Origin of the sequence: uncultured Rummeliibacillus sp. (genome assembly GCF_934216135.1) — a bacterium.
GTDB lineage: Bacteria > Bacillota > Bacilli > Bacillales_A > Planococcaceae > Rummeliibacillus.
Genome location: NZ_CAKQBI010000013.1, coordinates 1 through 101,594, shown reverse-complemented (window position 1 = coordinate 101,594; position 101,594 = coordinate 1). Strand labels below are relative to the sequence as shown.

The window sequence follows — 101,594 nt, the reverse complement described above, 5'->3', positions numbered from 1 at the left end:
TATAAGATATTTGGAGCTTACGTGTATTTTTTTACCCTAAATTGTTTGATAACCCCAACAATTAGTATAGAACCATTATCCTAAATATGATTTTATACTCAAACAAAAAAACTGAGTAAAAATTACTCAGCCTCTTTTGGAAATAACTGCTCGACACCTTGTGCGACAGTGATTTGTCCATTTAGTATTTGTTGTTCTAAGGTTTGTACCTGATTCTTTCTATCGGGATTTCCGTAGAAGGAATCGATTAAGTGATCGTGAATCATGGATTGGAACCAGTCAGTCGTTTGTTGACTTCTACGACTGTCCCAAACTCCATTTTCTAATCCTTGTTTTTGGAACTCTAATATGGTTTCAAGTACTTTGTCTAATCCCTTATTTTCATAAGATGATGCTGTCATCGAACGAGTTGTCCAGCCTGGTGTTGCAGGTTGTAACAGATGAAGAATTTGTTTATATTCTGCAGCTGTTTTTTTGGCATTGCGGATATTATCACCATCTGCTTTATGCACTAGAATTGTATCCGCGAGTTCCATAATTCCTTTTTTCATACCTTGTAGTTCGTCCCCTGCACCCGTCAAGACAAGTAAAAGGAAGAAATCAACCATGCCACGGACAATGGTTTCACTTTGTCCGACACCAACTGTTTCGATCAAAATAATGTCATAACCAGCTGCTTCACATAAAAGCATGGTTTCACGCGTTTTTTTGTGTACGCCACCAAGTGTACCGGCAGAAGGAGATGGACGGATGAAAGCATTCTTCTCACGAGATAATTCTTCCATCCTTGTTTTATCCCCTAAAATACTCCCACCGGTAACTGTTGAACTTGGATCAATGGCTAGCACCGCTACTTTGTGACCTTGGCTACAAAGCATTTTCCCAAAGGATTCGATAAACGTACTCTTTCCTGCACCAGGTACACCTGTAATTCCAATTCGAATAGAATTTCCTGTATAAGGGAGGAGTTTTTTTAATAACTCCTGCCCCTCTACTTTATCATCAACATTCGAACTTTCTAAAAGTGTGATGGCTTTGGCTAAATGTAAGCGAGAACCTTCTCGAACCTCTGACGCTAACTCATCCAAATCTTGCTTTTCTTTCTTTTTCTTCACAAACTTTTTTCGCTTTGTTGGCTCCATACCATCGTGAATCGCTTTAACACCTGGTTGTACAAAAAGCGCGGATTCTTTATCAGGCATTAAGCTTCCTCATAGCCCAAGTTTTTGTATATGATTTCAAGCATTTTTTGTGATGCGATTGGCAATACAGTACCAGGTCCAAAGATTGCAGCTGCACCATGTTCATATAAGAAATCATAATCTTGTGCTGGAATAACTCCACCAACAATAACGATAATATCTTCACGACCTAATTTTTTCAATTCTGCAACAAGTTCAGGAACCAATGTTTTGTGACCCGCAGCAAGTGAAGAAACACCTACAACATGAACATCATTTTCTACTGCCATTTGAGCTGTTTCTTCTGGTGTCATAAATAATGGTGAAATATCAACGTCAAAACCGAAATCAGCGTAAGCAGTTGCAACTACTTTCGCACCACGGTCATGACCATCTTGACCCATTTTTGCTACTAGAATACGTGGACGACGACCTTCATTTTCTAGGAATTCGTCAGTCATTTGTTTTATTTCTTTAATCGCATCTTCATCTGAATAGTTCGTAGCGTACACCCCACTAATTGAGCGAATAACTGCTTTGTGACGTCCAGATACTTTTTCAATAGCATCTGAAATTTCGCCTAGTGTTGCACGTGCACGAGCTGCATCTACTGCAACAGCAAGTAAGTTTTCTTCGCCTGTTTCAGCAGCTTTTGTTAGGCGTGCTAAGTGGCGTTTCACTTCTGCATCGTCTCGCTCAGCTTTCATTTTGTTAATACGGTCAATTTGAGATTGACGTACTAATGTATTATCAATATCTAAAATTTCAATCGGTTCTTCTTCTGTAAGACGATATTTGTTCACACCTATAATCGTTTCTGCTTTTGAGTCAATTTTTGCTTGGCGTTTTGCTGCTGCTTCTTCGACCTTCATCTTTGGTAGACCTGTTTCGATCGCTTTTGCCATACCGCCAAGATCCTCAATTTCTTCGATCAATTTCCAAGCGGATTGAGTTAGTTCATCTGTAAGTTTTTCAACATAGTATGAACCGCCCCATGGATCGATTGTTTTCGTCATACCTGTTTCGTTTTGCAAGAACAATTGCGTATTACGCGCAATTCGAGCTGAGAAATCAGTCGGTAGAGCAATTGCTTCATCAAGTGCATTTGTATGAAGGGATTGCGTATGTCCCATTGTTGCTGCGTTTGCTTCGATTAGTGTACGTGTCACGTTGTTAAATGGATCTTGCTCTGTTAAAGACCAACCAGAAGTTTGTGAGTGAGTACGTAATGCTAATGTTTTTGGATTTTTCGGATTGAATGTAGACATCATTTGTGCCCAAATTCGACGAGCTGCACGCATTTTCGCAATTTCCATGTAATAGTTCATACCGATTGCCCAGAAGAAAGATAAACGTGGAGCAAATTTATCGATATCAATGCCTGCTTTTAATCCTGTACGAACATATTCAAGACCATCTGCTAGTGTGTATGCAAGTTCAATATCATTCGTAGCCCCAGCTTCTTGAATATGGTAACCAGAAATAGAGATTGAGTTAAATTTCGGCATGAATTTTGATGTATATTCAAAAATATCAGCGATAATCTTCATAGACATTTCTGGAGGATAAATATATGTGTTACGAACCATATATTCTTTTAAAATGTCATTTTGGATTGTACCTGATAATTTATCAGGTGTTACGCCTTGTTCTTCTGCTGTTACAATATAAAACGCAAGAACAGGTAGTACCGCACCATTCATCGTCATGGATACAGACATTTGATCAAGTGGAATACCATCAAATAGAATTTTTGTATCTTCTACTGAGTCGATTGCAACGCCGGCTTTACCAACATCACCTGTTACGCGAGGGTGATCTGAGTCATAGCCACGGTGCGTCGCAAGGTCAAAGGCAACTGATAAACCTTTTTGACCCATCGCAAGGTTACGACGATAGAAAGCATTTGATTCTTCAGCTGTAGAGAAACCTGCGTATTGACGGATTGTCCAAGGACGTCCTACATACATTGTCGGATAAGGTCCACGTGTATTTGGAGCAATTCCAGCTACATCATTTAGATGTTTTAATCCTTTGTAATCTTCTTTCGTATATACATTTTTCACTTCAATATTTTCATTTGTATGAAATGTTTTATCTGAAACAGGAACTTCTTCTGTTTTTAAAACTTCTTCTATCGAAATATCAGCAAAATTTGGCTTGCTCATCGTTGAACCTCCTTCAAGGTATCTTGGATGCCTTGTAATTTCTCAATAATATTTTGACCAGCGAAGACAAAACCATTTAGTCCTTGGTCTTCCCAGTCTTCATCAAATTTACCTGCAGCATCTAGTAATATATGTCCTGGTTTTGAAGCTAATAATGCAGGAATGACTTCTTTTGTATCGTCATCAGTTGCACTAAATACTACATAGTCAGCTGTCGTATTTGATAACCACTCTTTTGCTTTTTTGACATCTGTAAATGGATCTGTTACTTCTGCAGTAATACCTGCAGTCGCGAATATACCTTTTACAAAGTCAGTACGTGGTTTAATATTTTTGAGAATTCCATATGTTAAAATCACAACATGTACCGGTGATTGTTTGAATTGTTGTCGAAGTTCTTCGAATGGTTTTGCAATTCGATTTACTTCATAGAATGATTCTGATGGTACTTCTTCGTTCGCATTTGCGAAATTATTTGTACCAACTAAAACAGTTTTGCGACGTTCTACATCGTTGATACGTTTTGCCATCATTTCGTCAAGTTCTTTTTGAAGTTTTCCTGATTCAGCATATGCGCTATAGCCGCCAGCTTCCTCGATTTCAACAAATTTCGCCCAAGCCTTTTTCACTAACTCATGAGTCAATGATTCAACGTAATAAGAACCGCCAGCAGGATCTAGAACTTGCGTTATATGAGATTCTTCTTTAATCACTAAGGATACGTTACGTGCGATACGAATTGATTGGTTTGTTGGTTTTGTTAGTACATCATGAGGATGAACTGTCACCACGTCCGCTCCACCTAATACAGCAGAAAATGCTTCATTTCCGGCACGTAAAAGATTTACATAAACATCTAATTTTGAAAAGCTACGTAAAGATGTTTCTGCAAAAATTTTAACTGGTTGAGGATTTTCTACACCATAAGCTTTTGCAAAAGCCTTCCATAATACTCTAAATGCACGGATTTTTGCGATTTCCATAAAGAATTTTGTATCGATTGCGAAGGATACGAAAAATTGTTTTTCAAATTCAGCGAATTCCATGTTGTTAGCTAACTCACTTGCTTTAGCTAATGCAATCGCTAATTCTTGAACTGCATTTGCACCTTGATAATGCGCATCTTGAATGTAAGCGTTTAACTTTCGAACATTCGGAAAATCCAGAATAGTTTGTTCCTCTTTTGAAATGATAAAGCCTGAAATATCTTTATTCTCAACATATTTAAATACGTCAACAACTGCTGGATCAACAACATTGATAACAAATGGATGTTTTTCAAGTAATGCTGCTAATTGTTTTAATGCATTTTCATTCCATTCAAAGTTCACTTTGCCAACTGTAACATATTGGTTACCTCGTTCAAACGAATCCTCTGTTTGAGCGATGAATTCTTCAATAGTATCTCCATATGCTGCTTGAGCTACAGTAAATGCACTATCCACTTGCATTGCTCGAATAGTTGATACTTGTTCCTCTAATTTCCCGTCAACTTTTGCCATTAGGCTTTCAGTTGTGTATAAAGGTTCAAGAGTAATCCCCTCAATTGTTTTTGTAAATAATGATTCAAAAGGTTTTCCTTTAAGAGCCTTAATCGATGCTTCTTGCCATTCATCGTAAGAAGGTTTTTTAAATTCTACTTCTTTCATGTTTGTCATACGGACGCGATGACGCTTCCCCCCTTCAGTGATTCTATTACTATTTTACACAACAATGTGACTTCATAAAAGAAAAAAAAGTCTGAAAACCGTAATATTACGGTCTTCAGACATCTATCAATAGATTGAAGTTGTGTCTTTTGATATATTTTCGAGAATTTCTTTTACACGAGCTAGAAATTTCCCGCTTACGAATCCATCTAAAATTCTATGATCAATGGATAAACAAATATTCACCATATCTCTTGCAGCAAACATTCCACCGTTCATAATTACAGGACGTTTTACAATAGATTCTATTTGTAATATCGCTGCCTGTGGATAATTGATAATACCCATCGATTGAACAGAGCCAAATGAACCTGTGTTATTTACAGTGAATGTTCCACCTTGCATATCTTCGGATTTCAACTTGCCGCTTCGTACTTTAATGGCAAGTTCATGGACCTCTTTTGCGATACCTTTAATCGACTTGTCATCTGCATGATGAATAACTGGAACATACAATGCATCTTCTGTTGTTACAGCAATAGAAAGGTTGATATCCTTTTTCTGAATAATTTTGTCACCTTGCCATTGTGAATTCATCATTGGAAACTCTTTTAAAGCTTGGGAAACTGCTTTTACAAAGAAAGCAAAGTACGTAAGATTATATCCTTCTTTCTTTTTAAAATCCTCTTTTATCGAATCGCGATAACTTACTAAATCAGTGACATCCACTTCCATCATCATCCAGGCATGCGGTATTTCTTGTGTACTCATCACCATGTTCTTGGCAATTGCACGTCGAACACCTGATACTGGGATTTCAATATCACCGATGCTTGATGGCTGCGTTTCTATGTGATTTGTTAACTTCACTTCAGGTATAACTTGTTGCGTGGCTATGTTTGGTTGTTCCACCTTTTGTTTTGTCGCTTTAGGAATATTACCCGTTTCAATAATCTTTTGGATATCTTTTCGTGTTATTCGTCCAGAAGCGCCGCTACCTTCTACTTGCGTGAGGTCAATTTGATGTTCTGAAGCTAAGCGTACAACAGCTGGTGAATATCTTGTTTTCATCGATTTTCCGTTCGAAGTATTAGTATTTTGATCTTCGTTAGAACTTTCTTTTGAATGAGTAGTTACTGTTGATGGGTTTACGACAGCATCTTCAATTTCGATGGTACAAACAATCTTACCCACTTCAATTGTATCGCCTTCATGCGCGATCAGTTCAGATATTGTCCCTGTGAATGATGATGGTAATTCTGCTGTCACCTTGTCTGTTTGAACTTCAGCTAAAGCATCGTATTTTTTTACTTGGTCACCAGGTTTGATTAGCCATCTTTCAATTGTACCTTCTGTAACACTTTCACCAAGTTGTGGCATTGTAATATTTTGTATGGTCATATTATTCCCCTCCTTAGCACTAAAATGCTGCCAATTCGCGCATGGCCTGTTCTACTTTTTCAGGACTAATCATAAAGAATTTTTCCATTGTTGGCGCGTAAGGCATAGCTGGTACATCTGGTCCTGCTAAGCGTTTAATCGGTGCATCCAAATCAAATAAAGCATATTCCGCGATAATTGCTGCTACTTCACTCATTACACTGCCTTCTTTAGTGTCTTCTGTAATTAGAAGAACTTTTCCCGTTTTCTTCGCAGCTTCAATAATAGCTTCTTGATCGAGTGGATAGATTGTTCGCAAATCTAATATATGTGCGCTAATTCCATCTTTTTCAATTCTTTCAGCTGCTTGCAATGCAAAATGCACACCTAAGCCATACGTAATAACCGTAATATCATCGCCTTCACGTTTTACGTCTGCTTTCCCAATTTCAATGGTATAGTCGTCATCAGGAACTTCGCCTTTGATCAAACGATATGCTCTTTTATGTTCGAAAAATAATACAGGATCATCATCACGAATTGCAGCTTTTAATAAGCCTTTTGCATCGTATGGAGTAGATGGAATGACAATTTTTAACCCTGGTTGGTTCGCAAATACTGCTTCAACAGATTGTGAATGATAAAGTGCTCCATGAACACCACCACCAAAAGGTGCACGAATGACCATTGGACAATTCCAATCATTATTTGAACGATAGCGAACTTTTGCTGCTTCAGAAACGATTTGGTTGACAGCTGGCATGATAAAATCAGCAAATTGCATTTCTGCAATTGGTCTTAAGCCATACATAGCAGCACCAATTCCGACACCTGCTATTGCAGATTCTGCTAATGGTGTATCGATTACTCTGTCTTCGCCAAATTGTTCATATAAGCCGTTTGTTGCTTTGAATACGCCACCTTTACGACCAACATCTTCACCAAGGATAAAAACTCGTTCATCTCTTTCCATTTCTTCTTTCATCGCAAGTGTAATTGCATCAATATAAGATAAAACGGCCATTTTTATACTTCCTCCTGTTCTGCATAAACGTATTTTAATGCATGCTCAGGTGCTGCATATGGGGCCTGTTCTGCATATTCAGTAGCTTCATCAATTTCAGCCATGATGTCATTTTGCATTTTCTCTTCAAGTTCTGATGTTAAAATGTTCAATTCTTTTAAGTAATTTGAGAATCTCATAATCGGATCATGTGCTTTTCCTTCTGCTAAATCTTCTTCTGTCCGATATTGACGTTGATCATCATCAGATGAATGCGCAGTCAAACGATAGCAAACTGTTTCGATAAGACTTGGTCCTTTCCCCTCTCTCGCTCGATCAGCTGCTTCTTTTACTACTTTATAAACTTCAATTGGATCATTACCATCTACCGTTACACCTGGCATTCCATACCCTTTGGCACGATCAGATACATTTTCACAAGCAAGTTGTTTTTTTAACGGAACAGATATAGCATAGCGATTATTTTCTACCATAATAATAACCGGTAGTTTATGAACGCCCGCAAAATTAGCCCCTTCATGGAAATCACCTTGGTTAGAGGATCCTTCACCTAGAGTTACAAATGTCACAAAATCTTTCTTTTGCATTTTACTAGCCAAAGCTACCCCTACTGCATGGGGTACTTGTGTTGTTACGGGTGATGAGCCTGTTATAATACGATTTTTCTTTTGTCCAAAGTGTCCTGGCATTTGTCTACCACCGGAGTTTGGGTCTTCTGCTTTTGCGAAAGCAGATAGCATTAGTTCTTGTGTAGTCATTCCGAAACGAAGGACAACCCCCATATCTCGATAATAAGGCGCGATATAATCTTTTTCGTTGTCTAATGCATAAGCCGCCCCTACTTGTGCTGCTTCTTGGCCTTGACAAGAAATAACAAATGGGATTTTACCTGCGCGATTTAGAAGCCACATTCTTTCATCTATTCGTCGTGCTAATAGCATTGTTCTATACATTTCAAGTACTTTTTCATCTGATAAACCTAATGCAGCATGTCTGTTTTCAGTCATTTTCTCATCTCTCCTTTACTGATGAATCGCTTTTCCTTCAACAGCTAAAGCTGCTTCTCCAATTGCTTCTGAAAGCGACGGATGTGGGTGGATATGTGCTGACATTTCCCACGGAGTCGCATCTACTAACATCGCAAGACTTGCTTCGGATATAAGTTCTGTTGCATGAGCACCAATGATATGTATCCCGACAATATCATCCGACTTTTTGTCTGCGATTATTTTCACAAATCCTTCTGTTTCACCGTAAACAAGCGCTTTTCCAATAGCAGCAAATGGAAATTTACCTATGGCGATTTCTAAACCCTGTTCTTTTGCTTGTTTTTCTGTAAAACCAATGCTTGCAACTTCTGGACTACCATAAATACAACGTGCTATCTTATGAAGTTCAATTTTCTCAGGTTGATATCCAGCAATATGTTCCACTGCATGGATTCCTTCATGAGATGCAACATGAGCAAGTTGCAAACCACCAATAACATCACCAATTGCATAGATATGAGTTTCTTTTGTTTGATAATGTTCATTTACTTCTATAAATCCGCGGTGTACTTCAATATCTGTATTATCTAGACCGATATTTTCTACATTTGCTTGTCTGCCAACTGATAATAATAATTTTTCTGCGGATAATTTTTGCTGTGAACCATTCACTTCAGCTGATATCTCAATGTGATCAGCATTTGCTTGCAGTATTTCCGGAAGTATATTGGCATTGGTTAAAACACGGATACCCCTTTTTTCAAACGAAGTTGTCATTAATTTTTGAACATCATAATCTTCTGTTGGCAAAATAGCATCGGAATATTCAACAATCGTTACTTCTACACCAAAATCATGTAACATTGATGCCCATTCAATCCCGATTACGCCACCACCCACAATGATTAATGATTGTGGTAACTGTTCCAATGACATTAAATCATCTGATGTTAATATTGTTTTGCTATCTGGTGTCAAACCTTTTAAGCCTCTTGGTCTGGATCCTGTTGCAATGATGACATTTTTCGGAATGAGCATTTCATTTTCACGGTCATCTTCAAATTCCACCGAAATAGTACCAGACATCGGTGAAAAAATAGATGGTCCTAATATTCTTCCATAGCCTTTATATACATCAATTTTTCCTTTTTTCATCAAGCCTTGAACGCCTTTATGTAATTGATCAACAATTCCATTTTTGCGTTTTTGAGCCTGTTCAAAGTTAAATTTTATATCATATGCTTCCACACCAAATGTATGAGCTTGCTCTTTTGTTGTCCGATAGACTTCCGCACTGCGTAGCAAGGCTTTACTTGGAATACATCCTTTATGTAAACAAGTACCCCCTAGTTTACTTTGTTCCACAATGGCAGTAGAAAGGCCGAGTTGTGCGGCACGAATAGCTGCAACATAACCTCCTGGTCCTCCTCCTAATATGACAAGGTCATAATTCTTAGCCATAAGAACACACTCCTATTTTTATATTTCCCTATTAGTTATATCATTAAATTTTATATATAAAACGTGATAACTGTCATATTCAAATAAATAATAGCACTATCAAACATGACAGTTATATTTTTATTACCTGGTACTAAATTATAGCATACTTATTTTAAAAGTCACCTGATTTATATCTTCTAATCTCTTTCTCTATTTGATAGAATATTCTTTTCATTACGCAAAAATGTGCTTCGTGATTTTGAAATTCGATTGATACGATCTTCTGCTAATTGGTTGGCAGCCAAATAGGTCGGTATATTATCTCTTTTTGATATTGCTATAATTTTAGCTATGCTATCATAAATACCTTCCACTCTTTTCATCGCACGTTCACGATTATAGCCATATAACTCATCTGCAACATTAATCACACCGCCTGCATTAATAACGTAATCTGGCGCGTAAACAATGCCTGTTTCATGTAATATCTGGCCATGTACTGAATGTTGAAGCTGATTGTTAGCAGATCCGGCAATCACTTTTGCTTTCAGTTGTGGGATGGTTTGATCATTGATAATTGCACCTAATGCACATGGTGAGAAAATATCCACTTCTTGTTTATATATTTCATGTGGTTCTACAGCTGTTGCACCAAATTCTTCTACAACTCGTGTTACAGCTAGTTCATTAATATCTGTTACAATCAATTCTGCCCCTTCTTCATATAAATACTGACACAATGTATAAGCAACATTACCAAGCCCTTGAACAGCAATTTTTTTACCTTTCAAATTATCGCTACCAAACGCCTCTTTTGCAGCCGCTTTCATCCCTACATATACACCATATGCCGTTACTGGTGATGGGTTACCTGATGACCCAAATGCAGGAGAAATACCAGTGACATAATCGGTCTCTTCATGAATCAAATCCATATCAGCAACTGTTGTACCAACATCCTCCGCTGTAATATAACGGCCATTCAATCCTTGTATAAATCTACCGAGCGCACGAAACATTTCATCATTTTTATCTTTGAATGGATCACCCATAATAACCGTTTTTCCTCCACCTAGATTTAAACCAGCTGCTGCATTTTTATATGTCATACCACGAGCCAATCGTAGCGCATCTTCTATAGCATCCGCTTCTGATGCATAAGTCCACATTCTTGTACCACCAAGCGCAGGCCCTAGTGTTGTATCATGTATAGCAATAATTGCTTTTAACCCTGAAGATTGATCTTGACACATTACAATTTGTTCATAATCATATTTTTCCATATACTTGAAGATTTCCATTGATATGTCCCCCTTTGAAGTTGTGAACTATTTCTGGTTTTTATAAATCCCAGTTACCATTATTTAATGCAAGAAGCATGCCAAATGTAAAAAGCCTACCTTAAATGAATTTCATTTAAGGTAGGCTTTTAAATTCCGTGCAATATTTTGCGCAATGTGCAATTTGTTGCGCGCCATTTTATGCAAGACCATATTTTTCTAATTTATAATATAAACTTCTAATCGAAATATTGAGCATATGAGCCGTCTTTGTTTTATTGTATTGACAGGTTTCTAATGCTTGTTCAATAATTTGTTTTTCATGACGATGCATGATTTCTTCGAGTGAACCTTGAATGATCTTCAGAGCCTTATCGTTTTCAGCAAAATCATTCTGATTACTAGAAATTTGAACAAAACGTTCATGTATTTCTGTTTCAGAAATTGGCATGAAAATCATAGCCCGCCCAATGACATTTTCTAATTCACGGACATTACCAGGCCAATTGTAGGATTGTAGTTTTGGAATAACCGCTGGTGAAACCGTGGTCACATTTCTCCCATATTCACGATTTAGCTTTGTCAACAAACGCTCTACAAGTTGTGGTATATCCTGTAATCGATTTCGTAATGGCGGGATATAAATCGGCATTCGATTTAATCGATAATATAGATCTTCACGAAAAGTATGATCATGTAGCGCCTTTTCCATATTGACATTCGTTGCAGCAATAATACGAACATCAATCGGAATTGGTTTTACACCACCTACTCGCACAATTTCTCTTTCCTGTAGAACTCTTAATAATTTAGCTTGTGTATTTAACGATAATTCCCCAATCTCATCTAAGAAGATACTACCACCATTTGCTTCTTCAAAAAGGCCCCGCTTTCCTCCTTTTTTCGCACCCGTAAAGGCTCCGTCTTCATAACCAAATAGTTCACTTTCTAATAAGTTTTCTGCAATTGCTGCACAATTTACGCGGATAAACTTTTCATAATGCCGGTTACTTTCACTATGAATGGCATGAGCAAATAATTCCTTTCCAGTTCCTGATTCTCCTCTTAAAAACACCGTGACAGGCGTTTTAGCAGCCAATTTTGCTTGTTCTATAGCCAATGTCATTTCTTCCGAATTACCGATGATATCATCAAATACATATTTTGACTCTAAAGATCTAATAATTGTTTTTGCTTTGTTTAATTCCTGGGCAAGCGAACGCATTTCTGTGACATCATGAATAACACCTACACTACCTTTTAGTTCATTTTCTACGATAATAGGTGCCACATTCACGATAACTTCCCGCATACTCGGTCCTAGACGCATATTGACACCACGAATTGGCTTTTTCGTTTCAATTACTTTAAGATGCATACTTTCACCCTCGGAGATATCTGTTGTAGCTGGCTTTCCGATGATTTCCTCTGGAGGAAGCCCTGTAATTCTTGTATACGCAGGATTTACAAGAATACCTCGGCCTTGTTCATCCACTACAGAAATAGCATCGTCACTCGATTGGATAATTGCTTCTAGCATCGTTTTGATTTCTTTTAAATCTGTAATTTCTTCGGCTAAAGATACTACTTCGCTAATATCCTTGAAGATGGCAAATGCACCGATTTGCATCGAATGTTCATCCAACATTGGAAATCTGGAAGTGACAATTTTTTTGCCCGTTTTTAATAGTAGTTCCTGATTGGTTTCAGCTTGACCAGTTTCTATGACTCTATTTAATCCGCTATTTGGAATGACAACATCTATATGTTGACCTATTGCTTCATCCATTGAGATTCCTGTAATTCGTTGTGCACTTTGGTTAAAAAAAGTGACAATTCCTGAAGGATTAATACTTATCATACCCTCTTCAATCGAATTAAATATAATTTGTTGTCGCTTTGAGAAAGATTGCAGTTTCTGAATATAGTAATCTTTTTCTTGTAATAGTTGTACAATAATTTCAGCGAATCCACCCGGTATCAACATTGTTTCTTTTGGTAAAGTCGCCCTTAACTCTTCAAAAACTTTGTGATCACCAGTTACATCAATGACCATTTCAATTGAATCTTGTAAAAAACTTCGCCAGTCATTTCCCGTTTGAATGCCCATTTTCTTTGCCTCAATGATTCCACTGGCATCGTCCTTGATATCTATAACTGCTACGGTTTGCCATTTAGATGCGTGTCCCAATAACCGTAAGATAGCCGTTCCCCCATTGCCTGCACCTACTATCATTATTCTATGCAAATTTTTTCACTTCCTATCTATTTTAGTTCAAGTATTTTCCTATAATTATTGATATTATAGTATCGAATGTTGATACGCTTGACAATCTATACAATACACGTGAGAATATAAAAGATTAGAGGAGTTGAACGAAATGGGTCGTTTTATAGCTTTTATCATATTAGCCATTCCCGCCATTATGGCTGCAACCGGGATAAAATTAATGCGCGATACTTTTTTTGCAAAATTAGCTGATCCCATACCTTACCTATGGTTGCAATTTACAATTGGAATTATCTTATTTTTAATAGGATTTGGTTTTTTTGCAGGATACTTATTAAACAGAGATCGAAAAAATGGACGAGTAGCAACAAAATATTCTAAGAAGAAATAAAATTGAATGATAGAAAATGCGAAGCCTCTACGGAATTTCATATCCCATAGAGGCTTTTATACTTTTCTTTGTGCTGCTCGGACTATTTCAGGATAGTCAGTAATCCATCCAATCACGTTTTTATGTGGTGATGTAATGTATTTTTCATTACCGTGGATATTGTAAAATCTGCATTTTTTATGATGACGAAAACAGGCATCTAAATATCGTTCTTTGTAATACCAAGTTTTGTTGGCATGAATCGTATCGATATAAGGCAATTGATCTAACTCGTCCCAATTCAATAATTTTGTAGCGATAAAGGCTGTTTCTATGTTTGGTGCTAGCCTTTTGACATTTTTAAGAAGGTCTAGATGAAATGAGGAAAAATGAATATACGGGATTTCCATACATCTTTCTACTGTTGTTTTTAATGCATTGGAATTCTCTATAAAAGATTCTTTAAGCTCAATATTTAACGGTACTTTTGTCCTTGAATGCCAAGATAGAAATTCCTCAAATGTTAAAATCGCTGGTCCTCTAAATCTTCTTATAAAAAGCTTACCAACCTTCAAGGATTTGAGTTCTTTTAAAGTTAGATCGGATACTAATGCATTTTTGCCCGTCAATCTTCTCAAATTGTAATCGTGTACTACGACCGGTATTTGATCCTTTGTCATTTGAATATCAAGTTCTAACCCATCTGATTGCAATTCTAAGGCTAGTTGAAAAGCATCAAGGGAATTTTCAATCGCATAAGCTGAAGCACCACGATGTGCGAAGACTAATGGTCTAGACATTCAGCTCGCCATTTTCCAAGGTGAATTTTCCACAAGTCGAGCTATTCAATATAGTTGACTTCTTCCCAATTTGAATAACAGTACCAGGAAAAGCTTCTTTAGTAATATTAATGTTCTCATCTCCCGTGCTTTTTAGTTGTTGGAAAATACTGTTTATTTCTGTTTCTAATTGATTTAACTCAGATTCCTTTTTATGAATCGTTTCGATAGTATCATCATATGTTTTTCGTTGAATTTCGTTCATTTGTTCTAAAAATGGTTTAAGAGAAAATACTTTCTCATCTAAATGCGCAATTTCCTTTTCAATCTCCATAATTTTATCTTTTTTATCTTTGATAATTTTAGCACTTTCTTTTCGGTCTGGTAGAGTAAGGATTAGCTCTGTCTTTCTTTCTAACCTATTTCCTGAAATGGCAGCGTTGATAGAATTTGTAGCTTCCGCAGAACCGCCAATAATTTTGCCACTTTGTTCATTGACAAAAATATTTTGTGCCTTAAGATTGGAACCCATGGAATAAGAGCCTATAAAAATATCTTTTGAAGCTTGTAGCGTACTATCATTTGTATGTTTTACGTAAATATTGCCCCCTGCACGTACAACGGTCTCACCATTTCCAAAAATCCCACCACGAATATAGATATCACCATATTTAGATTCAATCAGTTTAGCTCCAGTTACTCCTTCAATTCCTTCAATTGAAATATCTCCAGTAGCTTCTACAGAGAAACCTGCAACAACGGTTTCACTGATCGTAATCGATCCATCAAATTTTAAATTTCCTGTTTCTAAACCGACATCTTTTTTAATCTGAAGATGCTTATTAATCGCTAATTTTTCGTTTGTGTTATCAATTACCCCATTATTCTTTGCTCTAATAATAATCTTACCATCGACTTCTTGTTCATAAATGGAACTAGCATCATATTTTAATGGAATGTCCTTACCATCAATTGCTGGAATTGTTTCGCCAAGTACATTCTTACCTGGTATTCCAGGCTTTGCTGGGATTTTTTCTCCTAACCATGCATCTTGTTCGATTTCAAAGATAAAATTCATATCATAGTAATCTGCACGGCCACTCTCCAAAATTTGAGGCTTTCTCTCTGGAATTTCTAAGTACGTTATTTTAGCATCCGATCCCTTTTGTGGCGGTAATCCTGCAGCTACTGTTACAGGTTTTCCAGATTTCACATCATTTAATGATAAGGTATGAAGACCAAATGTAACCCCGACATTTTCCGCAACTTCTCTGATTTGCTTATTCAAATTGTCATCATCTTGGAAGATGGTCGTAGGATCCTCATTAATATACATAGTGGCAAGCATTCGATCTCTTGATACAACAATTTCTAATGGTGGTAGCCAAGTACCAATTTCGACTTGTTCACTCCCCACAGTATTTAAAGCCTTTCTTAAATTCGCAAAACTTGTTAATTTTATGCGCGGATTCTTTTTTAAAATCATATCAAAATCTTTTAAAGAAAAGCCTTCTTTATTCACTTGGATATAAACTTTTGTTTGTTCCTCTAATAATTGTATGTAATCGTTCTCATAAATTAGCAAGACTATTCACCCTTTCAAGCACATATTCCCGTAAACTCTAGTTACTATATTATCGTAATATTTTTGGATTTTTTTAGTGTATTTGTTCCGAAAGTAAATATGATTAATAAAACCTTAGCTACAGAAAATAGAAAATTCTAATAATACTGTTTATAGGCAATGACTTATTATTTTATTTCACTAAAACTATTTATATAGGTGTTGTCTATATATATTCATTTCCTTTATTTTAGTTTAGAAGTAAAACTTAAAAAATTTCAACAATATGGAAATAATATATTCTATAATTATTTTACCTGAAAATGGATTGAGTTTAAATCAATCGATTGAATTTTTGTAAAAAAATTCATATTATCCTTATATAATTAATAGCAGAATTTCACTCACTTATAACTATTTTAATATAGTTTTATACCTGCAATGAATTATTATATAAAATCAATTATTATAAAAATCTATTTTAAGCTCTTTGGTTGTTTAACTATTGATATAATAGTGTTATACCATTGTTACATTTTCTGTTTATAAAGGAAAAATTATAAGTATATTAGGAGACTATAAAAGTATCTAAACCAAATATTGAAATATTCACTGAAGCATGTCGACGTGCAAATGTTAAATTAGATGCGAGTTATTATATTGGGGATGTTATAGAAACAGACGTAATTGGAAGTTGTAATAGTGGGATGAAAGGTGTTTGGTTAAACCGGACACGCAATACATGCAAACAGTTGAATTTAGTAGAAATACATAATCTATATGAATTAATAGATGTACTAAATAATTCATAGTAAGAGAGATAACAGCCTTTATTTGCATGAAAAGCTTTTACAAACAACCACACTGTATTCATGAGCTTAAAAAGTAATGCATGCGGAGCTTTTTAAATAACGAATTCTGATTTATCAGTCTTTTTAAATTAAACGGAGGTGGAAGGAATGAAGCCCAAAATAATCTTTTTTGATGTTGATGGTACACTTACAAGTTATAAAAATGGAATAATTTTAGATAGTACAAAACAAGCAATTCAGCAATTAATCAAGCAAGGTATACGCGTTGTAGCTGCTACAGGTAGACCATTATCAATGTGTGCTGAAATTGCCGCATTAGGTATAGACACTTTTATTACGGCAAATGGGGCCTATGTTAAACATAAAAACAAAATAATACACAAAATTACAATGGATAAAAAAATAGTAAAGGATGTTATGGACTTTGCTTCAAAAGAAGGTAATGCACTAACATTCTACTCCGAAAAACTTCATATCAATGGAGTTCAAAATTCAGATGTTTTAAATGCCTTAAAAGAAACTTTGTCTTTAACAGATTATCCAGCAGTCAGCAAAAAAGCATATGAAAATGATACTTTTTTAATGTGCTTATTTGCGAATGAATATATGATTCAAAAGTATAAAGAAAAATTTCCAACATTAACTTTTAAACGTTGGCATCCTTCTATATTAAATGTTTTAGAAAATGATGTTTCTAAATCATTGGCTATTTTAAAAGTATTAGAGTTTTTTAATATTGATAAAAAAGAAGCAATCGCATTTGGAGATGGAGAAAATGATATCGATATGATCGAACTAGTTGGCTTTGGAATAGCAATGGGCAATGCAAATGAGAAACTAAAGTCCGTTGCGGATTTTGTTACGAAAGGTTCAGATGGGGACGGTATTATGTATGCTTTAGATAAATATGGAATTCTTAAATGAATTTTTAGCAGAAGCTCTCGCTGAAAAAAGTTTGAGCAAGAGCTTTTGGTCATCACTTAGTATTGTTATATACAATACTTGTAAGAGTAACTATGCATTTAACAAACTAACTTCGTTTTGAATTCTTTGTACAATATCATCAATACTAGTATGATCAGTTTCGATAAACTCCTCGAAGTATTGATCTTTATAAGCCTCTACACACTTTCTACTCTGCTGGTAACACCAATTACCTTCTGCCTCTCCCCTTTGTCTAAGCCTTTCAAAAATAGTTTCCTCTTTTGCGATTAAACAGAAATGAAATGTTTTTTCATCTATTTCTTTAAACCCTTCAAGAATATATTGAAGATATTCTTTGTTATAAATTGTCATCGGAACAATCAAATTCTTCTTATATTTAGCCTTGATCTGTTTAGCGACATTAACGACTAATACTTTCCATAACTCCAAATCCTGAAAATTATCTGTTTTTTCATTTTCATGTTTAATATCTTCTGTAATGATTTCACGCAACATAAATCCAACTATTTCAGGATCATACAACATACTATTGCTTACCGTTTGAAGAAGTTCATTTGCAACTGTTGTCTTTCCTACACCAAAAGCACCATTAATCATGATAATCATTTCTGTTCCCCCATTATCCATCTATACTTTTTTTACTTCGTATCCTTATAATACTATATAATTTATATGTGCTCATCGCATCTTTCTTCAAATCTTTAATCTTGAATTTTGAATTTTACATCATTGCTACCTTAATTTGCTATATTATTTGCGTAAAAAAACACCCTCGAACGAGAGTGCTTAGTTATTAAACTATTCAATTGGTATTACTGCCGGAAACTTTGGATTTTGCGTCTAGTAAGTAATGTTAAAGCTTTTTAACTTCTAGCGTCTTTGTATGATAACCAACCTATATATTTTTTACCATTTTTGTAGTACTCAACCCTTACCCAGAGAAATTCAGGGAAATTATTGTTATCACCATACAAAACACCGTCATTATTGGCATGATCAATGTCTACTAGTGTTCCAAGTGGAACTGTTGCAAAATTCTTTGATTTCTTATTAGGTGTTTTTTTCAAGGTACCACCTTTCGTATTGTATACAAACACTGAAACAAAGTCATGAACATTATATGTTAGATTACTAATTTTCACATAGCCTTTATATGTTTTACTGGGACTTTTTTTCTTCGTATATTGTTCCTTATAACTTATTCTAGCCCAACCGTTTTTATAAAATTTTTTTACATAAACAGCTTGAGGAATTGAAATCGGATTACCAGGTTCATAAATAATTTTATTTATTGTATAGATTTTCTTACCTTTTGGTTTTCTATAAAGTGAAATTCTATCCTTATTTGGATGCATACGGTAATCACTTGTTGGTGAATCCTTTACAGATGCAAAAACATTATGATTTTCAATTGAAAGTAAGGAGATAAATAATATAAATGCCATTACCAAAACTGTAATCTTTTTAGTCATTGAACGCCCTCCTTATAAATGGATTTTTTGAATGGTTATACCAAATATATAATTTATGTAATTTAAATATTACATAAAAACAATCTTATTCAGGCTATATCTTTAGTGAAATTCGTAGAATAAAGGAGGCGTAAGGCGACTACCCCCCCCGTTTATATTACCGTTGTAACAATCGTTTACATATAGCACCGGTATCTATTCTGTAAGCCTGAGTCCATCTCACTCTACACTTCATCTGGAAGAAAGTACGTAGCATTGTTGATAGTTCCTTAATGTTTTAGGAGATAATTGATTAGGATCAATATAATATAATGAATCTAATTGTAATTCAATTTCTATTATGTTTTTTTATAAAACAAAAAGCACACCTCCACTTGTTGAATTTTATGCAAACTCAACAAATGGAAATGTGCTTGGAGGTATAAAAGTAGCTAAACTTGTAAGTATGATTTATATATATGATTCCAAACTACTTTATCACCTGAATACTGATTCTCTCTCTACGTTAAACCGCCACCATCTCAATCCGAATCTTATCCGCAATCATAGCGATGAACTCAGAGTTTGTCGGTTTTGATTTTAGATGATGTACTGTGTAGCCAAACATTTTAGAGATAGATTCATAGTTTCCACGATTCCATGCAACTTCGATGGCGTGACGAATCGCACGTTCTACTCTAGAAGGCGTTGTATCGAATTTTTTTGCGATGTCTGGATAAAGAACCTTTGTGATTGAACCAAGCAATTCAACGTCAAGATAGACCATTTGGATTGCCTCTCGAAGGTATGCATACCCCTTAATATGAGCAGGCACGCCAATTTCTTTTATAATACCTGTAATTGTTGCGTCTAGTTGACGTTGGTCTAGTTTTTGTGGCTTAGAACCTTGTAAAATGCTAACGCGTTTTTGCTTTTCGACTTTTTTACCACCGCATTGCAAAATTTTAGAAGCTAAACGATCGAACTCAAATGGTTTTAGCATAAAGTAAGATGCACCCAATTCAACGGCTTGTTTCATAACATCTTCTTGTCCAAAAGCAGTTAACATTATTACTTGAACATTATTAAGTTGCGGATTTTCTTTCATTGTTTCAAGTACCGCTAATCCATCAAGATGTGGCATAATAATATCCAATACCAGAACGTCTGGGATATAATCCTCCAGCATTTTCAAACATTGTTTGCCATTTGGTGCTGTACTGATTACCTCTATCTCTCCATGATTTGATAAATATTCTTCCATCATTTTTACCAATTCACTATTATCATCCACGATTGCAACTTTTACTTTCTCCATTAATCTTCCTCCTTTGAAATGCAATTTCCATTTAATCTTTAAATATAGAAACGCTATTGATACAAAAGGGTAAATTCGACAACTTTAGGTCTAGCCCTTCTAAAATTAAAAAAATGAGTAAGTTGGGATAGACTTTTTATTTAATTCGACAATTTTATGTATTATATTTTCACTCTAATTGTAACAAATATTAAAGAGAAAAAATATATATTTTATGGGATTACGCATACACCACTAATAATAGATAAAATAAAACTTTTTTGTGCTATTATTAGTAAAAATCCACCCGAAATGGGGTGGATTTTTACTAAACATGCCAATACTAAATTGATGCTGTCAAAGCTTCTGTTCTTGGTAAGGAATCGTTGTTTCATTCATCAGCTTAAGCAGGCTGATTTTTGAGCATTTCTGTAATTGGTAGTGCTGCTCCTTTTACTGGACTTTCAATATACATATGTGTTACAGCTCCTGCGAAGTGCCCGCCCTGGATAATAGGACTTCCACTCATTCCTTGTAGAATACCGCCCGTTTTTTCTTTTAGCACAGGATCTGTTATTTCAATTTGAAAACTTTTGTCATTCACCTTTGTAATTTTGATATCAAATGATTCCACTTTTTTCCCGGAAATCGTTGTTAATAACTTAGCTGGTCCTTTTTTAATCTCTGAAGGTTGCATAACTTCAATCGCTTCTGGCAAAGATGGTTTTATGGATTTTTCCCATTTTCCGAAAATCCCATAAACACTATTAGAGACAATACTTCCAATTTGTCCTTTATCATTTTCGACAGAAGAAATTTTATATCCTGGTTCACCAGGAATACTTTTCTTAATATGGTCGATTTTCGCATAGAATATCGATCCTTGCTTAAATTGAGGTGGTTTTTGTAGGATTTGATCGACGATTTGATGTCCTAATGCACCATACTGTTTGGTTTCAGGATCTAAAAAGGTTAACGTACCAATTCCATCAGTTTCATCTCGAAGAAAGTTCATAACGGATGTCATTTCTTCTTTTTGAACTTTAACCTTTTTGTCTTTATTTTCCCTACCAATTGAAAGTGTGAGGGTTTCTTTTGGAGTTGTTTTCATAATTTGGTGAATGTTCTCCAGCTTTTTGACAGAAGTATTATTGACTTTTTCAATAATATCTCCTCTTTTTAACCAATTTCCATCTTGTAATAACACATCATTTGATACTGTAATGTCAGATAATTGTAATTCAACGCCAATTGAGTCTCCCATTGGAATTACTTTTTTAGCTGCACTTGCGATTGTTGTCCACGATCCGAATACAACAAGTAAAAAGAATAAGCTCAGAAAAGAGCGCTTCGCAATTCGCAATATGTCACCTCCTTTTCATTTATCATGGCTTCAAATTGAATTGTTATGAAAGGTAAATATTTGTCTACAGATTGAACGTATAAAAAAGCATCTCACAAAATTTGCGAGATGCTAAAAACGAACGTTTTTCATTTTATACCTGTAATGCTTTTTTTCGATCTTCAGCAATTTCTATTAACTCTTTTGCATGCTTAAAGGTTAACTCTGTCACTTCTGTTCCGGACATAATTCGACTAATCTCATCAATACGTTCATCACCGAAAATTTCTGTTAAAGAAGTAAAGGTGCGATTTGTATCCTCTTGTTTTTGAATATGGTAATGATGATCTGCCATTGCAGCAACTTGAGGTAAATGTGAAATACATAATACTTGCGAATGAATAGAAATAGCAGCTATTTTTTCAGCGATAGCTTGTGCTACTCTGCCACTAACACCTGTATCGACTTCATCGAAAATAATGGATGTAATTCCATTTGTCGTTGAGAAAATTGTTTTTAAAGCAAGCATAACCCTAGAAAGCTCCCCACCTGAAGCAATTTTCGTAAGTGGTTTCGGTGGTTCTCCGACATTTGTTGCTATATAAAAGACAATCTTATCAATCCCATTATGGTCAAATTGTTCTTCAGACAATAATTCAAAATGAACGCTAAATTTCGCTTTTTCCATATATAATTCGCATAATTGTTGCATAATAGCATTAGATAATCGCTCTCCAACTTTTTTACGAATAGCTGTTAATTTTGAAGCCGTTTTTAGAAGCTCTGATCGAAGTTCAATTAACTGTTGTTCATTTTTTTGAATATTTTCATCTCTATTCAATAAGGATTCCAATTCTTCGCCGATTTTTGCACGATAAACTAAAATTTCTTTCAATGTTGAGCCATATTTTCTTTTCATCGATTGAATTAAAGCTAAACGATGCTCAACTTCATTTAAACGTTCAGGGTCGAATTCTAAATCATCTAAAATATTCTTTATACCAAAAGCAGCTTCTTGGAGATTATAAAAAGCGTTTGAAACAGCATCTGAGTACTCCTTGAAGCTTTCATCAACTAATACTACATCTTCTAACTGAGTCATTGCTTGTCCAATCCAGTCGAGCCCTTTTGACTCCCCTAAAATTGCTTCATGAGCTGTATTTGAGCATTCAAATATTTTATTGAAGTTCATTAATCGACGTCGTTCTTCGGTTAAGTTTTCTTCTTCGTTTGGTTGGAACTTACAAGCATCGATTTCCTTTATTTGAAATTGATATAAATCAATTTTTTGTGCTACTTGTTGCTCGTTTACAGAAATAGCTGCAAGTTCTTTTTTTAATGTCTTATACGCTTCGTATTGCTTTTCATATTGCTCTTTTATCGGTATTATTTCTTCACCTGCAAACTGATCTAATAGATGAATATGTTGCTTATCATCCATCAATTCTTGGCTCTCATGTTGACCGTGTATATCGATCAAAGTCGAACTTATATCTCGTAAAACGGATAATGGTACTAGTTTACCGTTTACACGACAAATACTCTTACCACTATCATATATATCTCTACGGAGGATGAGAGTTCCTTCCTCGATTTCAATTCCAGCGTCTTCACATTTTTCATACGCAGGATGATTTTCATAACTTAGTGTAAAAAGCCCTTCCAATTCAGCCTTTTTTGCACCATGTCGGATAAATTCTTGTGAGCCACGGCCACCAGCTAAAAGTTGTACAGCATCAATAATGATAGATTTACCAGCACCAGTTTCTCCAGTTAACACTGTTAACCCATTTAGAAATTCAACCGTTAGCTCTTCGATAATCGCGAAATTTTTAATCGAAAGCTCTTTTAACATGACTATTTCACCTCGCTCAAACTATCATTACAACATTTCAAGTAAACGGTTTTTTATTTCTTCACGTTCAGATTCTTCACGACAAATTATAAGAATCGTGTCATCTCCGCAAATAGTGCCAAGTATCTCTTCCCAATCTAAATGATCTAATAATGATCCAATAGCGTGAGCATTACCGGGTAATGTCTTCATCACAAGCATATGACTTGTACCATCTATAGATACAAAAGCATCCGCAAGTGCACGATGTAGTTTTTGGATTGGATTAAAACGTTGATCTGCTGGTAAGCTATACTTATATCGACCATCTTGTAGTGGTACTTTTATCAAATGCAATTCTTTAATATCACGTGAAATTGTTGCTTGTGTAACGTGATAGCCTGCTTCTTTTAATAAATCCACTAAATCGTCTTGAGTTTCAATTTCATTATTAGCAATCATATCTCGAATTCGAATATGTCTTTGGCTTTTGTTCATAGCTCTCACCTCTATGCATATTTATGCTCTATTATAAATAACGTAACATTATTTCTTTATTTTAACAAGAAAAAACACGGTCTGACAAAGCTCAGACCGCGTTACTTCAACTGTTCATGTGCTTCTTTTACTAACGAAGCAAAATCTGTGTAGGATTTTATTTCTTCCCCAGCTTTTGGATTATAAAGATGGAATAAGAATTCAATATTCCCCTCACCACCTGTTATAGGTGAATAAGATGCATCTTTTACAACAAATCCTATAGATTCAGCAAATGTAGCGATTTTTTCTAGAACTTCTAAGTGCGTTTTTGCTTCCCGTACTACACCTTTTTTTCCGACCTTTTCTTTTCCTGCTTCAAATTGTGGTTTCACTAGAGCGACCACATTTCCACCAGGTAAAAGAAGTGTTTTCAAAACCGGTAAGATGAGTTCTAAAGATATGAAAGATACATCGATTGTTGCAAAATCAGGTAAGCCTTCTACTAAATCGGGAGCTGTTACATATCTGAAATTCGTCTTTTCCATCACTGTTACACGATCATCAGAACGAATTTTCCAAGCTAATTGGTTCGAACCAACATCTAATGCATAACAGTGTTTTGCACCATTTTGCAATGCACAATCCGTAAAACCACCCGTTGAGGAACCGATATCTAGCATCAATTTGTCTTTGACATCCACATCAAACAGTTTTAATGCTTTTTCTAATTTTAAACCGCCACGGCTTACATATGGTAATTGATGTCCTTTAATCGTCAATTCGCTATCGACGGGAATTTTCTCTCCCGCCTTATCGATGCGAACTTCCTTTGAAAAAACTTGACCTGCCATAATTGTCCGTTTTGCTTTTTCTCTTGTTTCACATAAGCCACGTTGTACTAATAATACGTCAACGCGTTCTTTTGGAATTTTTGTTGTCATTATGCTTTCAAACCTGCTTGCTTTTTTGAATTTTTTGCGATTAGATTTTCGATTTTCTTTGCAGCTTCTTCGTCTGTAATATGCAAATCACGAAGCAACAAATCTACACTACCGTGTTCAACGAAAGTATCTGGTATACCCATTCGATCAATCATATCTGTTGAATAACTATGATCATTCGCAAATTCTAATACAGCACTGCCAAAGCCGCCTTCAAGCATTGCTTCTTCAATCGTTAAGATTGGTTTTCCGCTTTGCATAAGGCGATGTAACATTTCTTCATCCATTGGTTTGATGAATCGTGCATTGACAATTTCAACATTTATACCCTTTATAGCAAGAATATTGGCTGCACGTTCAGCTAATGAAATTGTTGTACCAAATGTTACAATTGCTGCATCTTTTCCTTCTCTTAGCACTTCCCATGTACCAATCGGAATATCATGTAATTCAGCATCCATTGGCACACCTAAACCGTTACCACGCGGATAGCGAAGTGCAATTGGACCATCTTCATAATCAAATGCCGTTTTGACCATATGTTGGCCTTCATTTTCGTCTTTCGGCATCATGATCACAATATTCGGCATGTGACGTAAAAACGCAATGTCAAATACACCTTGATGTGTTTCCCCATCTGCACCAACCAATCCAGCACGATCAATACCGATCACAACATTTAAGTTTTGACGACAAATATCATGTAGCATTTGATCGTATGCACGCTGTAAGAACGTAGAATAAATTGCTAAAAACGGTTTTGTACCTGCAGCAGCCATTCCCGCAGCCATTGTAGCCGCATGCTGTTCCGCAATCCCAACATCATAAAAACGATTTGGGAATTCTTTTGCAAATCCTTCTAATTTTGAACCTACAGGCATTGCTGGTGTAATAGCTACCACTCGATCATCTTGACGAGCGATTCGAGAAACTGTATCCGCGATTAACTTGGACCAACCTGGCGCTGCTGTTTTTGATTTAACAAAATCCCCTGTTTCAATTTTATAAGGGCCAGTACCGTGCCAAGTACCAATTTTATCGTTTTCAGCTGGTAAATACCCTTTACCTTTTTTCGTGATTATATGGATAATAACAGGTCCTTGCATTTTTTTAGCGTTTTGTAATGTTTCTTCGAGCATATCAAAATTATGACCATCTATTGGTCCAAGATAAGTAAAACCAAGTTCTTCAAAGAAGACACCAGACACAAGTAAATATTTTAAACTATCTTTTACTCGTTCAGCTGTAGAGGCTAATTTACCGCCTACTGCCGGTATTTTCTTCAATAACATTTCTAAATCGTCTTTTACTTTATTGTATTGGCTCGCTGTGCGAAGGCGACCTAAAATATTATGAACAGCACCAACGTTTGGTGCGATTGACATTTCATTATCATTTAAAATGACGATCATATTTGTTTTTTTGTGTCCAATATGATTCAATGCTTCCAGCGCCATACCACCTGTTAAAGCACCATCACCTATAATTGGAACGATATAATTATGTTCTCCTTTTACATCCCGTGCTGCTGCCATACCCATAGCTGCAGAAAGTGATGTTGAACTATGTCCAGTTTCCCACACATCATGTTCACTTTCGATACGTTTTGGAAAACCACATAATCCCTTGTATTGTCGAAGTGTATCAAATTCTGATGCACGACCTGTAAGGATTTTATGAACGTAAGCTTGATGTCCAACATCAAATAGAAGTTTATCTTTCGGACTATTAAAAGCACGATGAAGTGCGATTGTTAGCTCAACAACCCCTAAATTTGGACCGATATGTCCACCTGTATTCGAACATTTTTTGATTAGAAACTTTCGAATATCATAGCTTAAGTCACGAAGTTGTTTTGAATTTAATTCTTTTAAGAAGGATGGACTTGAGATACTATTTAAATCCATCGCCATCACACACCTTTTCATTGTAGATTCATCGCACATTGTTTTTTACCATTATAGCAGTGATAAACAATTGCACAAAATTAAAAGAGTTTTTATTTGTTACGATGAACAATATATTCGGCAAATTCTTTTAATAAATTACTTTCAGATGGCAATTTTTCTAATGCTTCAATAGCTAAATTATAGTGTACATGAAGTTTGTCTTTTGCTCCATCTAAAGTTAAAAGTGCAGGATAAGTACTTTTATCACTTGCAACATCTTTTCCTGCTGTTTTTCCTAGTTGTTCTGTAGTTCCCACAATATCTAAAATATCATCTTGTATTTGGAAACATAAACCAATATGATGAGCATATTCCACCAAAATGGCTTTTTCTTCTTCAGAGGCGCCTGCCAAGATAGCTCCTGATTCGATACTAAATCGAAGAATAGCTCCCGTTTTATGGACATGCACTTTCTCTAGTTCAGGCAATGTTAGTGACTTTTTTTCTCCTTCTATATCAAGGATTTGTCCTCCTACCATACCTTCTGCGCCAGCTGCTACGCTTAGTTTATCTATAAGTTCTAGACGTTTTTGAGCATCCACTTGTTCCATACGAGCTAAAATACCAAAGGCAATTGTATTTAATGCATCTCCTGCAAGAGTGGCAAAAGCATCTCCATATACTTTATGATTAGTTAATTTACCTCTGCGATAATCATCATTATCCATACTTGGAAGATCATCATGAATTAAAGAGTAGGTATGAATCATTTCAATGACAGCACCTACAGTATAAGCTGCATCATCTTCTACATTGAAATGGTCCATAACAGCTAGTACAAATAATGGTCTAATACGTTTACCACCTGCATTTAATGAATAAAGCATAGCTTCTTTTAATATATCTGGTGCTGTAATTTCTTTTACAAGATCATTCATGCGTTTTTCAACCATTGGAATATTCGCATTCATGAAGTCCTTTAAATGTTGCGTCATTTACCTTTTCCCTCTTCTCCTATTGGTTCAAACGGTGTTTCCTTGCCATTTTCATCCATAACAGAAACAAGTTGTTCTTCAGCTTTCGTTAACTGCTCATGGCAGTACTGTGATAATTGCATACCTTTTTTATATAATTCAATAGCATCCTCTAATGGTACATCACCTTGTTCAAGTTGTTGAACAATTGCCTCTAAATCATTGATTGATGTAGCAAAAGTTTGTTTCTTACTAGTCATCCATTACTCCCCCTTATTTTCCTTTGTAATCGATGTGATTGTTGCATTTGCTGTACCGTCATGTAGATGAAATTCAACTTCATCGTGCTCTTTAATGTCTTTAATCGACTTTAGCACTTTTCCATTGTGATAAGTTAGACTATATCCTCGGGTCATAATAGATAAAGGATTAAGTGCCTCTAGTGTTCTAATGACCGAACGAAATTCTTCTTTTCTTAGATTAAGTTGTTGCAGAACTGCCTTTTTAAGCAATTTTTCATCATTTTCGACTCTCGTCTTTTCATAGCGTAATTGTTGCAATGGTGAGCAAAGCTGTAAGCGATGATCTATTTGAGCAATAGAAAATTTTTGGTTTTTTACATAATCCCGAATACTTTGATGTAATCTATCTTCCATTCTTGAAATTTTTTCAATAAAAGGTCGATAGATTCGCTCTGGATACGCTAGTGGGTAGGATTTTTGTAAGCGCTCTAATTTTGATTTCTCGTGCTTAATACGAGCCTGTGTCAATTGGAATAATTGTGTTTTTCTTGTGAGCAAATATTTTGCCAGTTCTTCGCTACTAGGTACTGCACGCTTTGCAGCAGCAGTTGGTGTAGCAGCCCTCACATCAGCAACTAAATCTGCAATAGTCGTATCCGTTTCATGACCAACACCACTAATAACGGGAAGTGCACTTTCGAATATAGCTCTTGCTACAATTTCTTCATTGAATGCCCATAAATCTTCTATAGAGCCACCACCACGTGCCACGATTAACGTATCAATTTCAGGTGTATTATTTGCTTGTTCAATTGCTTTTACAATACTTTTCGCAGCATGTTCACCCTGTACTAATGCTGGGAAAATAACGATATCCGCCAATTTATAATGTTGTTTAATGGTCGTACAGATATCTCGAATAGCTGCACCTGTTGTAGCTGTTACAACGGCCACTTTTCTAGGGAAGGTTGGAATTGGCTTTTTATATAAATCCGAAAAAAGCCCTTCTTTTTGAAGTTTTTCTTTTAACTGCTCAAAAGCTAAATATAAACTTCCAAGTCCATCTGGTTCCATTCCTTGTGCGTATAATTGATATTGTCCGCCACTTTCATAAACGTTTACGTCACCTTTAATCAGTACTTTCATACCGCTTTCAGGATTAAACTTTAATCGTTTAGCACTGGAAGCGAACATAACTGATTTGATCTGTGCTTTTTCGTCTTTCAACGTAAAATAGACGTGGCCTGAGCCATGGTGTTTTACATTTGAAAGTTCCCCTTTTACATATACATTACGTAAATGAGGATCCACATCAAATTTCTTTTTTATATATTTTGTTAATGCTTGTACGGTTAAATAAGGTGTGCTTGTCAAATCTTCAAACTCCTTATCTATCTACTTATTAGCGACTTTTATATTAACGCTTTATAATCATTTCTGTCCTTGGTCTTAGCTATCGATTCAAGTACTCAAGTGATTATTACAGTTGGTCGAGCCAGCCTTAACATTTAAAATAGGCTGTCTTTCGCTAGAAAAACAGCCTTGACGTTACTATTTTACCTGTTTTGTGACCATTTGTCTTATGATAGCTTTTTTTTAGCAGATTGCAATGTATTGAATAATAACATTGTAATTGTCATTGGACCAACGCCACCTGGAACTGGTGTAATTGCTGAAACTTTATCGATGACTGCATCAAAGTCTACATCACCACATAGTTTGCCATTTTCATCTCTGTCCATTCCGACATCAATAACGACAGCTCCATCTTTTACATGTTCTGCACCAATCATTTTTGCACGACCCGTTGCAACTACTAAAATATCTGCTTGTTTAGTTATAGCTTTTAAATCAGGTGTTTTTGAATGACAATATGTAACTGTTGCATCTTTTTGTAGTAATAGTTGTCCCATCGGAACGCCAACAATATGACTTCTACCTATTACGACAGCATGTTTTCCCCTAATATCTACATTTGAATATTCGAGTAATTTCATAACACCAAATGGGGTACAAGGTAAGAATGTAGGTTGCCCTAACAGCATTTTCCCTACACTAATTGGATGAAAACCATCAACATCTTTTTCTGGAGAGATTGTGGCGATTACTTTTTGTTCATCGATATGCTTTGGAAGTGGTAATTGAACTAAAATACCATCAATTGCTGGATTTTCGTTTAAACGTTCAATTTGTTGTAACAATGTTTCTTCTGTGACGTCTGCTGAAAGCTTGATAAGCTCTGAGTAGATTCCCATTTGTTCACATGATTTTTGTTTGTTCGAAACATACGTATGTGAGGCAGGATCGTCACCTACTAAAATAACTGCTAGACCTGGATTAATACCTTGTTCTTTTAAAGCATTCACTTCTTGTTGAATGGATTTTCGAATTGTATTGCCAATTTCTTTACCGTTAATTAGTTTACCTGACATCTTGTTAACACTCCCAAATTCAGCTTTTTTGTAATATATTATGCGAATTTTGATAATACACCATTTACAAATTTACTTGATTTGTCGTCACCAAATGTTTTACTTAGCTCAATTGCCTCGTTTAATACAACACTTTTTGGAGTTTCTGGTGTATACATCAATTCATAAGCCGCTAAGCGTAAAATTGTGCGTTCAATTTTCGCTATGCGATCGAATGACCAATTTTCAAGTTTTTCCGCTAATGCAGTATCAATTTCTGATTGATGTTGAACAGTTCCAGATACTAATTTTTCATAAAATGCATCTGTTCTTTCTTCCATAACGTGTTCCATTGCTTCTTGAATTGTTAACTCTGTATTTTCTAGTTGAAAAAGTGTTTGTAAGGCTTTTTCACGCGCTTCTCGTCGCTTCATGTTAATTTGTTCTCCTTTATACTACTACATCTGGTTATTGTGAGGCACTATTTATTAAAAAATAGCAAGTATCATCACAAAAAGTCCATTATGTGAAGTGTTTCATTTGTTTACAAGTATTTTTATTCTATCATAAAAAAGCCTGAACCGCATGGATTGTTATATGTTTAGAAAAATCAAAATAATATATTAAGAAATAAATGGTAATTGACGAAATTTCAGGTGTAATCATAGCATTTCGAGCCTCAATCTACGGTCATTGAAGTTTAATTTTCAAAATTGCTATTCTAAATAAGAAAATGAGTTAATCCACATTTTCATACTTTTTAAATCCTCCAGAACTCATTTATGTACACTTTCTTTTTCTTCTTCAGCAAAAACAAAAAAGATGCCCGTAAAGGCATCTTTTTTGTTAGTTATCAGTTTTTGCGTCGTTCACCTGGTCAAATAAAATCCCAGTAATATGTACATTCACTTCTTTTGTTGTGTGAGATGTCATATTGGCAATTGCTTCTCGGATTTGAGTTTGAACTTGTTTTGCTACTTTAGCTACAGATACTCCATATTGTACAAAACAATAGACATCCACAATTAAGCCTTCTTCAGTCCACTCTGTTTTAATCCCTTTACCATGAACTTTTTTACCGAATTTTTCTACAACACCAGTTGCGAAGTTACCTCTTGTTTTAGAGACCCCTTCTACTTCTGTTGTAGCAATTCCCGCAATAACTTCAATGACTTCAGGTGCAACCTCAATCTTACCCAATTCATCCTTACCAGAAGGTGTATTTTGAGGTAGAGATTGTACGACTTTTTCAGCCATAGAGTTCGCCCCTTTCACTTATTAAGAATTCATAACGTCATTTTCTTCAAGGAATTTTGTATTAAATTTCCCTGATTTAAATACTTCATGATCCATTAGTTTTTCGTGGAAAGGAATTGTTGTATGGATTCCAGGTCCTTCAACAATAAATTCACCTAAAGCTCGTTTCATTTTAGCAATGGCTTCTTCACGAGTATCAGCATGTACAATTAGTTTTGCAACCATTGAATCGTAATAAGGTGGAATTGCATAACCAGGATACATTGCTGAATCAATGCGGATTCCATTACCACCAGGAGCTAAATAATTTTCAACTTTACCTGGAGATGGCATGAAGTTTTTAGATGGATTTTCTGCATTGATACGACATTCAATCGCCCAACCATTCACTTTCACATCTTCTTGTTTATACACCAATTTTTCACCAGATGCAATTTTTAACTGTTCACGAACTAAATCGATACCTGTAATTGCTTCTGTAACTGGGTGTTCTACTTGGATACGAGTATTCATCTCCATAAAGTAGAACTTGTCCTCTTTGTAATCATATATAAATTCAACAGTACCTGCACCACGATAACCACAAGCTTTTGCTGCTTTAACAGCTGCTTCACCCATTTCAGCACGACGTTCTTCTGATAAAGCTGGAGAAGGTGCTTCTTCAACTAATTTTTGCATACGTCTTTGAACAGTACAATCACGTTCACCTAAATGGATTGTGTGACCATAGTTATCAGCTAATACTTGAATTTCGCAGTGACGGAAATCTTCTATGAATTTTTCTAAGTATACGCCAGGGTTCCCGAAAGCAGCAGCTGCTTCTTTTTGAGTGATTTGCACACCTTTGATCAAGTCTGCTTCATCACGTGCAACACGGATCCCTTTACCCCCACCACCGGCAGTAGCTTTAATAATAACTGGATATCCAATTTCTTTTGCTACTTCAACGGCTTCGTGTTCATCTGCTACTAGACCTTTTGAACCTGGAACAGTTGGAACACCTGCGGCAATCATTGTATCTTTTGCAATATCTTTGATCCCCATAATTTTAATGGCATCTGAAGTTGGTCCGATAAAAGTAATTCCTGCATCTTCACAAGCTTCTGCAAAGCTAGCATTTTCAGCAAGGAAACCATATCCTGGGTGGATACCATCGCAACCTGTTTTTTCAGCTACAGTTAGAATTCGATCAATTTTTAAATAACTATCACTAGAAAATTTTGAACCGATACAATAAGCTTCATCAGCTAATTGTACATGAAGTGCATCACTATCTGCTTCTGAATAAACAGCTACAGATTGAATCCCCAATTCTTTACATGCACGAATAATACGTACCGCGATTTCACCGCGATTTGCGATTAATACTTTTTTCATGTGGTAAACCTCCCTTAGTTTTCTTTTACAAGGAATAAAGGTTGACCGTATTCCACTAATTCGCCGTCATTTACCAGAATTTCAACAATTTCCCCTTGTACTTCTGCTTCAATTTCATTGAATAGTTTCATCGCTTCTACGATACAAACAACAGATTCTTCGCCCACTTTGTCTCCTACTTGAACGAATGCTGGAGATTCAGGATTTGGCGCTTTATAGAAAGTACCAACCATTGGTGACACGATTTTGTGTAATGATGCATCATTTGCTACTTCAGCTTTTGGTGCTGTTTTTTCTGCAACTGGTGCTACTGGTGCTTTTGGCGCTTCAACAACTGGTGCTGCTGGTGCTGTTTGCGCTGGTGTAACTGTTTTAGCAACTGGTGCAGGTGCATCAGTTACAATAGTTTTAGTACCATTCTTTTTAAGTTTCACTTTAGTGTCATCTACTTCATATACGAATTCATCGATTGATGAAGCATCTACTAACTTAATAATTTCGCGAATTTCTTGAATTTTCAACATACATTGCTCCCCTAACTTTTGTGTAATATAATACATCCCTTATTCTATCGCGTTTATTACAATTTTTAAACACTTATTTAAAAATTATCATTATTCAAGAAAATTCGCTCAAAATTCAGTTAATTGTTTCAGATTGAAAATCCACGACTACTTTTCCAGTCTCATTCATCTCTTTTTTTACGACATAAATGATCTCATTTGCTTTTGTTTTTGATAATTCGTTTGCCTGTACTGTAACACGAATTTGGTTGTCCTCAGCTCGTACAAAAGCATCAGAATATCCTAAAGTTTTGATCAACATTTCTAACATTGCTTCGTTAGACTCATCTTTAGTAATTGCATCAATTTCGTTAAATGCATCATTTTTTTCTTCGGCAGTATATTGTGATGAAGCAATTTTTTGAGTTAATGTTTCTTTTAATTCACTACGTTTGTTCTGTAATTCCATACGCATCTCTTCAAACAGATGACTTTCTGTTGTTACTGGAGTAGTTTTTCCTGTTTTACTAGCAATATCACTGATTTGTGTGTCCTTTAACGAATCGCTAAAAATTGCCAGTCCATTAAATGGTGTCACAGGATTAGACAAATAATACACTGAGATAACCGCAACTAAACTTAGTAATGTTAAAAACCATACTGCTTTCTTTTTTACTTTCAAAATTAATCCTCCTTTTTTTCCATTGGTCGTACAACAATACGATGAGATGGTATTTCTAACACACTAGATAACACTGTAACAAGATCTTTTTTTACCGTTATAGAATCAGCTCCTTCTGCCACTACTAAAACGCCTGTTACTTTTTGTTTGCTTTCCGCATTTTGTTGCCAACTAAAATATTGGCTTAATGATGATGTGTCATCATTTTTTGCTTCTCCGCTTGGTTGGTCATAATAAAAGTAGACCATGACCTTCCCTACGCCTTCAATTGAACTTAAAATAGATGTTAATTGGTTATATTGCTGTGAAGCGCTCTTAGATGTATTGACATCATCTTTTGTTCCTTTGGTAAGGCTCCAAAAACCACTAATTAGAAGCAATACAATGATGACTGCTGCAATGAGGAACCGCGTTTTTTTGATGTTTGGTGCTTTTCCAAGGACATCTCCTCCTTCAATACATTAACAACTAGTTCATCTTATGAATGTCTTGTACACAATATGCAAAACTAGTTATAAAAAGAAATAGTTTATACAATATAATGCGACAAACATTTTTAATAGAATATTGGATTCCTCTTCATAATCTTTTGGAATGAGCAATAGGATAATTTTCCCGATAATACTGTATATCAATAAGCCAAACAAGAAGCTAGACACTTTACTATGCTCCTCCCCTGCCAATTTGCATTTGTATCATTAGAACTACCATCATAATAGTAAAAAAGTAAGCAAACGCTATTAAAAAAGAAACCGCACATAATATAAAGAGTGTTTTACTAATATCTTCGATGAGGCCATTCACCTTGCTATCCGTAAATGGTTCTAAAACTGCAGCCATAAATCGATAGCTAAACCCTAAGACTAAAATCTTAACGGTTGGTATGATTGTTACTCCCCAAACTGAGATTAATAATCCAGTGCTTGTCGTCACAATAGCAGTAGAAGAATACGTTTTAAATGTATTGAGCGATTCTGTCACGAGAGATCCAATAATCGGTATATTCTGCTGTATAAGTCTTTTAATAGGTTCAGATATATCATTACTAAAAGATCCGGCAATGACACCATTTGCTGCGAGTAACATGGTGTAGACAACAACAGATGCAGAGACAATACTTAATACTGACATTCGTAGAAAATCTGACATCTTCGCAAATGATAAATCCGGCAACATTCTAGTAATAAAATCAAAAACAAATGCAGCTATTAACATAGGGATTAAAAATTTAGAAACAACTACTAAAATTGTTTGTAAAAACATCAAAAAAACAGGACTAATCGCTAAAACAGAAAATAGTCCTGATCCAAGAAGCAAAGATGAAGTTAACAATGGGGATAACACAACATAAATATGCATCAATTGGTTTGTTATATTTCGCATTTCATCGAATGCATCAAATACAGGACGAATAGTGACCATGATGACAACGATTAAAAAGAAAAATCTTGTCCACTCTTTCATTGATGGAATAAGCCAATTAATACATAGAAACAGGAATGCGTATAGAAAAAAAGAACGTAGTGAAAAAATTTGTTCTTTAAAAGGTTCTAAAAAAAATGCAGTTAGTTGTTCGATTTCCCCACCCTCCCTATGGCACTAATAGCTTTTCCCATTGTTTTAAAAGTTCACCTAACTTGTCCAACCAAAGTGTAGCAATCCAAATTTTAATAGCAAGATGACTAATAAAAGCAATACTACTATAATCGTTTTCTTCAAGGATTTCTGAAATGATAATAGAGCATAAATAGAGCAAGGAACTACCTAATATCAAAGGCAAAAAAGGTAGATCAAACAAGTAAAATGTCTTTAATCTTTGCCAAAAAGGTAGTACTACTCGCATCATTAAATAACTACATAATATAAAAAAGTATACAATGGCTAATAACCGATGTAGTGCCGGTGACGTCATTTGTATACCTACCAAAAGCAAAAGTGACAGCAATATAAAGAATAAGAACACCATCTATGACGTCATCAACCATTGGAAAAATGTAATGATCTCATCAAAGAAGAGACGCATAAATCTTAATAATTCTATAGTTATATATAAATAAGCAATAAAATTAAGAAAAAATGAAAACTCTTTTTTCCCTGTTTGTTCAAAGAAAACATGCAATAATCCTAAGACAAGTCCTATGCCAGCAATTCGTAATAAATCTTGAAGTTCCGAAGTCGTCCCTCCTCTCATTTCAATTTATGTATAGCTAAAAAAAATATGCAAAAAAGAAAGTGTCACTGTGATTTTCTGTCTGCAAAAAGGTGCAGGTTTAAAAACTGATATCTTTGCATGAATGTCTCTAACGAAAAAATATGCGATAAGAGTAGATTCCCTCATCGCATATTTTCAATTTAAAAAAACTAAGGGGAATTGCATATCGCAATTCCCCTTTTTATGAGCTGAAACAAACTATGCCTCAGCATCCTTATTTTTTTCTACTGTTGTGCTGATTTAATTAAGCACGAGAAACGTAAGAACCATCAGAAGTGTTGATGACTAATTTATCGCCTTCGTTAACGAAGAATGGTACGTTTACAACTAAGCCAGTTTCAAGAGTTGCTGGTTTAGAACCACCAGTTGCAGTATCACCTTTAATACCTGGTTCAGTTTCTGCTACTGTAAGTTCTACTGTATTTGGAAGATCGATACCAAGGATTTCACCTTCGAACATCATGATGAATACTTCCATGTTTTCTAGTAAGAATTGTAGTTCATATTCTAATTGTTCTTTTGTAAGTTCAATTTGTTCGTATGATTCCATATCCATGAATGCATATGAATCACCTGAAGCATATAAATATTGCATTTTACGAGTATCGATTTGTGCTTTTTCTACTTTTTCACCAGCACGGAAAGTTTTTTCTGCAACGTTACCATTACGTAGGTTACGTAATTTTGAACGTACGAAAGCAGCACCTTTACCTGGTTTTACATGTTGGAATTCGATAACTCGGAATAGGTTACCATCAACAAGGATTGTTAATCCTGTTTTAAAATCGTTTACTGAAATCATTTCTAAATATCCTCCAATATTAAATTATAAGATGATTAATTCTTTAGGGGCATGAGTTAATTTTTCATTGCCAGTCGCTGTAATAAGCGTATCATCTTCAATACGTACGCCGCCAATACCTGGTAGATAGATCCCTGGTTCGCAAGTTACGACCATTCCTGGTTCTAATACTACACTTGAGCGCATTGATAATGCAGGACCTTCATGTACTTCTAAACCAATCCCATGGCCTGTTGAATGACCAAATGCATCTCCATAGCCATGTTTCTTAATATAATCGCGTGCAACTGCATCCGCTTCAATGCCTGTCATACCAGGCTTGAATTGTTCAAGTCCAAGTAATTGAGCTTCTAAAACAATTTGATAAATTTCTTTTAGTTGATCAGCAGGTTCACCAACAGCAACTGTACGTGTTGTATCAGAAATATAGCCATTGTATAAAGCACCAAAGTCTAAAGTGACTAAATCACCTTTTTCAATTATTTTATCAGTTGCAACGCCATGTGGCAATGCCGAACGCAAACCGGAAGCAACAATGGTGTCAAATGAAGATGAAGTGGCACCAAGTTTTCTCATGAAGAATTCCATTTCGTTAGAAACTTCAAGTTCTGTTTTTCCTGGTTTGATAAACTGAATAATATGTTCGAATGTGGCATCCACAATCTCACAAGCGACCTTAATAATTTTAATCTCTTCTGGGCTCTTTATCAAGCGAATATTTTCAACAATTCCAGAAACGCCCACTAAATCAGCTGAAATTAGCTTAGAATAGATTTCATACATTTCAAAGGTTACGTTATTTTTTTCAAATCCGAGTGTTTTTATACCCATCAATTGTACTTGGTTAGCAATTTCTTGCATGATCGTACCTTTGTTTTCAACAATACGATACCCTTTTACTTGTTCGCTCGCTTGCTCTGTATAACGAAAGTCTGTGATAAATACAGCATCATTAAGTGATACAATCGCAACACCTGTTGTTCCAGTAAACCCTGTCATATAACGACGATTGTAATCATTGGTGATTAATAATGCATCCAAGTTTTGTTTTTGAAGTGCTTTACGTAATTTTTCTAATTTTTCCATCGTTGTCTATTCCCCTCTTTCTGCTTCTAAAAACATTCGTAATGCAGCTTGATAACCAAATGTACCAAGTCCTGTAATTTGTCCTACACAAACGGGGGCAAGATACGAGTGATGTCTGAATTCCTCGCGCTTATGTACATTAGAAATATGAATCTCAACTACTGGGATATCCACACCAGCAATTGCATCTCTTAATGCAATACTAGTGTGAGTATAAGCACCTGGATTAAATACAATTCCATTTACTCCTGAATCTTCAGCTTCATAAATCCAATCTATTAACTGTCCCTCATAATTCGACTGCTTACATTCAATTGTTGCATCATATTCTTCTGCAAGCTTTTTTAGCTGTGATTCAATGTCTTGTAAAGTTTCAGAACCGTAAATTGTAGGTTCTCTTTTACCTAAACGATTCAGGTTTGGACCATTTAAAACTAAATATTTCATCCAGAAATCCCCCCAATATGTTCCTTTTCATAATATTCTTATTTTAGCACATTATTGATCGGAATTGGGCAATTTATTTCGAGAATCTAAGCTTCTAACTTTGGCGTGAAATGAGGCAGTTTCTAATATCCACAGAAGGTGTATCGCGATAATCACACTTAATGGAATTGAAAATTTATGGATATTAGGCGTTTTTTGCATATACCACTCAATTAGCCACACAAACAAAGCCGCTAACAAAATAGCTATAAAATTCATTTTAATATTTTTCATTAATTCACCTAATGCAAATAAAATTGCAATAATCACCATTATAAATATCCAAAGGATAAACCATTTAACAAGTGGATGGGCGTGATCATATACATTCAAATTTTCCGCCCAACCAATTGGTGAAAATTTTATAAATTTAAACACATGCAATATTTTTAGCGAAAACAAAAACGTGAGAGAACTTGATAAAATAGTCCATAAATACACATAAAACCTCAAAATAACCCCTCCTTCGTCAAAAGGATAGACAAAATCCAATAATAATATGCTTTCCCTAGAGCTTTCTATGAAATTTTTGGTACAATGAAAGCAGTTTTAATATATATTCTAGGAGAGCGGTGTAAATCGTGAAAAAACAATCAAATCCTCCCGTATATGGAGGACAAGCTTTGGTTGAAGGTGTCATGATGGGCAGTAGAGAACATACAGTATCTGCTATTCGTCGAAATGACAATTCTATCGAATACTTTTATGTGGCTCGGAAAGCAAATCCAAAATTAAAAAAGCTTAAAAAAATCCCTTTTATCCGCGGGATTATCGCGTTAATAGAATCAGCAGCTAATGGTTCTCAACACTTAAACTTTGCGAGTGCTAGATATGGTGTAAATCCAGGTGAAGAAGAGACAGAAGAAAAAGAAGAGGGCTCAAAACTAGAAGTATGGCTCGGTGTTGCTGCTATCGGTATTTTATCTTTCATCTTTGGAAAATTCATCTTTACGTTAATCCCAGTATTTCTTGCACAACTATTTCACACTTGGCTTCCTGGGAAAACTGCACAGATATTACTGGAAAGTGGATTTAAGCTTATTCTTTTACTAGGTTACATATATTTTGTATCATTAACACCACTGATAAAACGTGTATTCCAATACCATGGATCTGAGCATAAGGTGATTAACTGCTTTGAAAACGGGCTACCATTGACAGTAGAAAATGTTCAAGCACAATCTCGCCTTCATTATCGTTGTGGGAGTAGTTTTATGCTCTTTACAGTAATTGTAGGGATGTTCATCTATTTCTTAGTACCAACAGATCCATTTTGGCTACGAATTGTGGACCGCATCCTACTAATACCAGTTGTGCTTGGTGTAGCATTCGAGGTGTTACAAGCCACAAATGCTTGCCGTAATATCCCGGTGCTTCGTTTCTTAGGTTATCCAGGATTATGGTTACAACTTTTAACAACAAAGGAACCTAAAGACGATCAAGTAGAAGTGGCAATCGCTTCATTTAATAAGTTATTAGAAATTGAAAAGGATCCGACAAAAATCCCAGAACAAAAAGAAATGCAAGGCGCTTAACAGCACCTTGCATTTTTTATTTCTTTCGACTCCTCCACTTTCTCATACCTTTTGCTCCAAAGAAACCGACTAGCCAAAATACTAAATAATAGATTGAATATCCCCAAGCGGAACTATTTAAAAATGAAAGAATAACTATCGTAAATGCTATATAAGATACGAGTAGAGCCAAAAAAGGATTAATATTATTAGTTGCGCATGATATCCCCTGTATTAAGAATGTTAAAGGAAAAATAATGACTATCCCTAATAGAAAGAAGGATTTGTTGACATCACCTTCACCGAAAAGACCGAACATTGCTAATACAGTTAATGTCAGCATCGTAAAAGCTGGAAAGATTAAGCCAGCAATTTTATTGTACATGTGTTTCAACTCCTTGCAGTTCCTTTTATTTTAACATGAAAAGGATTACAAGAAGTATTAATATTATGAAATCTCAATATGGCTTTTAGGTCCGTTTAGAGTATTTGAAATCATATAATATATTAATGTCGAAAAGGTTCCTTTTGTTTCCCTTTGAATTTTATCCAAGTATTATTAAACTCTGCATAATCAGTAATATAGAAATCGGCTACCTCACTTTCCCCTTGGAACATACAAGTATAAATCCCTACTTTTTTAGCAGGTATTAAATCGAGTTCTCGATCACCAATTGCTAATGTTAAGTCGTATTTTCGATGTAAATATTCATAAGATGCAGGGTCTGGTTTTCTGGGGTACCCATCTTCTGGTGTCACAATTTCAGAAAAGTATTGTGCAAGATTATAGTGATGAAGAACTTTCTCTACTGTTGCTTTGTCTTTATGCGTCATAATTACATTTTGATCTGCTAGTCTAAGTACATTTTCAATATTTGCAAATGGAGGCAATTTAGAAACATCCAACTGTTCATCTTGTTTCATAAAATCTTCAATCTCTTTGCTAGTTAATTGAAAATATTCAAACGCATTAGAAAATGATATCTTCAAATGTTGTAATACTTCGTCATAACTTACATTCTTATTAATCATTTGACAAAAAAGCTTTGCATATGCTGGGTATGTATTACAAATTGTACCGTCAAAGTCCCATAATATATTCATCTTTTCAGCTCCTTTAATTATTAAAAAAGGACTGTCCCATAAGCATAAAACTTATGAGGCAGCCACCTTCTTTCTAGAACAAATATCCGCTATGAAGTAATACTCCTGCGCCGGTCGAATCAAGACTCTACCATCTATCATAAAGGGCATATCTTAAAAGGAATTTTCATACATGCCCTTTCTAATTTTGTCTATTTTATAATCCACATTTTAGTTGAGCACCACAGTTTGTGCAAGTATTACAGCCACCTAATTCTTCAACTGTCCCTTTGCGACATACTGGGCAAGTATTTCCGACTTCTGAACCAATTGTTACGTTAGTAGAACGTAGATCTTGAATAGTATCTACAAGAACAACTGGACGTTTTTCAATTACTTTTTCTTCAACTACTGTTTCATCCATATGATTCTCTTCGGCTTTTAATGTCAACACTTGAGAATCACGACTTCCATCAACATAAATTGTACCGCCTTTTGCGCCACCTTTATAAAGACGTTCATACACTTTTTGAACTTGTTCTACAGTATAACCGCGTGGGGCGTTAACAGTTTTAGAAATTGAACTATCAATCCAACGTTGAATGATACATTGTACATCTGCATGTGCTTCAGGAGCTAATTCCATTGCAGTCACAAACCACTCTGGTAGATGATTTTCGTCCGCTTCTGGATGTGCTTCTAAATATTCTTGGACAATATCTGCTTTTACTTCGATAAATTTACCAAGTCGTCCACTACGATAATAAGTAAATGAGAAGTAAGGTTCTAAACCTGTTGAGACGCCCACCATTGTACCAGTAGAACCAGTAGGTGCAACTGTTAATAGATGAGAATTACGAATACCGTTTTCTACTACTGATTGACGTATATATTCTGGCATTTTTTTCATAAAACCTGTTTCTGTGAAACGTTTACGAAGAACAGCTGTATCTTCTTCCGTTTCGCCTACTAAGAATGGGAAACTACCGCGTTCTTTTGCCAATTCTGTAGATGTTTCGTAAGCTGTAATAGCAATTGTCTTAAAGATCTCATCTACTAGGATATTACCTTCTTCAGATCCATATTCTTTTTCACAGTAGATAAGTAAATCCGCAAGACCCATAACACCTAGTCCTACACGACGTTCTCCTAGTGCTTGTACACGGTTTTCTTCAAGGAAGTATGGTGTAGCATCGATTACGTTATCTTGCATGCGTACGCCTACTCTAACTGTTTCTTTTAGTGCTTCGAAATCCACTGTTTTTGTGTCTTTCTTTGCAAACTGAGCTAGGTTTACTGCAGCTAGGTTACAAACTGAATATGGCGCTAATGGTTGTTCACCACAAGGGTTAGTTGCAACAACCTTTTGTCCATAACTTTTTGCATTTGTCATTTCATTGGCATTATCGATAAAGAAAATACCAGGTTCTGCTGAATAGGTAGCACAGATATTGATTAAATTCCAAAGCTCACGTGCTTTAATCGTACGATATGTACGAACAGCATGTCCCATAGCTTCCCATTCACGAACATCGCCACATTTATGCCATTCTTCGTTATAAATTGCCATTTCTTTTTCGTCATAAGTTTCAACTGCAGGGAAACGTAGCTCAAACTCTTTATTATCTTCAACAGCTTCCATGAATTCGTTTGTCAATGTGACAGAAATATTGGCACCTGTTAAGAATTCTGGGTTGTTAACTGTATAAGTTCCGCCATCTCTTAGTTTTGCTTCTGCATCTTTGAAAATACCCTCATTAAATCCGCCGAAACCAGGAATTGTTTTATAATTTATGATTCCTTGGTACATAGCCTTTTCTTGTTCTGTTAATGGTGTGAATTTAAGTTTTTCTTTTGCAAGACGTTTAATCTCTTCATCCTTTGTATTTTCGATTAAGAATCGCAATATACGTGGATTTTGCATTTTAGAAATAATAAATTCATAGATATCAGGATGCGTACAAGATAACATAATCATTTGAGCACCGCGACGTGATCCGCCTTGTTCTACAAGATGTGTCAATTTCGCAATATCATCTAACCATGATACAGAACCTGATGATTTACCATTTACACCACGAGCCAATGTATTACGCGGTCTTAATGTTGAACCGTTTGTGCCAACACCGCCACCTCTACTCATAATTTCCATTACTTGTTTACGGTGATCACTTATTCCTTCACGTGAATCAGCAACAAATGGCATTACGTAACAGTTAAAATATGTAACATCCGTACCGGAGCCTGCTCCATAAATAACTCGTCCGGCAGGGATGAAGTTTAAATTTACAAGCTGTTTATAAAATTTTTGATACCATTCTTTACGTTTTTCTTCTGTCTTTTCAACAGATGCTAAACCTGTAGCATTACGTTTAGCTATTTGTTCATAAAAGACTTCTAAAGGTTTTTCAATAACATCTAATGAACGAGAAACAATTCCTGAAGCTTGTTCTTCTGGATCATCAATTGCACTACGATAGTCTTCCTCGATTAAGATTTTTGCTTTTTTAGTTGTTTCATCGATTGAAACGATATAACCAAGTCCACGAGCAGGGAACTTCGGATCTGCCTTTACTGTTAAAACAACAAAATCCCCAGCTTTTAACGTTTTCTTTTCAGTATCTTTAAAAGAATAACGGTCAATCATCACAAGTCTAGATACACCTTTATGAGTAATATGCATATCCTCTGTGATGGAATGAACTTGAGGAAATTGTTGAATGTCTTTGTTTAATTGTTTAATGTCGATTGTCTGATGATGATGTTGCGATGCAAGTACCATACCATCCGCCCCCTATTCTTATAGCAAAACACAATATATAGTATATTTACATTTAAATACGATACTATATATTGATTAGAAAAGCAAATGGTCTTTTTTTTCAAAGAACGTTGTTATATCGCGTTTTTTAGGATTTTTCGTCTTTTTACCACAAAAAATAAGACTAAAAACCTACTATTTTCTGAAATTCCATTCATCTGTTGCATACTTTGTTTTTGCAAGATTTTCAACAAAATCCTTTTGTTCTTGTGTCAATTCATAAGGGATCAACTCAATATGAAGAGCATCTTCAAATCCCTTGTGGAATGCTTTAGTACAAGTTTCTACATCTACTCTTCGATTTGCTAATTGATTGATAGCCACTGCTTTTTGTGGTAAATGTTTGCGCATGCGTTCCTTCGATGCGTCTGATGGAAAATTGAAAAGTGATATCAATTTTTCATCATCTAAATCGATTAAAATAGCACCGTGTTGTAAAATTACGCCTTCTTGTCTAGTTTGTGCACTACCAGCGACTTTCTTTCCTTCTACAACAAGTTCATACCAACTAGGAGCATCAAAACAAACTGCACTTTTTGGATTCTTTAAAATATCTCTTTTTTCTTCTGTATCAGGAATAGAGAAATACGCATCTAAGCCTAAATTTCTGAACCCTAATAATAATCCCTCACTAATCACTTTATAAGCTTCAGTGACCGTTTTAGGCATATTTGGATAGTCTTCTGACACGATGACACTATAAGTTAACTCATGCTCATGTAGGACTGCGCGTCCACCTGTTGGGCGTCTGACAAATCCTAAATTCAATCTATGTAATTGTTCGAAATTGATATCTTTTTTTGCTTGTTGAAAATATCCGATAGAGAGTGTTGCAGGATTCCATTCGTAAAATCGAATTACTGGTGGAATTAAACCTTTACTATGCCAATGTAGAAGCGCTTCATCTAGAGCCATATTATATGCTGGACTACATGGACCTGAATTAATAAAATACCATTTATTTGTCATTTTATCGTCTCCCTTTTATATCAACTTTTCTATTTTAACAAAGTCATTGGACTATCGCTAGTTCTTCTTTTATAATATTATTTATAGATAGAAAGGGGTAAGGCAACTTGAGTTGGTTATATACAATATTAATCATCCTTGGCGTAATTATTATTTACGCACTAATTAACGCATTACGCTTAAAAAAAGCAGTAATTACTTTAAATGAAGAAGAATTTAAAAAAGGTTATCGTAAAGCGCAACTAATCGATGTTCGCGAATTAAAAGAATTTGAAGGTGGACACATTTTAGGTGCTCGTAACCTACCAACAACTCAACTTCGCAACCGTTATCATGAGCTTCGCCCAGATAAACCGGTTTATCTTTACTGCCAAAATGCTGGCCGTAGCGCACGTGCTGCATTATTTTTAAAGAAAAAAGGATACAATGAATTGTATCAATTAGAAGGCGGCTACAAAAACTGGCACGGTAAAATTAAAGTCAAATAGTTTTCTTCTAAAAATATGAAAGTCATTTCAAATATGAAATGGCTTTCTTTTTCTTTTTAGAATTAGTTGAACCATTTATATATTCAGTAAAAAGTAATATTTTTTATATTTTGAATTAAAACTTTAACTTGAAGAATCGCTCTCCTGAGATCCTCATTAGTACTAGGCATTTCCATTTTAAGCATAATACTGCTCTTTCATACGCAATTAGTTAAGATTTTATTTCCCACTTCATTTCCTGGGTATATATAATAGGAAGAAACTCCATTTTTTCGATTTTATTTCTCTTTTCAAATTAAAATCCAGGAATTTCGACATACTAAAGGAACTATAAAATTCAATAAAAAGACGATTCATCTCCAATATGATTATCGGAGTGAATCGTCTTTACTTTCAGATTAAATCGATTATTCTTTTTATACTTCTACCGTTTCATTTGGTTTTACATATTTCAAAACTGGATGGCGTGCAGCTCGTGTTTCATCTAAACGGCTTATTACAGTCGTATGAGGTGCTTCTTGTACGATTTCAGGCGTTTCTTCTGCTTCTTTTGCTATTTGAATCATAGCATCACAGAAAGCGTCTAGCGTCTCTTTAGATTCAGTTTCTGTTGGTTCTATCATTAACCCTTCTTCCACATTTAATGGGAAGTAAGTTGTTGGTGGATGATAACCAAAATCCAACAGTCTTTTTGCTATATCGAGCGTACGGACTCCTAGTTTTTTCTGGCGACTTCCACTTAACACAAATTCATGTTTACAATGACGATTGTATGGCAATTCGTAATATGGTTGTAAACGACGCATCATGTAGTTTGCGTTGATCACTGCGTTTTCAGTGACAGCTTTTAAGCCATCAGGGCCCATTGAACGAATATAAGTATATGCACGTACATTGATACCAAAGTTACCATAGTAAGGTTTTACACGCCCGATAGATTGAGGACGGTCATAGTCAAATTGATAGCCATTTTCTGTTTTAACTAGAACAGGCTTTGGAAGGAATGGAATCATATCTTCTTTTACACCTACAGGACCTGAACCTGGGCCTCCACCACCGTGAGGGCCGGTAAATGTTTTATGCAAGTTCAAATGTACACAGTCAAATCCCATATCACCTGGTCTTGCTTTAGACATAACAGCGTTTAAATTTGCCCCATCATAGTAAACTTTACCGCCAACGCCATGAATAATTTCTGCAATTTCAAGGATATGTTCTTCAAAAAGACCTAAAGTATTAGGATTTGTTAACATTAATGCTGCCGTATCAGGACCGACAACTTTGCGTAAATCCTCTAAATCTACTAAGCCATTTTCATCTGATTTCACAGTGACGATGTCAAATCCAGCAACATTTGCAGATGCTGGGTTTGTGCCATGTGCTGAGTCTGGAACGATAACTTTTGTACGACCAGTTTCTCCATTTGCTTCATGGAAAGCACGGATCATCATTAGCGCTGTCCATTCCCCATGAGCACCAGCTGCAGGTTGCAATGTTACTTCAGCCATTCCGGTAATTTCAATCAGATGTTGTTGTAAGTCATACATGAGCCCTAAAGCACCTTGAACTGTTTTTTCATCTTGCAATGGATGTATATTAGCAAAGCCTGGGAATCTTGCAACATTTTCATTGACTTTTGGATTATATTTCATCGTACAAGAACCAAGTGGATAGAAACCAGAGTCTACACCATGATTGCGACGAGATAGTGCAGTATAATGACGCATAATATCTAATTCTGAAAGCTCTGGAAGTTCAGCTTCTTCTGTACGAATAAACTCAGAAGGTAAGATAGTTGATAGTTCTACTTCCGGTACATCTACTTTTGATAAGCTATAGCCTACACGGCCTTCTTTAGATAATTCAAAAACAAGTGGTTGGTTTTCTTTATGCATGTTGTAGAGCCCCCATTTCTTGCACGAGTGCGTCGATTTCTTCTTTTGTACGTTGTTCAGTGACTGCAATTAGAATATGATTTTCAAGTTCAGGACTCACTTTTCCTAAATCAAATCCACCAATAATATTTTTTTCGAATAATGCATCATTTAATGCTTGAACAGAGCCTTCCACTTTGACAACAATCTCATTGAAATGTGGTCCTTTGAAAGGAACTTCAAATCCCGCATTTTCAAAGGCTTCTTTAGCGTAATGTGTTTTTAAAATATTTTGTTTAGCCATTTCTTGGACGCCTTTTTTACCTAGTGCAGTCATTGCTACAGATGCAGCTAATGCATTTAAAGCTTGGTTTGAACAGATATTCGATGTTGCTTTTTCACGACGAATATGTTGCTCACGTGCTTGTAGAGTAAGTACATAACCACGACGTCCATCTTCATCAACTGTTTCACCGACTAATCTTCCAGGCACTTTACGCATTAGTTTCTTTGTTGTTGCAAAGTAACCGCAGTGCGGTCCGCCAAAGGCTTCTGGAATACCAAAAGGTTGCGCATCTCCAACTGTAATATCTGCATCCATTTTACCTGGTGGAGTTAAAATAGCTAGAGCTAGAGGATTAGCTGATACGATAGAAATTCCCTTTACTGCATGAATTGCATCAGAAATAGCTTGAACGTTTTCAATTTGACCATAGAAATTAGGATATTGAACCATAACTGCTGCAGTATCATTATCAATCAAGTTGTTTAGAGCATCTAAATCCGTAACACCATCTTTTAGTGGAACATTCACAACTTCGATTGATTGACCGTATGCATAAGTTTTCACAACATCTAGCGCGATTGGATGAACAGCATCTGATACTAGTATCTTTTTACGTCTTGTTTGTCCTGCTGCCAACATACCAGCTTCGGCAAGAGCAGTTCCACCATCATACATAGAAGAGTTTGCAAGGTCCATGCCTGTCAATTCAGCAATCATTGTTTGGAACTCAAAGATTGCTTGTAGTTCACCTTGTGATATTTCTGGTTGATATGGTGTATAAGCTGTATAAAATTCTGAACGAGAAATAACATGGTCTACAATTACGGGTTTGTAGTGGTCATATACACCTGCACCTAAAAACGATACATATTCATCACTATTTGCATTTTGTTTTGCAAGTTGCGCCAATTCCTTTAATAATGCTGATTCCGATTTTGCAGGTTTTAGATTTAATTCACCTTTAAATCGAACTTTTTCTGGGATGTCTTCGAACAATTCATCAACAGACGAAACGCCAATCACCTTTAGCATTTCTTGCTGATCTTGTTCAGTCATTGGTAAATAACGATGTTTCATGCAGTAAGCCCTCTCTTCTTTTCCCTATTTTTGGCGTTTATAAAACGGTGTTTCAACCGTTTTTACTTTCAAACGACGATTTCGTATTTCAACTTCTAATTCTTGCCCGATTTCAGCGTATTCACTTTTAATAAGTGCTAAACCGATATTACGTTTCGTCAATGGTGATTGTGTACCTGTTGTTACTTCACCTATCTCTTCATCACCTTTAAACACTTTATAACCATGGCGAGGAATTCCTTTGTCAATCATTTCAATCCCTACACTTTTACGCGCTACCCCGTTCTCCTTCTGAGCTACTAGAGCTGCTTTACCATTAAAATCTTCTTTGTTCAATTTCACAACAAAGTTAATACCTGCTTCAAGCGGGGAAATGGTACTTGACAATTCTTGACCGTATAGCGGAAGACATGCTTCAAATCTCAAAGTATCACGCGCCCCTAAACCACACGGAATTACACCTTCCGCTTCGCCTGCACTTAAAATAATGTCCCAAAGTGCAACTGTCGCTTCATTTGAAGCGTATATTTCAAAACCATCTTCGCCAGTATATCCTGTTCGAGATACTAATGTATCATATCCCTTAATGACTACATGTTGTTTCAGACGGAAAGGCTTTATATCCTGTAAATTAGTTTCGGTCAATCTCTGTAAAACTTTTTCAGCTAGTGGGCCTTGGAGTGCTAATTGTCCAAATTCTGATGAACGATTTGTCAGTTCTACATTTCCAAACAATTGTTTGTTCATCCACTCGAAATCTTTTTCAATATTCGCAGCGTTCACGACCAATAGGTAGCGATTTTCTGCAAGTTTATATATAAGTAAATCGTCTACAACACCGCCATCTTCATAGCACATTGTTGTATATTGAGTTTGATCAATTGCCACTTTGGAAACATCATTTGTCACAAGTTTTTGTAAATAAGCTAAACTTTCTGAACCTTCAACAAAAATTTCTCCCATATGTGAAACATCAAATAATCCAGCTTTTGTGCGAACTGCTTCATGTTCAGCTTTAATAGAGGAGAATTGCACTGGCAAATCCCATCCGCCAAAATCAATTGTTTTCCCACCATACTTTTTATAAGATTCAAATAATGGTGTATGCTTTAAATCCGTTCCCATGTACTTCCTCCTAATAAATATAATTTAACCAGCTACCACAGCCCCGATGAGACAACCCTATTTACTTTAGCCAAACTCTAACTTGTTGCCAAAGTATATAATGATTTTAAATGTCTCTCCCATTTCAACAAAAAAAGGACAGAGAAACCCCTTATAAGGATTTCTCTGTCCATGCACCTGAAAGTTTAACCATTACGGCTGGCCTCTTTGGTGGCTAATAATAGCGCTCTCCAGAGTTGCGTCCCGTACGAGTCTTTTTGCCTGAGAGATTCATAGTATTTTACTACTTGCTCCTTCGGCGATGCATTCAATGCATTCTCTCCCCGTACAATCATCCGCCCAAGAATAATCATCTTGATATTATTCACATATCAATGTTCTATAACAGGATTGCTTGATTACATCCTAACATTGAATGAAATAACTTGCAATATTTTTTATAAACATCTTTAAAAAGCGAATTATAACAGTATGCAGACAAAAAATTATTCGCCTTTTAATCTATTCACCTGATATGCTGCATATTCTACAATCTGTCTTAAAGACCGTCCTTCTGTACGAATTGTAATATGTGCTGAACTTTTATAAAATCTCCTACGCTGATAATATAAATCTTCTAACTCTTTTTTAGTTGAACGCTGGACAATGGGACGATTTTTGTCTTTATGAATTCTCTTCCAAATATCAGGAAATGTTGCGTCTAAAAATAATACTAGACCTGTTTGTCGCATTATTTTACGATTTTCTGCATTAACTGCAACTCCTCCACCAGTTGAAATAATGCAAAATTCATCTCTGAAAGTAGTTAAAAATTCCGTTTCTATTTTTCGGAAATAGGCTTCACCTTTTTGTTCAAAAATCTCAGGGATTGTCATTTTTTCCCGTCGTACGATTTCTTTGTCCATATCATAGTAAGGCATTCTTAAATAATAACTGAGTCTTCTGCCAATTGCACTTTTCCCACATCCCATATAGCCGACCAAATATACTTTTCTCATCTTCTCACCTTCTTACCCATTCGACTGCCTTACAACTAACTATTACTTTTTATTAATAGTAGCATGAACACTAATCGATTCCAATAATTCATTCAAGGATAAGAAGAAATATAAGTAAATTAGAAGATTATGTCAAAATTTTTGACTATATGTTGTAAAAATAAAGATAACTTATATACTTTTTATATTTTCTAACCCACTATTATTGTTTATGTTCTTCTATGATTTCTGTACTTCCATCATTTTTTTCTTTTTCCATGGAGTATAAAACTTCTTTTGTTTGATCGATTGCAGCTATTTTTAATGCATTATACGCACGGTAGCGAGAATCATAAGCAACTCCAGCTGTGAGTAAAATATTGGTACAAAAAGCTAAGAAAATCATAGCTGTCAGCAATAAGAATCCTCTTTCATTCTTCGAAATTTGCGACAATATACTCTCTACTCCTTTCTGTGCCATCATGAAACTTAACATTCATCTTAAGAATATACTCTGAATAATCGAACGTTAATTGAGCAACTCCAAATAATAGTGGTTGATAGCCAAGCCCTCGCCTAAGCTCACCACTCATATTCGAAACACTTAGGTCTCCTCGATCTGTTGAATAAATTATTTTTGATAATTTAGGATTATAAGTAAACATTTCTGAATGTGTTAATTCTTTTTGAAGTTGAAAAGCAAAAAGTTCCCAATGTAACTCATCATTATTAAACATGCCGTTATTTTTTTGTGCATACCATGAAAAAAACAAAAGGAAGAAATGAGCAAAAAGCACTAAAATCATAAGTTGCAATAGCGAATCTAATAATGTAAATCCTTTTTCGCATCGTTGAGATCCTAATTTTTGTTTACACATAGCTTTTCTTCTTGAATACTTGTATACACAACACAAATTTGTTGCTCATCCCCTTCCCAAAAATAAGTAATGTCATCGATCATAATTTGACCTTCATATTTTTTGAACTTTTTAATATTACCAGCAGCATATAGGGCTGCTTCTGCCGCATGCATACTTAACTTTTTTTCATATAACGAAGTTTCGAGACGATAAAACAATGGCAACAATGTCCCGAATATTAGCATGACAATTACAAGTGTTAATAATGACTCTGGCAGCGAATGTCCTTTTTCATTGTACAATTCTCACTCTTCCTTCTCCTATATATACAATTGCTTCCTTATTTCTACCATTCACAGTGAATTTAATTGTTCCAGCTTTTAACACAGTTTGATTTTCGGTATATAATACATGGTCCATATTGCTTTTTAGATTAAATTTTATATTTTCGGGGTATTTTCTTATGACCAAAGGCTTAACCATATCATAACCATTTGCATAAATATGAATTTCCCTTAAACTCTCATAAATATAGAAACTAGCGGGTGTTTGATATTGAAAGGAGAGTGCTTGCGTCATTTCAATATCAGACTTTAACTGTTCCATAAAACGGTTTTCTTCTTGCCTATCCATATATTGCTTTCCAACGTTTATACCAATTGAACATATAAGCATGGTGATTACTAAAACAAGTAACATTTCGATAAAGGTAAAACCTTCTTGACCTTTTAAAAGTTGTTTAATTTGCAACTTCTACTTTACCGTCACTAATGGTAATGTTTTTCCCTTCACAGGCTTTAGAATCACTTGTTTTCAAGTAATCTTTACTTTCTAATTCAGCTACTGTTGCAGGGTATTTACCTTGGTCAATTCGATAAGCTTCTACTTGTCCTTGCACCATTTTGGCATAAGCATCACAACCTTTTTTATCAACAGTTGCAAAATGCTTTGTAACATTTGGTATCGCAATTAAGATAAGCACGGAAATGATAAATAAAACAATAAGCATCTCAATTAGAGTAAACCCCTTTTGGCCGTTTTGTCCCAAAAAACTCCCTCCTTTTTAAACAAGCTCCATCATTTTATACATAGGTAACAAAATAGCTAGATAAGCTCCTAATATACAAAGTGCGACGATAACAAAAAGTAACGGTTGTATTAAAGCTAAAATTCTTTTAATACTATTTTCTGTGCGTTCCGTTAGAAATTCGCTATAGATTTGCAATTCACGTCCTAAGTTCCCACCCTGTTCACCATGTAGAACATGTTCTGAAAATCCTTTATAAAAAAAATCTTCTTGAGTAACAGCATTAGATAAAGAATCTCCATAAAAAATTCTTTGTTTAATCTTTTCAGCTACCTTTGACAAATAAGGTTGCATGGACTGTTTTTGTAATAGCTCTAACCCATCTTGCATAGGCATACCACTCTCGATTAAACCACCAAGTTCATATGAGAGCTGTCTAGTTATTTGCAATCTAAATTGCCGATTAACTATAGGAATTTTCAACAGAAATTCAATTTGATCTTCAATAGTTCTTTTTCTTAACCATTTCCACAATAAAAATAATAAAACTAGTAAAACGATTGCCATTGTGATAAACAAATCAGGCAAATGTAAAAAAAATGCAGATAATTTTAAATCAAGCTGTTTTTCAGTCGTTTGAGAATTCATCATAAATGTCATATTCGGTAGAAAATATGTTCGAAATGCTAAGAAAAGTACTATAAGAAATACAAAAAGAATCGTAGGATAGATCATCAGCTTAATAAGTCTTTGTCTGTTTTGTTCCTTTTTTTCCAGTTGTAACGCAACAGTTTCTAAAGCTTGTACAGTTTTCCCATATTCTTCGGCTACCAATATGGTCATAAGATGAATTTTAGGATAGTTTAACAAATCAAGTACTTCAGTCATTGAAGCCCCATTACGTAATGCTTCCTTTATCTCTATTTCAATATCTGTATTATTTTTCTTATGATGTGGTAATAACATAAACAAAGAATCAGAAAAAGTATAACCTTCTTCTAATAAGACACTCATTTTCTTTAACAATTGTGCTGGCTCTTTTATCCGTTTTTCTTTTATCAAATCAAATTTATCAATCCAATTATTCTTTTGGATGAAGGGTAATAGCACCTAGCTTAACCCCCTTTTCAATTTGACCTTCTAATGTATTTTCTAATGGAAGTTCATAAGTACGACCATATTCGATTGCTCGAAAAGCTTCAGCTAAATAACCATCCGATAACACTTCAAAAACAGCAGTAGCTTTTTGAGTTGACTTCAAATGAACCAATCTTTGGGCAACGACACCTAAAACAGTTTGTTTAAGTTCTTCTAAAGAAATCCCTAAATCTAATAAACGGTATAAACAACCAACAGTATTTTTACTATGCACTGTCGTCACTACTAGATGTCCTGTTAACACGGCCTCGATTGCTATTTGTGCAGTTTCACGATCTCTTATTTCTCCAATCATAATAACATCCGGAGAATGCCTTAGAATTGCTTTTAACCCAACTGCATAAGTTACTCCCGCTCTTTCATTTACTTGTATTTGTAGCAAATCAGATTGGTTGTTTTCAACAGGATCTTCTAAAGAAATAATATGCTTTTGATGCTTTGTTGCTAGATGATGAATAAGAGAATATAAAGTCGTCGATTTCCCACATCCAGTTGGTCCAGTCATAAATAGAATCCCTTGAGGCCTCTCTACAAGTTCGACTAGCTGATTAGCAGAATGAGGAAATAAGCTCAACTCTGAAATTGGTAATGTTCGATTCTGTAACATTAACCGAATAACTAAACTTTCTTTTAAATACACAGAAGGTAAGGTAGAAACACGAAAAGAAATATGTTTGTCATTGAATATTTGCTCGAATGAGCCACTTTGGGGTTTACGTTTTTCACTTATGTCTAATGAGGATAAAAATTTTAAATAAGAAATCATCCGATCTCCTATATCTTGGGGAAGTTGTCCAACTGATTTAAGTTGTCCATATTTTCGAAAATAAACGCTGTACTGCTCCTTCGAAGGCATTAAATGTAAATCAGATGCGCCAAAATCAATAGCTTTTTGCAATAATTGTATCGATTTTTGTTCTATTATTGTTTCAGTAAATGACATTTTACCTCCTCTCTACCAAACAAGTAATGACCGCTCTATACTTGTTAGCAATATTATACATGGTCTATTATGGAAATGGAAGAATATATTGAAACATTTTATTTCATTTATTCTGAAAGTAAAAACATACGAATGGTTTTAGAGATTGTCAAAGTATTGACATTTTTATCTTTAAAATCTCTAAAAAAAATCACATTTTCTTGAAGAATAGTTTTTTTCTACTTTCACAATTGGTATATTGCTATATAATAGTAAGTAATGAAATAGGAGGTGAGTTGATATGTTTAATCAACTTAAAGTTACAAGTACTTTATCTGATGAAACTAGATTTTCCATATACCAATTTATGTTGCAAGAAAAAAAATCATTTTCCGTTCAAGATATTGCTGAAAAATTCAATATTCATCCTAACGTAGCTAGATTACATTTATCAAAGCTTACAGAAATCGAAGTCGTTAGTGCAGAATATGAAAAAACCGGAAAAGGTGGCCGACCAGGAAGAAGATATAAAGCAAATGAAAATGGCGTAACCTTATCATTTCCTAAAAGAAATTATGAAGAATTACTTCAATGGACACTCGAAGTTATTGAAGAAATTGGTCCTGAAGCAGATCGCATTGGACAAAAAATCAGTTATAACCACGGTCTAAAAGATATGGAACAACTTATCTTAAGTCATGGCAAAGATCGCTCTCAATTATCGATTGATGAAAAAATGGACTTAATAACAGAAGCAGCATCCCTTATCGGATATGTCCCATCAATTAACGAGGGACCTGAAGGAAAAACAATGTCATTTGCAGTTTATAATTGTCCTTACCATGATGAAATAGGTAAACATTCTAACATTGTATGTAATTTACATGAATCTTATCTTAAAGGTCAATTCGATACATTATTCGATGTAAAAGATTTTGTAAAAATTGAAAGCATGACTAATAGTTGTGATTACTGTACTTATCACGTAAATATATAATATAATATTTAAATTCTTAGGATTTGTGAATTTTTTACACTGTATTGTCACAAACTCTTAGCAACTTGCAGTTTACATGTGTCAATAAAATCATTTATAATGGTTAAGAGATTATTGTGTCGTCGAAAAGGAGGGAACCGTACATGGATAATATGTATAAGGTGCTTGGCTTCTGGACAGGTATTTTCGCAGTTATGTTTTATTTAGGTGGTATGAAAGAGGTTTCGCTATTATTCGTAGCTAACACAGGATTTTTCCTTCTATTAGGCTTCTTAAACCTTACAGAACGTATGTATATGTATATTTTCGGTGCTTACTTAACAGTATTCTTTGCTGGATTCACATACTACGCTACATTCATTCACGTACCAGGTTTAGAACATTAATTGCAAAAAGAGACAGTCATTTGACTGTCTTTTTTTATTTAGTTTTACACTATTGACATATTGGAAAAGATATTTTATTATATAAACGTAGCTTAACTTTATCCCTCCCATTAATATATGGAGAGAAAACATCCCCTAGATGAAGATAATATCTTCGAATTTAAGAGGCCCATTTGAGCCTCTTTTTTTAATGTCTAAGCATTAAACTAGCAGCAATACTAAAACCTTGATGGCTTGCTTAAAAGCCGTTTAAAAATGGATTTTGTTCCATTTCAATATCAATTCTTGTGGGACCTCCATGGCCTGGATATATAATTGTTTCTTCATCTAATGTTAATAACTTATTATGAATAGATGAAAGCAGTTGCTTACTATTTCCACCAACTAAGTCCGTACGACCAATACTTCCTTCAAATAATGTATCTCCAACGATTGCAAACCCTTCATCCAAAAATACATAACTTACACTACCAGGTGAATGACCAGGTGTATGCAATATTTTGAATTTAAAATGGCTGATTTCTAGTGTTTGTTCATTTTCAATTAAATGATCTGCTGGAGATATTAAAATATCAGGTATTTCCCTGTATCGACCAGAACCATTTTGCATTGGATCCTGAAGCCAATCAGATTCCTTTTTATGCAAAAATACTGGTACTTTAAGAGCATCTCTTACTATATCTACACCGCCAATATGGTCAAAATGCGCATGCGTCAATAAAATAGCAACTGGATTTAAATGGAGATTTCTCAATTGTTTTACTAGCTTCTCTCCTTCTCCCCCTGGATCAATCACAAGACATTCTTTATGAGAATTACTAATAATATAACAATTGGCTTGAATAGGTCCTAAAGGATATGTACGAATATTTAACATTTCTTCACCTCAATCTCATTATACAGAATTCTTAAAACAATTCTCAAGGCGAAGGCTATCATAAAATTTGCTTTTTAAGAAGCTACTATACACATGCTAAAGTTGTAAGTTTCTGTATTTAACGAAAAAGCAACTATTTTATATTACGTTCAAATAACCGTCACATTAAGTTCTCGACAAACAAAACAAATAGCTTTACAATAGAGAAGGAATATTGTTTTACGACATTCATTTTCTGATGTCGAAAGGAGTGTCTATATTGAACTTATTAATGGTTATTTTCGGCCTAGTTGCAATTCTAGGTCTAGTAGGAACAGTGCAAGCTCTTAAAGAAAAAGCTATTCTTGGTGTAATCTTTAACTTTGCAGCGTTCGCAGTGTTTGGATGGTTCGTAGTTATGACTATCCTACATCAAGGTTTCCCACCAAGCCTTCACTAAAATTTGGTATAAAAGAGGGTGCTCCATTTCGGGGCATCCTTTTTTATTTGATCAGTTCTTTACTATTCAGATGATTTAGCTAAATTTAATCTTTTACTACTAACCATTTTTTCTTTTCATAAGGCTTGATAGAAATTGCAGTTTCATAATTATTTCCAGAAAGGCAAAATGTTCCTTTAGCTGAACATATAATTTGCTCATAATTTGGTGATTGTCCAATGGTATGAACACCATTTAAAGAAACATGTACAAGTTTAAAAGGATGCTCACCCTCATCTATTTTCCCATTTTCCATAGGCAATAATACCATCAGTGATTGATCATCCAGCCATTGTACTTCCGGTACAAACCATTGAGCATAATCCGTAACAGCTGGTGATGTCCACTCTTGCTTTTTATTACCTTTTTCTAATACATAACGAAATTCTTCTTTAGTAAAATCCATTGTAACAATCAGAGAAGACTGTTTAAAACAACTTACATAAACTATCTTTTGTTTAGATTCGGACGTTACTTTTCCATTTCTCCAATTGATGGTTGTTAAAGTACCACCGTTAAGTGGATTATTCCCCATTTTGTTTACCCATAATATATTATCAGAGTACCAAGTCCAAAATGGATTGTCAGATTGGAATTCAACTAGTTTGTTTTTGCTTCCATCATATATGTAACTATTATACGAAAAATCATTATTAAAAGCTGATAATCCTACTAAATTTGTGTTATTAGGATTCCAAACTAGAGAGATTTCTTGTGATTTGACGTTAAAATTATGTAGAATTTTACCTGCAACAGTAATTATCGTAACGTTCGCACTTTCTGAGTTATTCGCTGTTTGCACCAGAATCTCTTTCATACTAGGATGAATTAAAACTTGAATAATTGCATCGTCCGAAGTATAAAGAATTTTCTTTTTCCCTGTTTCTAAATTATATCGAACCAATTGCTCCCTATTTTGATGTTGCTCAATGATTAATAAGTCAACCTCAGATAAAAATCCAACAACTGTATGTAATTGTTCTGCCTTTATTTGATATGGGACGATATTCGAGATTGATTTTACGGTATGAATTTTATTGTTCTCAGTTGTTGTTTTATTTTCTTTTGAAATCGACTGTTGTTGACAGGCACCAAGAAAGAGAACTGCAGTCACTAATAGATAAATCATCTTTAACACGTTTTTCACATCCTTTCTGACTATTTCATTATACGATTAAATGATAAAAATTCTAGTATTATATTAATAATTTTTTATCTAGAGAATTTAAATTTATGAAATTTACTTTTTACTAACATAAATGTAAAAAAACCGCATAGCCAGTAATAGCCATGCGGTAATGAATAACTTAAAATCTTATTTTATTTTTTTGCTTCACCCGTTTTGTTGTCGTAGAAACGAAGCAAATCTCCATTGATAATCTTATCAGAGTAATCTAGTTTTTTGTTTGCTTGCTCAATATATGGTGAACATTTAGATGAATCGGTCTTTTGTTCTGTAGCTTTATCGTAACATACTTCACCAGCATAAACTAATTTATCTGTTACAATACGACCGTCACGGAATGCTACGAAGTCTTTATGGTCTTTTGAGAATAAGTCAGTTCCCATTTGTAAATCATTTTTAGTATCAATACCTAGTAAGTGTAATACTGTTGGTCTAATGTCCATTTGTCCTGCAACTTCATGCATTTGTTTACCTATACCTGAGTTTGGTATATGGATAAAGAATGGTACTCTTTGAAGTTGTGCAGTATCGAATGGTGTAATTGCATCTTTACCTAAATATTGTGCCATAGCTTTGTTATGGTTTTCTGAAATACCGTAATGGTCACCATACATAACAATGATTGAGTTATCATATAAACCAGATGCTTTTAAGTCTTTAAATAATTCTTTTATCGCTTCATCTGTATACCGTACAGTTTGGAAGTAACGATTTACAGTATTATCATCAGAAGTGTAAGGTTTAATCAATTGATCTTCCTCATCTGAAGTGAATGGGAAATGATTAGATAATGTAATCATGCGTGTATAGAATGGTTGTGGCATTGATTTCATAATCTCTACAGATTGGTCCATATAAGGAATATCTTTTAATCCCCAGTTTGCAGAGTTTTCATCAGTTACATGATAAGATTCTACATCATAGAACTTTTTGATATTGAATGCTTGGTACACCATGTCACGGTTCCAGAAACTCTTATTATTTGCATGTAGTACAGAAGTGAAATAGCCATTTTCGTTAAATCTTTCTGCCATTGAGTTAAAAGTATTACCACTGTTTGTAAAGAATACGGATCCTCGTCCTGTACCATATAATGAGTTTTCTACGATAAATTCTGCATCAGAAGTTTTACCTAATCCAGTTTGATGGTAGAAGTTATCAAAATAAAAAGTATCCTTATCTTTTGTTAGCTTGTTAAGGAATGGTGTTATTTCTTGACCATTCACTTTATTGTTTATAACAAAGTTTTGAGTTGATTCAAGTGAAATAATAATTACGTTGCGTTTTTTAGCAACACCAAAAGTTTTCTTATTATTTTCACCTTGGTTTGATTTCACATAGTTCGTTACATCTGTTAGCTCACTACCATCTGCCATAGCACGTTGAGCGTGGAATTTTGATTGAATGAAAATATCATATAAATGATAGTTATACGTACCAATATTTTTAACTAATAATTCACGGTCAAAACTACGAGTTAATAATTGTGGTCTTTGTGTTTCAGCTAAACCCAAATTCAAGAATAATATAGCAAAAGTTAGCACAAAGTAAGTGCGGCGTAAATTTGGTTTAGTAATTGTAGCTTCTTTAGCTTTAGGTAAGAATTTAACAGCTAGTATTAATAATACAACATCAGTGAAATAGAAAACATCGTACCAGTTAATAGATGATGTAGCTGAGTTTCCTAAATCTCCAAAGTTACTTGTTTGGAATAATACAGGTAGTGTTATAAAGTCATTAAAGAATCTATAAAAAACAACATTTCCGTATACAAGTATTGATAAGATAACACTTGTTGTTATTAAATATCGATTTCTTCTTTTTGCAGTTTTAAAGAATAAAGAAATCCCATATATAAATAACAAGAATGCAAGCGGGTTAATCAATAAGATGAATTGTTGCATTGAATTGTCAATTTCCATATCAAAACTAGATTGATAAGTAATGTATGTCTTAATCCAAGTGGTGATAATAGCGATCACCAATATTGAATGTTTAGGTAGCTTATTGAATTTCATTCCTAACATCCTCCTACTTTCTTTCGTTCGTTACAAAATTAGTTCCATTATGAAAGAAACAAAATATATCTTAATCCTTTTCTAACAATAAAGCAACATTTTTGTTACATAATTATTATTTCCATAATACCGTATTCATTTATCATTATAATAACGAATACATCCAACAGAAAGTTTCATCATTTTAAAAAAGATTAAACCATTTTTAAAAATTCTTTTCAATAGGTCCTTTGTATAATTGAATTTTTATTTTGATGTTATTTCTTTTTCAAGTTTTACAATTTCTGTTCTTAAGATATGACGGGCTGATTGGAATTCACGTGCCTCGATAAGTCCACCCTTATACAATTCGACTAAATCCATCTCCATTAACTGTAAATCGCCGATTCTGTTTTTTGTGTAAACAAAAGTACCAAATCGTTTTAAAAGTTGCATTACATCATATACTGTTTCCAAGGAGTTAACTCTCCCCTTTCAAATCAATTGCAATTTATAATTTCTTTTTCAGTAATTATTTTTTCAATAGGTACATCATAATCATCTGTAGGGATTTTTTCAACTATCTGCATATGAAAAGCCAAAGAAATGGTCGTTTTATCAAAATCTGACAAAAATCGATCGTAATACCCACCGCCAAAACCTAATCGAAACCCTTGTCTATCAAAAGCAAGACCAGGAACAATTAAACATTCAATCTCTTCCTTTGGAATCTTAGTTGTTAAATGTGGAATTGGTTCTGAAAGTTGCATGTATACAGTTTCAAGTTGTTGAAACGATGTGATTTCATAAAATGTCATTCTTCTAGACTTTGGCTCACATTTCGGTACGACCACTTTCTTCCCTAATGCCCAAAAGGCTTTAATTAAATCCCAGGTCTCTACTTCTGGAAAAGCAGAAAGTGTAATACCGATAATATTTGCATTTTTCACAGCTGATTCTTGAAGTAACATTTTATGTATAAGTTCAGATTTTTCTTTATATGTTTCTTTATTAATTTTTTTTAATTCACTCATAATTATTTTTCGAAGTTCTTTTTTATGCATTATTTTTTCACTCCAACTTCTCTAAAAATGGAAAAAGCCAAAACCACAAAGGTTTTGGCAATGAGCATTATTTTGTTTCACGGTGAAGTGTCATTTTGTTATCACGAGAACAATATTTTTTTAGTTCTAGACGTTCTGGATTGTTACGTTTGTTTTTCTTTGAAATGTAGTTACGTTCGCCACATTCAGTGCAAGCTAATGTAATATTAACGCGCATTGTTATCCCTCCCACTCTATATAAAGAATAAAATGTCTTAGTGAGCATGATTTATACGACTAAACCATTATATCATAATTCGCAAAAAAATCTACTGTCATTTCTAATTAGATTTTGTTATGTTAAAATAAAGTAAAATTCACTCAGTTAAGGTTTTCCTTCGCTGAGAATCAGTTACAACATTCAGTATTAACGGGCAGTTGCCTCCTAATCTACTGCCCGTTAATATTCGGCTGAATACACAACTAAATAACTACATGAGGTGAACAGAATGGACTTATCTCTCATACTAATCATTGTCGGATTGCTCATAATTTTCGCATCTTTTTTTGTTGGGAAACAATCTAAACAACTTGAGAAGGATGTTGAAGAATTATCGTTAAACTTCTATCAAGAAACCCATCAATTGAAACGGCGTTTAAAAGCCGTTGAGGAGGAATTACTATTTGAGCCTCAATCATTTGTTAAAAAGACAAAAGTTAGTCCTAAACAAACGTCAAAGGCAAATATTAAGGGCATACATCAAATTATAATTAGCCAAGTTATCACTTTACATAAGCAAGGCTATAACACCGAAGAAATAAGTAAACGATCATCCCTATCAACAGAACAAGTACAAGCGATTATTGCTTCTGGGGGAAATCGTTTATGATGAAATCCACAATTCGCTCATTTGGCATTGGATTATTTCTTGCTGGAAGTATAATGACTATCCAAACTCACTTTTTTGAAGAAAACACTCAGAATTCTATAAAAGCTTCAAAAGGATCTGTTGTTATAAAAAAAGAAGAGCTCGATACTTTAAAAGAAGAAGCTGCTGATGCAAAAGAACAACTTGCAAAGATTCAGACAGACTATCAAACTTTAAAAAAAGAAAACACCTCGACAAGTAAAGAGAAAAAGAAAGTCACTACTTATAAATTGGTCATCAAAAAAGGTATGGGGACTACCGAAGTCACAAAAGCTTTAAAAGATGGCGGTATTATAAAGGATGATGGTGAATTAGAACGATACATCATCAATAAGAACAAAGCAAAAGATATTCAAATCGGTGATTATCAATTATCATCTGATATGTCTAATAAAGACATAGTCAAAATCATTACATCCGCAAAATAAGAAAAGATGTTTCATCAGCTAAATTTGCTGTTTGAAACATCTTTTGTGATTTTTGAAACTTCACTACACTGTATGTAAAACTTAAAATTAATTAATTAATTAACGAATTACATTTAAAATGTATGATAAAAAAGAGTTTCCACTATTTACGGAAAACTCCTTTTATGAATTTAGAGCGAATCTTTTTCCTTGGACTATAAAGAATAAAGCTTCAGCTAAATTTGTGGCATGGTCGGCAGCTCTTTCAATATATTTGCATATTAGCGCCAATTGAATTGCATGGCCACTCGAGGATTCGTTAGTCATCATTTTTTCGATAGATGACATTGTTTCTCCATAACAATGATCAATCTGATCATCTCGTAAAGCGATTTCTTTTGCTTTTTCAACATCTTCTTTTACAAAAGCATCCAACATTTCTTTTAACATATTAACAGTCAATTTTCCCATTTCTCGTAATTGCTCTTCTGGATAAGGTTTGGGATTTTCACCTATACGAATTGTTTCTTTTCCAATACTTACGGCATAGTCACCTATTCTTTCCATATCTTGTGCAGCACGGATGAGAGCAACTAATCTTCGTAAGTCTGTGGCTACTGGTTGCTGTTTTGTGATTAAAAGAATAATTTCATCATGAAGATGTTCTTCTAAGCGATTGATGAAACGGTCTTGCTCAATAATAACGATTGCACCGTCCATATTTTTTGAAAATAATACATTCAGCGATTTCTCGAATGCCTGAATTGAACGTTCGCACAATTCAACAAGTAGATTTTGAACACGTTTTAAGTCACTATCGAATTTTTCCCTTGGTGTCATGTTATTTCCTCCTTAGCCAAATCTTCCAGATATATAGTCTTCTGTACGTCGATCTGATGGTGTTGAGAATAATTTATTTGTATCATCAAATTCAATTACCTCACCATTTAAGAAGAATGCTGTTTTGTCAGAAATACGTGCAGCTTGTTGCATATTATGTGTCACAATTATAATAGAATAATTTTGTTTTAATTCTTGAACAAGTTCTTCTACTTTTAATGTTGATATAGGATCAAGTGCTGAAGTCGGTTCATCCATTAAGATGACATCTGGTTCTATTGCCAAACATCTAGCAATACAAATACGTTGTTGTTGCCCTCCTGATAACCCATAAGCATTTTGATGTAAACGATCTTTTACATCATCCCAAATAGCCGCACCACGTAAACTATTTTCTACGATTTCATCTAAAATCTTTTTGTTTTTTATACCATGAATTCTTGGACCATAGGCAATATTATCATAAATAGATTTTGGAAATGGATTTGGCTTTTGGAATACCATTCCTACTTTCGTTCTTAATTCTTCTACTTGATAATTTTTATCTAAAATATTTCGTTCGCGATAGATAATTTCACCAGTTGTACGAACAATTGGTACAAGTTCTACCATTCGATTCAACGTTTTAATATAAGTGGATTTTCCACAACCAGAAGGTCCAATAATAGCCGTTACATCATTTTCTATAATATCAAGATTTATATCTTTTAAAGCTTGTTGCTCACCATACCAAAGATTCAAGTTTCTTGTTTGATAAACAGTTTTTTTCTTATCTGTTTGAAGTACCTTAAGATTATCAGTTGAATTTTGCTCTGCATCTTTCACTTGAATTTTTAACATTTTATATCCTCCAATTTTAATAACGTTTTTGGAACTTATTTCGGATGAAAATAGCAATTGAATTTAAAACAATTAAGAATATCAGTAAAACAAGAATCCCTGCTGCTGCGACATGTTGAAATTCTGGTTGTGGACGTTTTGCCCAATCAAATATTTGCATTGGTAAAGCAGTGAATTGGCTTAAAATTCCTTCTGGCAAAAAATGTACGATGACAGGAATACCAATTACAACTAAAGGAGCTGTTTCACCAACGGCCCTTGATAGTGCTAGAATACAGCCAGTTAAAATACCCGGTATCGCAAAAGGTAGTACAACTTTTAAAATAGTCTGCCACTTAGTTGCACCCATACCATATGATGCTTCACGCAATTCATTCGGCACAGCGCGAATTGCTTCTTGAGAAGAAACAATTATGACAGGTAATATCAATAAACTCATGGTCAATCCAGCAGCTAATACACTTTTTCCTAAAGCTAAACTTCGAACAAAAATGGTCAATCCAAGTAAACCAAATACAATAGAAGGAACTCCAGCTAAATTGGAGATATTCATACGTATAAAATCCGTCATTTTGTTTTTAGAAGCATATTCTTCAAGATAAAGAGCTGCACCTATACCAAGTAAAAGTGATACTGGAGCAACAACTGCCATTAGCCAAATCGACCCTATCAATGCTGCCTTAATCCCAGCTTTTTCGGCAAATCTAGATGAGAAATTTCCCAGGAAATCAGCATCTAAATATCCAGAACCTTGTGTAACCATCCGATAAATCAAAATTCCAAGCGTTGCTAAAGCGAACAATGTCGCTAATAGAAAGATCACTTTAAAAAGACCATTGAGGAATATTCGCCCTGACATTCTCTTGATGACTTCTTTTTGATTGATATAATTCATCAGTATTCCTCCTTAAAGCGTTTTGAGATAAAGTGTGCTAATAAATTCATCAGTAATGTGAAGATAAAAAGAGTAAAACCAACAGCATAGATTGAATAATAAATAGTAGTTCCATAACCAGCATCACCGCTTGATACTTGAACGATATATGCAGTCATAGTTTGAATAGAATCAGTAATATTCATGTCGAATTTTGGAGTCGATCCACCAGCTAGAGAAACGATCATTGTTTCACCGATTGCTCTAGAAACTGCAAGTACAATAGAAGAAAGAATCCCTGATATTGCCGCTGGTAGAATAACTTTTAATGTTACTTCTAATTTTGTAGAGCCCAGTGCCAAAGCACCTTCACGAATCGAGTTTGGAACGGAAGACATAGCATCCTCTGATAATGAAGCAATCATTGGTAATATCATGATTCCAATTACGATTCCTGGACTTATTGCATTAAAAATTTTCACTGATGGAATAACAGTTTGAATAATTGGTGTAACAAACGTCAATGCAAAGAATCCATATACAATAGTAGGAACGCCAGCCAAAACTTCTAAAATTGGCTTAATCGTTCTGCGTATTTTATCACTTGCATACTCACTTAGATAAATTGCTGCCGCTATCCCAAGTGGAACCGCTACAACTGCTGCGATCAATGTAACTTTTAATGTGCCAGCGATTAATGGCAAAACCCCATATGCTGGTGAATCTCCAGCAAAAGGTAGCCATTCTCTACCGATTAGGTAATCTATAATATTCACTCTTGTAAAAAACTCAAAAGTTTCAAAAATCAGTGTAAATACAATACCAATTGTCGTTAAGACGGATACTAATGCCGTCAAAAATAATATCTTCGGCATTATTTTTTCCATTAACTTTTTTGAACCTTTGCCTTTTGCTTGTTCGATTAGTTGTTGAACAGATTGCGAATCTTGTTGCTTAAAGCTAACCAATTGAAGTCCCCCTTCAAATGGAATGTGAGTAGCTATTTGCTACTCACTCCCTTTTAACTCTTATTATTTCAACGCTTCTAATGCAGATAAGTCTTTTTGATATATATCATCTGGAGTTTTTACGTAACCAACTGCTTCAGCCATTTCTCCAGCATTTTCAATTGTATATTTCATAAAATCATACATAACAGGGTTGTCTTTTATAGCACTGTTTTTCACATATACGTATAGTGAACGAGAAAGTGGTGTATACTCTCCAGATTCGATTGTGTCATGTGTTGGTTCAACCCCACCAATTTTAACAACTTTTAACTTATCTTTGTTTGCTAAGTAGTATGCATATCCAAAATAGCCAATAGCATTTTTATCTGACTCTACTCCTTTAACTAGGACATTATCATCCTCAGAAAGAGTAACTGATTTTACTAGTTGTTTTTCTTCTAAAATATCATTTACAAAATAGTCATAAGTACCTGAATCTGTACCAGGAGAATAGAATACGATTTTTTCATCTGGCCATTTAGGGTTAATATCTGACCATTTTTTATCTTTACCATCTTCTAACCAAATTTGTTTTAATTGATCGACAGTTAAATCTTCTACCCAGTTATTATCTTTGTTAACAACGATTGAAATTCCGTCGAATGCAATTTTCATTTCTGTATAATCAATACCTGCTTCTTTTAATTTCGCAGCTTCTTCGTCTTTAATTTCACGAGAGGCATTTGAAAAATCAGTTTCGCCTTTTATGAATTTTTCAAAACCGCCACCTGTTCCAGATACGCCTACTGATACTTGAACTTTTGGTTGTTCGTTTGCATATTCTTCTACGATTGCTTCCATAATTGGTGCTACTGTTGATGAACCATCACCTGAAATTTTACCTTCTAATTTTTGACTTGCATCTGCTTTTTGTTCTGTTGAACCGTTATTGCTTTTTGATGCTGAGTCATCGTTATTACCACATGCTCCTAAAAATAATGCAGATCCGATAACTGATGTCATCATTAAGTACTTCCAGTTTTTCATCTGTGTTTGCCTCCCAAAGGAATTTGTATTGTTTATTACAATACTTACTATAAAGGGAGTTTGTTGAGGGAATATAAATGGAATGTTAGGGATTATTATGGTTTTGTAAAGGGGATGTAAATTGATATAAATAAATTTAAAAAGCTATCGATTTATCTTTTACTTATATACTTTAGTTCTGATTACGCTTTCTGCGGGCACGGCTTCAGCCTTCTCCCTCGCTACGCTCAGTCCGGGTGCTTCAGCTCGTGCTGTTCCCGCTAGACATTGAATTAGCTTCCTCGAATTTACACCGCACGAAGAAAATGTGAATACATTTTCGAGGACTCGCTGCCTTCCACTCCAATCCACTCTTTTCTCTTCTCTAAAATACTTTTCCCAAAAATTTAAAACCAAGAAACCCATTCATAGCACAATATTGTGGTGCCGAAGGGAAATATGCTTCGGAAAATTAATCAATTTGTAGAGTCTACTTTTATCCTCGAAGAATGTGATTGACCCACAACCTTAAGCGAATACTAAAAATTCTGAGTGAAAAAAAGAGAGAGAAAAAGGCAAATTGCCGTCCAAATAAGACGACAATTTGCCTTTATTGTATTGAATTTCATTTACACAACTAAAAAAGGTAAGTTTCTCAGTTCCCTCAAATGGAATTCACTGTATTTTTATATTACTAAGTATCATTCTACTGTGCAGAATTATTACTAGCATTTTTATTGTTTGCTCTTTCTATTTTTTGTCCTACGGTTTCTTCTTTATTATTCATTTCTTTCTTTTGTAAAGAGAAATACGTTTCAACAGCTTTACGTGCAATGATATTGTTGATAGCTGTATAACTTTGGCTTGTTGTCACCCATGGAACAACTACAGCATAGGCGATTTCCGGATTTTTGTATGGAGCAAATCCGATATGAGTAATTGTTAATGTTTGAGTGCCATATGCAGCCCTTTTAGGTCCGTAGTATACAACTTCAGCTGTACCTGTTTTACCTGCTGCGTCAAATTTTGCATCTCTAAAGTATGAAGCTGCTGAACCTTGGCTACCAAAATACACTAAATGCATCCCTTGCTTCACATGATCAATTTGAGACTGAGGATTGTTAATCGTATTTAATACGTTTGGTGTAAATTCTTTAACAATAGGTCCTAGTTTTTTCCCATCTACTGAAGGTTCACGTACCTCTTTTGCTAAATGCGGTTGGATTCTCTTCCCACCATTTGCAACTGTCGATACATATTGAGCCAATTGTAGTGGTGTAAATGTATCATATTGTCCAATTACTAAATCGAGTAATTTACCTGAAATCGATTCTTCACCTTTAAATCCTGTAAATTCACCAGGTAAGTCAATACCTGTATCCACTCCTAAACCAAATTGAGCATATGAATTACGAATTTTTGTAAAATCATTTGGTTGTACTCTTAAACCACCGTTATACACATAATTAGCTCCAGCAATCTTCATCGCAACTTGGAACATATATGAGTTAGAAGAACGTTCAAGCGCTTGTAAATCTGATAAAGGAATTGCACCAGAACGGTTAAAGATAGAAGATTTTGCTTTTGTTCCTGCAATTTTAATCGGTTTATCGGTTAAGACTTCTCCTGGTGTAATGGCATTTAATGAATAACCAGTAAGTAATGTCGCTGGTTTTACTACTGACCCTACTTCATAAGCTGAAGTAAAAGTACCAATAGCATAATCGTTTATGACAGTTTTACCAGTTTCATCTGTATCTATTTTTTTGCCTACCATTGATAATATTTCCCCAGTATTTGGGTTCATCATGACAAGAAAGGCACGATCTAAAAGACTAGAAGCACCAGTTGCTTTTGCTGTAAGTAATTGCTCTTCAACTAGTTTTTCAAGTTTCTTTTGTAAATTACTATCAATTGTTAATACAAGGTCTTTCCCAGGTGAACCTGGAGATGTTGTTTTTGTTTCGACAACTTGGCCTTTTCCGTTAGTTTCGTTTTTGACAACTGCTTTTTGCCCTTGCAGTAATTCTTCATATTGAGCTTCAATATAACTTTTCCCAACTCGGTCATTTCGTGAGTAGCCACGAGCCAAATAATAATCGAGCTTATCCTTTGGAATCCCTTCAGATGGTGTAGTCGTAGAGCCAAGAATACTTAAATCTGAATTTTTTTGTCGGGCCCAATCTGTTGTTGTATTGACATTTGGTAACTCGTTTAAATGTTCGGATACGATAGCAAATTCCTTATCTGTTACTTTATCACTTTTAATAATTTGAGGTGATAAGTTATACCCTGCTACCATTTTGCTATAAATAGCTAAAACTTGTAAGTCTTCTTTCGTTAAACTTTTCAATTCTGCTTTTGTAATACGATCCCGTACTAATTTATCGAGTTCAGATTGTTTATCAGAAGTAGATAACTTATCGTTTTTATTAATAGCGCTTTGCTCTTTTTTTGAAACTTTTGCATAAGCTTCATCTTTATGAAGAGTAATCCAATAATCTTGCTTATCTCGCAACGCTATTTTACTTGTATCCATTTTAATAAGTTTTGATAACTTTTTAGCTGTTGCTAACATTTCTTCGCTTGTCGTAGATTGCAATTTTGTATAGGTAATTGCATTTTTAGGTTTATTATCAACTAATACACGACCTTGTCGATCATATATTCGACCTCGTGGAACACTAGTGTTTACTGTGACTTCTTCCGTTTGTTCTAATTCTCTAACATAATCTTTTCCTTTTACAATTTGCATATATCCTAATCGTAATATTAAGGCTGAAAATAATAAGAAAATCGAGAAGAACAGTACGTTCATTCGAAAAGAAAGATTTGCACGCTGTTTTGCTTTGACATTGGATGCACGTTTGTTTATATTTTTGTTTTTTTTGCGCATGCTTTTAGCCCCCTTTCCACTCAATTCACAATTAGTAGTATATCATTTTTCTGTGAAAAAACATAAAACATTTTCGCTAAAAAATGAATAATTGCATGCCTTTCAAAGACATAGGGGAATTAATATTTTTCTTGCCTATGTAATTGTAAATTTTTAATATGATCAACAGTAAATAGTAGTAACGAAATACAGAAATATATGCCCATTTTAAACGAGCCCATAAAAATAAGCACGCATCTTACTGACGTGTAAGATACGTGCTTTGTTCCAAGAATAATGGATTATTTTGCAGCAGCGTAACGTTCTGCAACTTTGTCCCAGTTTACAACATTCCAGAATGCTGAAATGTAATCAGGACGACGGTTTTGATAGTTTAAGTAGTAAGCATGTTCCCAAACATCAAGACCAAGTAATGGAGTTTTACCTTCCATGATTGGTGAGTCTTGGTTTGGAGTAGATGAAATTTCTAATTCACCGTTAGCTAGTGATAGCCAAGCCCAGCCTGAGCCAAAACGAGTTTTAGCAGCTGCTGCGAATTGTTCTTTGAAAGCATCGAAGCTACCGAATTTTGCATCGATTGCTGCTGCAAGTTCACCAGTTGGTTTGCCACCTGCATTTGGAGCTAATGATTCCCAGAATAGTGAGTGGTTAGCATGGCCGCCACCGTTATTACGTACAGCTGTACGAACTGCTTCAGGAACAGCGTCTAAGTTAGCAATTACTTCTTCAACTGTTTTACCTTCAAATTCAGATTTTCCTTCTAGAGCAGCGTTTAGGCCAGCTACGTATGTAGCATGGTGTTTGTCGTGATGGATTTCCATTGTTTTTGCGTCGATATGTGGTTCTAATGCATCAAAAGCATAAGGTAAGTTTGGTAATTCAAATGCCATAATAAAATTCCTCCTTGAAATTAAGTAATTATTTACTACATCCATTAGGTTATCAAAATTTATATTTGCGTTCAAATATTATTAACTATATTTTTCAATTTCATCCTTTAGACTGAATTACTATGAATTTTATACAACTAGCCTATTACATAAAAAGATTGAATGTTTTACGCAAAGCCAGTTTTTAGAGCGAATTTACATAACGACCAAAAACAAAACAATCATCACTATTTGTACAATTCCCTTCGTTACTACGGATGTCAAAAAACCAACAAGCGATCCGACTCCTATCTTCAACGACAGTTTAAGAGAACTTTTTGAAAAAAGTAATTCGGCGATTACTGCTCCTATAAAAGGTCCTATTAAAATACCTGCAAACGGTATAACAAACGGTCCTATTAATAAACCAATTGTACTTCCCCAGATGCCTGCTTCTGAACCCCCAAACCTTTTTACACCAAACGCATTTGCAAGTGTATCTGCACCAAATAACAATATAGTAAAAAGAATTTCGCATACCCAGAACCACCAAGGGAATTCACTAAAGCCATGGAATAGTCCATGTATGATAAAGCCTAAAAAAATAAATAAAACAGATGGTATAACCGGATATATTAAACCAACAAACGCAATGATAAAACTTGTAATAACTAAAATCCATGAAAGAATATCCATTAACGCTCTCCCTTAAGTGTATTATTTCTTCCTATTAAGTCAGTAGAGTATATATATTGTTTTTAATACAGATTTGTCAAACAACAAGGAACCACACTTTTGATATTATATACGGATTACACTTAAAATAAGTTCCTTATCCCAAAAAACTTATTTAAGAACATGTACTAAAAATTATATTAAGAATTTAACTGTTTTTACATCTTGCCTATACATATCACGATAATTTCCATGTTAATATACTAGTTGGAGGTTATATATATGAAGATTACACATTGGCAGTTATTCAAAGACAGCCTCATTCATCCTAAAAAGTTAGCTGCATATCGACTGCTTCCTATAGGAAAGGTCATACAATTTGTATTGTTGCTCGTACTATTCGTAACAATTGTTTCTTTTATTCAATTTCTAACAGGCGTTGGTTTAGAAACAAGCCAGATTAACGGTTTAAAGCAATTTATCAATGATATAAAATGGCTAATATATCCATTTGCCTTTTTATTATTATTCGTGATCAATTCCTTTACACTTTTTGTTCAAATTAGTATTTATGCTTTTATCGGGTTAGGGATACTGAAATTTCAGCATAAGCGCGGTGAATTCCGACATATTTGGCGAACTACTGCATTTACTGTCACATTATCAACAATCTTCACCTCACTATCTGCTTTTTTCATATCCAATAACCGCTTGGTATCAAGCCTCAGCATTGCTATTACAGCTATTTACTTGATCATTGCTTGTTCAAAATATCCAAATCAACCGAAAAAATAGGTCTGAATCTCTTTCTTTTTCATATATTAGTGGAAAAGGGAGGGATTTTTTGTGAGAGTACTAGTTTCCGCACTGATTATAATAGTCTGTGCTTATTTTATAAAAGTAGATTTAATCGAAGGAACCATTTCAAAAGCAGATTTTTATACACCTCAACAAAAATGCGAGGAGTCAGATAAAACCCAAACAATTACCGTAACCACTGCACCTGGTGATACATGGGAATCTTTATTTTCCCTATACCCAGCTGAAAATTTAACTTTTGCTGATCGACTTGAACTGGTATACAAATTCAATCCCCATTTATTAAAGCAAAGTTTTAAACCTGGAGAGGAAGTAATTTTACCGTTCCGTGCAAAAAATGCTAATTCATGTTCAAATTAAGCGGTTAATGTTTCTTTCTTGTCATTTTCTTCGAAACACTGCTAAAATAGTGATTAGTGAAGGCTTTTATAAGCCACGAAGGAGAGAGTAATTCATGAATGAAATCACGCACCGTTCGAAAACACGTAAAGTTCGTGTAGGTGATTTAACAATCGGCGGAAGCAATGAAGTAATCATCCAAAGTATGACAACAACTAAAACACATGATGTTGAAGCGACAGTAGCAGAAATTCTTCGTTTAGAAGAAGCAGGATGCCAAATTGTTCGTGTTGCTTGTCCTGATGAAAGAGCTGCAAATGCGCTAGCTGACATAAAAAAACGTATTCATATCCCACTCGTTGCGGATATTCACTTTGACTATAAACTTGCTCTAAAAGCTATTGAAGCCGGTGTGGATAAAATCCGTATCAACCCAGGGAATATCGGTCGTAAAGAAAAAGTTGAAGCTGTTGTTAATGCAGCAAAAGCGAAAGGTGTTCCAATCCGTATTGGTGTTAATGCTGGTTCACTTGAACGTAAAATTTTAGAAAAATACGGTTATCCTACTGCTGATGGTATGGTAGAAAGTGCGTTACACCACATTAAAATTTTAGAAGATCTTGATTTCCACGATATTATCGTATCTATGAAAGCATCTGATATTAATCTTGCTATTGAAGCTTATGAAAAAGCTTCTCGTGCATTTGATTATCCATTACACCTAGGAATTACTGAATCAGGTACATTATTCTCTGGTACTATTAAATCTGCTGCTGGACTTGGTGCTATTTTATCTAAAGGCATTGGTAACACATTACGTGTTTCTTTAAGTGCTGACCCTGTTGAAGAAGTAAAAGTAGCAAAAGAATTATTGAAATCATTCGGTTTAGCTTCTAACATGCCTACTTTAATCTCATGCCCTACTTGTGGTCGTATTGAAATCGATTTAATCTCAATTGCTAACGAAGTAGAAGAATATTTACAAACTATTAAAGCACCTATTAAAGTATCTGTTCTTGGTTGCGCAGTTAACGGACCAGGTGAAGCACGCGAAGCTGATATCGGTATCGCTGGTGCTCGCGGAGAAGGTTTACTTTTCCGTCATGGTAAAACTGTTCGAAAAGTACCAGAAGAAACAATGGTAGAAGAATTGAAAAAAGAAATCGATATTCTTGCTGAAGAATATTACAAAAAGCAAGAAGCTGAAAAAGCCGCAAACGCAAAACAATAGCATCTAGGGGGACATAATATTGACAAAGAAATATAGTTTTGGCATTGATATTGACGGTACTGTTACAACACCAGATTTTCTATTACCTTATATCAATGAAGCATATCAAACTAATATCACGTTAGATGATGTTAAAACTTATGACCTTACTGAAGCGTTGGCTGTTGATAAAGCCGATTTCTTCAAATGGTTTAAATCTGAAGAACTAAATATGTATAAAAACCCCCCTATTCAACTAAATGCAAAACGTATTTTAACTAATTGGTATCCAAATGTTTCTTTAAACTATATTACAGCTCGTGAAGAAAACTCCCGTGCAGTGACAGACCATTGGTTTAAAGCAAATCACCTACCTTATGATACGATTGATATCGTTGGAGCAACAGATAAGGTGATTGCTGGACGTAGACACGGCGTTCAATTGTTTATGGAAGATAAGCATGATAATGCCGTTAGAATCCATGAAGAATTAGATATACCTGTTCTATTGTTCGATGCACCATATAACCGTGAAGCAATTCCAAATGGTGTTGTTCGCATAAAAAGTTGGCTTGAAGCTGAAAATTGGGTAAAAAAAGAATTTGGAGTTTAATAGATTAAAAGTAAAAGCGAAAGATTGCTCTAGAGCAGTCTTTCGCTTTTTATTAAAAATTAATATCTAATATTTTCTTCACTTTTTCTAATTTCTCAGGCTCTTTTTTAACCGTCATATACATCATTTCTTTTTTCATCGTATCTTGGAAGAAAATTGTTCCATCTTTTAACATATAAATCTTATAGGTCAGTTTGTTCATCTCTTTCGTGTCCCCAAGGGCTATTATGTAGCTACCTTGTTTGTCTAACTGTTTTACAACTTCAGCTTGTTTTTCAGTTTTAGGAACCATCACAACTGATCTATTTACAGTTCTTATATAATCTTGAACAACTGCAGGATCTTCTACTAGCTTACTTGTTTCCTTCGTTGATATTCCTTTATCATCGACGCTTTGAATAAATAGATATTGATAAAATTCAGTTTTAGGTATAATGATTTCCCTTGTATTCGCTTTAGAATTTTCTTTCCCACAACCAACTAAACCAATTACTAAAGCAGAGACTAATAAAAACGTTTTAAACAACATTCGCATATGTAATACTCTCCTTTTCCCTACTATAACTTTCCCCGCTCATATTATACCTTGAAAATTATGAAAGAAATCAACACTCAAATAAGTTGTAACAAGATTGGCAAACAATGTTATCTTTTTTGAAAAAATTTCTTATGTTAAAAGTAACTATTTTTCTATATTTTCTTGACTTTTCTGTTTAAATTAATATGTATAATTCTATTACAATTATGAATACCATTTTGTATAATAATCAGTATACTAAAGTTTCTAAGAATCGAGGAAAGCGGTGGAGAATATGGACTTGCAGTATTTCATGAATGTCTTTACAAATTGTTTTATTTTCCTCTTTTTCATTCAATATATTGTTAGTATTTTTAAATCGAAGCACAAAGACCTATTATCAAAAATGTTGATTAATTGCTTCGTTATCTCAACTATTATTACCTTATCAATTCCTCTACTTGAAGAATGCGATATTCAATTAGGATATATTATTGAATTTCCATTTGAGGATTGAATAAGTCGCCCCTGTTTTTTAAAATTCCCAATTAAACCTTCAAAAAAATTGAGCTTGCCATCCTTCTGGATAACAAGCTCAATTACATGCGGGTAATTCCCTATATATTTCAGGCTCTATTTTTCACTTACTCTGTCTATAAATAAGAAGACTGATTTTCTAAAAAGTCAATCAACTATAGATTTTTACTAATTGTTGTTACACATTTATAGTTTTACGTGCCTGACTTGCGTGCAATTTTTTCATAGTAAATCTTGCTGCTGGCTGAGCGATTAACGTTTCAAACCAAAATGCGATGAAAAAGTTTCGTGGCCAATTATATAAGAATGTTCGAATCAGATTTAAACTCATTTGCCTTGTACCAATCCATGAACCAATAATTGTCAGTAAAATAGACAAAATAGTTACGCTAAACAATATCGTAAATAATATTCTTGCATTAAATCCGTCCGTCGGCTCCGTAAACTTTTGGTTAAGTTTTGTAACAAGTGGATTTGCAACAAGTGTTACCAATAAAACGACACAAATCCATACAAAAGGAATTACTTTTAAGGTATCAAGATACACATCTTTACTGAATCCAAATTGATATCCCATAATTATAGGTGCGATAATATTAACTGAAAGTATAGATATAATCGCTAAGAATAATATGAATTCCTTTCCATTTCTAGGTAATCTTGTTTCCTCATGCATATTGATCATCTCCATATAGTATTTCAGATGGCAGACGTATCATTGAGACATATATTTTTGGTCTGTTAAACCAATATCTCTACACACTTATTGTTAAATCATATCATTTTTTTCGAGTATATTTCAAGTACTCGAATATAAAAATGATAAATCTTTACATTAAAATTTACTAAAACAAAAACCTGTCATCCATTGCTATGACAGGTTTTTCTTTATACAATCCGGACATTTACCGTAAATTTCAAATTTGTGATTTTCTATCTCGTACTCAGGAAGTTGTTCTTGGAGCATATCCATTGGGCACAAGTGAATTTCTTTGATCTTCCCACATTCCATACAAATAAAATGGTGATGGTGATGTTCAGTTTCACATTGCATACGGAAGTGACGTTCACCTGATAGCTCGGTTTCTTCTAATATCCCCAGGTCTACAAATGTAGCTAGATTACGATAAATCGTATCATAGCTCATACCTGGGTAATCCTTTTTCATCACCACAAGCAGATCGCGGGCAGTTAAGTACTTATCATTCTCCTCGAACATCTCTAGGATTTGCTCTCGTTTATCTGTCTTTTTAAACCCGCTATCCTTTAGTATTTCCCATGCCTTTGTCAAATTCATAACCCAATTACTCCCCTCAATCCTTTGCACGAATTGCCATTACAATTTTCTTGATCATAATGACCAATAGTAAAATTAAAATAGAAGTTACTACAATTGTACCACCAGGTGCCAAATTTAGATAGAAAGCTGTTACTAATCCTATAATTACTGCCAATTCACCAAAAAGAATGGCAAAGAAAATAGTTTGTTTAAAACCCTTTGCTATTCGAATACTCGCTGCAACAGGTAATGTGATTAAAGAAGAAACAAGTAATATCCCTACTATTCGCATACTTGCCGCAATAACAAGAGCCGTTACTACCATGAATAGTAAGTGAATTGTTTTTGCAGGTAAACCACTAGCTTTTGCATAATCCTCATCAAATGAAAGGACAAATAATTCTTTATAAAAAATAAAGATAAACGCAAACACTAAAATGGCAATTCCAAGTACAATCCATAAATCTTGTCTACTAACTGCGGAAACAGAACCAAATAAATAGCTAAACAAATCGGTACTAAATCCTTGTGCTAATGAGATAAAAATAGCACTCATTCCTAGTCCAGCTGACATAATAATTGGAATCGCTAATTCTTCAAAATGTTTATATAATCTGCGGAGACGTTCGATTAAGACAGAACCCCCTACCGCAGAAACAATTCCTAAGTAAATAGGATTTAGTGTTGCGAATGCTGTAACACTTTGACTTAAGTATAAACTGCCAGCAATTCCAGCCAAAGTGACATGGCTTAATGCATCAGCTATTAGGGATAAACGACGTACTACAATAAATACACCGAGTAATGGAGCAATTATGCCAATAATAATCCCCGATAAAAAAGCATTTTGTAAAAAATCATATTGTAATATTGATTCGATCATTTTTGTTTCTCCTTATTATCATGATGAATTTTTCGAACTGCATGGCCATACCATGCATTTAGTTGATCATCGGATAAGGAATCATAATCGTCTTTAAAACCGTGGAAGTGAATAGTTTGGTTTAAACAAGCTACATGACTTATCGTATCGGATACTGTGTCCACATCGTGTGTAACTAAAATCATCGTCATATGATGTCGCTCATTTAAATCCGTCAGCATATCATAGAATGACTGCACATTCTCGTGGTCAATTCCGACGGTTGGCTCATCTAAAATAAGCAATTTTGGTTCTGCTACAAGCGCTCTTGCGATAAAAACACGTTGTTGTTGACCTCCGGATAGTTCACCAATATTACGATTTGCAAATTGTTCCATACCAACAGCTTTCAAAGATTCTATTACTTTGGCTTGCTGATCTGGTAATCTTCTTTTAAATAGGCCGATTTTTTTAGTAAGACCGCTCGCTACTACCTCTTTTACCGTTGCAGGAAATCCAGAATTAAACGAATTAGACTTTTGAGACACATATCCTATCCATTCTCTATGCTTAAAAGTCGAACCTGGTTCTCCAAATAGTTTTACAGTACCCTTGGTAGGTTTTAATAACCCTAAAATAATTTTCAATAATGTCGATTTTCCGGAGCCATTTGGGCCAAGTAGCGCTAAAAAATCGCCTTCTCTTACGCTTAATGATATATCTCTTAAAACATTTGTATATTCATATTGAAATGAAACATCTTGTAATTCAATTAACGGCTTTTGCGCCATATACTTCTCTTCTTTCTAATTCATAATCATTACGATTTACAAATTCAAAGTATAATAGATTGCGGGCGCTTTGTAAAGAACAATATCTTGAGAGGATGACTAAATGGATTATCTTTCATTAATAAGTGAAATCAACCGTAAATCAGATAAGGAGCTTGCCGAATATGCCAAAACTTATCAGATTCCACTTTCGAAAAAAGAAATACAAAAATTACGCCCACTTCTTTCATCGTTCTCGATCTCATGGGTATTAACAGGTATTCCTGAAAATGTGTTAAATGAAATCGAGAATATTCTTGGCAAGAAGAAAACGAAAGAATTGTTAGGTAAATACGGAAAATATATTTAATCGAGTTTAGAAAGCGCGTCCGGCTATAGGATGCGCCTTTTTTGTAAAGCTAGATATAAGCTTAGAAGGGAAGATCTATCAAAAAATAAATGGTAATAAACTTGTACAAAAAGAAATAAAACCATATAAAAAAGCTGATGGTCCATTATCATCTCCAATCAGCTTTTTCAATATTATCATCTATATATAGCTTTTAAATTGTTCCTTCAGTTTAAACTTTTGTATTTTGCCTGATGCGGTCATTGGATAATGATCTACAAAGTAAATATATCGAGGTATTTTATGGCGTGAAATTTTCCCATTACAATACGCTTTGATTTCTTCTTCAGTGGCAGTTTGACCATCTTTCAGGATAATCCAAGCTGCTGCCTCTTCTCCGTACTTCACATCTGGAACCCCTGCAACTTGGACATCCATTACTTTAGGGTGTTTGTACAAGAACTCTTCAATCTCACGTGGATAAATATTTTCACCACCACGTATGAACATATCCTTTAATCTTCCAGTTATTTGAACATATCCATTTTCATCCATTGTTCCAAGATCCCCTGTATGAAGCCAGTTATTTTCATCAATTGCTTCCTGTGTTGCATCTGGATTTTTATAATACCCCTTCATCACTACATAGCCTCGTGCACAAATTTCCCCCTGTACTCCTGGTGGAACTTCGTTATTGGTACCAGGTTCCATAATTTTCACTTCAACATTTGGTAAAGCTCGACCAACTGTCTCCACTTTTAAATGGATAGGATCATTGGTTCGTGTTTGCGTTAGCACAGGGGAAGTTTCAGTTTGACCATAACAGATCGTAATATCCTTCATCCCCATCCTATTCATAACGCCTTTTAGCACTTCTATTGGACATATAGATCCTGCCATTACGCCTGTACGAAGAGATGATAGATCGTAATCTTGAATATTTGGCAAATTCAATTCGTTTATGAACATCGTCGGTACTCCATGAAGTGCTGTACATTTTTCCTTCTCAACTGTACGTAAAACTTCTGCTGCGTTAAACTCTTGTACTGGTACCATTGTACCGCCAGCAGAAACAATAGCCAATGTTCCAATAACACATCCAAAACAATGGAAAAATGGTACTGGAATACAGAGTTTGTCCTCATATGTTAGTTTCATACACTCTGCAATATTAATAGCATTATTGATTAGATTAAAATGACTTAACATTACACCTTTTGGAAAACCAGTTGTACCTGACGTATATTGAATATTAATAACATCATCGTAAGATAACGAATTCTTACGTTGTATTAGTTGTTCATCGGTAATTTTCTGACCATTTGATAAAAATTCTTCATAAGTAAATGTACCAGGATACTTTTTCTCACTAATCACAACAACCGTTTTTAATAATGGTAAACGTTCGCTTTCAAGCTTTCCTGGCTCACAAGTTTTTAATTCAGGGCAAATTTCATAAAGCGTATCGATAAATGAGTAATCTCTTAGCTGATCCATTAATATAATCGCACGCGAATCGGATTGCTCCAACAAATACTCTAATTCTGCCGTTCGATAATTTGTGTTTACCGTTACGAGAGGAGCGCCCATCTTCCCAGATCCAAATTGCAATCCAGGCCATTGAGGTACATTTGTTGTCCAAACGGCAAAATGATCCCCCTTATCTAATCCAATAGCCATTAATGCTTTTGCTACTTCATCTGCATGTCGATTAAATTGCGAATACGTTAAACGGAAATTACGATCTGCATACACTAGTGCTTCTCTATTAGGATATAATAATGCTTTTTCCTCAACTAGTTCACCAATTGTTCGATAAACCAATTCTGCCAAATAGTTCCCTCCCACTATTTTTTTAAAACCTAATATACGAGACAATAGCAACTCTTTAAACTTCAGATGGGCCTTTGTTCATCTTCGTTAGCTTAAACACTTTTCCAGATACTATCGCATTTACAATCTCAAAAAATGAACTAGAGATGAAATTAAGATTTTTACCATTACCATTATTAACCGTATTACAAATTCTTTATATTTAAGAGTAGACAACATCTTGTAAGAATAAGTTATGATAAAAACTATTTTTTCATGTTACATTCTTTGCAACAAATTGGTTATGTTCGAAGAAAATTTAGATAGTGATATACATTACATATTTTCTTTGTATACTCTTACTTTCAATTCCACCCATTCGCCTTCATCGTCACCTCTTAAAATATGAAAGATGGGAGAATTGATCTGATAATCATTTCGAATGGCATATTGAAACAATTCATCATATGCTTTTTCAGTTTTCACTTCGAAATTGTCTCTGACTCTCGTCATCAACATCTCATCTATATAGAAATAACTTTGGAAGAATAAATCCGAGTCTTTCGGAATATCAGATTGTTCTACTGGAATATAGATATCGATAAGCATTTTTTCGTCAAAAGGTATATTATGCAATGCATAAAAAAGAGGCCCTGCTACGGTTAAATTCGCCTTCACCAATTTTACATTAAAGTCCTCCATTGCAAGTTCAAATTGACTAAAATGGATTTCATATGTATGCCAAACCACATTCTTATACATCATTGTTTCAAAATCCACAACCATCTCTCATCCTTCTTTCACTTGAGCATAAATATCCATAATGACATGATCAAATGCATCAAAACATACATGATAAAAAGGTTCTTCGATCATGAGATTATTTTCCTTCGCATAAGTTCTCAAAAGCGTATAAGCCTCTTCTAACTCGTCAATTTCTGCGCATCTCACATAAATAGCAGGCGAAATCTCCAAATACTCTAATTGTTTAAAATCTGCATCATCCCCTACCTCAACCTCAGTATTTATCCCAACATAATAAGAATATTTACCAAAAGCAGGCTCATTTTTCATCTCCTCTGCTTTAAAAGTAACAGGGCTCGTATAGTAAATATCCTTATTCACTAAATTTCTACGTAAACTTAAAGCAGGCAAATACCATTCCTCATGCGGAATAATCTCCTCAACACAAATTACATTTCGAATAACAAGTGATTCTTCACGTACAATCACGGTCAATCTCCTTTCTATTTAAAAAATTCAGAAATTAGAATATCGAATAACTCCTTATCGTCTATTCTTCTTCCTCTTCTTCTTTTTTCTTTGATTCTTAGGATTTACATATTGTAACTTTTTTTGCGGTGGTGGGTTTACAGCAAAAGATGGGTAACAGAAAATACAATAAGCAGCTATTATGAATTCACAATTTCCTATTAACATTGCTATAAAAACTATTGAAAATGCTAAAGTCATTAATAACATATTAATATCTTGAAATAGTACATTTTTTGATAGTATTGTTGTTAATACAATACATAAAAATAAAATTGATATCCAAATCATCGTATTTCGTTTACTTAGTAATTTCTTTTCTTTCTTTTTAACACCATTAATTAAAAACAATATATGAACAATTATTCCTGTGAAAATTATTAATAATAGAAAAGGGGTATAGGTACTAAATGTTCCATCGTCAATTGTAAACATAGCAATCATTATGAAGGGATCAAGAGCAGCTTTATAAGTATATAAAACCCGGCTAACACTTAATACTTTAAAATTAAAAGTACGCTTCGTTCTACAGAATAAAATTAGTAGTATTTGAAGAATCAATAGACTTACTTCACCATAAAGGATTACTTTCCATTCCTTTTGAAGTACATTTAATCCAATTGAATAAGCAACTCTATATGTTATGCCTAAAAGAACAAGAGAATAAATGAATAAACTTAAAAGATACAATCTATTTCCAGAAATCGTTAATCTTCCATGTTGAATTTCGTATTGGATATTTGAAAACTTTTTATCATTTATTTTTTTCAAACTTACACCTCATTTTCACTTAAACCAATTCAATAATTTTCCTCCATATTTTTTTACAGAATTAACCCCTTTATTAACAACATCTTTTGATTCTTCAACAATACTCTTTGAAGAGTTATTAAGTTTTTTATTTACTGCAAATGTCAATCCAAAACCCAATCCAGCTCCAACCACGGTACCTATTGGTGGAAAGAAACCTGAGCCAATTGCTGCACCCATTGCTGTTGCCCCTGCACCATAAGTAGTATCCACAACTGTACCTACAACAACCTTTTGAGTATTTCCTTTGTAAGTTTTATAATTGTCTGCAGCAACAATTCCGACACCCAACGGACCTAAACTTTTTCCTGCAACCTTCATACTTTTCCCCAGAGAATTCATCCCTTTAGTACTTTCTTTAAAACTTTCTGCTGCATTTTTGTAAGCTGTTTTTGGATTTTTCCAACTTGGTAAAGATTTGATCGTTTTTTTTGTAGACTTATAAGTTTTCCCTACAAATTCATCTCCAAAAGTGGTAGCCATTTTTATAACTTTTTGGGAAGGCGAAAGATTTATGAACTTTCTATATTTTTCTAATCCAAATAATTTATCATATTCTCGTATCATTGCGAGCTTACCACGTTCTTTTCCGTATACATCCAGGCTTTTTTTTAAGGCTTTATAATTTTCTGTAGTAAATGCTTTTGTTTTAAACTCTCCTATATGTTCCATAAATTCTTTTGCTTTAAATTTATATAAAGTAGTTTTTGAAAGTACATTATTAAAATTCCGATATTGTTCTTTTGTTAAAGCATGTATACCTAAATTTTTTAATATTCTACGTGATGATTCATCTAACTTGTAATAAGTATATAGTTGCGCTGCAGCGGTCATCATGGTATTCGCCTTATTTATATTTTTTAATACTTTTTCAAAGCTCTTCATGCCAACCAGCATTCCTATAGCCATCGTTGCCAATTTGATATCATCAGGTTGTTGTACCTTTCCAATTTCTTTTGAGCTGACTTTAGGAAAATGATTGGATGATATGCTATTTGCAGTTAGTTGAATAATTTTCTGCGTGACTTTTTCTACGTCTTGTTTGGAATCTTTTACAATTTGTAATCCTCTTTGATCGAATCGATGGAATCTTTCGTTAACTTCTTCTATATGCTTTTCTGAGTTGTCTACATTGTCGATGAAAGGTGAAATGGCTGGTACCTGTAAGCTGATGATATCTGATACACTTGTTATAATTTGTTCACCCTCATGATGTGTATCTAACATGCCAGTTTCAATTGTTTTTACTTTTTTATCTAAATCGAGCAAATACTCTTTTGTTAGAATAGCAGCTGAATCTGCATCCACCATTTGTTGAAATATTTTAGTAATTTCGGTGTAGTTTTTCAATATTTGTCGGGCAGTTTCTTGTAAATCGATAATTGTTTGTCCGTGAACATTCTCAAAATACTGTTTCGTTGTATCAGCAGCTTCTCCCTGAAATGAATGGATTTTACTAATATTATCTGTTTTTTGTTTCAGTGTGTCTAATTTAGCCGTAATTTTTTTCACACTATTATGTAAGTCTAATTGAAGATTTAGCAATTCTTCCATCGCTATCTTCATGCGCTTCAACTCCTAGCATGTTATTTATTTTTGATTTGGTTCGCTAGATGCTCATCATGCTGTACCATAGAATCTCCTATCATTTGTAGCTTTTTCAAGTCTGTTTCCAAAAATTCTTTATAAAGGTTGAATACATTTTTTAAATCCTCTATAACTTTTAGTTGTTCTTCCATGCAATTTACATCAGTATTTTTGAGTTTAAAGGTTGGTATTTTAGCTCCCGCTACATCATTTTTAGCGTTTGTTATTTCCTTACCCGTTGCATCAAATACTGATTTATTGATCGATATTTCACACACAGTCATTCACCTTTCCTTTTAATTTTCAATAGAATGATTGAGACTTGAAATACTAGACTGTAGAGAGGCAATTTCTGAATAACAAAGTTGTAACTGATTGGATAGTCTTACAATTTCCTCTTCGATGTTCTCTTCTACCCTTTGTAAATCCTTGTTATAATCCACTAAAGACTGCTCAATCCTATACTTTAAATCTTCATATTTATTTTTCGTAATCCCCTTCCAAAGCGTTGTATCTATATCTAAATTTTGAACTTTCTTTTTATAATTGCTACTTTCATTTATAACATCACTTAGTTGTGCTTTTGCAGATTTAAGACGCTCAATTTTGCCATTTAAAATAGTAATCTGTTGCCTTTTTTGAGCAATTTGTCCCTGCAAAGCAGATCTTCTACTAATTAGTCCCGCTTTATCCAAATTCACATCCCCCCAAAACAATCACTATATGTATTATTTTCCAACATTTACACTCCATAAATCAACGGTTTTCCAAATAACAGAACTTTAGGCCTTACCCTTCCAATTATAATATTCCTATCTAAATTTTTTGTATATGTAAATTTACTTATGTATTTTTATTTTTTAATATGTTATTTAATTTCTCACTGTGCTATAAGTAGCGATGTAAAAATATGCATTAAAAAACACCTGTTCTTTTATTGAAAGAAACAAGTGCAATGAGTGGTATTTATTTTCAAGATAATTTTAGTTTTAGGATAATTTCTTCTATTAAAGAGCTTAATGGATTTAAAATTTGAGTATGTAAATTTCCACCTGCTTCTACCATTGACAACTGAGCAATTGCCAAGTGATTAGAATGGTCTTTTGTCATCTCCGAAAGTTTATTGTAAACAATTTCATTATGCAATTTTGTATTTCCATCCATTAAATAGTCAAATGCATTTGGTATTATTTCAATGAGGTAACTATTTTGTCTATTTTGCTTACATAAATATTCGTTAAGTCTGTTAGTTGTTCCTTTTACAGTTTCAGGATTAGTAAAGATCAACTTTTTAGGAGCCGGTAATTGTGCAAAAGCTTTAAAAAATGGTTCATCAATGTTTATAATCGGTACACTTACTGTACTTGTATCATCTAATAATGCACTATAATTGGTACATGTAATTACTATCGCATCAATACCTACTTTTGACATCCAATGGAGTTGTTCTAAAACCTTTTTCTTTGCTTCTTCAGCAGTGAAAGTAGGATCATTTGTTATACGTAATAGTAAACCAGGATCTACAAAATGATGTAATGTAATTGGATATTGCTCTAACGCTTTTTCAAGATAGCGAGTGTTCGAGTAATGTGCATGTAAGCATCCTATTGTTTTCATTTTTCACCTCATCATCCCTTTTTATCAATATCCATCATGAAATCTTCAATTTGTTGAAAATGATGTAAGTCATGATCCATTAACCCTTTGAAATAATCACTTAATGTTAAATGACTTTTACCGATTGAAAAAGTTTGATCAAATACTTCATGGGATAATTCATTAATGAAAGTTAATAGTCTTTGTCTTTCTTCGATAAATTCGTGAATCACCTCTCCTTTCAACTTTTCTTTGCTCATTGAAGCCGCTGTAGCATTCGCTTCATGGACTTTTGGAGTAACTACCTTTTCCGTTCCCAACAGGAATGAAGGCAGTCTTTTTTCAATAAGAAATTGATCCCAAAAGATTAAGTGACCTATAATTTCACAAGTCGCCCACTTTCCTATAGCAAGTGGCATTAGCCATTGCTCATTATTTAAAACTTCTAGATTACCTACAAATTGAATGGACTTTTTATAATGATCAACAATTCTTTCTTTCGGTTTGATATTATTCGTCTCCTTCTACAATGTTTTTTGACAATCTATTCAAACAAAGTTACTTTAACATTCCCCTTTAGTAATAGTAAATATTGATGTAATTGTGCTCTATGGTGTTGCAAGTGGACTAATATTTCTAATAGCCATTCAAAATAAGAGTATGTCGTTCCCCAATAACTTGATGTTTCCTCTGTTAAATCATCTATAGATGAATAATAGTTTTTCAAATCTTTGTATCCTTGTTTTAAAGCAATGCTCCATTCTTCTTTTGTATAAGCAACGTTTTTAGAGTAGAATACATCCATTTCTTCTAGGGATGATTCTTGCAAAATTTGCAAATCCGCACTGCATATTAGTGAAAGATGAGAGCATAGTTGTCCTAAATTTCTTTTCCCTTCAACAGGACAAAACTTAAGATCTTTTGTTTCTACATGTGAAAATAACTCGTTAATAGAGTTAACTATAAATTGAATTTGATAAAGTGTTTTCTGGACATAAAATTCCATATCGTTTCCCTCCTTGTAAAAAAATTATATTCTATAAAATACCATAAATCATATACAAATTCATTTAATATTTACTATTAAATATAAAAATAGATTTTTATTCTAAATTTTTGTCCAAATTGTGAAAGTGTGCTTATTCGGAGAAAAAAACACTTACATCAAGGGGGAAATTTTTGTTATAGTGAGAAACATATTGGTATTGCTGTAATGGTCTCACTGTTCTCTGCAAAAACCATAGCTATCTAGTAACTACAGCAAAACGGTCTAAAATTTTTAGTATAGGATAATAAGAATATTATAAATTTATTTAAAAATCTAAATATACCATTGACAAGTTATAGAATTTTAGATAAAATTAATTTCAATATTTGTATATAAGAGCAAAGGCTATGATAAGAAGTAGTAACAATTATAGAGACTTTCAGAAAGTTGCCGGTTGATGAGAGGCGCATGTCGATTGGTTGTGAATTCCTCTTGGAGCTGCGTACCGAACAGAAATCTAAGTAGGCTACGACGGTAAGCATCCGTAATCTAGTGCAACAGTATCGTCTATATGACCGTACTTTTTGAGGTAAGTAATGTGAATTACTTGCAAATTAAAGGTGGTAACACGAGTATAATCGTCCTTTTGGTTAATCCAAAAGGACGTTTTTTTATTTCTTTGTTTCTTATTGTAGTACAAATGTTAGTAAACTATTTGATAGGAGATGCTAGCGATGATATTAAATTTAGAAGAACAAATGAACGAGTATAAAGCTATAGAGGGGCACGTTTACCAAAAAGAACTAAAATTAAATCATGAGAATGGTCCTCACAAGATTCCTGAGCTATTACTAGAAATAAATTCTGAAAGAGTAATTGATATTATTCCTCAACTTATTCAGCTAGGTATGGTGAATGATACTAGTCAACTGATTCGATTAATAAGACAAGATGCCGTAAAGATCAATAATGAAATGCTTTTTGAGGATGAGTTGGATCGGGTTTTGATGAATGATGAAATATTACAAATAGGTACGAAGAGATTTTTGAGAATTATTAAATAACTGAATCAGAATTATTTATCTTTAAAGAAATTTTAACACAGTGGTATTTTTTCAATTACCACTGTGTATTAGTTTAAATAATCAGGTATTACAGTCGAAAATTTCGTGGGCATTAAGCTTATATTTTAAGCTCTTTTTTGAAAAATAGCTGTAAGTATTCCATCAACTCCAAAAACAAGTTCATCTTCATGTACATTCTTCATTTTTCGAATTTCAATGCAATCGAAGTCATGAAATATTCTTTTCAATTTATCCGCAGTAAACCCTAATCCACCTTGTAGACTTTTAACTCGGTATACCTCCCAATCGGAAATATCAGAACCTCCTAATGGTCCATTTTCAACAAAACAAGTAATTGCAAAGTATCCGCCTGGTTTTAGGGATTCTTTTACTAGATGAATATAATCAGCCCTTCTATGTGGTGCTATATGATGAAAGCACCCCGAATCGTATACTAAATCATAATGAGATTCTTTAATATGTAATTTAAACAGATTTTGATTGATAAAATTGATTTTTAGATTTCTTTTGATTGCTCTTTCCGCAGCCCATTTAAGTGATTCTTCAGAGAGGTCTACTGCATCAACATGAAAATGATTGTCTGCTAAATAGATGGCATTTCTCCCTGGACCACAGCCTAATTCTAATGCATTCCCATCTTTCAATAACCCTTTTGCTAAATAACTTACTAAATTTTCATCTGGCTTGTTTTCAAAGAATGGAACCTTCTCTTCTCGATTACTATAAAAATCATCCCAATGAATCTGTGAATTATTTAAGTAATCATCTAACATTTGCATTAAGTTGTCGTGGTTAATTTTACCTTGTTCATGCTCTTCGGATAAAGCTTTTTCAAGAATTGTTACTGTCAAGTCATGATCCTCTCTTACATATGGAACTTCAGCAGGCTCAACCCAAATTCGAGCAAGTGACTCGTTTTCTCTTAAGAATGAATCGCAACTTTTTACATCCATTCTGTAAAAAGCCTGATAACCAACGACTGGATATTTTCCTGTAACATCAAAATGTGGGTTATCTTTATGGTTAACTTCTATTGCACCTATATATGTAATATCACCTCTGATATAGGCTTCTTCATATACTTCTCGGTGAATCGCTTCTTCTAGAGACTCTCCTTTTTCAATATGACCACCAGGGTAGTTAAATCCTCTATTTTTTATTTTAGAAAGCACTATTTTGTCATTTTGAACACAAATTGCATGTACACTAGTAACTATATCTTCATCCTTGATATTATAATCAGGTAGCCAAGTCAATTTTACAGGTTGACCTCCCCACTCTACTATCATAGATTTCATTTTATCCTCCTATATTTTTGAAGTTTCAAACCCTTCTCCTAAATAACGCGTATAAATTGTTTCCTCTTTCACTCTGTCTTCATAAGTTACTCTATAGGCCTGGGCATAGGGTCTTGAACTGATTACTTCTTTAATAGTTTGATCGACATAGTGTATTGCTACACCATCATCTGCTGCAATACCAGATTTTATCCTATTTGTTTGAATAAGATTTTGGTATGAAGGTCTTCTATCCTTTTCTCCGTCATAATGTGGACAATTACTACCTTTTAGAAATCCTAAACAATGTATAGGTTCTAAGGCATCACCAAAAGAATCGGTGACTCCCTCTTCAAACCAACAAATGGCTCCTGCACTAATACCCGCTAAAATAATGCCTTGTTGCCATGCCGTTTTCAAAATCTCATCAATGCCCCACTCTTTCCAAAGTGCCAGGAGATTTTTTGTATTACCTCCTCCCACATAAATAATATCTTTTTCTAAAAGGAATCCTTCTAAATCTCTTGTAGGTGGATTAAATAATGAAAGATGGGAAGGAACACAATTCTGATTTCTAAAAAAATGATAAAATCTCTGAATATAGTTTTCTGAATCCCCACTTGCTGTCGGTAAAAAGCATATTTTAGGTGTCTTATTAGGAGATTGGCTTAATATATATAAATCTAATAATGGATTGTCAGGTTCCATAGAGAAACCGCCTCCACCTAAAGCGATAATTTGTTTCATCTTTTCTCCTCCATATTCATTTATAAATAAAAACTCATCAAGATTAACTCACCTTTTTTCCCCATCACGCGAACACCTTCATCAACAAATCCACACTTTTTATAGAGAGATTGTGCAACTATATTTTGAACATTAACCGCTAATACAATTTCATTGATTTCAGGAAACTCATTTTTTACGAATTGCGGCAATAACTGTAAAGCTTTTTTCGCAAAGCCTTTTCCTTGATGACGCTCATCAGTTGAAAAACCTCTTAATAAAACTGCCTGTCTATTATCGCTGTAAGGTACTACACCTTCATTTCTATGTAAAACGAAGAAAGTAACTAGCTGATCATCCTCAACGGCTAAAATATTGGAACGATTTTCTTCTTTTTTTGATTGTTCAATACTTTCCTTTGGCGTACATGTGAAGCGTAGCTGTTCTTCATTTAATTTATAGCTTTCAATTAACTGTTTATGTTGTTCTGTATATAAAGTTAAATTCAACTAATAACTACCTCCTAAAAAGAAGGATACTAAGTTTGTATCCTTCTTTTTTTATCTACTTTGAACATATCTATTACCTTAAATTACTGATTGCATGAATGTAATTAATTGATCTTCTTGCTCTGTGTTTATTGCTACTTTATTTTTACCTACTTTACCGCATTTTTCGCAGCGATGAACAATCTGATATCCTTTTTTAGGAGAATATTCAATGCTGATTGGTTCCATTAATCCTCTACAATCACTTGCTCGGTCGCCCGGTGTATTGTCCATATGTTTTGAATATAAGCAATAAGGACAATGATTGCGAAAACTTCCATTTGTTAAAGGTTTAATATGTGCTCCACAATGTTCACACTGAAAAGGTGTATTTTCATTTTTTCTAGTCAAGTGCCATTCCTCCAAGATGTTTTTTCATCTTAGGAGAAAGGGTTCCGTTCGTTTTTACTTTATTTAGCTTCAGGCTTTCAAAAAGATTTAACCCATTCACCGCTTAGACCTACTAGGCGATTACTTCTAGTTCCTGCTTCACTTGAACCTTTTCCATCTCAAGATCCGGACCTCGATTGACTTTATGTATTTGTATCAACCACTGTAGGGCGGACATCTCCATCCTCCACTAGTAGGTGTTCTTTTCAATCACTGACAAAGGCATCGTCCCCTAAGCACTTGCATAATTAAAATTATGATTTATATACAAAAAATCACTCCATTATTTCGTTCAAAGTATTATAAATATTTTAACACTATTTATCTAATATTACATATAGTAGAAATTTTTTCTTAAAATGTATCTATTTATTCCGATTTCGTTAGAAGAATTCATACAAACCATTGTTGAAATATTCAAATTCTTCTGAGTCAATTTTATAACATTTGTACCCTCTGTAAAAAGCCTCTTTTTCCTTGTCTGAAAACTTTCTAATTGCAAGTGCTTCATCATAACGTGAATCTCCTATTTTCATAAATGCAACATCGATAAATGCTATCACTTTACCGCTATAAACCATCACATTATCAGTTGTACAATCTCCATGAATCCATGTTGATTTAATAGGTTTGGGTCGCTTATTATTAAGTTTCATCCAAAGTTCAAGAGAACCATCACACAATCCATTCTCAGCGTAAACTTTTGCTTGATGCAATTGTTCATCTAACCAATTGTTCTGTAAATGATTATTTAAAATTGGTTGTTCATGAAATTCCTTTAAAAATGTTCCAAAACTCTCTATTAATCTTAACCTTTCTGTATCATTCTTTGAGGATTTCAATGCTTGAGTAAGATTGTGACCAGGCAATTTAGTCATTAACAAACATGCATATTCTCTTTCATAGAAAAATGCAATATACTTGGGTACAAGATTTTCAAAACTAATTTTTTCTCCCTTTAATACTTCAGTTTCTTCCCTAAGCCATTCTTTATATTTTGAATTTTCACATATTTTTAAAATATATTCCCCTTCACTATTTCTCAATTCGAAAACAGTTGATGTCCATCCTTGTTGTGTACCTTTCTTGATTTCTATTGGTGGTTTTAAATATTTTTCTAATTCATTAAGTAAGCTATTCATGTAATCCCCTATCGTTCAAGATTATTAGTTTAAAATGATAGTTTGTTATTCTTATCCAAGAAAAATTTTATACATTAACCCGATCAAAAACTACACGGCCAGCTACGACTGTCTTTACTGCTTTTGCTTCAAGCATCTCTTCTGATGTTCCTTTAAATAAATCGCGATCAAAAATTGAGAAATCTGCAACATAACCTGGTTTAATAAGTCCTCGTTCGTGTTCTTTGCAAATTGCTTCTGCGCTACCTACTGTGTACATTCGAACTGCTTCATAACGTGTCAGTTTTTGTTCTGGTAAATAGCCTTTTCCTTCTGTATAGGGCTTTTTACGCTCTACTGCTGCATAAATGGTCAGGAGCGGGTTAATGTCTTCAATCGGTGCATCTGTTCCAGCAGCACACATAATTCCCCTATTCAATAATGTTTTCCAAGAGTAAACATAGTTTAAGCGTTCTTCCCCTAAACGTTTTATAATCCAAGGAAAATCAGATGTAACAAATGCAGGTTGAGCATCTATCACTACAGGTAACTTGGCAATCCTTTCTATTAAGTCTTCACGTAATACGGAAGCATGGATTAGACGATCTCTTTTTCCTTTTGGTGCAGGGTATTTTTCAATGACATTTAGTATTTGTTCTGCCCCTGCATCACCAATCATATGTACAGCAATTGCCTCACCATATTTCCGCGCCATTTTTACTAGCTCATCTAGTTCTTGATCTGTATGAATAAGAAGTCCCTTAGTTTCTGGATTATCTGTATATGGTTTGGAAAGTGCTGCTGTAAAACCACCTAAAGATCCATCCGTAAAGATTTTCATTGCACCAGGTTCGATAAAAGGTTCATCAAATTCAACATTTTCTTCCATCATTTCTTTAAAAACGGCATTATGTCGCAACAGATTTACTCTAAAATGATGTTTTTCACCAATAACACGACGAAATGCAGTTAGTGGATTGATATAATCCCCAAAATAATGCATATCCTCCGTATGACCACCTGTTAAACCGAGGGACAACATTTGGTTAACAGCAAGGTTGAGTTCCTCTGATAACATATCGATATACGCTTCACCTTTTCTTGGAATAGCAGCAGTTACAAGATCGCCAGCGGTATCATATAACAAACCATTTAGTTTGCCCTCCGTATCTCTTCCAATCTCTCCTCCTAATGGTGATTTGCTTTTATCATGTATCTCACCTGCTTCAAGCGCCTGAGTATTGCATAATATCACATGATGACAAACTCTTTTCAAAAGAATCGGTTCCTTACGAATTGCATCTAGTTCATCCTTTGTTGGGATACGTTTTACTGCAAAATTATTTTCATTCCACCCATCGGCAAATAACCATTGATCACTTGGGGTAGCTTTTGAAGCCTCTTTCACCATTTCTAGCATTTCTTCAGCAGAGGTAGCTTTTGATAAATCTAACCAGACCATCTTTTCACCTTGAAAAATCATATGAAGATGGCTATCTACAAAGCCTGGATACATTGTTGCACCTTTTAGATTGATTTGTTCATCTGCACGATCAACTAAGTCATTGAATAATCCAACAGCTATAATTTTATCCTCTTCTACTAAAACAGCTTCAACTGTTTCATCTTCTTTCTCCATCGTATAAATTGTTCCACCATACCAAAGTTGTTTCATATTATAAATGCTCCATTCTTAAAATTCTCTGATCTTATTTAGAAGTTATTTCGACAAAAGCGTTATTTTGTCCTTCATATGAAGCATTCTTCTTTTTCATCTATAAATTAACCTGCAGTAAGCCCCATCAATACAAAATAAAAATGCCCTAAAAGATATTTATACCTTTTAAGACATTTTCGTCCCAGTTATATATTGATGCTATACTTTTTTCGTAAATGATTTAACTTCTGTACAAATAATGTTAATGCAAATAATACACCTATTACAGTTGCCATCATGCCCGAAATAGAGGTGTTTAAAATTTTAGCTATATAGTAACCAAGTATAGCAATTATTTGAATTGTCAATTACTTTTTTACATAAAAAAACATCACCCTAATAAAAATAATTAGAGTGATGTTTTTAGCTTGCTATTCTCCGCGTAATGCATCGATCTTCTCTGGCATAAATTTTCCTGAGCGGAACATTTCGATTTCATAAGCATATGGAGCTTTTTTATTTTTTGAATCGGTACCAACCCATGGTGTTTCAAGAATCTTAGGGATTCCTGTGAAAGCTTCATGATGTGCGATACGATTTAGTGCATCAAAGCCGATATGACCAAAACCAATGTTCTCATGACGGTCTTTCGCAGCACCACAAACATTTTTACTATCATTGATATGTAGTACTTTGATACGATCTACACCAATAACTTTGTCAAAATGTTCTAATACCCCATCAAAATCATTTATAATGTCGTATCCTGCATCATGTGTATGGCATGTGTCATAACATACAGAAAGGCGTTCGTTATTGGTTACGCCATCAATGATTTTAGCTAATTCTTCAAAGGTACGGCCACATTCTGAACCTTTACCAGCCATTGTTTCTAATGCAATTTGTACAGGATAATCTGTTGAAAGGACTTCGTTTAAGCCTTCAATAATTTTAGCTATACCGACATCAGCACCTGCTCCAACATGAGCTCCTGGGTGTAAGACAATTTGGGTAGCTCCAATTGCTGCTGTACGTTCAATTTCTTTTTGCAAAAATTCAACACCTAGAGCAAAAACTTCTGGCTTTGTCGTATTTGCAATATTGATAATATAAGGTGCGTGAACAACAATATTCGACAGACCATGTTCTTTCATATGCGCTAATCCGGCTTCGATATTTAAATCTTCAATCGGTTTTCTTCGCGTATTTTGCGGTGCACCTGTATAAATCATAAATGTAGATGCTCCATATGAAGCAGCTTCTTCACTAGATCCTAGCAGCATTTTTTTGCCACTCATTGATACATGTGAACCAATTAACATAATATGTCCTCCTTTTAGCGTTGGCGGCGACGTTTTTTACGTTCTTTTTTCTTAATTTCTTCCATTTCCCAACGCATATTGCGCTTATATCCTGGTTTTACCTTTTTAGGTTTACGTACTTTAGATTTTGCAATACGATCGATTTCATCTGATTTTTTCTCACGCTTTTCACGTGCATGGCGTGTTTTCATTTCAATAATCTCGCCATTTTTAATGTCTTTTGCTTGGAATGGTATACCCATATTTTCAACACGTGCAATAGCATCTTCGTCAGACGGTTCAAAAATTGTGATAGCTAGTCCTTTGTTACCTGCACGAGCTGTACGTCCAACACGATGGATAAAGAATTCTAAATCTGTTGGTAGTTCATAATTGATAACATGGCTAACACCTGGAATATCAATACCACGAGCAGCTAAGTCAGTTGCAACGATATATTGGAATTCAAGATCACGGATTTGTTTCATCATCTTTTTACGGTCACGAGGAGTAAGGTCTCCGTGAATACGACCTACACGATAACCGTTATTTGAAAGAAAACCGGCAACATGTTCAGCTTGTTTACGTGTATTAGTAAAGATAATCGCTAAGTAAGGGTTTATCGCACCCATTACCTCTAATAGTTTGCTGTTCTTAGATTTACTGCGTGTCGGAATAAGATAGAAATCTAAATTTTCCGCTACAGGTTTTTTGTCATCCATTTGAATATGGATCGGCGATGACATATATTTTTTTAAGAAAGGTTGTAAACTTTCTGGAACTGTTGCAGAGAAAACAAACATTTCAAGGTTTTCTGGCATTTGCGATGCAAATTGGTCAATATCTTCGATAAAGCCCATATCAAAAGCAAGATCTGCTTCATCAATTACAAGAATTGATGCAGTATGAACTAACAACGCTTTTTCGTTCACTAAATCGCGAATTCTTCCCGGTGTACCTACTACAATTTGTGGTTGCGTCTTTAGCTTATCAATTGAACGCTGTTTATCAGTACCACCGATAAATAATTTTGCTTGAATATCAGTCTCATCAATAAGTTTGTGAAGTTCTACATTTATTTGAGTAGCTAATTCACGAGTTGGAGCTGCAATTACAGCTTGTACTTCTTGTTTATCTTGACGGATACGTTCTACTATGGGGATTAAAAAGCTGTGCGTCTTCCCTGTTCCTGTATGCGCTTGTCCGATTGCACTTTTACCTTTTAAGATAAGTGGAATCATTTCTTTTTGAATCGGGGTTGGCTCTGTAAAGCCTAATTTTTGGATAGCATTTCTTAAAAATGGTTGGAAATTATAATCTGTATATTTGGACATTAAATTGTCACTCCTAACTTTCTATAAATATTGTAACATGATTCGCATTCATTAGACCATCTGCATATCATATCTATTAATAAAGCATTAGTCAATTCTCTTGTTGATTTTTCCTATGTGCTTTTTATTGTCTTATTTTACAAGTAAACAAATTCATAATTCACGTTTGAGTGAACTTTGATTTTACTTTGAAAAATTGAAAGGAGATTCTTATGGTTTACCGATCCTTTAACCCTTATGGTAACCCAATTCAGGGAGGGTTTAATCCATATGGAATGCAACAAATGATGAGGCCAATGCCTTTTCCACCTCCTGGTCCAGGCAACTTTAATGGACCTGCACAAGCTTTCGCAAGAGGAGCCGGTAATTTTATAGGTGCACCAGGTTTTGGTGGCCCTGGTCCAGGTGGTCCTGCTCCTGCTGGTCCAATTCGGAATTTTACAGGTGGCGCAGCTAGAGCTGTAAATTCTATAGGTAATTTTGCTGGCGGCACCGCTAGAACAGCGAATACTGTAGGTAATTTTGCCGATGGTGCTGCTAGAATGGCAAATTCTTTAAGTAGTTTTGCTGGTGGTGGTGCAAGAGCTGCAAATACTGCTGGAAATATTGCCGGGGTTGCCGGAGCTGCTGGAGCCGCGGAAGCTGCTGGGGCTGCTGCAAATGTAGCTGAAGGTGCAAGTTCCCTTGGAGGATTTGCAAAATTAGAACAATACTTAAATACAGCCGATCAATTGTTTAATACTGCTCAAAAATTTACGCCTATGGTTAAACAGATTTCACCGATGTTCCAAAACCTACCTGCTTTATACAGACTTTATAAAGGGTTCCAAGGACTTCCTAATGCAAATAGCCCTACCACCGCAACTGATCCACAAAATAATAACCTTGCGCAAGAAAGAAGACCAATGAGATTTAGATTTGGTAGAAATAGTTCACAACCTGAGCCTGCACAACCAGAAGTTCAAGCATACACACCACCAAGAACACGCCCATCAACCCCAAGAATATTCCAACCACCCTTTAATGGGTAAAGTGATACTTCCTTCAGAGGGGTTCTTTCCCCCTCTGAAGGTTAGTTGAACCAATCGGGCTTTTTACGGGCAGTTCCATCATCTCTCCTTTTGAGGTGATGGAACTGCATATTGCTGAAGAATAGATTATTTTGTATTCAAATCAGGACTCCGGTATAATATACATAGCGAGCGTTGAAAGGAGTTCGAAGCATGCAAGTCATTAAAATCACACCACGAGGATACTGTTATGGCGTTGTCGATGCAATGGTGATCGCACGTAATGCAGCCTTAGATAAAACATTACCAAGACCTATTTATATACTCGGTATGATTGTTCACAACAAGCACGTTACCGATGCATTCGAACAGGATGGAATTATTACTTTAGATGGTCCAAATCGTCTTGAAATTTTGAAACAAGTTGATAAAGGAACCGTTATTTATACTGCACATGGTGTCTCACCTGAAGTACGAGAATTAGCAAGAAAAAAAGGATTAGTTGCAATTGATGCAACATGCCCTGATGTTACAGTCACACATGATTTGATAGAAGAAAAATCTGCTGAAGGCTATGATATTATTTATATCGGTAAAAAAGGACACCCAGAGCCAGAAGGTGCTATCGGTGTATCACCTAACCATGTACATCTTGTGCAAAACTTGGAGGATATTGACCAACTAAATCTTACTCGTGATAAAATCCTTGTGACAAACCAAACAACCATGAGTCAATGGGATGTAGCAGATTTAATGGACCGATTGAAAGAAAAATATCCAAATATCGAAATTCATAAAGAAATTTGTCTAGCTACACAAGTTCGTCAAGAAGCAGTTGCAAAACAAGCAGGTGAAGCTGATCTATTATTAGTTGTTGGTGATCCTAGAAGTAATAACTCTAATCGTTTAACACAAGTTTCTGAAGAAATTGCTCATACAAATTCTTATCGTATTGCAGATTTATCAGAACTTAAATTAGAGTGGCTTGAAGGTATCGAAAAAGTTGGAGTTACGGCTGGTGCTTCCACACCTACTCCAATTGTTAAAGAAGTGATTAGATTCTTAGAAAAATATGATCCCAATGACCCTTCTACTCATTCTTTAGCGAGAACCGTAACATTAGATAAAATTTTACCTAAGATTAAACAACCTTCACCAGTTGAAAAAATCATGCCGTATAACCTATCTGAAAAATAATAATGGCTAGTGTTAGTAAGAGCGTCTTACTGTCTTTATAGACAGATTAGACGCTCTTTTCTATTCTTGTTCAGTTATTATATATCTCATTTATATAAATTGGAAAGGTTCTGTCGATATTTTTGAAGGAATAAAAGTACAGTCGACTTTATGCTGTTCGCAAAGAAGTGTCATTTTTTTCGCAACTCCTGCTTTCATAACACTCTCAACATGATGACCAGGATCAACAATATGTAATCCCATACTTTCCGCATCTTGTGCAACATGGAAATACATATCTCCAGTCACAAAAACGTCCGCTCCTGCACGTTTAGCTGCATAGATATACTTATTCCCGTCGCCACCTAAGACAGCAATCTTACGTACTTGTGCTGACAAATCCCCCACAACTCGTACAGCAGGAACATTTAAAGTATTCTTTACATGTTCAGCAAATTGATGAAGTGTCATTGGATTTATCGTTCCAATTCTGCCTAATCCCATTTCATTTGCAGGTGTTTCTAAGGCAAATAAATCATAAGCAGGTTCTTCGTAAGGATGATGATTGAACATTGCACGCAAGGCTTTGTTTTTATTTGATTCTGACACAACAACTTCTATTTTCACTTCTGGTTCTGTGTGCAATTTTCCAACTTCGCCAGTGAAAGGAGTGGCTCCATCTAAGGCTCTAAATCTACCTTCACCAGAAATTGTATAGCTACAAGAATCATAATCCCCTATACGCCCTGCACCAGCACCTGCTAATGCTTGTCGTAATGGTTCTGCATGATTTTCTGGAACAAATACAGCAAGCTTATACATCTTTTCAGTAAATGTTGGTACTAACACTTCACACTTCTGTAATTGTAATGCTTCTGCTAATAAATCATTCACTCCGCCTTCAGCAACATCTAAATTTGTATGTGCTGCATATACTGCGATGTCATTTTTAATACATTTTTCTAATAATTGACCTTTTGGATTATCAGTTCGTAGATTTGCTAATTTCCGGAAGATTGGTGGATGGTGAGCAATTATTAATTGGCATTGATTGGCGATGGCTTCATCAACTACATTTTCGTTAACATCTAATGTAACTAACACTTTGGATACAGGTTTGTTTAAAGTACCAATGGCTAGTCCAATTGGGTCGCCTTCCATTGCCGCAATTTTTTTCGGAGACCATGATTCAAAAATTTGAATAATTTCTTGACCATTCGTTTTTTTCATCATCGCAAAACCTCCTCTACCATTCGAATTCGTTGCTGTAATTCTTTCTTTTTAGCTAAAATTTCTTTAGTTTGTTCTGCTTTTTCAAGCGCTTTTAAAACATTTAGCCATTGTTCAATTTCATGATTCCATTTTTCTTTAAATACTTCATTTTGTTGTTGGATCAATACAGGGCCTAATAGTAAAGCTTCAGTTGTTAAAGTTTCTTTACCAGGTTCAAGCACTAATACTTCATAAATCTTGTCATCTTCTTTTAAGATTTCTTCATTTATAATTTTCCAATTATTTTTAGAGGCCCATTCTCGGATTGCAATTGCATGTATATTTGGTTGAAGAATAAGTCTCTTTACTCCTGCTAATCGCCCTACTTCTTTTTCTAAAATAGATGCTATTAGCGGACCTCCCATACCTGCAATCGTAATGACTGTTACACAGTCTTCTGGATATATAGCTTGAAGCCCATCAGCTAGACGTACTGTAATTTGTGATTGTAAGCCTTCTGATTGTACTTCATGACAAGCTGATTCATATGGGCCCTTCACTACTTCTCCTGCGATTGCACCTTTTGCAATCTTATTTAAAACTAAATAGCAGGGTAAGTATGCGTGATCACTACCAATATCGGCTACAATTGAATTTTCCGGCACAAAAGAGGCAACTTTTTCGAGGCGCTTTGATAATTTTTGGGCATTCATTTTTAAAACCTCCTCCCTGGTCTTATTGTATCTAAATTCGTCATATATTGTATAGATAAGTCTTTTCGAGTTAGATATCGAGTAGGAGGGAGTAATTAACTCCCGACCTCTCACACCACCGTACGTACGGTTCCGTATACGGCGGTTCAATCT

The 101,594-nt window shown here is 34.5% G+C and carries 108 protein-coding genes, 1 pseudogene, 1 riboswitch and 1 other annotated feature; of the genes and pseudogenes, 18 read left to right on the top strand and 91 right to left on the bottom strand.

Translation table 11 applies throughout. The features are described from left to right. Positions 1-122 precede the first annotated feature (122 nt). The 9 genes from meaB to Q0977_RS10505 form a co-directional block, all read right to left on the bottom strand. Entirely contained in the window at positions 123-1,202 is a 1,080-nt protein-coding gene (gene meaB, locus Q0977_RS10545; protein ID WP_299513507.1) for a methylmalonyl Co-A mutase-associated GTPase MeaB, read from the bottom strand. Further along, on the bottom strand, positions 1,202-3,349 hold the full coding sequence (scpA, locus tag Q0977_RS10540) for a methylmalonyl-CoA mutase (RefSeq protein ID WP_124217636.1): 2,148 nt from the start codon (positions 3,347-3,349) through the stop codon (positions 1,202-1,204). The genes meaB and scpA overlap by 1 nt, the downstream gene beginning before the upstream one ends. Beyond that, entirely contained in the window at positions 3,346-5,007 is a 1,662-nt protein-coding gene (locus Q0977_RS10535) for a methylmalonyl-CoA mutase family protein (RefSeq protein WP_299513502.1), read from the bottom strand. Before Q0977_RS10535 ends, scpA begins: the two co-directional genes overlap by 4 nt. A 117-nt stretch (positions 5,008-5,124) precedes the next feature. After that, positions 5,125-6,399, bottom strand: a complete 1,275-nt coding sequence (locus tag Q0977_RS10530) for a dihydrolipoamide acetyltransferase family protein (protein WP_299513499.1) — start codon at positions 6,397-6,399, stop codon at positions 5,125-5,127. A 19-nt stretch (positions 6,400-6,418) separates the two neighbouring features. Further along, entirely contained in the window at positions 6,419-7,402 is a 984-nt protein-coding gene (locus Q0977_RS10525) for an alpha-ketoacid dehydrogenase subunit beta (RefSeq protein ID WP_119414870.1), read from the bottom strand. A gap of 2 nt (positions 7,403-7,404) precedes the next feature. Continuing rightward, positions 7,405-8,409, bottom strand: a complete 1,005-nt coding sequence (locus tag Q0977_RS10520; RefSeq protein ID WP_119414869.1) for a thiamine pyrophosphate-dependent dehydrogenase E1 component subunit alpha — start codon at positions 8,407-8,409, stop codon at positions 7,405-7,407. 15 nt (positions 8,410-8,424) lie between these two features. Further along, on the bottom strand, positions 8,425-9,852 hold the full coding sequence (gene lpdA / locus Q0977_RS10515) for a dihydrolipoyl dehydrogenase (protein WP_299513493.1): 1,428 nt from the start codon (positions 9,850-9,852) through the stop codon (positions 8,425-8,427). Positions 9,853-10,031: 179 nt separating this feature from the next. Continuing rightward, entirely contained in the window at positions 10,032-11,135 is a 1,104-nt protein-coding gene (locus Q0977_RS10510) for a Glu/Leu/Phe/Val dehydrogenase (RefSeq protein ID WP_119414867.1), read from the bottom strand. Positions 11,136-11,313: 178 nt separating this feature from the next. Continuing rightward, positions 11,314-13,362 (bottom strand): sigma-54-dependent Fis family transcriptional regulator, encoded by a 2,049-nt coding sequence (locus Q0977_RS10505; RefSeq protein ID WP_119414866.1) that lies wholly within the window; start codon positions 13,360-13,362, stop codon positions 11,314-11,316. A 133-nt stretch (positions 13,363-13,495) separates the two neighbouring features. On the opposite strand from Q0977_RS10505, the gene Q0977_RS10500 reads away from it, so the two are divergent. After that, positions 13,496-13,735: a DUF2627 domain-containing protein gene (locus Q0977_RS10500; protein ID WP_119414865.1), complete on the top strand. Its 240-nt coding sequence runs from the start codon at positions 13,496-13,498 to the stop codon at positions 13,733-13,735. A gap of 56 nt (positions 13,736-13,791) precedes the next feature. Here Q0977_RS10500 and Q0977_RS10495 read toward each other — a convergent pair whose 3' ends face one another. Both Q0977_RS10495 and Q0977_RS10490 read right to left on the bottom strand, forming a co-directional pair. Further along, complete coding sequence (locus tag Q0977_RS10495; protein ID WP_299513483.1) at positions 13,792-14,514, bottom strand: glycerophosphodiester phosphodiesterase family protein; 723 nt, start codon at positions 14,512-14,514, stop codon at positions 13,792-13,794. Then, positions 14,507-16,078: a DUF342 domain-containing protein gene (locus Q0977_RS10490; RefSeq protein WP_299513480.1), complete on the bottom strand. Its 1,572-nt coding sequence runs from the start codon at positions 16,076-16,078 to the stop codon at positions 14,507-14,509. The genes Q0977_RS10495 and Q0977_RS10490 overlap by 8 nt, the downstream gene beginning before the upstream one ends. 557 nt (positions 16,079-16,635) lie before the next feature. On the opposite strand from Q0977_RS10490, the gene Q0977_RS10485 reads away from it, so the two are divergent. Together Q0977_RS10485 and Q0977_RS10480 are read left to right on the top strand one after the other, a co-directional pair. Then, complete coding sequence (locus tag Q0977_RS10485; RefSeq protein ID WP_124217646.1) at positions 16,636-16,869, top strand: HAD hydrolase-like protein; 234 nt, start codon at positions 16,636-16,638, stop codon at positions 16,867-16,869. Positions 16,870-17,016: 147 nt separating this feature from the next. Continuing rightward, positions 17,017-17,793 (top strand): Cof-type HAD-IIB family hydrolase, encoded by a 777-nt coding sequence (locus Q0977_RS10480; protein WP_299513477.1) that lies wholly within the window; start codon positions 17,017-17,019, stop codon positions 17,791-17,793. Between the two features lie 90 nt (positions 17,794-17,883). On the opposite strand, the gene Q0977_RS10475 is transcribed toward Q0977_RS10480, so the two are convergent. The 25 genes from Q0977_RS10475 to Q0977_RS10355 form a co-directional block, all read right to left on the bottom strand. Then, positions 17,884-18,420, bottom strand: coding sequence for an AAA family ATPase (locus Q0977_RS10475; protein ID WP_299513473.1), 537 nt, complete (start codon positions 18,418-18,420; stop codon positions 17,884-17,886). A gap of 257 nt (positions 18,421-18,677) precedes the next feature. Beyond that, a complete protein-coding gene (locus tag Q0977_RS10470; protein ID WP_299513470.1) occupies positions 18,678-19,286 on the bottom strand; it encodes a hypothetical protein in 609 nt (202 codons plus the stop codon). A gap of 505 nt (positions 19,287-19,791) precedes the next feature. Beyond that, complete coding sequence (gene spo0A / locus Q0977_RS10465; RefSeq protein WP_119416299.1) at positions 19,792-20,583, bottom strand: sporulation transcription factor Spo0A; 792 nt, start codon at positions 20,581-20,583, stop codon at positions 19,792-19,794. 382 nt (positions 20,584-20,965) lie between these two features. Next, positions 20,966-21,925: a SpoIVB peptidase S55 domain-containing protein gene (locus Q0977_RS10460; protein ID WP_119416301.1), complete on the bottom strand. Its 960-nt coding sequence runs from the start codon at positions 21,923-21,925 to the stop codon at positions 20,966-20,968. Between the two features lie 133 nt (positions 21,926-22,058). Further along, positions 22,059-23,759, bottom strand: a complete 1,701-nt coding sequence (gene recN / locus Q0977_RS10455; protein WP_299513465.1) for a DNA repair protein RecN — start codon at positions 23,757-23,759, stop codon at positions 22,059-22,061. Positions 23,760-23,786: 27 nt separating this feature from the next. Then, a complete protein-coding gene (gene argR / locus Q0977_RS10450) occupies positions 23,787-24,236 on the bottom strand; it encodes a transcriptional regulator AhrC/ArgR (protein WP_119416303.1) in 450 nt (149 codons plus the stop codon). A gap of 101 nt (positions 24,237-24,337) precedes the next feature. Beyond that, entirely contained in the window at positions 24,338-25,159 is an 822-nt protein-coding gene (locus Q0977_RS10445; protein WP_299513462.1) for a TlyA family RNA methyltransferase, read from the bottom strand. Then, entirely contained in the window at positions 25,159-27,066 is a 1,908-nt protein-coding gene (gene dxs, locus Q0977_RS10440) for a 1-deoxy-D-xylulose-5-phosphate synthase (RefSeq protein WP_299513459.1), read from the bottom strand. The genes Q0977_RS10445 and dxs overlap by 1 nt, the downstream gene beginning before the upstream one ends. Before the next feature lie 92 nt (positions 27,067-27,158). Then, entirely contained in the window at positions 27,159-28,043 is an 885-nt protein-coding gene (locus tag Q0977_RS10435) for a polyprenyl synthetase family protein (RefSeq protein ID WP_299513456.1), read from the bottom strand. Then, positions 28,040-28,282, bottom strand: coding sequence for an exodeoxyribonuclease VII small subunit (locus Q0977_RS10430; protein ID WP_119416307.1), 243 nt, complete (start codon positions 28,280-28,282; stop codon positions 28,040-28,042). Before Q0977_RS10430 ends, Q0977_RS10435 begins: the two co-directional genes overlap by 4 nt. Positions 28,283-28,285: 3 nt before the next feature. Further along, positions 28,286-29,638 (bottom strand): exodeoxyribonuclease VII large subunit, encoded by a 1,353-nt coding sequence (gene xseA, locus Q0977_RS10425; RefSeq protein ID WP_119416308.1) that lies wholly within the window; start codon positions 29,636-29,638, stop codon positions 28,286-28,288. 206 nt (positions 29,639-29,844) lie between these two features. Further along, a complete protein-coding gene (folD, locus tag Q0977_RS10420; protein WP_119416309.1) occupies positions 29,845-30,696 on the bottom strand; it encodes a bifunctional methylenetetrahydrofolate dehydrogenase/methenyltetrahydrofolate cyclohydrolase FolD in 852 nt (283 codons plus the stop codon). A gap of 38 nt (positions 30,697-30,734) precedes the next feature. Then, entirely contained in the window at positions 30,735-31,109 is a 375-nt protein-coding gene (gene nusB / locus Q0977_RS10415; protein WP_119416310.1) for a transcription antitermination factor NusB, read from the bottom strand. 412 nt (positions 31,110-31,521) lie between these two features. Further along, on the bottom strand, positions 31,522-31,932 hold the full coding sequence (locus tag Q0977_RS10410) for an Asp23/Gls24 family envelope stress response protein (protein ID WP_119416311.1): 411 nt from the start codon (positions 31,930-31,932) through the stop codon (positions 31,522-31,524). Positions 31,933-31,953: 21 nt separating this feature from the next. Next, a complete protein-coding gene (accC, locus tag Q0977_RS10405; RefSeq protein WP_119416312.1) occupies positions 31,954-33,309 on the bottom strand; it encodes an acetyl-CoA carboxylase biotin carboxylase subunit in 1,356 nt (451 codons plus the stop codon). Between the two features lie 14 nt (positions 33,310-33,323). Then, positions 33,324-33,833 (bottom strand): acetyl-CoA carboxylase biotin carboxyl carrier protein, encoded by a 510-nt coding sequence (accB, locus tag Q0977_RS10400; RefSeq protein ID WP_119416313.1) that lies wholly within the window; start codon positions 33,831-33,833, stop codon positions 33,324-33,326. 115 nt (positions 33,834-33,948) lie between these two features. After that, entirely contained in the window at positions 33,949-34,494 is a 546-nt protein-coding gene (locus Q0977_RS10395) for a SpoIIIAH-like family protein (protein WP_119416314.1), read from the bottom strand. A 2-nt stretch (positions 34,495-34,496) separates the two neighbouring features. Continuing rightward, the gene (locus tag Q0977_RS10390; RefSeq protein WP_124218294.1) at positions 34,497-34,874 is read right to left on the bottom strand and encodes a hypothetical protein; all 378 of its coding nucleotides are present in this window, start codon (positions 34,872-34,874) and stop codon (positions 34,497-34,499) included. A gap of 283 nt (positions 34,875-35,157) precedes the next feature. Continuing rightward, complete coding sequence (locus Q0977_RS10385; RefSeq protein ID WP_119416316.1) at positions 35,158-35,958, bottom strand: stage III sporulation protein AE; 801 nt, start codon at positions 35,956-35,958, stop codon at positions 35,158-35,160. A 127-nt stretch (positions 35,959-36,085) separates the two neighbouring features. Continuing rightward, positions 36,086-36,406 (bottom strand): hypothetical protein, encoded by a 321-nt coding sequence (locus Q0977_RS10380; protein ID WP_119416317.1) that lies wholly within the window; start codon positions 36,404-36,406, stop codon positions 36,086-36,088. Positions 36,407-36,460: 54 nt separating this feature from the next. Continuing rightward, entirely contained in the window at positions 36,461-36,685 is a 225-nt protein-coding gene (locus Q0977_RS10375; RefSeq protein ID WP_119416318.1) for a SpoIIIAC/SpoIIIAD family protein, read from the bottom strand. Positions 36,686-36,950: 265 nt separating this feature from the next. After that, positions 36,951-37,508, bottom strand: a complete 558-nt coding sequence (efp, locus tag Q0977_RS10370) for an elongation factor P (protein WP_119416319.1) — start codon at positions 37,506-37,508, stop codon at positions 36,951-36,953. Positions 37,509-37,532: 24 nt separating this feature from the next. After that, positions 37,533-38,594, bottom strand: coding sequence for a Xaa-Pro peptidase family protein (locus Q0977_RS10365; RefSeq protein ID WP_299513438.1), 1,062 nt, complete (start codon positions 38,592-38,594; stop codon positions 37,533-37,535). Positions 38,595-38,600: 6 nt separating this feature from the next. Beyond that, positions 38,601-39,041 (bottom strand): type II 3-dehydroquinate dehydratase, encoded by a 441-nt coding sequence (gene aroQ / locus Q0977_RS10360; RefSeq protein ID WP_119416321.1) that lies wholly within the window; start codon positions 39,039-39,041, stop codon positions 38,601-38,603. A gap of 51 nt (positions 39,042-39,092) precedes the next feature. Then, entirely contained in the window at positions 39,093-39,572 is a 480-nt protein-coding gene (locus Q0977_RS10355) for a hypothetical protein (RefSeq protein ID WP_147414510.1), read from the bottom strand. 146 nt (positions 39,573-39,718) lie between these two features. On the opposite strand from Q0977_RS10355, the gene Q0977_RS10350 reads away from it, so the two are divergent. After that, positions 39,719-40,615, top strand: coding sequence for a DUF1385 domain-containing protein (locus Q0977_RS10350; protein ID WP_119416340.1), 897 nt, complete (start codon positions 39,719-39,721; stop codon positions 40,613-40,615). 16 nt (positions 40,616-40,631) lie between these two features. Here the strand turns inward: Q0977_RS10350 and Q0977_RS10345 are convergent, their stop codons facing one another. The 4 genes from Q0977_RS10345 to Q0977_RS10330 all read right to left on the bottom strand — a co-directional run bounded on the left by Q0977_RS10345 (position 40,632) and on the right by Q0977_RS10330 (position 45,467). Then, the gene (locus Q0977_RS10345) at positions 40,632-40,979 is read right to left on the bottom strand and encodes a hypothetical protein (RefSeq protein ID WP_119416323.1); all 348 of its coding nucleotides are present in this window, start codon (positions 40,977-40,979) and stop codon (positions 40,632-40,634) included. Between the two features lie 122 nt (positions 40,980-41,101). Continuing rightward, positions 41,102-41,698 carry an HAD-IA family hydrolase gene (locus tag Q0977_RS10340; protein ID WP_119416324.1) on the bottom strand — a complete coding sequence of 199 codons (597 nt, stop codon included), beginning with the start codon at positions 41,696-41,698 and terminating at the stop codon, positions 41,102-41,104. Positions 41,699-41,894: 196 nt separating this feature from the next. Further along, on the bottom strand, positions 41,895-44,459 hold the full coding sequence (locus Q0977_RS10335) for a vitamin B12-dependent ribonucleotide reductase (RefSeq protein ID WP_299513430.1): 2,565 nt from the start codon (positions 44,457-44,459) through the stop codon (positions 41,895-41,897). Between the two features lie 174 nt (positions 44,460-44,633). Next, a complete protein-coding gene (locus Q0977_RS10330) occupies positions 44,634-45,467 on the bottom strand; it encodes a biotin/lipoate A/B protein ligase family protein (RefSeq protein ID WP_119416326.1) in 834 nt (277 codons plus the stop codon). Between the two features lie 107 nt (positions 45,468-45,574). On the opposite strand from Q0977_RS10330, the gene Q0977_RS10325 reads away from it, so the two are divergent. Continuing rightward, a complete protein-coding gene (locus Q0977_RS10325; protein WP_119416327.1) occupies positions 45,575-45,955 on the top strand; it encodes a rhodanese-like domain-containing protein in 381 nt (126 codons plus the stop codon). A 416-nt stretch (positions 45,956-46,371) separates the two neighbouring features. Here the strand turns inward: Q0977_RS10325 and gcvPB are convergent, their stop codons facing one another. From gcvPB to comGA, 11 genes are all read right to left on the bottom strand, one after another. Continuing rightward, positions 46,372-47,850: an aminomethyl-transferring glycine dehydrogenase subunit GcvPB gene (gcvPB, locus tag Q0977_RS10320; RefSeq protein ID WP_299513418.1), complete on the bottom strand. Its 1,479-nt coding sequence runs from the start codon at positions 47,848-47,850 to the stop codon at positions 46,372-46,374. Further along, entirely contained in the window at positions 47,843-49,192 is a 1,350-nt protein-coding gene (gcvPA, locus tag Q0977_RS10315) for an aminomethyl-transferring glycine dehydrogenase subunit GcvPA (protein ID WP_124218290.1), read from the bottom strand. The genes gcvPB and gcvPA overlap by 8 nt, the downstream gene beginning before the upstream one ends. Positions 49,193-49,216: 24 nt before the next feature. Continuing rightward, a complete protein-coding gene (gene gcvT, locus Q0977_RS10310; protein ID WP_124218289.1) occupies positions 49,217-50,317 on the bottom strand; it encodes a glycine cleavage system aminomethyltransferase GcvT in 1,101 nt (366 codons plus the stop codon). A gap of 239 nt (positions 50,318-50,556) precedes the next feature. Next, positions 50,557-50,652: riboswitch (glycine riboswitch) on the bottom strand. A gap of 150 nt (positions 50,653-50,802) precedes the next feature. Then, entirely contained in the window at positions 50,803-51,315 is a 513-nt protein-coding gene (locus Q0977_RS10305; protein ID WP_119416331.1) for a shikimate kinase, read from the bottom strand. 202 nt (positions 51,316-51,517) lie between these two features. Beyond that, on the bottom strand, positions 51,518-51,748 hold the full coding sequence (locus Q0977_RS10300) for a hypothetical protein (RefSeq protein ID WP_124218288.1): 231 nt from the start codon (positions 51,746-51,748) through the stop codon (positions 51,518-51,520). Further along, the gene (comGF, locus tag Q0977_RS10295; RefSeq protein WP_119416333.1) at positions 51,726-52,172 is read right to left on the bottom strand and encodes a competence type IV pilus minor pilin ComGF; all 447 of its coding nucleotides are present in this window, start codon (positions 52,170-52,172) and stop codon (positions 51,726-51,728) included. Before comGF ends, Q0977_RS10300 begins: the two co-directional genes overlap by 23 nt. Beyond that, positions 52,154-52,456: a hypothetical protein gene (locus Q0977_RS10290; RefSeq protein ID WP_119416334.1), complete on the bottom strand. Its 303-nt coding sequence runs from the start codon at positions 52,454-52,456 to the stop codon at positions 52,154-52,156. Before Q0977_RS10290 ends, comGF begins: the two co-directional genes overlap by 19 nt. Then, positions 52,446-52,904: a competence type IV pilus minor pilin ComGD gene (comGD, locus tag Q0977_RS10285; RefSeq protein ID WP_119416335.1), complete on the bottom strand. Its 459-nt coding sequence runs from the start codon at positions 52,902-52,904 to the stop codon at positions 52,446-52,448. The genes Q0977_RS10290 and comGD overlap by 11 nt, the downstream gene beginning before the upstream one ends. Continuing rightward, positions 52,894-53,202 (bottom strand): competence type IV pilus major pilin ComGC, encoded by a 309-nt coding sequence (comGC, locus tag Q0977_RS10280; protein WP_255416317.1) that lies wholly within the window; start codon positions 53,200-53,202, stop codon positions 52,894-52,896. The genes comGD and comGC overlap by 11 nt, the downstream gene beginning before the upstream one ends. A gap of 15 nt (positions 53,203-53,217) precedes the next feature. Continuing rightward, positions 53,218-54,291: a competence type IV pilus assembly protein ComGB gene (gene comGB, locus Q0977_RS10275; RefSeq protein ID WP_119416336.1), complete on the bottom strand. Its 1,074-nt coding sequence runs from the start codon at positions 54,289-54,291 to the stop codon at positions 53,218-53,220. Beyond that, on the bottom strand, positions 54,263-55,282 hold the full coding sequence (gene comGA / locus Q0977_RS10270) for a competence type IV pilus ATPase ComGA (protein WP_124218285.1): 1,020 nt from the start codon (positions 55,280-55,282) through the stop codon (positions 54,263-54,265). Before comGA ends, comGB begins: the two co-directional genes overlap by 29 nt. 280 nt (positions 55,283-55,562) lie before the next feature. Between comGA and Q0977_RS10265 the strand changes: the two genes are divergently transcribed. Together Q0977_RS10265 and Q0977_RS10260 are read left to right on the top strand one after the other, a co-directional pair. Next, entirely contained in the window at positions 55,563-56,258 is a 696-nt protein-coding gene (locus Q0977_RS10265; RefSeq protein WP_119416338.1) for a metalloregulator ArsR/SmtB family transcription factor, read from the top strand. A gap of 143 nt (positions 56,259-56,401) precedes the next feature. Next, positions 56,402-56,644 (top strand): DUF2626 family protein, encoded by a 243-nt coding sequence (locus tag Q0977_RS10260; protein WP_119416339.1) that lies wholly within the window; start codon positions 56,402-56,404, stop codon positions 56,642-56,644. Positions 56,645-56,882: 238 nt separating this feature from the next. Here the strand turns inward: Q0977_RS10260 and Q0977_RS10255 are convergent, their stop codons facing one another. Beyond that, positions 56,883-57,521 carry an MBL fold metallo-hydrolase gene (locus tag Q0977_RS10255; RefSeq protein ID WP_299513394.1) on the bottom strand — a complete coding sequence of 213 codons (639 nt, stop codon included), beginning with the start codon at positions 57,519-57,521 and terminating at the stop codon, positions 56,883-56,885. Positions 57,522-57,780: 259 nt separating this feature from the next. Here Q0977_RS10255 and Q0977_RS10250 point away from each other — a divergent pair, with 259 nt between their 5' ends. Further along, positions 57,781-57,960, top strand: a complete 180-nt coding sequence (locus tag Q0977_RS10250; protein WP_119417352.1) for a DUF2759 domain-containing protein — start codon at positions 57,781-57,783, stop codon at positions 57,958-57,960. An 85-nt stretch (positions 57,961-58,045) separates the two neighbouring features. Here Q0977_RS10250 and Q0977_RS10245 read toward each other — a convergent pair whose 3' ends face one another. From Q0977_RS10245 to rpmG, 5 genes are all read right to left on the bottom strand, one after another. Continuing rightward, positions 58,046-59,128: a hypothetical protein gene (locus Q0977_RS10245; RefSeq protein WP_367269469.1), complete on the bottom strand. Its 1,083-nt coding sequence runs from the start codon at positions 59,126-59,128 to the stop codon at positions 58,046-58,048. Between the two features lie 191 nt (positions 59,129-59,319). Next, the gene (locus Q0977_RS10240; protein WP_299513388.1) at positions 59,320-61,203 is read right to left on the bottom strand and encodes an LTA synthase family protein; all 1,884 of its coding nucleotides are present in this window, start codon (positions 61,201-61,203) and stop codon (positions 59,320-59,322) included. Positions 61,204-61,449: 246 nt separating this feature from the next. Then, positions 61,450-61,659 (bottom strand): YqgQ family protein, encoded by a 210-nt coding sequence (locus tag Q0977_RS10235; protein WP_299513385.1) that lies wholly within the window; start codon positions 61,657-61,659, stop codon positions 61,450-61,452. A gap of 23 nt (positions 61,660-61,682) precedes the next feature. Beyond that, on the bottom strand, positions 61,683-62,246 hold the full coding sequence (locus Q0977_RS10230) for a 5-formyltetrahydrofolate cyclo-ligase (RefSeq protein WP_124218281.1): 564 nt from the start codon (positions 62,244-62,246) through the stop codon (positions 61,683-61,685). A gap of 67 nt (positions 62,247-62,313) precedes the next feature. Then, complete coding sequence (gene rpmG, locus Q0977_RS10225) at positions 62,314-62,463, bottom strand: 50S ribosomal protein L33 (RefSeq protein WP_010287907.1); 150 nt, start codon at positions 62,461-62,463, stop codon at positions 62,314-62,316. Between the two features lie 271 nt (positions 62,464-62,734). Here rpmG and Q0977_RS10220 point away from each other — a divergent pair, with 271 nt between their 5' ends. Both Q0977_RS10220 and Q0977_RS10215 read left to right on the top strand, forming a co-directional pair. Beyond that, the gene (locus Q0977_RS10220) at positions 62,735-63,115 is read left to right on the top strand and encodes a hypothetical protein (RefSeq protein WP_119417357.1); all 381 of its coding nucleotides are present in this window, start codon (positions 62,735-62,737) and stop codon (positions 63,113-63,115) included. Next, entirely contained in the window at positions 63,112-63,582 is a 471-nt protein-coding gene (locus Q0977_RS10215; RefSeq protein WP_124218280.1) for an endolytic transglycosylase MltG, read from the top strand. The genes Q0977_RS10220 and Q0977_RS10215 overlap by 4 nt, the downstream gene beginning before the upstream one ends. Before the next feature lie 162 nt (positions 63,583-63,744). Here the strand turns inward: Q0977_RS10215 and phoU are convergent, their stop codons facing one another. The 8 genes from phoU to Q0977_RS10175 form a co-directional block, all read right to left on the bottom strand. Beyond that, on the bottom strand, positions 63,745-64,401 hold the full coding sequence (gene phoU, locus Q0977_RS10210; RefSeq protein WP_119417305.1) for a phosphate signaling complex protein PhoU: 657 nt from the start codon (positions 64,399-64,401) through the stop codon (positions 63,745-63,747). Positions 64,402-64,413: 12 nt separating this feature from the next. Continuing rightward, a complete protein-coding gene (gene pstB / locus Q0977_RS10205; RefSeq protein ID WP_119417304.1) occupies positions 64,414-65,241 on the bottom strand; it encodes a phosphate ABC transporter ATP-binding protein PstB in 828 nt (275 codons plus the stop codon). A 16-nt stretch (positions 65,242-65,257) separates the two neighbouring features. Continuing rightward, positions 65,258-66,136 carry a phosphate ABC transporter permease PstA gene (gene pstA / locus Q0977_RS10200; RefSeq protein WP_124218279.1) on the bottom strand — a complete coding sequence of 293 codons (879 nt, stop codon included), beginning with the start codon at positions 66,134-66,136 and terminating at the stop codon, positions 65,258-65,260. Beyond that, positions 66,136-67,083 (bottom strand): phosphate ABC transporter permease subunit PstC, encoded by a 948-nt coding sequence (pstC, locus tag Q0977_RS10195; protein WP_233548163.1) that lies wholly within the window; start codon positions 67,081-67,083, stop codon positions 66,136-66,138. The genes pstA and pstC overlap by 1 nt, the downstream gene beginning before the upstream one ends. A 63-nt stretch (positions 67,084-67,146) precedes the next feature. After that, a complete protein-coding gene (locus Q0977_RS10190) occupies positions 67,147-68,112 on the bottom strand; it encodes a PstS family phosphate ABC transporter substrate-binding protein (protein WP_119417302.1) in 966 nt (321 codons plus the stop codon). Between the two features lie 685 nt (positions 68,113-68,797). Further along, positions 68,798-70,987 carry a penicillin-binding protein 2 gene (locus tag Q0977_RS10185; protein ID WP_119417300.1) on the bottom strand — a complete coding sequence of 730 codons (2,190 nt, stop codon included), beginning with the start codon at positions 70,985-70,987 and terminating at the stop codon, positions 68,798-68,800. Positions 70,988-71,268: 281 nt separating this feature from the next. Continuing rightward, a complete protein-coding gene (locus Q0977_RS10180) occupies positions 71,269-71,877 on the bottom strand; it encodes a superoxide dismutase (protein WP_119417299.1) in 609 nt (202 codons plus the stop codon). 195 nt (positions 71,878-72,072) lie between these two features. Then, the gene (locus tag Q0977_RS10175) at positions 72,073-72,552 is read right to left on the bottom strand and encodes a DUF456 domain-containing protein (RefSeq protein ID WP_119417306.1); all 480 of its coding nucleotides are present in this window, start codon (positions 72,550-72,552) and stop codon (positions 72,073-72,075) included. A gap of 261 nt (positions 72,553-72,813) precedes the next feature. On the opposite strand from Q0977_RS10175, the gene Q0977_RS10170 reads away from it, so the two are divergent. The 4 genes from Q0977_RS10170 (at position 72,814) to Q0977_RS10155 (ending at position 75,512) form a co-directional block, all read left to right on the top strand. Next, on the top strand, positions 72,814-73,326 hold the full coding sequence (locus tag Q0977_RS10170) for a DUF1189 family protein (RefSeq protein ID WP_233548149.1): 513 nt from the start codon (positions 72,814-72,816) through the stop codon (positions 73,324-73,326). A 51-nt stretch (positions 73,327-73,377) separates the two neighbouring features. Further along, a complete protein-coding gene (locus tag Q0977_RS10165; RefSeq protein ID WP_299513350.1) occupies positions 73,378-73,710 on the top strand; it encodes a hypothetical protein in 333 nt (110 codons plus the stop codon). Positions 73,711-73,804: 94 nt separating this feature from the next. Further along, positions 73,805-74,920: a flavodoxin-dependent (E)-4-hydroxy-3-methylbut-2-enyl-diphosphate synthase gene (gene ispG / locus Q0977_RS10160; protein ID WP_119417053.1), complete on the top strand. Its 1,116-nt coding sequence runs from the start codon at positions 73,805-73,807 to the stop codon at positions 74,918-74,920. A gap of 19 nt (positions 74,921-74,939) precedes the next feature. Next, the gene (locus tag Q0977_RS10155; RefSeq protein WP_124218019.1) at positions 74,940-75,512 is read left to right on the top strand and encodes a hypothetical protein; all 573 of its coding nucleotides are present in this window, start codon (positions 74,940-74,942) and stop codon (positions 75,510-75,512) included. A 52-nt stretch (positions 75,513-75,564) separates the two neighbouring features. On the opposite strand, the gene Q0977_RS10150 is transcribed toward Q0977_RS10155, so the two are convergent. From Q0977_RS10150 to Q0977_RS10130, 5 genes are all read right to left on the bottom strand, one after another. Then, complete coding sequence (locus tag Q0977_RS10150; protein WP_119417055.1) at positions 75,565-76,047, bottom strand: hypothetical protein; 483 nt, start codon at positions 76,045-76,047, stop codon at positions 75,565-75,567. A 697-nt stretch (positions 76,048-76,744) separates the two neighbouring features. Beyond that, on the bottom strand, positions 76,745-77,242 hold the full coding sequence (locus tag Q0977_RS10145) for a hypothetical protein (RefSeq protein WP_299513346.1): 498 nt from the start codon (positions 77,240-77,242) through the stop codon (positions 76,745-76,747). Between the two features lie 195 nt (positions 77,243-77,437). Next, on the bottom strand, positions 77,438-77,863 hold the full coding sequence (locus tag Q0977_RS10140) for a Fur family transcriptional regulator (RefSeq protein WP_299513344.1): 426 nt from the start codon (positions 77,861-77,863) through the stop codon (positions 77,438-77,440). A 16-nt stretch (positions 77,864-77,879) separates the two neighbouring features. Then, the gene (locus Q0977_RS10135; RefSeq protein ID WP_299513341.1) at positions 77,880-78,728 is read right to left on the bottom strand and encodes a metal ABC transporter permease; all 849 of its coding nucleotides are present in this window, start codon (positions 78,726-78,728) and stop codon (positions 77,880-77,882) included. Continuing rightward, positions 78,725-79,498, bottom strand: a complete 774-nt coding sequence (locus tag Q0977_RS10130; RefSeq protein WP_119417060.1) for a metal ABC transporter ATP-binding protein — start codon at positions 79,496-79,498, stop codon at positions 78,725-78,727. The genes Q0977_RS10135 and Q0977_RS10130 overlap by 4 nt, the downstream gene beginning before the upstream one ends. A 103-nt stretch (positions 79,499-79,601) precedes the next feature. Here Q0977_RS10130 and Q0977_RS10125 point away from each other — a divergent pair, with 103 nt between their 5' ends. Beyond that, a complete protein-coding gene (locus tag Q0977_RS10125) occupies positions 79,602-79,847 on the top strand; it encodes a hypothetical protein (protein ID WP_299513338.1) in 246 nt (81 codons plus the stop codon). 180 nt (positions 79,848-80,027) lie between these two features. On the opposite strand, the gene Q0977_RS10120 is transcribed toward Q0977_RS10125, so the two are convergent. The 10 genes from Q0977_RS10120 to Q0977_RS10075 all read right to left on the bottom strand — a co-directional run bounded on the left by Q0977_RS10120 (position 80,028) and on the right by Q0977_RS10075 (position 87,909). Then, positions 80,028-81,650, bottom strand: coding sequence for an AMP-binding protein (locus Q0977_RS10120; RefSeq protein ID WP_299513518.1), 1,623 nt, complete (start codon positions 81,648-81,650; stop codon positions 80,028-80,030). 324 nt (positions 81,651-81,974) lie between these two features. Beyond that, a complete protein-coding gene (locus Q0977_RS10115) occupies positions 81,975-82,424 on the bottom strand; it encodes a DUF5085 family protein (protein ID WP_124218016.1) in 450 nt (149 codons plus the stop codon). Between the two features lie 3 nt (positions 82,425-82,427). Continuing rightward, positions 82,428-82,871 (bottom strand): DUF5085 family protein, encoded by a 444-nt coding sequence (locus tag Q0977_RS10110; protein WP_124218015.1) that lies wholly within the window; start codon positions 82,869-82,871, stop codon positions 82,428-82,430. Positions 82,872-82,925: 54 nt separating this feature from the next. Next, entirely contained in the window at positions 82,926-83,681 is a 756-nt protein-coding gene (locus tag Q0977_RS10105; protein WP_124218014.1) for a hypothetical protein, read from the bottom strand. A 15-nt stretch (positions 83,682-83,696) separates the two neighbouring features. Further along, the gene (locus Q0977_RS10100) at positions 83,697-85,286 is read right to left on the bottom strand and encodes a T7SS effector LXG polymorphic toxin (protein WP_299513327.1); all 1,590 of its coding nucleotides are present in this window, start codon (positions 85,284-85,286) and stop codon (positions 83,697-83,699) included. Between the two features lie 20 nt (positions 85,287-85,306). Further along, positions 85,307-85,591, bottom strand: coding sequence for a TIGR04197 family type VII secretion effector (locus Q0977_RS10095; RefSeq protein ID WP_299513325.1), 285 nt, complete (start codon positions 85,589-85,591; stop codon positions 85,307-85,309). 12 nt (positions 85,592-85,603) lie between these two features. Continuing rightward, positions 85,604-86,002 carry a DUF5082 family protein gene (locus Q0977_RS10090; RefSeq protein WP_299513322.1) on the bottom strand — a complete coding sequence of 133 codons (399 nt, stop codon included), beginning with the start codon at positions 86,000-86,002 and terminating at the stop codon, positions 85,604-85,606. A gap of 277 nt (positions 86,003-86,279) precedes the next feature. Then, a complete protein-coding gene (locus tag Q0977_RS10085) occupies positions 86,280-86,924 on the bottom strand; it encodes a hypothetical protein (RefSeq protein ID WP_124218010.1) in 645 nt (214 codons plus the stop codon). Between the two features lie 11 nt (positions 86,925-86,935). Further along, positions 86,936-87,370, bottom strand: a complete 435-nt coding sequence (locus Q0977_RS10080) for a DinB family protein (protein WP_256386325.1) — start codon at positions 87,368-87,370, stop codon at positions 86,936-86,938. A gap of 77 nt (positions 87,371-87,447) precedes the next feature. After that, entirely contained in the window at positions 87,448-87,909 is a 462-nt protein-coding gene (locus tag Q0977_RS10075; protein ID WP_124218008.1) for a DinB family protein, read from the bottom strand. A 380-nt stretch (positions 87,910-88,289) separates the two neighbouring features. After that, positions 88,290-88,540 (top strand) — a binding site (T-box leader). An 85-nt stretch (positions 88,541-88,625) separates the two neighbouring features. Here Q0977_RS10075 and Q0977_RS10070 point away from each other — a divergent pair. After that, positions 88,626-88,955, top strand: a complete 330-nt coding sequence (locus Q0977_RS10070) for a hypothetical protein (protein ID WP_299513316.1) — start codon at positions 88,626-88,628, stop codon at positions 88,953-88,955. A gap of 125 nt (positions 88,956-89,080) precedes the next feature. Here Q0977_RS10070 and Q0977_RS10065 read toward each other — a convergent pair whose 3' ends face one another. The 9 genes and pseudogenes from Q0977_RS10065 to Q0977_RS10025 all read right to left on the bottom strand — a co-directional run bounded on the left by Q0977_RS10065 (position 89,081) and on the right by Q0977_RS10025 (position 97,330). Beyond that, entirely contained in the window at positions 89,081-89,755 is a 675-nt protein-coding gene (locus tag Q0977_RS10065) for a class I SAM-dependent methyltransferase (protein ID WP_124218022.1), read from the bottom strand. A gap of 105 nt (positions 89,756-89,860) precedes the next feature. Continuing rightward, positions 89,861-90,265, bottom strand: a pseudogene (locus tag Q0977_RS10060) (NUDIX domain-containing protein); the annotation flags it as partial. A gap of 18 nt (positions 90,266-90,283) precedes the next feature. Continuing rightward, positions 90,284-91,000, bottom strand: a complete 717-nt coding sequence (locus Q0977_RS10055; protein ID WP_299513313.1) for a Type 1 glutamine amidotransferase-like domain-containing protein — start codon at positions 90,998-91,000, stop codon at positions 90,284-90,286. Between the two features lie 20 nt (positions 91,001-91,020). Next, entirely contained in the window at positions 91,021-91,488 is a 468-nt protein-coding gene (locus Q0977_RS10050; RefSeq protein ID WP_299513310.1) for a GNAT family N-acetyltransferase, read from the bottom strand. Positions 91,489-91,566: 78 nt separating this feature from the next. Beyond that, on the bottom strand, positions 91,567-91,878 hold the full coding sequence (locus Q0977_RS10045; RefSeq protein WP_299513307.1) for an RNHCP domain-containing protein: 312 nt from the start codon (positions 91,876-91,878) through the stop codon (positions 91,567-91,569). Between the two features lie 422 nt (positions 91,879-92,300). Next, complete coding sequence (locus Q0977_RS10040; RefSeq protein WP_299513304.1) at positions 92,301-93,059, bottom strand: phosphotransferase; 759 nt, start codon at positions 93,057-93,059, stop codon at positions 92,301-92,303. 67 nt (positions 93,060-93,126) lie between these two features. Next, on the bottom strand, positions 93,127-94,713 hold the full coding sequence (locus tag Q0977_RS10035) for an amidohydrolase (RefSeq protein ID WP_299513301.1): 1,587 nt from the start codon (positions 94,711-94,713) through the stop codon (positions 93,127-93,129). 413 nt (positions 94,714-95,126) lie between these two features. Further along, positions 95,127-96,017, bottom strand: a complete 891-nt coding sequence (locus Q0977_RS10030; RefSeq protein WP_124218004.1) for a deoxyribonuclease IV — start codon at positions 96,015-96,017, stop codon at positions 95,127-95,129. A gap of 14 nt (positions 96,018-96,031) precedes the next feature. Beyond that, entirely contained in the window at positions 96,032-97,330 is a 1,299-nt protein-coding gene (locus Q0977_RS10025) for a DEAD/DEAH box helicase (protein WP_124218003.1), read from the bottom strand. 212 nt (positions 97,331-97,542) lie between these two features. On the opposite strand from Q0977_RS10025, the gene vrrA reads away from it, so the two are divergent. Next, positions 97,543-98,361: a VrrA/YqfQ family protein gene (gene vrrA, locus Q0977_RS10020; RefSeq protein ID WP_299513289.1), complete on the top strand. Its 819-nt coding sequence runs from the start codon at positions 97,543-97,545 to the stop codon at positions 98,359-98,361. Positions 98,362-98,553: 192 nt separating this feature from the next. Then, positions 98,554-99,537 (top strand): 4-hydroxy-3-methylbut-2-enyl diphosphate reductase, encoded by a 984-nt coding sequence (locus tag Q0977_RS10015; RefSeq protein WP_119414853.1) that lies wholly within the window; start codon positions 98,554-98,556, stop codon positions 99,535-99,537. Between the two features lie 90 nt (positions 99,538-99,627). Here the strand turns inward: Q0977_RS10015 and Q0977_RS10010 are convergent, their stop codons facing one another. Further along, on the bottom strand, positions 99,628-100,746 hold the full coding sequence (locus tag Q0977_RS10010) for a Nif3-like dinuclear metal center hexameric protein (protein ID WP_299513510.1): 1,119 nt from the start codon (positions 100,744-100,746) through the stop codon (positions 99,628-99,630). After that, complete coding sequence (locus Q0977_RS10005; RefSeq protein WP_299513286.1) at positions 100,746-101,441, bottom strand: tRNA (adenine(22)-N(1))-methyltransferase TrmK; 696 nt, start codon at positions 101,439-101,441, stop codon at positions 100,746-100,748. The genes Q0977_RS10010 and Q0977_RS10005 overlap by 1 nt, the downstream gene beginning before the upstream one ends. Positions 101,442-101,594: the final 153 nt, after the last annotated feature.

Excerpts from the sequence above, each read along its gene's own strand:
- Q0977_RS10335 (WP_299513430.1), bottom strand. The coding sequence starts at position 44,459 with ATGGTACTTGCATCGCAACATCATCATCAGACAATCGACATTAAACAA.
- gcvPB (WP_299513418.1), bottom strand. The coding sequence starts at position 47,850 with ATGCATAAAGAAAACCAACCACTTGTTTTTGAATTATCTAAAGAAGGC.
- Q0977_RS10130 (WP_119417060.1), bottom strand. The coding sequence starts at position 79,498 with ATGGCGCAAAAGCCGTTAATTGAATTACAAGATGTTTCATTTCAATAT.
- Q0977_RS10255 (WP_299513394.1), bottom strand. The coding sequence starts at position 57,521 with ATGTTAAATATTCGTACATATCCTTTAGGACCTATTCAAGCCAATTGT.
- Q0977_RS10495 (WP_299513483.1), bottom strand. The coding sequence starts at position 14,514 with ATGTCTAGACCATTAGTCTTCGCACATCGTGGTGCTTCAGCTTATGCG.
- Q0977_RS10100 (WP_299513327.1), bottom strand. The coding sequence starts at position 85,286 with ATGAAGATAGCGATGGAAGAATTGCTAAATCTTCAATTAGACTTACAT.
- Q0977_RS10005 (WP_299513286.1), bottom strand. The coding sequence starts at position 101,441 with ATGAATGCCCAAAAATTATCAAAGCGCCTCGAAAAAGTTGCCTCTTTT.
- Q0977_RS10115 (WP_124218016.1), bottom strand. The coding sequence starts at position 82,424 with ATGGTTGTGGATTTTGAAACAATGATGTATAAGAATGTGGTTTGGCAT.
- Q0977_RS10345 (WP_119416323.1), bottom strand. The coding sequence starts at position 40,979 with ATGTACAATAAAATTGCTGGCTTAATCTTTCCAGCTTTTACGATGCTG.
- Q0977_RS10065 (WP_124218022.1), bottom strand. The coding sequence starts at position 89,755 with ATGCAAATGTTAGATGATTACTTAAATAATTCACAGATTCATTGGGAT.
- Q0977_RS10215 (WP_124218280.1), top strand. The coding sequence starts at position 63,112 with ATGATGAAATCCACAATTCGCTCATTTGGCATTGGATTATTTCTTGCT.
- Q0977_RS10145 (WP_299513346.1), bottom strand. The coding sequence starts at position 77,242 with ATGCATGAGGAAACAAGATTACCTAGAAATGGAAAGGAATTCATATTA.
- vrrA (WP_299513289.1), top strand. The coding sequence starts at position 97,543 with ATGGTTTACCGATCCTTTAACCCTTATGGTAACCCAATTCAGGGAGGG.
- comGA (WP_124218285.1), bottom strand. The coding sequence starts at position 55,282 with ATGTCATTTACTGAAACAATAATAGAACAAAAATCGATACAATTATTG.
- Q0977_RS10175 (WP_119417306.1), bottom strand. The coding sequence starts at position 72,552 with ATGGATATTCTTTCATGGATTTTAGTTATTACAAGTTTTATCATTGCG.
- Q0977_RS10510 (WP_119414867.1), bottom strand. The coding sequence starts at position 11,135 with ATGGAAATCTTCAAGTATATGGAAAAATATGATTATGAACAAATTGTA.
- Q0977_RS10025 (WP_124218003.1), bottom strand. The coding sequence starts at position 97,330 with ATGTCCAAATATACAGATTATAATTTCCAACCATTTTTAAGAAATGCT.
- Q0977_RS10085 (WP_124218010.1), bottom strand. The coding sequence starts at position 86,924 with ATGAAAACAATAGGATGCTTACATGCACATTACTCGAACACTCGCTAT.
- gcvPA (WP_124218290.1), bottom strand. The coding sequence starts at position 49,192 with ATGAAACATCGTTATTTACCAATGACTGAACAAGATCAGCAAGAAATG.
- Q0977_RS10125 (WP_299513338.1), top strand. The coding sequence starts at position 79,602 with ATGGATTATCTTTCATTAATAAGTGAAATCAACCGTAAATCAGATAAG.
- Q0977_RS10035 (WP_299513301.1), bottom strand. The coding sequence starts at position 94,713 with ATGAAACAACTTTGGTATGGTGGAACAATTTATACGATGGAGAAAGAA.
- gcvT (WP_124218289.1), bottom strand. The coding sequence starts at position 50,317 with ATGGGAACGGATTTAAAGCATACACCATTATTTGAATCTTATAAAAAG.
- recN (WP_299513465.1), bottom strand. The coding sequence starts at position 23,759 with ATGTTAAAAGAGCTTTCGATTAAAAATTTCGCGATTATCGAAGAGCTA.
- Q0977_RS10245 (WP_367269469.1), bottom strand. The coding sequence starts at position 59,128 with ATGATTTATCTATTAGTGACTGCAGTTCTCTTTCTTGGTGCCTGTCAA.
- Q0977_RS10010 (WP_299513510.1), bottom strand. The coding sequence starts at position 100,746 with ATGAAAAAAACGAATGGTCAAGAAATTATTCAAATTTTTGAATCATGG.
- Q0977_RS10070 (WP_299513316.1), top strand. The coding sequence starts at position 88,626 with ATGATATTAAATTTAGAAGAACAAATGAACGAGTATAAAGCTATAGAG.
- Q0977_RS10520 (WP_119414869.1), bottom strand. The coding sequence starts at position 8,409 with ATGACTGAAAACAGACATGCTGCATTAGGTTTATCAGATGAAAAAGTA.
- nusB (WP_119416310.1), bottom strand. The coding sequence starts at position 31,109 with ATGAAGCGACGAGAAGCGCGTGAAAAAGCCTTACAAACACTTTTTCAA.
- Q0977_RS10180 (WP_119417299.1), bottom strand. The coding sequence starts at position 71,877 with ATGGCATTTGAATTACCAAACTTACCTTATGCTTTTGATGCATTAGAA.
- rpmG (WP_010287907.1), bottom strand. The coding sequence starts at position 62,463 with ATGCGCGTTAATATTACATTAGCTTGCACTGAATGTGGCGAACGTAAC.
- folD (WP_119416309.1), bottom strand. The coding sequence starts at position 30,696 with ATGTCAGGTAAACTAATTAACGGTAAAGAAATTGGCAATACAATTCGA.
- Q0977_RS10385 (WP_119416316.1), bottom strand. The coding sequence starts at position 35,958 with ATGAAAGAGTGGACAAGATTTTTCTTTTTAATCGTTGTCATCATGGTC.
- Q0977_RS10055 (WP_299513313.1), bottom strand. The coding sequence starts at position 91,000 with ATGAAACAAATTATCGCTTTAGGTGGAGGCGGTTTCTCTATGGAACCT.
- Q0977_RS10500 (WP_119414865.1), top strand. The coding sequence starts at position 13,496 with ATGGGTCGTTTTATAGCTTTTATCATATTAGCCATTCCCGCCATTATG.
- Q0977_RS10030 (WP_124218004.1), bottom strand. The coding sequence starts at position 96,017 with ATGTTAATTGGTTCACATGTATCAATGAGTGGCAAAAAAATGCTGCTA.
- Q0977_RS10190 (WP_119417302.1), bottom strand. The coding sequence starts at position 68,112 with ATGAAAAACTGGAAGTACTTAATGATGACATCAGTTATCGGATCTGCA.
- meaB (WP_299513507.1), bottom strand. The coding sequence starts at position 1,202 with ATGCCTGATAAAGAATCCGCGCTTTTTGTACAACCAGGTGTTAAAGCG.
- Q0977_RS10015 (WP_119414853.1), top strand. The coding sequence starts at position 98,554 with ATGCAAGTCATTAAAATCACACCACGAGGATACTGTTATGGCGTTGTC.
- Q0977_RS10470 (WP_299513470.1), bottom strand. The coding sequence starts at position 19,286 with ATGACTAAAAAGATTACAGTTTTGGTAATGGCATTTATATTATTTATC.
- Q0977_RS10445 (WP_299513462.1), bottom strand. The coding sequence starts at position 25,159 with ATGACAACAAAAATTCCAAAAGAACGCGTTGACGTATTATTAGTACAA.
- Q0977_RS10535 (WP_299513502.1), bottom strand. The coding sequence starts at position 5,007 with ATGACAAACATGAAAGAAGTAGAATTTAAAAAACCTTCTTACGATGAA.
- argR (WP_119416303.1), bottom strand. The coding sequence starts at position 24,236 with ATGAACAAAAGCCAAAGACATATTCGAATTCGAGATATGATTGCTAAT.
- Q0977_RS10140 (WP_299513344.1), bottom strand. The coding sequence starts at position 77,863 with ATGAATTTGACAAAGGCATGGGAAATACTAAAGGATAGCGGGTTTAAA.
- Q0977_RS10435 (WP_299513456.1), bottom strand. The coding sequence starts at position 28,043 with ATGACGCAACATTTAAAGGACTTCATGAATGCGAATATTCCAATGGTT.
- Q0977_RS10380 (WP_119416317.1), bottom strand. The coding sequence starts at position 36,406 with ATGACGTCACCGGCACTACATCGGTTATTAGCCATTGTATACTTTTTT.
- Q0977_RS10430 (WP_119416307.1), bottom strand. The coding sequence starts at position 28,282 with ATGACTAGTAAGAAACAAACTTTTGCTACATCAATCAATGATTTAGAG.
- Q0977_RS10530 (WP_299513499.1), bottom strand. The coding sequence starts at position 6,399 with ATGACCATACAAAATATTACAATGCCACAACTTGGTGAAAGTGTTACA.
- Q0977_RS10340 (WP_119416324.1), bottom strand. The coding sequence starts at position 41,698 with ATGAATATATTATGGGACTTTGACGGTACAATTTGTAATACATACCCA.
- Q0977_RS10185 (WP_119417300.1), bottom strand. The coding sequence starts at position 70,987 with ATGCGCAAAAAAAACAAAAATATAAACAAACGTGCATCCAATGTCAAA.
- accB (WP_119416313.1), bottom strand. The coding sequence starts at position 33,833 with ATGTTGAAAATTCAAGAAATTCGCGAAATTATTAAGTTAGTAGATGCT.
- Q0977_RS10040 (WP_299513304.1), bottom strand. The coding sequence starts at position 93,059 with ATGAATAGCTTACTTAATGAATTAGAAAAATATTTAAAACCACCAATA.
- spo0A (WP_119416299.1), bottom strand. The coding sequence starts at position 20,583 with ATGGAGAAAGTAAAAGTTGCAATCGTGGATGATAATAGTGAATTGGTA.
- scpA (WP_124217636.1), bottom strand. The coding sequence starts at position 3,349 with ATGAGCAAGCCAAATTTTGCTGATATTTCGATAGAAGAAGTTTTAAAA.
- aroQ (WP_119416321.1), bottom strand. The coding sequence starts at position 39,041 with ATGAAATATTTAGTTTTAAATGGTCCAAACCTGAATCGTTTAGGTAAA.
- accC (WP_119416312.1), bottom strand. The coding sequence starts at position 33,309 with ATGAAAAAAGTATTAATCGCAAATCGCGGTGAAATCGCGGTACGTATT.
- Q0977_RS10095 (WP_299513325.1), bottom strand. The coding sequence starts at position 85,591 with ATGACTGTGTGTGAAATATCGATCAATAAATCAGTATTTGATGCAACG.
- Q0977_RS10220 (WP_119417357.1), top strand. The coding sequence starts at position 62,735 with ATGGACTTATCTCTCATACTAATCATTGTCGGATTGCTCATAATTTTC.
- Q0977_RS10350 (WP_119416340.1), top strand. The coding sequence starts at position 39,719 with ATGATGGGCAGTAGAGAACATACAGTATCTGCTATTCGTCGAAATGAC.
- Q0977_RS10480 (WP_299513477.1), top strand. The coding sequence starts at position 17,017 with ATGAAGCCCAAAATAATCTTTTTTGATGTTGATGGTACACTTACAAGT.
- pstB (WP_119417304.1), bottom strand. The coding sequence starts at position 65,241 with ATGTTAAAAATTCAAGTGAAAGATGCAGAGCAAAATTCAACTGATAAT.
- Q0977_RS10365 (WP_299513438.1), bottom strand. The coding sequence starts at position 38,594 with ATGGAAAAATTAGAAAAATTACGTAAAGCACTTCAAAAACAAAACTTG.
- Q0977_RS10330 (WP_119416326.1), bottom strand. The coding sequence starts at position 45,467 with ATGACAAATAAATGGTATTTTATTAATTCAGGTCCATGTAGTCCAGCA.
- Q0977_RS10265 (WP_119416338.1), top strand. The coding sequence starts at position 55,563 with ATGTTTAATCAACTTAAAGTTACAAGTACTTTATCTGATGAAACTAGA.
- Q0977_RS10230 (WP_124218281.1), bottom strand. The coding sequence starts at position 62,246 with ATGCATAAAAAAGAACTTCGAAAAATAATTATGAGTGAATTAAAAAAA.
- Q0977_RS10410 (WP_119416311.1), bottom strand. The coding sequence starts at position 31,932 with ATGGCTGAAAAAGTCGTACAATCTCTACCTCAAAATACACCTTCTGGT.
- pstA (WP_124218279.1), bottom strand. The coding sequence starts at position 66,136 with ATGAATTATATCAATCAAAAAGAAGTCATCAAGAGAATGTCAGGGCGA.
- phoU (WP_119417305.1), bottom strand. The coding sequence starts at position 64,401 with ATGACACCAAGGGAAAAATTCGATAGTGACTTAAAACGTGTTCAAAAT.
- ispG (WP_119417053.1), top strand. The coding sequence starts at position 73,805 with ATGAATGAAATCACGCACCGTTCGAAAACACGTAAAGTTCGTGTAGGT.
- comGF (WP_119416333.1), bottom strand. The coding sequence starts at position 52,172 with ATGTGTAAACAAAAATTAGGATCTCAACGATGCGAAAAAGGATTTACA.
- lpdA (WP_299513493.1), bottom strand. The coding sequence starts at position 9,852 with ATGGCTAAGAATTATGACCTTGTCATATTAGGAGGAGGACCAGGAGGT.
- Q0977_RS10170 (WP_233548149.1), top strand. The coding sequence starts at position 72,814 with ATGAAGATTACACATTGGCAGTTATTCAAAGACAGCCTCATTCATCCT.
- Q0977_RS10260 (WP_119416339.1), top strand. The coding sequence starts at position 56,402 with ATGGATAATATGTATAAGGTGCTTGGCTTCTGGACAGGTATTTTCGCA.
- Q0977_RS10475 (WP_299513473.1), bottom strand. The coding sequence starts at position 18,420 with ATGATTATCATGATTAATGGTGCTTTTGGTGTAGGAAAGACAACAGTT.
- dxs (WP_299513459.1), bottom strand. The coding sequence starts at position 27,066 with ATGGATTTAAATAGTATCTCAAGTCCATCCTTCTTAAAAGAATTAAAT.
- Q0977_RS10240 (WP_299513388.1), bottom strand. The coding sequence starts at position 61,203 with ATGAAATTCAATAAGCTACCTAAACATTCAATATTGGTGATCGCTATT.
- Q0977_RS10525 (WP_119414870.1), bottom strand. The coding sequence starts at position 7,402 with ATGGCCGTTTTATCTTATATTGATGCAATTACACTTGCGATGAAAGAA.
- Q0977_RS10150 (WP_119417055.1), bottom strand. The coding sequence starts at position 76,047 with ATGCGAATGTTGTTTAAAACGTTTTTATTAGTCTCTGCTTTAGTAATT.
- Q0977_RS10305 (WP_119416331.1), bottom strand. The coding sequence starts at position 51,315 with ATGAGAAAAGTATATTTGGTCGGCTATATGGGATGTGGGAAAAGTGCA.
- Q0977_RS10375 (WP_119416318.1), bottom strand. The coding sequence starts at position 36,685 with ATGAGAGGAGGGACGACTTCGGAACTTCAAGATTTATTACGAATTGCT.
- Q0977_RS10075 (WP_124218008.1), bottom strand. The coding sequence starts at position 87,909 with ATGGAATTTTATGTCCAGAAAACACTTTATCAAATTCAATTTATAGTT.
- Q0977_RS10135 (WP_299513341.1), bottom strand. The coding sequence starts at position 78,728 with ATGATCGAATCAATATTACAATATGATTTTTTACAAAATGCTTTTTTA.
- efp (WP_119416319.1), bottom strand. The coding sequence starts at position 37,508 with ATGATTTCAGTAAACGATTTTAAAACAGGATTAACAATCCTTGTTGAT.